Annotated in this window: 103 protein-coding genes, 1 tRNA gene and 2 riboswitches (1 of these 106 only partly in view); of the genes, 39 read left to right on the top strand and 65 right to left on the bottom strand. The window is 62.5% G+C overall.

Annotated elements, in window-relative coordinates:
- Positions 1-165: 165 nt before the first annotated feature.
- From ACX93L_RS17240 to thiB, 3 genes are read right to left on the bottom strand one after another with little or no spacing between them, the layout of a single operon-like run.
- Positions 166-894 carry a thiamine ABC transporter ATP-binding protein gene (locus tag ACX93L_RS17240; protein WP_459405961.1) on the bottom strand — a complete coding sequence of 243 codons (729 nt, stop codon included), beginning with the start codon at positions 892-894 and terminating at the stop codon, positions 166-168.
- A complete protein-coding gene (thiP, locus tag ACX93L_RS17235; protein ID WP_459406245.1) occupies positions 884-2,530 on the bottom strand; it encodes a thiamine/thiamine pyrophosphate ABC transporter permease in 1,647 nt (548 codons plus the stop codon). Before thiP ends, ACX93L_RS17240 begins: the two co-directional genes overlap by 11 nt.
- A gap of 2 nt (positions 2,531-2,532) precedes the next feature.
- Complete coding sequence (gene thiB, locus ACX93L_RS17230; protein WP_459405960.1) at positions 2,533-3,558, bottom strand: thiamine ABC transporter substrate binding subunit; 1,026 nt, start codon at positions 3,556-3,558, stop codon at positions 2,533-2,535.
- 45 nt (positions 3,559-3,603) lie between these two features.
- Positions 3,604-3,719: riboswitch (TPP riboswitch) on the bottom strand.
- 195 nt (positions 3,720-3,914) lie between these two features.
- On the opposite strand from thiB, the gene ACX93L_RS17225 reads away from it, so the two are divergent.
- On the top strand, positions 3,915-5,714 hold the full coding sequence (locus ACX93L_RS17225; RefSeq protein WP_459405959.1) for an ABC transporter ATP-binding protein/permease: 1,800 nt from the start codon (positions 3,915-3,917) through the stop codon (positions 5,712-5,714).
- 52 nt (positions 5,715-5,766) lie between these two features.
- On the opposite strand, the gene ACX93L_RS17220 is transcribed toward ACX93L_RS17225, so the two are convergent.
- The 6 genes from ACX93L_RS17220 to ACX93L_RS17195 all read right to left on the bottom strand — a co-directional run bounded on the left by ACX93L_RS17220 (position 5,767) and on the right by ACX93L_RS17195 (position 10,890).
- Positions 5,767-7,596, bottom strand: a complete 1,830-nt coding sequence (locus tag ACX93L_RS17220; protein WP_459405958.1) for an ABC-F family ATP-binding cassette domain-containing protein — start codon at positions 7,594-7,596, stop codon at positions 5,767-5,769.
- A gap of 2 nt (positions 7,597-7,598) precedes the next feature.
- A complete protein-coding gene (locus ACX93L_RS17215; protein ID WP_459405957.1) occupies positions 7,599-8,249 on the bottom strand; it encodes a thiamine diphosphokinase in 651 nt (216 codons plus the stop codon).
- Positions 8,250-8,348: 99 nt separating this feature from the next.
- On the bottom strand, positions 8,349-8,540 hold the full coding sequence (locus tag ACX93L_RS17210; protein ID WP_169593327.1) for a Trm112 family protein: 192 nt from the start codon (positions 8,538-8,540) through the stop codon (positions 8,349-8,351).
- An 11-nt stretch (positions 8,541-8,551) separates the two neighbouring features.
- Complete coding sequence (locus tag ACX93L_RS17205; protein ID WP_459405956.1) at positions 8,552-9,235, bottom strand: LON peptidase substrate-binding domain-containing protein; 684 nt, start codon at positions 9,233-9,235, stop codon at positions 8,552-8,554.
- A gap of 110 nt (positions 9,236-9,345) precedes the next feature.
- Entirely contained in the window at positions 9,346-10,323 is a 978-nt protein-coding gene (gene trxA / locus ACX93L_RS17200; protein ID WP_459405955.1) for a thioredoxin, read from the bottom strand.
- 60 nt (positions 10,324-10,383) lie between these two features.
- Positions 10,384-10,890, bottom strand: coding sequence for a prolyl-tRNA synthetase associated domain-containing protein (locus tag ACX93L_RS17195; RefSeq protein ID WP_459405954.1), 507 nt, complete (start codon positions 10,888-10,890; stop codon positions 10,384-10,386).
- A gap of 275 nt (positions 10,891-11,165) precedes the next feature.
- On the opposite strand from ACX93L_RS17195, the gene ACX93L_RS17190 reads away from it, so the two are divergent.
- Both ACX93L_RS17190 and ACX93L_RS17185 read left to right on the top strand, forming a co-directional pair.
- Positions 11,166-11,240 (top strand) — tRNA-Gly (locus tag ACX93L_RS17190).
- Between the two features lie 141 nt (positions 11,241-11,381).
- Complete coding sequence (locus tag ACX93L_RS17185) at positions 11,382-12,149, top strand: SDR family NAD(P)-dependent oxidoreductase (RefSeq protein WP_459405953.1); 768 nt, start codon at positions 11,382-11,384, stop codon at positions 12,147-12,149.
- A gap of 8 nt (positions 12,150-12,157) precedes the next feature.
- On the opposite strand, the gene ACX93L_RS17180 is transcribed toward ACX93L_RS17185, so the two are convergent.
- From ACX93L_RS17180 to ACX93L_RS17155, 6 genes are all read right to left on the bottom strand, one after another.
- The gene (locus tag ACX93L_RS17180; RefSeq protein WP_459405952.1) at positions 12,158-13,171 is read right to left on the bottom strand and encodes an aldose epimerase family protein; all 1,014 of its coding nucleotides are present in this window, start codon (positions 13,169-13,171) and stop codon (positions 12,158-12,160) included.
- Between the two features lie 27 nt (positions 13,172-13,198).
- A complete protein-coding gene (locus ACX93L_RS17175; RefSeq protein ID WP_459405951.1) occupies positions 13,199-14,383 on the bottom strand; it encodes a vWA domain-containing protein in 1,185 nt (394 codons plus the stop codon).
- Positions 14,384-14,388: 5 nt separating this feature from the next.
- Entirely contained in the window at positions 14,389-14,841 is a 453-nt protein-coding gene (locus tag ACX93L_RS17170; RefSeq protein ID WP_459405950.1) for a GNAT family N-acetyltransferase, read from the bottom strand.
- Position 14,842: 1 nt separating this feature from the next.
- Positions 14,843-15,766 (bottom strand): homoserine O-acetyltransferase MetA, encoded by a 924-nt coding sequence (metA, locus tag ACX93L_RS17165; RefSeq protein WP_459405949.1) that lies wholly within the window; start codon positions 15,764-15,766, stop codon positions 14,843-14,845.
- Between the two features lie 76 nt (positions 15,767-15,842).
- Positions 15,843-15,921, bottom strand: a riboswitch (SAM riboswitch).
- A 69-nt stretch (positions 15,922-15,990) separates the two neighbouring features.
- Positions 15,991-16,839, bottom strand: coding sequence for an AAA family ATPase (locus ACX93L_RS17160; protein ID WP_459405948.1), 849 nt, complete (start codon positions 16,837-16,839; stop codon positions 15,991-15,993).
- A gap of 120 nt (positions 16,840-16,959) precedes the next feature.
- Positions 16,960-18,174, bottom strand: a complete 1,215-nt coding sequence (locus ACX93L_RS17155; RefSeq protein ID WP_459405947.1) for a ubiquinone biosynthesis hydroxylase — start codon at positions 18,172-18,174, stop codon at positions 16,960-16,962.
- An 84-nt stretch (positions 18,175-18,258) separates the two neighbouring features.
- Between ACX93L_RS17155 and tesB the strand changes: the two genes are divergently transcribed.
- The 6 genes from tesB (at position 18,259) to ACX93L_RS17125 (ending at position 25,813) form a co-directional block, all read left to right on the top strand.
- Entirely contained in the window at positions 18,259-19,143 is an 885-nt protein-coding gene (tesB, locus tag ACX93L_RS17150) for an acyl-CoA thioesterase II (protein WP_459405946.1), read from the top strand.
- Between the two features lie 215 nt (positions 19,144-19,358).
- Positions 19,359-19,709 (top strand): P-II family nitrogen regulator, encoded by a 351-nt coding sequence (locus ACX93L_RS17145; RefSeq protein ID WP_169593302.1) that lies wholly within the window; start codon positions 19,359-19,361, stop codon positions 19,707-19,709.
- A gap of 27 nt (positions 19,710-19,736) precedes the next feature.
- The gene (locus ACX93L_RS17140; RefSeq protein WP_459405945.1) at positions 19,737-21,167 is read left to right on the top strand and encodes an ammonium transporter; all 1,431 of its coding nucleotides are present in this window, start codon (positions 19,737-19,739) and stop codon (positions 21,165-21,167) included.
- A 246-nt stretch (positions 21,168-21,413) separates the two neighbouring features.
- Entirely contained in the window at positions 21,414-24,089 is a 2,676-nt protein-coding gene (locus ACX93L_RS17135) for a DNA translocase FtsK (protein WP_459405944.1), read from the top strand.
- Between the two features lie 123 nt (positions 24,090-24,212).
- Positions 24,213-24,887: an outer membrane lipoprotein carrier protein LolA gene (locus ACX93L_RS17130; protein ID WP_169593296.1), complete on the top strand. Its 675-nt coding sequence runs from the start codon at positions 24,213-24,215 to the stop codon at positions 24,885-24,887.
- 122 nt (positions 24,888-25,009) lie between these two features.
- On the top strand, positions 25,010-25,813 hold the full coding sequence (locus ACX93L_RS17125; protein ID WP_459405943.1) for an exodeoxyribonuclease III: 804 nt from the start codon (positions 25,010-25,012) through the stop codon (positions 25,811-25,813).
- A 15-nt stretch (positions 25,814-25,828) separates the two neighbouring features.
- Here the strand turns inward: ACX93L_RS17125 and ACX93L_RS17120 are convergent, their stop codons facing one another.
- Both ACX93L_RS17120 and ACX93L_RS17115 read right to left on the bottom strand, forming a co-directional pair.
- A complete protein-coding gene (locus ACX93L_RS17120) occupies positions 25,829-26,284 on the bottom strand; it encodes a cyclic nucleotide-binding domain-containing protein (RefSeq protein WP_459405942.1) in 456 nt (151 codons plus the stop codon).
- 16 nt (positions 26,285-26,300) lie between these two features.
- Positions 26,301-26,984, bottom strand: a complete 684-nt coding sequence (locus tag ACX93L_RS17115) for a response regulator transcription factor (protein WP_169593290.1) — start codon at positions 26,982-26,984, stop codon at positions 26,301-26,303.
- Positions 26,985-27,134: 150 nt separating this feature from the next.
- On the opposite strand from ACX93L_RS17115, the gene ACX93L_RS17110 reads away from it, so the two are divergent.
- Complete coding sequence (locus ACX93L_RS17110) at positions 27,135-27,692, top strand: L,D-transpeptidase family protein (RefSeq protein WP_459405941.1); 558 nt, start codon at positions 27,135-27,137, stop codon at positions 27,690-27,692.
- Positions 27,689-28,045 carry a hypothetical protein gene (locus ACX93L_RS17105; protein ID WP_459405940.1) on the top strand — a complete coding sequence of 119 codons (357 nt, stop codon included), beginning with the start codon at positions 27,689-27,691 and terminating at the stop codon, positions 28,043-28,045. Before ACX93L_RS17110 ends, ACX93L_RS17105 begins: the two co-directional genes overlap by 4 nt.
- A gap of 25 nt (positions 28,046-28,070) precedes the next feature.
- Here the strand turns inward: ACX93L_RS17105 and ACX93L_RS17100 are convergent, their stop codons facing one another.
- The 3 genes from ACX93L_RS17100 to leuC form a co-directional block, all read right to left on the bottom strand.
- Complete coding sequence (locus ACX93L_RS17100; RefSeq protein WP_459405939.1) at positions 28,071-28,625, bottom strand: SixA phosphatase family protein; 555 nt, start codon at positions 28,623-28,625, stop codon at positions 28,071-28,073.
- 37 nt (positions 28,626-28,662) lie between these two features.
- A complete protein-coding gene (locus ACX93L_RS17095; protein WP_459405938.1) occupies positions 28,663-29,493 on the bottom strand; it encodes an EamA family transporter in 831 nt (276 codons plus the stop codon).
- 378 nt (positions 29,494-29,871) lie between these two features.
- Positions 29,872-31,281, bottom strand: a complete 1,410-nt coding sequence (gene leuC, locus ACX93L_RS17090; RefSeq protein ID WP_459405937.1) for a 3-isopropylmalate dehydratase large subunit — start codon at positions 31,279-31,281, stop codon at positions 29,872-29,874.
- Positions 31,282-31,601: 320 nt separating this feature from the next.
- On the opposite strand from leuC, the gene ppk2 reads away from it, so the two are divergent.
- Positions 31,602-32,507, top strand: a complete 906-nt coding sequence (gene ppk2 / locus ACX93L_RS17085; protein WP_459405936.1) for a polyphosphate kinase 2 — start codon at positions 31,602-31,604, stop codon at positions 32,505-32,507.
- Positions 32,508-32,528: 21 nt separating this feature from the next.
- Here ppk2 and ACX93L_RS17080 read toward each other — a convergent pair whose 3' ends face one another.
- The 6 genes from ACX93L_RS17080 to rplS all read right to left on the bottom strand — a co-directional run bounded on the left by ACX93L_RS17080 (position 32,529) and on the right by rplS (position 37,611).
- Complete coding sequence (locus ACX93L_RS17080; RefSeq protein WP_459405935.1) at positions 32,529-33,353, bottom strand: amino acid ABC transporter permease; 825 nt, start codon at positions 33,351-33,353, stop codon at positions 32,529-32,531.
- Positions 33,354-33,384: 31 nt separating this feature from the next.
- Entirely contained in the window at positions 33,385-34,185 is an 801-nt protein-coding gene (locus tag ACX93L_RS17075) for a transporter substrate-binding domain-containing protein (protein WP_459405934.1), read from the bottom strand.
- 146 nt (positions 34,186-34,331) lie between these two features.
- On the bottom strand, positions 34,332-35,741 hold the full coding sequence (locus tag ACX93L_RS17070) for a PepSY-associated TM helix domain-containing protein (protein ID WP_459405933.1): 1,410 nt from the start codon (positions 35,739-35,741) through the stop codon (positions 34,332-34,334).
- A gap of 11 nt (positions 35,742-35,752) precedes the next feature.
- Positions 35,753-36,442 (bottom strand): Crp/Fnr family transcriptional regulator, encoded by a 690-nt coding sequence (locus ACX93L_RS17065; RefSeq protein ID WP_459405932.1) that lies wholly within the window; start codon positions 36,440-36,442, stop codon positions 35,753-35,755.
- Positions 36,443-36,544: 102 nt separating this feature from the next.
- Positions 36,545-36,943, bottom strand: coding sequence for a DUF2946 family protein (locus ACX93L_RS17060; protein ID WP_459405931.1), 399 nt, complete (start codon positions 36,941-36,943; stop codon positions 36,545-36,547).
- Between the two features lie 131 nt (positions 36,944-37,074).
- Positions 37,075-37,611 carry a 50S ribosomal protein L19 gene (rplS, locus tag ACX93L_RS17055; RefSeq protein WP_169593267.1) on the bottom strand — a complete coding sequence of 179 codons (537 nt, stop codon included), beginning with the start codon at positions 37,609-37,611 and terminating at the stop codon, positions 37,075-37,077.
- 257 nt (positions 37,612-37,868) lie between these two features.
- Between rplS and ACX93L_RS17050 the strand changes: the two genes are divergently transcribed.
- Complete coding sequence (locus ACX93L_RS17050; RefSeq protein WP_459405930.1) at positions 37,869-38,615, top strand: sulfite exporter TauE/SafE family protein; 747 nt, start codon at positions 37,869-37,871, stop codon at positions 38,613-38,615.
- Positions 38,616-38,724: 109 nt separating this feature from the next.
- Here the strand turns inward: ACX93L_RS17050 and trmD are convergent, their stop codons facing one another.
- From trmD to ffh, 5 genes are all read right to left on the bottom strand, one after another.
- On the bottom strand, positions 38,725-39,399 hold the full coding sequence (gene trmD, locus ACX93L_RS17045; RefSeq protein ID WP_459406244.1) for a tRNA (guanosine(37)-N1)-methyltransferase TrmD: 675 nt from the start codon (positions 39,397-39,399) through the stop codon (positions 38,725-38,727).
- Positions 39,400-39,410: 11 nt separating this feature from the next.
- On the bottom strand, positions 39,411-39,989 hold the full coding sequence (gene rimM, locus ACX93L_RS17040; RefSeq protein ID WP_169593263.1) for a ribosome maturation factor RimM: 579 nt from the start codon (positions 39,987-39,989) through the stop codon (positions 39,411-39,413).
- 130 nt (positions 39,990-40,119) lie between these two features.
- Entirely contained in the window at positions 40,120-40,494 is a 375-nt protein-coding gene (rpsP, locus tag ACX93L_RS17035) for a 30S ribosomal protein S16 (RefSeq protein WP_459405929.1), read from the bottom strand.
- A gap of 129 nt (positions 40,495-40,623) precedes the next feature.
- Positions 40,624-40,944, bottom strand: coding sequence for a chorismate mutase (locus ACX93L_RS17030; protein WP_459405928.1), 321 nt, complete (start codon positions 40,942-40,944; stop codon positions 40,624-40,626).
- A gap of 13 nt (positions 40,945-40,957) precedes the next feature.
- Positions 40,958-42,532 (bottom strand): signal recognition particle protein, encoded by a 1,575-nt coding sequence (gene ffh / locus ACX93L_RS17025; RefSeq protein ID WP_459405927.1) that lies wholly within the window; start codon positions 42,530-42,532, stop codon positions 40,958-40,960.
- 323 nt (positions 42,533-42,855) lie between these two features.
- Between ffh and ACX93L_RS17020 the strand changes: the two genes are divergently transcribed.
- The 6 genes from ACX93L_RS17020 (at position 42,856) to ACX93L_RS16995 (ending at position 49,122) form a co-directional block, all read left to right on the top strand.
- Positions 42,856-43,860: an MBL fold metallo-hydrolase gene (locus ACX93L_RS17020; RefSeq protein ID WP_459405926.1), complete on the top strand. Its 1,005-nt coding sequence runs from the start codon at positions 42,856-42,858 to the stop codon at positions 43,858-43,860.
- A 413-nt stretch (positions 43,861-44,273) separates the two neighbouring features.
- Positions 44,274-45,194, top strand: coding sequence for a diaminopimelate epimerase (gene dapF, locus ACX93L_RS17015; protein ID WP_459405925.1), 921 nt, complete (start codon positions 44,274-44,276; stop codon positions 45,192-45,194).
- A complete protein-coding gene (gene mtaB / locus ACX93L_RS17010; protein WP_459405924.1) occupies positions 45,191-46,465 on the top strand; it encodes a tRNA (N(6)-L-threonylcarbamoyladenosine(37)-C(2))-methylthiotransferase MtaB in 1,275 nt (424 codons plus the stop codon). The genes dapF and mtaB overlap by 4 nt, the downstream gene beginning before the upstream one ends.
- A 17-nt stretch (positions 46,466-46,482) precedes the next feature.
- Positions 46,483-47,838, top strand: a complete 1,356-nt coding sequence (ftsY, locus tag ACX93L_RS17005) for a signal recognition particle-docking protein FtsY (RefSeq protein WP_459405923.1) — start codon at positions 46,483-46,485, stop codon at positions 47,836-47,838.
- Positions 47,839-47,881: 43 nt separating this feature from the next.
- Positions 47,882-48,532 carry a septation protein A gene (locus ACX93L_RS17000; protein ID WP_459405922.1) on the top strand — a complete coding sequence of 217 codons (651 nt, stop codon included), beginning with the start codon at positions 47,882-47,884 and terminating at the stop codon, positions 48,530-48,532.
- Positions 48,529-49,122, top strand: a complete 594-nt coding sequence (locus ACX93L_RS16995) for a DUF2585 domain-containing protein (protein ID WP_459405921.1) — start codon at positions 48,529-48,531, stop codon at positions 49,120-49,122. The genes ACX93L_RS17000 and ACX93L_RS16995 overlap by 4 nt, the downstream gene beginning before the upstream one ends.
- Positions 49,123-49,134: 12 nt before the next feature.
- Here ACX93L_RS16995 and ACX93L_RS16990 read toward each other — a convergent pair whose 3' ends face one another.
- The 5 genes from ACX93L_RS16990 to ccmA are packed head-to-tail and all read right to left on the bottom strand — an operon-like array spanning position 49,135 to position 52,020.
- Positions 49,135-49,734, bottom strand: a complete 600-nt coding sequence (locus tag ACX93L_RS16990) for a DsbE family thiol:disulfide interchange protein (protein WP_459405920.1) — start codon at positions 49,732-49,734, stop codon at positions 49,135-49,137.
- The gene (gene ccmD / locus ACX93L_RS16985; RefSeq protein WP_459405919.1) at positions 49,731-49,907 is read right to left on the bottom strand and encodes a heme exporter protein CcmD; all 177 of its coding nucleotides are present in this window, start codon (positions 49,905-49,907) and stop codon (positions 49,731-49,733) included. Before ccmD ends, ACX93L_RS16990 begins: the two co-directional genes overlap by 4 nt.
- Positions 49,908-49,909: 2 nt before the next feature.
- Positions 49,910-50,671: a heme ABC transporter permease gene (locus ACX93L_RS16980; RefSeq protein ID WP_459405918.1), complete on the bottom strand. Its 762-nt coding sequence runs from the start codon at positions 50,669-50,671 to the stop codon at positions 49,910-49,912.
- 45 nt (positions 50,672-50,716) lie between these two features.
- A complete protein-coding gene (gene ccmB / locus ACX93L_RS16975; RefSeq protein ID WP_169593235.1) occupies positions 50,717-51,376 on the bottom strand; it encodes a heme exporter protein CcmB in 660 nt (219 codons plus the stop codon).
- On the bottom strand, positions 51,373-52,020 hold the full coding sequence (ccmA, locus tag ACX93L_RS16970; protein WP_459405917.1) for a heme ABC exporter ATP-binding protein CcmA: 648 nt from the start codon (positions 52,018-52,020) through the stop codon (positions 51,373-51,375). Before ccmA ends, ccmB begins: the two co-directional genes overlap by 4 nt.
- Positions 52,021-52,297: 277 nt before the next feature.
- On the opposite strand from ccmA, the gene acnA reads away from it, so the two are divergent.
- The 3 genes from acnA to ACX93L_RS16955 all read left to right on the top strand — a co-directional run bounded on the left by acnA (position 52,298) and on the right by ACX93L_RS16955 (position 58,338).
- Positions 52,298-54,991, top strand: a complete 2,694-nt coding sequence (acnA, locus tag ACX93L_RS16965; RefSeq protein WP_459405916.1) for an aconitate hydratase AcnA — start codon at positions 52,298-52,300, stop codon at positions 54,989-54,991.
- A gap of 210 nt (positions 54,992-55,201) precedes the next feature.
- The gene (locus tag ACX93L_RS16960; RefSeq protein WP_459405915.1) at positions 55,202-55,951 is read left to right on the top strand and encodes a DUF1223 domain-containing protein; all 750 of its coding nucleotides are present in this window, start codon (positions 55,202-55,204) and stop codon (positions 55,949-55,951) included.
- Positions 55,952-56,268: 317 nt separating this feature from the next.
- On the top strand, positions 56,269-58,338 hold the full coding sequence (locus ACX93L_RS16955) for an ATP-dependent helicase (protein ID WP_459405914.1): 2,070 nt from the start codon (positions 56,269-56,271) through the stop codon (positions 58,336-58,338).
- A gap of 92 nt (positions 58,339-58,430) precedes the next feature.
- Here the strand turns inward: ACX93L_RS16955 and ACX93L_RS16950 are convergent, their stop codons facing one another.
- The 9 genes from ACX93L_RS16950 to chvE form a co-directional block, all read right to left on the bottom strand.
- On the bottom strand, positions 58,431-59,069 hold the full coding sequence (locus ACX93L_RS16950; protein ID WP_459406243.1) for a 2-dehydro-3-deoxy-6-phosphogalactonate aldolase: 639 nt from the start codon (positions 59,067-59,069) through the stop codon (positions 58,431-58,433).
- A 2-nt stretch (positions 59,070-59,071) separates the two neighbouring features.
- Positions 59,072-60,004 (bottom strand): 2-dehydro-3-deoxygalactonokinase, encoded by a 933-nt coding sequence (locus ACX93L_RS16945; protein ID WP_459405913.1) that lies wholly within the window; start codon positions 60,002-60,004, stop codon positions 59,072-59,074.
- Between the two features lie 8 nt (positions 60,005-60,012).
- Positions 60,013-61,527 (bottom strand): aldehyde dehydrogenase (NADP(+)), encoded by a 1,515-nt coding sequence (locus ACX93L_RS16940; protein ID WP_459405912.1) that lies wholly within the window; start codon positions 61,525-61,527, stop codon positions 60,013-60,015.
- Between the two features lie 21 nt (positions 61,528-61,548).
- Entirely contained in the window at positions 61,549-62,484 is a 936-nt protein-coding gene (locus ACX93L_RS16935) for a Gfo/Idh/MocA family protein (RefSeq protein WP_459405911.1), read from the bottom strand.
- A gap of 13 nt (positions 62,485-62,497) precedes the next feature.
- Entirely contained in the window at positions 62,498-64,243 is a 1,746-nt protein-coding gene (araD, locus tag ACX93L_RS16930) for an L-arabinonate dehydratase (protein WP_459405910.1), read from the bottom strand.
- Between the two features lie 53 nt (positions 64,244-64,296).
- Entirely contained in the window at positions 64,297-65,262 is a 966-nt protein-coding gene (gene araD1, locus ACX93L_RS16925; RefSeq protein WP_459405909.1) for an AraD1 family protein, read from the bottom strand.
- A gap of 9 nt (positions 65,263-65,271) precedes the next feature.
- A complete protein-coding gene (gene mmsB, locus ACX93L_RS16920; RefSeq protein WP_459405908.1) occupies positions 65,272-66,483 on the bottom strand; it encodes a multiple monosaccharide ABC transporter permease in 1,212 nt (403 codons plus the stop codon).
- The gene (gene mmsA / locus ACX93L_RS16915; RefSeq protein ID WP_459405907.1) at positions 66,483-68,018 is read right to left on the bottom strand and encodes a multiple monosaccharide ABC transporter ATP-binding protein; all 1,536 of its coding nucleotides are present in this window, start codon (positions 68,016-68,018) and stop codon (positions 66,483-66,485) included. Before mmsA ends, mmsB begins: the two co-directional genes overlap by 1 nt.
- Positions 68,019-68,134: 116 nt before the next feature.
- Complete coding sequence (gene chvE, locus ACX93L_RS16910) at positions 68,135-69,205, bottom strand: multiple monosaccharide ABC transporter substrate-binding protein (RefSeq protein WP_169593205.1); 1,071 nt, start codon at positions 69,203-69,205, stop codon at positions 68,135-68,137.
- Positions 69,206-69,376: 171 nt separating this feature from the next.
- On the opposite strand from chvE, the gene ACX93L_RS16905 reads away from it, so the two are divergent.
- Complete coding sequence (locus ACX93L_RS16905) at positions 69,377-70,318, top strand: LysR substrate-binding domain-containing protein (protein ID WP_459405906.1); 942 nt, start codon at positions 69,377-69,379, stop codon at positions 70,316-70,318.
- 112 nt (positions 70,319-70,430) lie between these two features.
- Entirely contained in the window at positions 70,431-70,829 is a 399-nt protein-coding gene (locus tag ACX93L_RS16900) for a DUF2794 domain-containing protein (protein WP_459405905.1), read from the top strand.
- 4 nt (positions 70,830-70,833) lie between these two features.
- Here ACX93L_RS16900 and ACX93L_RS16895 read toward each other — a convergent pair whose 3' ends face one another.
- Together ACX93L_RS16895 and ACX93L_RS16890 are read right to left on the bottom strand one after the other, a co-directional pair.
- Complete coding sequence (locus tag ACX93L_RS16895) at positions 70,834-71,391, bottom strand: GNAT family N-acetyltransferase (protein WP_459405904.1); 558 nt, start codon at positions 71,389-71,391, stop codon at positions 70,834-70,836.
- A 150-nt stretch (positions 71,392-71,541) separates the two neighbouring features.
- Positions 71,542-73,425: an MFS transporter gene (locus ACX93L_RS16890; protein ID WP_459405903.1), complete on the bottom strand. Its 1,884-nt coding sequence runs from the start codon at positions 73,423-73,425 to the stop codon at positions 71,542-71,544.
- Positions 73,426-74,003: 578 nt separating this feature from the next.
- Here ACX93L_RS16890 and ACX93L_RS16885 point away from each other — a divergent pair.
- Positions 74,004-75,038, top strand: coding sequence for an aspartate-semialdehyde dehydrogenase (locus ACX93L_RS16885; RefSeq protein ID WP_459405902.1), 1,035 nt, complete (start codon positions 74,004-74,006; stop codon positions 75,036-75,038).
- Positions 75,039-75,210: 172 nt separating this feature from the next.
- The gene (locus ACX93L_RS16880) at positions 75,211-76,032 is read left to right on the top strand and encodes a lytic murein transglycosylase (RefSeq protein WP_459405901.1); all 822 of its coding nucleotides are present in this window, start codon (positions 75,211-75,213) and stop codon (positions 76,030-76,032) included.
- Between the two features lie 24 nt (positions 76,033-76,056).
- On the opposite strand, the gene ACX93L_RS16875 is transcribed toward ACX93L_RS16880, so the two are convergent.
- The 3 genes from ACX93L_RS16875 to pdxY all read right to left on the bottom strand — a co-directional run bounded on the left by ACX93L_RS16875 (position 76,057) and on the right by pdxY (position 79,404).
- Positions 76,057-77,616, bottom strand: a complete 1,560-nt coding sequence (locus tag ACX93L_RS16875; RefSeq protein ID WP_459405900.1) for a diguanylate cyclase — start codon at positions 77,614-77,616, stop codon at positions 76,057-76,059.
- Between the two features lie 186 nt (positions 77,617-77,802).
- Positions 77,803-78,444, bottom strand: coding sequence for a carbonic anhydrase (locus tag ACX93L_RS16870; RefSeq protein ID WP_169593184.1), 642 nt, complete (start codon positions 78,442-78,444; stop codon positions 77,803-77,805).
- 81 nt (positions 78,445-78,525) lie between these two features.
- On the bottom strand, positions 78,526-79,404 hold the full coding sequence (pdxY, locus tag ACX93L_RS16865; RefSeq protein WP_459405899.1) for a pyridoxal kinase PdxY: 879 nt from the start codon (positions 79,402-79,404) through the stop codon (positions 78,526-78,528).
- A gap of 199 nt (positions 79,405-79,603) precedes the next feature.
- Between pdxY and ACX93L_RS16860 the strand changes: the two genes are divergently transcribed.
- Both ACX93L_RS16860 and ACX93L_RS16855 read left to right on the top strand, forming a co-directional pair.
- Positions 79,604-84,397, top strand: a complete 4,794-nt coding sequence (locus tag ACX93L_RS16860; protein WP_459405898.1) for an NAD-glutamate dehydrogenase — start codon at positions 79,604-79,606, stop codon at positions 84,395-84,397.
- A gap of 97 nt (positions 84,398-84,494) precedes the next feature.
- Entirely contained in the window at positions 84,495-85,841 is a 1,347-nt protein-coding gene (locus tag ACX93L_RS16855) for an MFS transporter (protein ID WP_459406242.1), read from the top strand.
- 48 nt (positions 85,842-85,889) lie between these two features.
- Here the strand turns inward: ACX93L_RS16855 and purH are convergent, their stop codons facing one another.
- From purH to htpX, 4 genes are all read right to left on the bottom strand, one after another.
- The gene (purH, locus tag ACX93L_RS16850; RefSeq protein WP_459405897.1) at positions 85,890-87,506 is read right to left on the bottom strand and encodes a bifunctional phosphoribosylaminoimidazolecarboxamide formyltransferase/IMP cyclohydrolase; all 1,617 of its coding nucleotides are present in this window, start codon (positions 87,504-87,506) and stop codon (positions 85,890-85,892) included.
- A gap of 97 nt (positions 87,507-87,603) precedes the next feature.
- A complete protein-coding gene (locus tag ACX93L_RS16845) occupies positions 87,604-89,280 on the bottom strand; it encodes a heparinase II/III family protein (RefSeq protein ID WP_459405896.1) in 1,677 nt (558 codons plus the stop codon).
- 188 nt (positions 89,281-89,468) lie between these two features.
- The gene (locus tag ACX93L_RS16840) at positions 89,469-90,863 is read right to left on the bottom strand and encodes an RsmB/NOP family class I SAM-dependent RNA methyltransferase (protein WP_459405895.1); all 1,395 of its coding nucleotides are present in this window, start codon (positions 90,861-90,863) and stop codon (positions 89,469-89,471) included.
- Positions 90,854-91,816 carry a zinc metalloprotease HtpX gene (gene htpX, locus ACX93L_RS16835; RefSeq protein ID WP_459405894.1) on the bottom strand — a complete coding sequence of 321 codons (963 nt, stop codon included), beginning with the start codon at positions 91,814-91,816 and terminating at the stop codon, positions 90,854-90,856. The genes ACX93L_RS16840 and htpX overlap by 10 nt, the downstream gene beginning before the upstream one ends.
- A gap of 116 nt (positions 91,817-91,932) precedes the next feature.
- Between htpX and ACX93L_RS16830 the strand changes: the two genes are divergently transcribed.
- Positions 91,933-92,163: a DUF1674 domain-containing protein gene (locus ACX93L_RS16830; protein WP_169593168.1), complete on the top strand. Its 231-nt coding sequence runs from the start codon at positions 91,933-91,935 to the stop codon at positions 92,161-92,163.
- Between the two features lie 55 nt (positions 92,164-92,218).
- Positions 92,219-92,677: a thermonuclease family protein gene (locus ACX93L_RS16825; protein WP_459405893.1), complete on the top strand. Its 459-nt coding sequence runs from the start codon at positions 92,219-92,221 to the stop codon at positions 92,675-92,677.
- A gap of 61 nt (positions 92,678-92,738) precedes the next feature.
- Here the strand turns inward: ACX93L_RS16825 and acs are convergent, their stop codons facing one another.
- Positions 92,739-94,691, bottom strand: coding sequence for an acetate--CoA ligase (acs, locus tag ACX93L_RS16820; protein ID WP_169593163.1), 1,953 nt, complete (start codon positions 94,689-94,691; stop codon positions 92,739-92,741).
- Positions 94,692-94,928: 237 nt separating this feature from the next.
- On the opposite strand from acs, the gene ACX93L_RS16815 reads away from it, so the two are divergent.
- The gene (locus tag ACX93L_RS16815; RefSeq protein ID WP_459405892.1) at positions 94,929-95,630 is read left to right on the top strand and encodes a DUF1013 domain-containing protein; all 702 of its coding nucleotides are present in this window, start codon (positions 94,929-94,931) and stop codon (positions 95,628-95,630) included.
- 240 nt (positions 95,631-95,870) lie between these two features.
- Here the strand turns inward: ACX93L_RS16815 and ACX93L_RS16810 are convergent, their stop codons facing one another.
- Positions 95,871-97,778: a propionyl-CoA synthetase gene (locus ACX93L_RS16810; RefSeq protein ID WP_459405891.1), complete on the bottom strand. Its 1,908-nt coding sequence runs from the start codon at positions 97,776-97,778 to the stop codon at positions 95,871-95,873.
- Between the two features lie 137 nt (positions 97,779-97,915).
- Positions 97,916-98,575, bottom strand: coding sequence for a YggS family pyridoxal phosphate-dependent enzyme (locus ACX93L_RS16805; RefSeq protein WP_459405890.1), 660 nt, complete (start codon positions 98,573-98,575; stop codon positions 97,916-97,918).
- A 201-nt stretch (positions 98,576-98,776) separates the two neighbouring features.
- On the opposite strand from ACX93L_RS16805, the gene leuS reads away from it, so the two are divergent.
- Genes leuS through holA form a run of 3 tightly spaced genes read left to right on the top strand, consistent with a single transcriptional unit; the run spans position 98,777 to position 102,972 of the window.
- Positions 98,777-101,404 carry a leucine--tRNA ligase gene (gene leuS / locus ACX93L_RS16800; protein WP_459405889.1) on the top strand — a complete coding sequence of 876 codons (2,628 nt, stop codon included), beginning with the start codon at positions 98,777-98,779 and terminating at the stop codon, positions 101,402-101,404.
- Complete coding sequence (locus ACX93L_RS16795) at positions 101,394-101,912, top strand: hypothetical protein (protein ID WP_459405888.1); 519 nt, start codon at positions 101,394-101,396, stop codon at positions 101,910-101,912. Before leuS ends, ACX93L_RS16795 begins: the two co-directional genes overlap by 11 nt.
- A gap of 13 nt (positions 101,913-101,925) precedes the next feature.
- Positions 101,926-102,972 carry a DNA polymerase III subunit delta gene (gene holA, locus ACX93L_RS16790; RefSeq protein ID WP_459405887.1) on the top strand — a complete coding sequence of 349 codons (1,047 nt, stop codon included), beginning with the start codon at positions 101,926-101,928 and terminating at the stop codon, positions 102,970-102,972.
- Between the two features lie 7 nt (positions 102,973-102,979).
- Here the strand turns inward: holA and ACX93L_RS16785 are convergent, their stop codons facing one another.
- From ACX93L_RS16785 to hemE, 8 genes are all read right to left on the bottom strand, one after another.
- Positions 102,980-103,861 (bottom strand): ParB/RepB/Spo0J family partition protein, encoded by an 882-nt coding sequence (locus ACX93L_RS16785; protein ID WP_459405886.1) that lies wholly within the window; start codon positions 103,859-103,861, stop codon positions 102,980-102,982.
- A gap of 30 nt (positions 103,862-103,891) precedes the next feature.
- A complete protein-coding gene (locus ACX93L_RS16780) occupies positions 103,892-104,686 on the bottom strand; it encodes a ParA family protein (RefSeq protein ID WP_459405885.1) in 795 nt (264 codons plus the stop codon).
- Positions 104,683-105,339: a 16S rRNA (guanine(527)-N(7))-methyltransferase RsmG gene (gene rsmG / locus ACX93L_RS16775; RefSeq protein ID WP_459405884.1), complete on the bottom strand. Its 657-nt coding sequence runs from the start codon at positions 105,337-105,339 to the stop codon at positions 104,683-104,685. Before rsmG ends, ACX93L_RS16780 begins: the two co-directional genes overlap by 4 nt.
- 2 nt (positions 105,340-105,341) lie before the next feature.
- On the bottom strand, positions 105,342-107,213 hold the full coding sequence (gene mnmG, locus ACX93L_RS16770; RefSeq protein ID WP_459405883.1) for a tRNA uridine-5-carboxymethylaminomethyl(34) synthesis enzyme MnmG: 1,872 nt from the start codon (positions 107,211-107,213) through the stop codon (positions 105,342-105,344).
- Positions 107,214-107,270: 57 nt separating this feature from the next.
- Complete coding sequence (mnmE, locus tag ACX93L_RS16765) at positions 107,271-108,602, bottom strand: tRNA uridine-5-carboxymethylaminomethyl(34) synthesis GTPase MnmE (protein WP_459405882.1); 1,332 nt, start codon at positions 108,600-108,602, stop codon at positions 107,271-107,273.
- 105 nt (positions 108,603-108,707) lie between these two features.
- On the bottom strand, positions 108,708-109,973 hold the full coding sequence (gene rho / locus ACX93L_RS16760) for a transcription termination factor Rho (protein ID WP_185808999.1): 1,266 nt from the start codon (positions 109,971-109,973) through the stop codon (positions 108,708-108,710).
- A 192-nt stretch (positions 109,974-110,165) separates the two neighbouring features.
- Entirely contained in the window at positions 110,166-110,708 is a 543-nt protein-coding gene (hemJ, locus tag ACX93L_RS16755; RefSeq protein WP_459405881.1) for a protoporphyrinogen oxidase HemJ, read from the bottom strand.
- Positions 110,709-110,710: 2 nt separating this feature from the next.
- Positions 110,711-111,745: a uroporphyrinogen decarboxylase gene (hemE, locus tag ACX93L_RS16750; RefSeq protein ID WP_459405880.1), complete on the bottom strand. Its 1,035-nt coding sequence runs from the start codon at positions 111,743-111,745 to the stop codon at positions 110,711-110,713.
- Positions 111,746-112,148: 403 nt separating this feature from the next.
- Between hemE and ACX93L_RS16745 the strand changes: the two genes are divergently transcribed.
- The 5 genes in view from ACX93L_RS16745 to dnaQ are tightly spaced (at most 40 nt apart) and all read left to right on the top strand, a layout consistent with a single transcriptional unit that may run on beyond the window.
- The gene (locus ACX93L_RS16745; protein WP_169594005.1) at positions 112,149-112,970 is read left to right on the top strand and encodes a pyruvate, water dikinase regulatory protein; all 822 of its coding nucleotides are present in this window, start codon (positions 112,149-112,151) and stop codon (positions 112,968-112,970) included.
- Positions 112,971-113,010: 40 nt separating this feature from the next.
- Positions 113,011-113,610, top strand: a complete 600-nt coding sequence (locus tag ACX93L_RS16740; RefSeq protein WP_459405879.1) for a Maf-like protein — start codon at positions 113,011-113,013, stop codon at positions 113,608-113,610.
- The gene (locus ACX93L_RS16735) at positions 113,603-114,460 is read left to right on the top strand and encodes a shikimate dehydrogenase (protein ID WP_459405878.1); all 858 of its coding nucleotides are present in this window, start codon (positions 113,603-113,605) and stop codon (positions 114,458-114,460) included. Before ACX93L_RS16740 ends, ACX93L_RS16735 begins: the two co-directional genes overlap by 8 nt.
- Positions 114,460-115,056, top strand: a complete 597-nt coding sequence (coaE, locus tag ACX93L_RS16730) for a dephospho-CoA kinase (RefSeq protein ID WP_459405877.1) — start codon at positions 114,460-114,462, stop codon at positions 115,054-115,056. The genes ACX93L_RS16735 and coaE overlap by 1 nt, the downstream gene beginning before the upstream one ends.
- 4 nt (positions 115,057-115,060) lie before the next feature.
- Positions 115,061-115,343 carry the beginning of a DNA polymerase III subunit epsilon gene (gene dnaQ / locus ACX93L_RS16725; protein ID WP_459405876.1) on the top strand. Its footprint extends 425 nt past the window's final position, so 283 of the gene's 708 nt are visible here — the first part of the coding sequence; the start codon lies at positions 115,061-115,063; the stop codon falls past the right edge of the window.

The following is a 115,343-nucleotide window of genomic DNA, read 5'->3' as shown; positions in this document are numbered from 1 at the left end:
GCCCTTTTAACACCATTCATTAGATATGGATAAACTCGCATAGGGAAAAAAGAGGCGCGGGTCGAGAACAAGGAAACAAACAAGGGCCGGCATAGCGGTCGAGGTTTGAGCAAATGCCACTCGCGAGCGTCCAAAATAAGGCGGAACGACGCTTGAACGACCCCGCTAGGATGCTGATTCGCCGAGAAAAGCGGCGATTGCCGGCAGATCCGTCCGGGAGAAGAACACGTCGCGCGTTGCATGCAGCGCAATCCGGCCATGCTCCAGAAACAGGACGTCGGACGCAAGGCGAGCCACGTCCTGCGGGTCGTGCGTCACCAGCACGATGGTAAAGCCGGTTTCACGGTGAAGATCCGCCAGGAGATCGACCATCGCGGCGCGCAGGCCCGGATCGAGCGCGGCGAAAGGTTCGTCGAGAAGCACCACCGGCTTTTTCCTGACCAGCGCCCGGGCAAAGGCCGCGCGCTGCCGCTCGCCGCCCGAAAGCGTTGCCGGCATGCGCTTCTCCTGGCCTTGGAGCCCGACACGGACAAGCGCCGACGAGACCGACGCGCGATCCGCGGCCGTGAGCCGGAGGGCCGGGTCGATCCCCAGCCCGACATTGGTGAAGAGATCGAGATGGGCAAACAGGTTGTTGTCCTGGAACACCAGTGAGACAGGCCGAGCGGCGGGCAACCGCTCTGTTACGTCCTCGCCCTCGATACTGACCCGCCCCGTATCCGGCTGCTCGAAGCCGGCAATCAGGTTGAGCAACGTTGACTTGCCGGATCCCGAAGGTCCGACGATCGCGGTGATCTGACCGGCGGCGATGCGGCAGTCGAAGTGAAACTCGACACTCCCCAGCTTGCGCCCAACGTCTTCGAGCACCACCGCGCTTCCCGTTTCAGGCGGCATTGTCCCTCTCCCTTCTTCCCGTGCCGGACGTCCCTGCAAGGGCAAGCATCAGGCACACGATGCCCAGCACAAGCGCGAGCCCGTCGGCATCCTGGCTGCGATAGGCACCCATCCGGCTGTAGATCAGCCAGGGCAGCGTCGTGAGGTTTTCCGAGCCGAACAGCGCCACTGCCCCGAGATCGCCAAGCGACAGCGCCATGGCGAAGGAGAGTGCGGTCAGCACCGGTCGGCGCAGCACCGGCCAGTCCACCAGCCGAAGCCGCGCCATGCCGCGAATACCGAGACTGTCGATGAGGCGCGCACTTCGCAGCCGGTGCTCTTCGAAGGCGGGCGAAAGGACGCGCATGGCAAAGGGCAGCGCCATCAGCGCGTTGATACCGACGACGATCGCCGGCGCATAGGTCGCGGTATCCCCGAAACTGCGCAGAATCATGAACCAGCCTGTGGCGAGCACGGCGGTCGGCACGAGCAGGACGAGTGACGACACACCCGACAGCAGGACCGAGAGCGTATGGCCGAACAGCGGCGTCCGCTGCCCGCCATCGAGCCCCGCCCGCGCACGGATGATCGCGACCGCGACGGCAACGGAAAGCAGGGCCGCCGAAAACCCGATCGTGAGGCTTGTCAGCCCCGCCCGCCAGACGGCCTCCTCCCTGACGAGCTTCGAAAGATCGGCGCCGAAGCCTGCGACAACGACCTGGCCGAGCGGCAGCCCGAGGAAGAGCGCCGCAGCGACAATGACCACCCTGTCAGCGATGCGGGAGCGCAGGCTCCGACCGTCATAGCGGCGCGGCGCGGCTCCGGCCGTCATGCCCGGATCGGTCGGCACCGGGAAAAGCGCCATCACCCCGAGGATCGCCGCCGTCACGGCAATCTGCGCGAAGGCCAGGGAGACCGCGCGCACCGGATCGAAGTCGAAGCGCAGCGCCTGGTAGATCGCCACCTCGATCGTCGTCGCCGCCGGCCCGCCGCCGAGCACCAGAACCAGCGTGAAGCTGGTTGCACACAACATGAAGATCAGGCCGGCAATACCGGGGATGACGCGCGCGATCACCGGCCATTCGATGAAGCGGAAGGTCGAAAGGCTCCCCATTCCGAGGCTCGCCCCGGACCGCCAGTATTCCGCCGGAACGTTTTCCAGCCCGGCCAGCATCAGGCGGGCGGCGAGCGGCATGTTGAAGAACACATGTGCGATGAGGATGCCGAAAAGGCCGTAGATGCCGAAACGGCCGTCCGCGCCCAGCGCAACGAACAGGTCGTTGACCAGCCCCTGCCGTCCCCAGATCCCGACAAGGCCGAGCGCGCCGATCAGCACCGGCAGCCCCATCGGCACCGCCATCAGGCGGATAAGCCAGGCCCGCCCGGGAAAACGGGGCTGCCGGGCCAGTGCACGGGCGACCGGGATCGCGCCAAGGATCGAGAAGAGGGTCGACAGCACAGCCTGCAGCAGCGTGAACCGCAGGACAGAGCGAACCACGGGATCGCTGAATATGGACACCGGCGAGGTTTCGCTGCCGATCCTCAGCAGGGAGACGATCGCCGTTCCGACGAAGGCGCCGATCAGTGCGAGCACGACAAGGCCGCCGGCAAAGGCCGGCAGCCACCTGCGTCCCGGGGATCGGAACCCGGCCGCCATGATCAGTTGAGCGTCATGGCCGCGAGCCACTCGTCGATCCAGGCTTTGCGATGCTCGGCCACCTCTTCAGGGCTCATCAGATAAGTCTTGGACGGCTTCACCAGCGTGTCGAAGGCCGCCGGCAGCGGTTCGGAGGTCGCCGTCGCCGGCATCATCCAGTTGTTGGTGGCGATCGTATCCTGGAAGCCGGGCGTCACCATGAACTGCAGGAACTGCCGGGCGAGGTCCCTTTCCGGTCCCGACTTCAGGATGCCGGCCACCTCGATCTGGACGTAGTGGCCTTCGGCAAAATCGGCAGCCTGGTAGCGCTCGGTGTTTTCGGCAACCATGTGATAGGCGGGCGATGTCGTGTAGGAGAGCACCATCGGCGCCTCACCCTTGGTGAACAGGCCATAGGCCTCAGACCAGCCGGGAGTGACGGTCAGCACGCGGTCCTTGAGCTTGGTCCAGGCTTCCGGCGCCTTGTCGCCATAGACCGACTTGACCCAGAGCAGCAGGCCGAGACCCGGCGTCGAGGTGCGCGGATCCTCAATGACGATCTTCTCTGCCGGATTGCCCTCAACCAAGTCCTTGAGGCTCTTCGGCGGGTTCTTCAGTGTTTCGCTGTCGTAGACAACCGCGAAGTGGCCGTAGTCATAGGGAACGAAGGTGTCGTCGGAGAAGCCGCCCGGCACCTTGACTGCAGTGGTGTCGATGCCGTGGGCCTCAAACAGACCGGTCGCCTTGGCTTCCGCGACCAGGTTGGTGTCGATGCCGAGCACCAGATCGGCCTTGCTGCCCTCGCCTTCGAGCTTCAGGCGGGTGAGGAGCGCCACGCCATCGGCGACGCCGACGAAATCGACCGTGCAGGCGCAGCCCTTCTCGAAGGCCTCCTTGACCTTCGGGCCTGGACCCCATTCGGAGATGAAGCTCTCATAGGTGTAGATGGTTAGCTTCTTGTCGGCGGCATGGGCCGCAGGCGCCGAAAGCGCTGCGATCGCAAAGATTGCGGCAAGGCCGCGACGAAGATGGTGGTGACAGGTCGGCATGATGCGCCCCTCCTCTGCATGTTGAAAAATCGGGATAGGGCGTCTTTGATCTACGCGTCTAATCCCTCCGCCGGTGTTAGCCGGATCAGGTTCCGCGGGTTGGCCGTTCGCCTCTCAGCCAATCGTCCGTCGCCGGAAGAAGGGCACCCCGTTAGAGCAGGAAGAGACATAACGTGCCGACGCGCGGCTTGCAAGCCGCAGCCAATCCTCGCCGCTCGGGACTTCCCGTGCGAAAACCCTTTGCCAACCTCTTTGGTCTAGAATGGCCCCGTGGACGGCCCGATATTGACAGCCCGCATGGACATCCCGTCCCGGCATGGTATCTGATGGGGCCGAGACGGCGAGAAACTGACTGCATGTTCAATTCGGTACCCGATATCCCTGCGCCGGATGCACCGGCCACTGCGACGATCGAGATCAGTTTTCGACGGCAACTCGCCATAGCCGCGGCGTCTTTCTGGGCCTCGCCGGTTCGCAACCGCATAATGCTTCTCGCCACGGCGCTGCTGGCAATCATTCTCCTGACGGCGTACGGCCAGATCCTGCTGAACAGCTGGAACGCACCGTTCTACAATTCACTCGAACGCCGCGACCTCGATGCCTTCATCGCCGAGCTCGGCAATTTCGCCAAGATCGCCGGTTTCCTTTTGCTCCTGAACGTCATCCAGACCTGGCTCAACCAGATGACCGCGCTCTACATGCGCGAGGGCCTGGCGCGCAACGTGGTCGACGAATGGCTGACGGATCGGCGGGCCTATCTCCTGATGATGACGAGCCCGCTCGGCGTTAATCCCGACCAGCGCCTGCACGAGGACGCCCGCAAGCTCGCCGAAATGACCACGTCGCTGACGATCGGCCTGGTTCAGGCAACCATCCTACTTGTGAGCTTCATCGGCGTCTTGTGGCAGCTGTCGAGTGGCTTCGTCTTCCATTTTCGAGACTACAGCTTCTCGATACCCGGCTACATGGTCTGGGGCGCCGTTGCCTATGCCGGCATTGCCTCGCTGTTCAGCCAGGTCGTCGGATGGAAGCTGACCCGCCTCAATGCCGAGCGTTACTCCAACGAGGCCGAACTGCGCTTCTCGCTGATGCGCGCCAACGAAAACCTCGAGGCAATCGCACTTGCCGGCGGCGAGGAGACCGAGCGCCGCCATATCCACGACAAACTCGATGCGGTGCTGCGCTCCATCCGGGCGCTCGCCACGGCGCTCACCAACCTGACCTGGGTCACCGCCGGCTTCGGCTGGCTTGCCATCCTGGTGCCGATCCTGATCGCGGCTCCCGCCTATTTCGCCGGAACCATGACCTTCGGCGGGCTGATGATGGCGGCGGCCGCCTTCAACCAGGTGCATTCGGCGCTGCGCTGGTATGTCGACAATTTTGGCGCCATCGCCGACTGGAAGGCAGCTCTGCTGCGCGTCTCGACCTTGCGCGCGGCGCTCATCGACATGGATGTCAGCCCGCGCGAAGGCCAGATCGTCGTCCTGCGCGGCGAACCCGAACGCCTGACGCTCGAGGCGGTGTCGATCGCCTCCCATGTCGACGGCGACTGCGAGCAGGACGGCTTCCGGATCAAGGAAGGCAGTCCGACCATCGCCTTCGGCGAGCGCGTGATGATCAATGGCGACCAGGGCGTCAACCGCAGGCTGCTGTTCAACGCCATCGCCGGCCTTTGGCCCTATGGCAAGGGCCGCATTCTCCTGCCCCGGGAGGACGACATCCTGTTCGTTCCCCAGCTGGAATACCTGCCCGAAGGCAAGCTCAGAAGCGTTCTCGCCTACCCGCTCGCCTCGGCCGCCTTCACGGACGAAGCGATGATCGCATCGCTGCAGCGCGTCGGCCTCGGACGTCTCGTCGGCAGGCTTGACGAACGCGCTCGCTGGGACCGATTGCTCGACAAGGATGAACAGATGGCCATCGCCTTTGCCGGCCTCTTGCTGCGCAAGCCGCGATGGGTCGTGCTGAACGATGTTCTGGAAGGACTCGAACCGGATACCGTCACTCGGTTGTCCGGCGTGCTGGCCGAGCTATCCGGATCGACCCTCGTCTATATCGGCCGCTCCGGCGCATTCTACGACACGCTTTCGCCGAACCTTCTGCACCTGGAACGGATCCATTGCGAGCCGCTGCAAGAGCCGGCGCCCCAAGCGGGCTGAGACCCCGCCATCCACCCCGCATGCGAGCGTCGGCATAGAGGACAGGAAAGCCTCAGCCTTCCAGTTCCTCACGCAGCATTTCGAGCTCCAGCCATTCCTCTTCCATGCGGATAAGGTCGGCGCGCAGCTTCTCGGTCTCGGCGGCAAGCTTGTTGAACGTCGCCGGATCCTTGGTGAAGAGGTTCGGGTCGGCCATCTTCGCCTCGCGTGCAGCGATTTCCTTCTCCGTCTTCTCCATCTCCTTCGGCAGGTTCTCCAGCGCAAATTTCTGTTTGTAGGAGAGCTTGCCCTTGGCCCTTCCGCCACCGTCCGCCGGCTTGGCCGATGTCTCGGCGGATTTCGCCTTCTCGGCCTTCTCCGCCCGCTTGCGCTCGTCTTCGGCGCCCTTGCGCTGCGCCAACATGTCGGAATAGCCGCCGGCATATTCGATCCAGCGGCCGTCAGGGGCCTCCGGATTGGCCGGTGCGATCGTCGAGGTCACGGTGCGGTCGAGGAAGTCGCGGTCATGGCTGACCAGGATGACCGTGCCGGAATAGCCGGCAACAATCTCCTGCAACAGGTCGAGCGTCTCGATATCGAGGTCGTTGGTCGGTTCGTCAAGAATCAGGAGGTTCGACGGCCTGGCCATCATTCGCGCCAGCATCAGCCGCGCCCGCTCACCGCCCGACAGGTTGCGGATCGGCGTGCGCGCCTGCTCCGGCTGGAACAGGAAGTCCTTCATGTAACCGGTAACATGCTTCTGCTCGCCGTTGACGAGCAGGTTTTCGCCGCGTCCGTCGGTCAGGTAGTGCGCCAGCGTATCGTCGGGGTTCAGGTCCTCGCGCTTCTGGTCGAGCACGGCGATCTCGAGATTGGTGCCAAGCTTGACGGTTCCCGCATCGGGCGCAAGCTGGCCCGTCAGCATCTTGAGCAGCGTCGTCTTGCCCGCGCCGTTCGGGCCGATCAAGCCGATGCAGTCGCCGCGATGCACCCGGATGGAGAAGGGCGACACAATGGTCCGTTCCCCATAAGACTTGGTGATCTTGTCCGCCTCTATGACCAGCTTGCCGCTTTCCTTGCCTTCGGTGACGCTGGCCTGGATCGTGCCCTGCGGCCCCTTGTGGCCGCGATATTCGGCGCGCAGCGCCTGCAGGTTACCGAGACGCCGCATGTTGCGCTTGCGCCTTGCGGTCACGCCGTAGCGCAGCCAATGCTCTTCGCGCTGGATCTCCTTGCCGAGCTTGTGCTGCTCGATCTCTTCTTCCTCGAGCACCTTGTCGCGCCATTCCTCGAAATGAGCGAAACCCTTGTTGAGCCGGCGCGAAAGCCCGCGGTCGAGCCAGACGGTCGCGGTCGATACCTTCTCGAGGAAGCGGCGGTCGTGGCTGATCAGCACCAGCGCACTGCGCGACTTGGCCAACTCCCCTTCCAGCCATTCGATGGTCGGCAGGTCGAGGTGGTTGGTCGGCTCGTCCAGCATCAGGATGTCGGGTTCCGGCGCCATGACGCGGGCGAGCGCCGCCCGACGCGCCTCACCGCCCGACAGGCTCTTCGGGTCCTCTTGGCCGGAAAGGCCGAGATGGTCGAGGATGTAGGTGACGCGATAGGGGTCATCGCCCGGCCCAAGCCCCGCCTCGCAGTAGGCCTGAACGGTGGCATAACCGGAAAAGTCAGGTGCCTGTTCGAGATAGCGGATCGTCGAGGCCGGATGGCGGAACACCTCGCCCGACTGGGCCTCCACCATGCCGGCGGCGATCTTCATCAGCGTCGACTTGCCGGACCCGTTGCGTCCGACCAGGCAGATCCGGTCGCCGGGCTCGACCTGAAGGCTGGCGCCGGCAAGCAGCGGCGTGCCCCCGAAGGACAGGAAAATATCGTCGAGTTTGAGAATGGGAGGTGCCAAGATCAAGCTCCGGAAAGGTCATAGGGGCGGGCGAGGATCACGGCGTCACCGCTTTTCAGGGAAAAGGACACCGGCCCCTCGGCCACGTTGGAAATCGTTCGCGACGAACCGAACGGCAGGACGAAGTCATCGAGCGGATAGCGCGCATTGGTGATGGAAAGGCCGGCAAGCGGCGAAAACCCGAGAATCGAGAACAGCGAGCCTTTGGGCAGGTCGATCGTCAGCGTATCGCGCAGCAGCGGAAAGGCCTCCTCCACGCCCGAGCTCATCATCACGTCGATGCCGGCCTTCGCGAGCGCCACTCCGGACAGAAGATGCATCAGCGCATGGTCGGATCGCTCGCCGCCGAGCGCACCGGCCAGCACCAGCCGTTCTGCCCCGCGCGCAAGCGCTTCTTCGACCGCGATCTCGCCGTCGGTCGCCGCCTTCTGGGCCGGATAGGGCAGCCGCGGCACGTCGGGAAAATCCTCGATCGCAAGATCGGCCGAGCTGTCGAAGTCGCCGACCCAGAGCTCAGGTGAAAGCCCGAGCACGCCCGCATGCCGCATGCCACCGTCCGCGGCGATCGCACGGCTTCCCGCGACCGCGGCTTTCAGCCGTTCGGTCGGGTCGAGCGCGCCGCCCAGAAGGATGGTGAAGGTCGTCTTCGTCATGAAGAGAGCCCTTAACCCATCTGGCGGCAAAAGGGAAAGTGGTTCGTCACAGGCAGGGAACCGCGAAGGAGAACCGGTCTCGAAAACGGCACTGTCCGTTCAGGTCTCGAGCTTGCGTGCCTCGGAAACGAGCATGATCGGAATGCCGTCGCGGATCGGATAGGCGACGCCGGCGCGCGCGGAGACAAGCTCGTTGCGGTCGCGGTCATAAGAAAGCCGTCCCTGCGTCAACGGACAGACGAGCAGTTCGAGAAGCTTGACGTCGACCTTGCTGAGCCGTTCATCCGTCATCGGTCGAGAGCCTATTGCAGGACGGTGTCGGCATCGCCGAAGGATCGGGCGAGCACGAATTCGGTGATCGCGATCAGTGTCTCGGCGCGGCTCTTCAGGTCCGGCGCTTCAAGAAGCGCCTGCTTCTCCGCAGGCCCGAAGGGCGACATCATCGACAACGAGTTGACCAGCGTGATGTTGCTGGCCCGCTCCACGCTTTCCCAGTCCGCTTCCAGCTTGTTGGCATCGAGATAGGCGCGGAAGGCCGCGAGCAACCCGTCGCGGTCCACGGTCGATTCTTCCTCGGCGCTCGCGAGATCGGCGATGAAGGGGGCGATGTTGAAGCTGCGATAGGGTTTTCCCGCCACATGGGCCTCCTCCATCAGGCGGAAGCGACAGATGCCGCCGAGCGAGGCGATGTAGCGCCCGTCACCGGTCTCGGTGAGCGAGGTGATGCGACCGATGCAGCCGACCTGGCAGAGCGGAGCACGCTCGGGGAGGATGTTGTCCGTCAGCCCCTCGTTGAGGGCGGGCTGGATCATGCCGATCAGCCGGTTGCCGGCCATTGCCGCATCGAACATGGCGAGATAGCGCGGCTCGAAGATGTTGAGGGGGAGTTGTCCACCGGGGAGCAGGAGCACCCCGGCAATCGGAAAGACCGGAAGCACGTCCGGAAGATCGTTCTCTGTCAGGTATCTGGCATTGCCCACTTGCATGGATCTTCACCCTGTCCGGCCCGGACTGGGCCGTAACCTAAGCTTAATTTGGATCTTTGTGCGCAAAACTCAAGGGCGAAGCCGCCCTTGGGTCCCACGAATCACGATCCTCACGAAAACAGGATCGACGAAAGCTTGCGGCGTGCCATCGCAGTTGCCGGATCCTTGGGCCCCCAGACATCGAAGAACTGCAGGAGCTGGCGTCGTGCGCCGTCGTCGTCGAAGCTGCGGTCGCGCTTCATGATCAGGAGCAGGTGTTCCGCCGCCTCTTCGCGCCGGCCTTCGACATTACGGATCTTGGCGAGCTTCATGCGCGCCTCGTGATCGTCGGGGTCCAGTGCCAGCGCGTGTTCGAGCGCCACGGGATCACCGAGCTTGCGGGCTTCCTCGATCTGTTCGATCTTCTTGCCGATCGCCTGGATCTCCGGCGCGTTGCCCTGTTCGTCGGGCATGCCGGCGATCAACTGCTTGGCGCGGTCGTGCTGGCCGGCAGCGATCATGCACTCGGCCATGCCGGCAGCCGCCTTGGCATTGTCGGGGGCGGCCTGCAGGACGGCGCCGTAGAGCTGCGCAGCGCCCTGGAGATCGCCATTCGCCAGAAGCGTCGCGGCCTCCTCGAGCACGGCTTCGATCTCGGCAGCCTCGTCGGCGCCGGCGGGACCTGCAATCTTGTCGATGAACTGGCGGATCTGGCTTTCCGGCACCGCACCCATGAAGCCATCGACAGGGCGGCCGCCGACAAAGGCGACAACGGCCGGGATCGACTGGATGCCGAGCTGGCCGGGGATGGCCGGATGATCATCAATGTTGAGCTTGACCAGCTTCACCCGGCCCTGCGCTTCATTGACGACCTTCTCGATGACCGGTGCGAGCTGCTTGCAGGGACCGCACCAAGGCGCCCAGAAATCGACCAGAACCGGCTGGTTGCGGCTCTCCTCGAGAACGTCCTTTGCAAAGCCTGCGGTCGTGGTGTCCTTGATCGCGGCCGCCGCGGAAGTGCCCGCCGCCGGCGCAGCAGCGCCGCCGAAATGCGCCTGTCCCGTCATCTGCCCGCCGAAACCGCCATAGGGATTGCTGTTGTCGCTCATCGATTGTCTCCCGCACCTTTTCGAGCCCCGACGGGCCGCTTTTGCCGCTAAGATCGTATGTCAGGCCGTGACTTTCAAGACAAGCGGCGTGTGACCCGTCGCCTCCATGAAACGGATCAGGTCCTCCCGCCCGATCGAGGTCGTGGCATCGTTCGAAAGCGGATGGCCGTTGATGATGTCGTGCTCCATCAGATCCTTGTCGAGGACGAAGGTCACATTGTGGCCGGTGTCGTTGATCGCGCCGAAGGCGGTCACCGCACCCGGAATGACGCCGAGATACTCCATCAGCTTTTCCGGCTTGCCGAACGAGACCTTGCTCGCGGCACCTATCAGCGTGTGCACGGTCTTGAGGTCGACCACGGCGTTCTCCTCGACAGTTAGCAGGAAGAACTGGTCCTTCTTGTCCTTGACGAACAGGTTCTTGGTGTGACCACCCGGGATCTCGTCGCGCAGCGCCACCGACTCGGCGACGGTGAAGACCGGCTCGTGATGCTTCGTCTTGTGCTCGATCTTCAGGTCGTCGAGGAAGCGGTAGAGGTCTTCTGCGGTCTTGGGCGCGGTGGTCATCGATGGTCTCTTCTCGTTGAAACGGGCAATGGGCGGGCCGCAAGCGGACCGGCGAAGGAGTGATACCGTCCACCCCCCGGACTTGGCAATCGTCGCGGATCGGCGAAATGCCGCGTTTGCAGGGCTTTGCGGAAGCCGCACCGACCCGCCGCACTTTTTCTCGAAAATTTCGTCATTTCCCTGTTGCATTTGAAAAATGGTTGGGCCATATAGCGCCCGTCGCCGCAAGACGGACGGCCTTCGATCCACCGACTACCCCCGGATCGTCGATATGAGCGGGTGTAGCTCAGGGGTAGAGCACAACCTTGCCAAGGTTGGGGTCGGGCGTTCGAATCGCCTCACCCGCTCCAGTTTCTTCTCCCGGAAGAAATCAGAACAGACTTAAATTTCCGGCTTGGCTCCGACCTTTCGGTTTGCTGTTTTTTCACCCCCGTCTATCCGCCTCCGTTTTTTGTCCTATAGTTCCCTAGGCTTTCAGGGGGAAACAAAACATGGCTGGCAGGCTTCAGGGTAAGATCGCAATCGTTTCGGGCGGTGCGACCGGCATGGGAGGAGCGGCATCGAAGCTCTTCGCGGCCGAGGGCGCGAAGGTCGCCATCATCGACCGTAACGGCGAGGAAGCCGCAAAGACGGTCGCCGCGATCCGCGATGCGGGCGGCGAGGCCGAGAGCTTCGTCGCGGACGTCTCGGACGAAGAGGCGGTGAACGCCGCCGTGCGCGGCGTCGAGGCGCGTTTCGGCGCAGTGACTGTGCTCTTCAACCACGCCGGCACGATCGTCATCAAACCATTCCTCGAAACCACGCTCCAGGAATGGGACTGGCTGCATGCGGTCAACGTCCGCTCCATGTTCCTGATGACGAAGGCTGTTCTGCCGGGCATGATCGCCGCCGGCGGCGGCTCGATCGTCTGCACCTCCTCGATCTCTGCCGTGGCGGCAACGCCGATGGAAGTGCTCTATGACACGACCAAGGGCGCCGTGCACATGTTCGCCCGCGCGATCGCCGTGGAGTTCCGCGACCGCAACATCCGCTGCAACGCAGTCTGCCCCGGCTTCATCCGCACGCCGCACGGGCTTCGCGAGGTAGCCGAACTCACCGCCTACGGCGTCGACGTCTCGGAAGCCGCGATCGCCGCCCAGCAGGGCCGCATCGGCGAACCCGAGGACGTGGCCCGCGCGGCGCTTTATCTGGCAAGCGACGAGTCGGCCTTCGTCAACGGCGTGCACCTCTTCGTCGACAACGGCTTCACGGCGATCTGAGGCCCGACTCAGCTTTTGGTGAACACGTAGTCCGTTTCCTGGCGCAACACCATGCCGGGCCGGAGGACCGCGGCCGGGAAGTCCGGATGGTTGACGGCATCCGGCCAGATCTGTGTCTCCAGGCAGAAGCCGGCATAGGGACCGTAGGTCCGGCCTTCCAGCCCCGGCACCGGCACGTCGAGATAGACGCCGGCGTAGAACTGTACGCCCGGCTCGGTCGTGCGCACTTCCATGGCGACGCCGGAGTTGATGCTGCGCACCAGCGCGATCGAATGCTTGACCCCGCGTTCGCGCGTGAGGCAGAAATTGTGGTCGAAGGGAACCTGCTTGCCGTCCTCCTCACGGGCGATCGGAGCGGCACTGCGGAAATCGAAGGCGGTTCCCGCGACCGCCCGGACTTCGCCGGTCGGGATCAGGTCCTGATCGACCGGCAGATAATGGTCGGCGGCGATCATCAGGTCATGGCCGAGAATGTCGTCGCGGCCGTCGAGATTGAAATAGGAATGCTGGCAGACATTGGCGATGGTGGCTCGGTCCGCCGAGCTCTCGTAAACGACGGAAAGCACGCCCTCCGCCTTCAGCGCGTAGGTGGCGCGGATTACACAATTTCCCGGATAGCCGGCCCGGCCGTCCGGATCGACCACCTCGAGCGTGACATGATCGCTACCCTGATCGACGATCGACCAGTTCTGCTGCGCCATGCCGGTGGAGCCGCCGTGCAGATGGGTGACGCCGCGCTCATTGCATTCGAGCTGGTAGTCGACGCCGTCTATGGAAAAGCGTCCATGCGCGATCCGGTTGGCGCACCGGCCGGGAGTCGCGCCGAAATAGGGCGAATGGCGCTCGTAATCCTCGAGGCGCTCGAAGCCGAGCACCAGAGGCGCGGCATGGCCGTCGAGCCGCAGGTCCTGGATCGTCGCGCCGAGGGTGATGATCCTGGCCGTCAGGCCTCCGCCGGACAGCGTGACGCGCCGGACCGCTTCACCGGCCTCGGTGGTGCCGAACACTTCGCTGCCTGCCATTTTGGTTCTCCTCCGCCTTTCGGCTGTTTATCGTGCGAGCTCGCGCGCAGCCTCTTCCAGCCCGCCAAGCGTCAGCGGAAACATGCGCCCGCCCATCAGGCGCCGGATCAGCCCGACCGAAGCTGTGTAGGTCCAGCGCTCCTGGCTGAGCGGGTTGATCCACAGGCTGCGGCGGAAGTGCCCGGTCAGCCGGTCGACCCAGACGGCGCCCGCCTCCGCGTTCCAGTGCTCGACAGACCCGCCGGAATGGGTGATCTCGTAGGGGCTCATCGAGGCGTCGCCAACGAAGATCAGCCGGTAGTCAGAGCCATAGGTGCGGATGACGTCGGCGGTCGGGATGACCTCGGCCATGCGGCGGCTGTTGTCCTTCCAAACCCGCTCATAGGGGCAGTTGTGGAAGTAGAAGTAATCCATGTGCTTGAATTCGGACCGGGCCGCCGAGAACAGCTCCTCGACGGTGCGGATATGGTCGTCCATCGAGCCGCCGACATCGAAGAACATCAGGAGCTTCACGGCATTGCGGCGCTCGGGCTGCGTCTTGAAGTCGAGATAGCCGTGTTCGGCCGTGGCGCGGATCGTCCCGGTAAGGTCGAATTCCTCCGCCGCCCCCTCGCGGATGAAGCGGCGCAGGCGCCTCAGCGCCACCTTGATGTTGCGAGTGCCGAGCTCCACCGTATCGTCGAGATTGCGGAACTCGCGCTTGTCCCAGACCTTGACCGCGCGGCGATGGCGGCTCTCGTCCTGGCCGATCCGCACGCCTTCCGGATTGTAGCCATGGGCGCCGAAGGGCGAAGTTCCCGCCGTGCCGATCCATTTCGAGCCGCCCTGGTGGCGCTCCTTCTGCTCGGCCAACCGCTGCCTGAGCGTCTCCATCAGCTTTTCGAAACCGCCAAGCGCCTCGACCAGTTTCTTGTCCTCGTCCGACAGGTGCTTTTCGGCGAGCTTCCTCAGCCATTCTTCCGGGATCGGCACGCTATCCACGCCGTCCCCACCCGAAGCCGCCTCCAGCCCGCCGAAGATCTTGGAAAAGACCCGGTCGAAACGGTCGATATGGCGCTCGTCCTTCACCAGCGCTGTCCGGGCAAGGAAGTAGAAGGCCTCCGTGTCGAACGCGGCCAGTCCCTTCTCCATGCCCTCGAGAAGAGCCAGGAACTCCCGGAGCGTGACCGGAACCTTCGCTTCTTTGAGATTGAGGAAGAAGGGGATGAACATCGCCGTCAGAAATTCTTCTGGTAGATGATGAAGGGCGTCTTCTCAGCGATCCGATCGTAGAGCCGGCGCGCGGTCGCATTAGACTCCTGCGTCATCCAGTAGACCTCCTTCGACCCTTCGGCGCGAGCCCTCTCGTACACCTCTTCGATCAGCGCGCGGCCGACACCACTGCCGCGGATCTCTGGATCGGCATAGAGATCCTGAAGATAGCAGATGTTATCGATATGCCAGCAGGACCGATGGAAGAGATAATGTGCAAGGCCCACGGGCCGACCATCAACGAGGGCCACGAGGCCGCGATAGTCTCCGGCCTCGTTTTCGGTCAGCCGCGCAAACGTCGTGGCATAGATCTCTTCCGGCAGTTCCGTCTTGTAGAAGGCGAGATAGTCCTTCCACAGGCGACGCCAGACGGTTTCGTCCTCGGCGAGAAGTGATCGTATCTCCACATTGCCAGCCATGTCAGCGCTCCAGCCCGATGTCCTGCAGATCATACGGCGTCATCTGGTAAATTTCGTTGATCCAGTTGCCGAACAGCAAGTGGGCGTGGCTGCGCCAGCGGTTGAGCGGCGCGATTGTCGGATCGTTGTGCGGGAAATAGTCGTGCGGCATCTTGATCGGCTGGCCGGCGTTCACGTCACGGAAATACTCGTCGGCGAGCGAGGTCGAATCATATTCGACGTGATTGAACATGTAGAGCCGGTTGGCGCGCTTCTCGTGCACCAGGCAGACGCCCATCTCGTCGGATTCCATTAGGATCTCGAGCGACGGCACCTTCTCGATGTCGGCACGGCGCACCTCGGTCCAGCGCGACACAGGCACCTGGAAGTCGTCGGAAAAGCCATTGAGGTAGACCGAGGACGGCGCGAGGTTGCGATGGCGATAGACGCCGAACGCCTTCTGCTTCAGCGCATGCTTGGGCACCTTGTGGAAATGGTAGATGGCGGCCATCGCCCCCCAACAGACATTCATCGTCGAATGGACGTTGGTCTCGGTCCAGTCGAAGATCTGCTCCATCTCGCTCCAGTAGGTGACGTCCTCGTACTCGAGCGTCTCGACCGGGGCGCCGGTGATGATGAAGCCGTCGAACTTGCGGCCCTTCACCTCTTCCCAGGTCTGGTAGAAGGAAAGCAGGTGTTCTTCTGAGGTGTTCTTGGCCTTGTGGCCGCCGACCCTGACGAGGCTGAGTTCGACCTGCAGCGGCGAAGCGCCGATCAGGCGGGCAAACTGGACCTCGGTCTTGATCTTGTTTGGCATGAGGTTGAGCAGGCCGATCTGCAGCGGGCGAATGTCCTGGCGGACGGCCACCGTCTCGGTCATCACCCGCACACCCTCGTGGACGAGGGTTTCGAAGGCGGGCAGCGTATCGGGTATCCTGATCGGCATCGTTTCATTCCCAGCATCGGCGGCAAAACCGCAAAATAAAACCGGCGGCGAGAAATCGCGACCGGTGCACGGGAAAATACGACTTTCCTCGGCCCCTTTAGCGACTTCTTTAACGTGGCTGCAAGCCGGCCGGCCAAATCACCACGGGACGATCCTAGATAGCTTTCCCGCCGCGGCGGGTCAACGAAAAAGGATATTGCGCCGCGGCCGGCAAGAACGGAACGTCAGCCCTGGCGCCCCTCACGACGCGCCATGAAAGCCAGCCGTTCGAAGAGATGCACATCCTGCTCGTTCTTGAGGAGCGCGCCGTGCAGCTTGGGCAGGGCCTGTTTCGGATCGACACGCAGGTCGGCGGGATCGACATCCTCGGCCACCAGCAGCCGGATCCAGTCGAGGGCCTCCGAGGTCGAGGGCTTCTTTCTCAGGCCCGGCGTCTCGCGGATCTCATAGAACTGGGTGAGTGCCGAGCGGATCAGCGCCTGCTTGATGCCCGGATAGTGGACCTCGACGATGCGCGAGAGCGTTTCGGCGTCGGGGAAACGGATATAGTGGAAGAAGCAGCGGCGCAGAAACGCGTCCGGCAGTTCCTTCTCGTTGTTGGAGGTGATGATGACGATCGGCCTCACCTTCGCCTTCACCGTCTCGCCGGTCTCGTAAACATGGAATTCCATGCGGTCGAGTTCCTGCAGGAGGTCGTTCGGGAACTCGATGTCGGCCTTGTCGATTTCGTCGATCAGGAGGACCGTCTTGCGGCCTGCGGCAAAGGCCTGCCACAGCTTTCCCTGGCGGATATAGTTGCGAACATCGTTGACCCGCTCGTCGCCAAGCTGGCTGTCGCGCAACCGCGAGACCGCGTCATACTCGTAGAGGCCCTGCTGCGCCTTCGTCGTCGACTTGATGCTCCACTCGATCATGTCGAGGCCAAGCGCCGCGGCCACCTGGCGGGCAAGCTCGGTCTTGCCCGTGCCGGGTTCGCCCTTCACCAGCAGCGGACGCTCGAGTGCGATTGCCGCATTGACAGCGACCATCAGGTCCTTGTCGGCGATATAGTCGGCGGTGCCGGTAAACTGCATGGGTCTTGTTCCTGAACTCTCGGGTCGCGGTGAACCTAGTGACGGTCACACGGCGCCGCAAGATGGGCTTTCGGCGGGATCGGCACACACCCTGGCGACGGCGTTGCCGGACGGCGAAACTCAGATCGCCTCGCCGGCCAGAAGCTTCGGCCGCCCGCCGCCGGCGGTCCCGGCGGCTTCGCGGATGAAATAGGACTTAAGGCCCGGCAGGCGGTCAACCATGCCGAGCCCCACGTCCCGCAGGACACGAAGCGGCGTGATGTCGTTGGAGAACATCCGGTTCAGCACGTCGGTGGTGACGCCCATTCGGAACGTGTCGAAACGGCGCCACGTCTGGTAGCGTTCCAGCACGTTGAGATCGCCGATATCGAGACCGAGGCGGTCCGCGTCGACGATCGTCTCGGCGAGTGCGGCGACATCTTTAAAGCCGAGATTGAGGCCCTGGCCCGAAATCGGATGGATCCCGTGGGCGGCGTCACCCGCCAGCGCCAGCCTTGGCGCCACGAATTCGCGTGCGAGCGTCAGGCCGAGCGGAAAGGCGCGGCGGTCGCCGACGGCGCGGATCGTTCCAAGCTTGTGGCCGAAGCGACGCTCCAGCTCCTCCTCGAAGACGAGGTCGTCGGACGCGACCAGCCGGTCGGCATCGTCCGTGCGCTCGGTCCAGACCAGCGACGAACGGTTGCCCTTGAGCGGCAGGATGGCAAAGGGGCCGGCCGGCAGGAAATGTTCCTCCGCCGCTCCCTCGTGGGGACGTTCATGCTCGACGGTCGTCACAATGCCGGACTGGCCATAATTCCAGCTGACGGTCTTGATGCCGGCAAGGTCGCGAAGCTTCGAACGTACGCCGTCGCAGGCGACGACCAGCCGCGCTGAAACGACGGAACCGTCGGAGAGAGAAAGCTCGGCCGCCGGACCGGCATTGCGGAAGCCGACCGCGCGTACACCGTGGCGAATCGTGATACCGGCCCTGCTGCAGGCTTCCCGCAACGCACCAACCATCGCGACATTCGGGATCATGTGGGCAAACGGCCGCCCCTCTTCCACAGCGCCGTCGAAGGTGAGGAACACCGGACGGACCGGATCGGACGTCTTCGAATCGGTGACGATCATCCTGGTGATCGGCTGGGCCTCCGGCTCGATCAAGTCCCAGATGCCGAACACGTCAAGCATCTTGGTGGCGGCGGCAATGATCGCCGAGGCGCGTGGATCCTTTTTCCACGCCTCTTCGGGCGCCGCCTCGATCACTTCCACGGCAAGATGCGGGGCCGCCTGCTTGACCGCGACCGCGACCGAGAGCCCCACATAACCACCGCCGACGATCAGCAAATCCAGCATGACGAAATTCCTTTACCCTTGTGCACGCCCGCGCTCCTATATAGATCAGCGTTGAACTAGTTCCTACAAGCGGGGCGCGCTATTATGCCGAATTCGAGCGAAAATCCCACTGCCATGGACCGGCTGATCGAGACGCTGGATCTCGAAAAGCTCGAGGAAAACCTGTTCCGCGGCAAGAGCCCACAGAACGGCTGGCAGCGGGTGTTCGGCGGCCAGGTCATCGCCCAGGCCCTGATGGCGGCCCAGCGCTGCGTCGACCTTGACCGGCACGTCCACTCGCTGCACGCCTATTTTGTCCGCCCCGGCGATCCGTCCGTGCCGATCATCTTCGAGGTCGAACGCACCCGCGACGGCACGAGCTTCACCACCCGCCGCGTCGTCGCCGTCCAGCATGGCAAGACCATCTTCGCAATGTCCTGTTCGTTCCAGATCGAAGAACCCGGCTACGATCACCAGATGTCCATTCCGGACGTACCGCAACCTGACAGCCTGATGGGCGAGAAGGAATTCCGCGAGGTCTTCCTCGCCCAGGCTCCCGACACCGTCAAGCGCTACTGGGGCCGCGAGCGACCGATCGAGATCCGCCCAGTGTCGCTCACCCATTACATCTCAAACGAGAAGCTCGACCCGACCGCGCATATCTGGGTTCGTACCACGGGGCCGGTGCCGGACGACCACCATTATCAGTATGCCATGCTCGCCTATCTGTCCGACATGACCCTGCTCGATACCTCGCTCTATCCGCACGGAACGTCGATCTTCAATCCGGAAATCCAGCCCGCCAGCCTCGACCACGCCATGTGGTTCCATCGCCCCTGCCGGCTCGACGACTGGCTGCTCTATACCCAGGACAGCCCGAGCGCGTCCGGCGCCCGCGGCATGACGCGCGGTAGCATCTACAGCCGCGACGGCGTGCTCGTCGCTTCGGTCGCCCAGGAAGGTTTGATCCGGAAAAGGGCAGATGCCTAAATCGAGAGCAAAATAGAGGTTTTGCCCATATTTTAGGCGCACATGCGCCGACCAAATGCTCCTTTATTGGGTGCCGATTCTTAAGTGTTTATAATTCCATAACTTTTTAGCCTCTTTCAAACTGGCACATACTTTGAATGTCTCCATCCAGTCGCTCGGCGAATGTTCTTGCCGACGGCAAGGAGAGTCGGCTCGGGGCCGAGGACAAGCAAAGGATGGGAAACCAGATGAAGATTGTGATGGCCATCATCAAGCCGTTCAAGCTGGATGAGGTGCGCGAAGCCCTCACCGCTGTTGGCATTCAGGGCCTGACCGTGACCGAAGTGAAGGGTTACGGCCGCCAGAAGGGGCACACCGAAATCTACCGCGGCACCGAATATGCCGTCAGCTTTCTGCCGAAGTTGAAGATCGAGATCGCCGTTGCCTCCGAGCTGGCCGACAAGGCCGTCGAAGCGATCGCTTCCGCTGCCAAGACCGGTCAGATCGGCGACGGCAAGATCTTTGTCTACTCGATCGACCAGGCCGTGCGCATCCGCACCGGCGAAACCAATTCCGAAGCTCTGTAAGAACGGCCGTTAGGGGAGTTTTTTCTGATGTCATTTTCCAAGTTTTCTTCCAACTTCGGCCGTGCAGGCGTGGCCGCTGCCGCGCTTCTTGCGCCGGCGATCGCCTTTGCGCAGGAAGCCGCACCCGCCGTCGCGGAAGCTGCAGCCGCTGCTCCGGCAATGACCGTCGACAAGGGCGACACCACCTGGATGCTCGTTTCGTCGGCGTTGGTTCTGATGATGACGGTTCCGGGGCTTGCCCTTTTCTATGGCGGCCTCGTGCGCACGAAGAACATGCTTTCGGTGGCCATGCAGGTGCTGATGATCGCCGCGGTCGCGATGCTCATCTGGGTTGCTTACGGCTACTCGCTGGCGTTCACTGACGGCGGTTCGCTGAACAGCTTCGTCGGCGGTTTCTCCAAGATGTTCCTGGCCGGCGTCGACGTCACGACGATGGCGGAAAGCTTCTCCAAGGGCGTCGCCATTCCCGAACTGACCTTCGTCATCTTCCAGATGACCTTCGCCGCCATCACGCCCGGCCTCATCATTGGCGCCTTTGCGGAACGCATCAAGTTCTCGGCCGTCATCCTTTTCACCATCCTGTGGCTCACCTTCATCTACTTCCCGATGGCCCACATGGTATGGTTCTGGGGCGGCCCGAGCGCCTATGACGGCCCGACCGGCCTGATCTTCAGCTTCGGCGCCATCGACTTCGCCGGCGGCACCGTTGTTCACATCAATGCCGGCATCGCTGGCCTGGTCGGCGCCATTATGGTCGGCAAGCGCACCGGCTTCGGCAAGGACATGATGGCTCCGCACTCGATGACTCTCACCATGGTCGGCGCCGCACTGCTGTGGGTCGGCTGGTTCGGTTTCAACGCCGGTTCCAACCTGGAATCGAACGCCTATGCCGCGCTCGCCATGATCAACACCTTCGTCGCCACCGCAGCTGCGATCGTCTCCTGGTCGATCGTCGAGACCTTTGCCCGCGGCAAGGCCTCCATGCTGGGTGCCGCGTCCGGTGCAGTTGCCGGCCTCGTCGTGATCACGCCTGCCGCCGGTTTCGCCGGCCCGATGGGCGCCATCATCATGGGTCTCGTCGTTTCTCCGATCTGCTACTTCTTCGTTTCCACCGTGAAGAACAAGTTCGGCTATGACGACACCGCCGACGTCTTCGGCGTGCACGGCATCGGCGGCATCATCGGTGCCATCCTGACCGGCGTATTCGTCAACCCCGCTCTCGGCGGCGCCGGCATCGTCGACTACTCGACGGCCGACTTCGCCGCCGGTTACGCCGGCACGGCGACCCAGGTCTGGGCACAGCTCAAGGGCGTCATCGTCACCGTCTTGTGGTCGGGTATCGGCTCTGCGGTCCTCTACAAGATTGTCGATGTCATCGTCGGCCTGCGCGTACCGGTCGAAGCCGAACGCGAGGGTCTCGACCTCGCTTCGCACGGCGAAGCCGCCTACCACAACTAAGCGCTATCGCCGCGCCGGTTCGCCGGCGCGGCTTATCCTCCCGTCACGGCCGTCGAACGGCGAGTCGTGCTTTGCCCGGACCAGCGGTCCGGGCTTTTTTGTGCCCGAATTCCACGGCACCCAGGCGCTCATGGTTAATGCACCATTAACTGTCGCGCATGTAAGGTGCCTCAATGGTGGCCGCTCCATGCGCGCCGCCCGGCCCGAACCCTTGGGTCACACGGTTACGAAACGGCGGACGGACAGATGAGCAGAGGCAATTCGAGCGCGATCGGGGATCAGTCCAGCCGCTTTGCGCTCAGCGCTTTCGTGTTGCGGCAGTTCCTGTCGCTTGTCGGCTTCGCCCTCTTCCTCGGCCTCGTGCTGGCGGTCGCCGCGCTCGCCACCTGGAATGTCGCCGACCCCAGCCTTTCCTACGCGACCGCCAACGAACCCACCAACATCCTCGGCCACGGCGGCGCGATCTTCGCCGACATCATGCTGCAGTTCTTCGGTCTCGCCAGCCTGCTCGCTTTGCTGCCGGTCCTGGCCTGGTCGCTCGCCTTGATCAGCGGCCGCCAGCTCAACCGCATTCCGGCCCGAATCGCCGCCTGGGCGGTCGGATCGATCGTCTCGTCTGCCGTCATCGGCTGCTTTCCACCGCCCGCGACCTGGCCGATCCCGAACGGCATCGGCGGCGTCTTCGGCGACATGATCCTGCGTTTTCCGAGCCTTTTCATCGGCGCCTATCCGACCGGCACCGTCTCCATGGTGCTGGGCGGGATCCTCTCCGTCCCGGCAGCCTGGTTGCTGCTTTTCGCCTCCGGCATCATCGGCCGGGAAGCGCTCGACGATCTCGAATTCGAACAGCCTGTGGCGCCGTCACGCACCAAGACCGTCGCCCGCAACGTCGAGGACGAAGAGGATGATGACGAAGAGGGGCCGATTGCGCTCGCGCTCGGAGCCTTCACCCATAACTGGTACACGATGCGCGCCCGGTTCCGTCGCGTGCTCGGCCTGAAACCCGTCGATCGCGCCCGCCGCTTCGAACAGCCCTACGACTTCAATGACGACGAGTTCGGTACGCTGAACGAGCCGGTTCGTCCCAAGACTCCCGCCACCTTCGACCGCCGCGAGCCGTCGCTCGACGGAGGCCCGTTTGTCTCCTCTCGCGTCGCTCCGCCTTCGCGCCATGTCGTCTCGCCGCCGCCGATCAGCAGCGACATCGACGACGATGACGACGCCCCCTTCGATCTCGACGACATGCCGCGCCCGGCCGGCATCCTGCCAGACGACGACCACTGGGCGCCCTCGCCGGTCTCCGGTGCCCACCGTGGCGCACCGGCAGCCTCCGCGCGTGTTTCCGCACCCGCGCCCCGGCCGAAGGTCGGCGCCCGCGTCGATCGCGATGCCCAGGGCTCGCTGCTGAAGCCCGACGGCTTCCAGCTCCCCTCGGTCCACTTGCTCGCCGAACCCAAGGCCGTCGCCCGCGACGCAACCCTTTCGGCCGACGCGCTCGAACACAATGCCCGCATGCTGGAAGGCGTGCTTGAGGATTTCGGCGTCAAGGGCGAGATCATCCATGTCCGCCCGGGTCCGGTCGTCACGCTCTACGAACTGGAACCCGCTCCCGGCATCAAGTCGTCGCGCGTCATCGGCCTTGCCGACGACATCGCCCGCTCGATGAGCGCGATCGCCGCCCGCGTCGCCGTCGTGCCCGGCCGCAACGCGATCGGCATCGAGCTGCCGAACCAGACCCGCGAGACCGTCTATCTGCGCGAGCTGATCGGCAGCCGCGACTTCGACGGCAACAAGGCCAAGCTCGCCATGGCACTCGGCAAGACGATCGGCGGCGAGCCGGTGATCGCCGATCTCGCCAAGATGCCGCATCTGCTGGTCGCCGGCACCACCGGCTCGGGCAAGTCGGTCGCCATCAACACCATGATCCTGTCGCTCGTCTACCGGCTGCCGCCGGAGAAGTGCCGCCTGATCATGATCGATCCCAAGATGCTCGAACTCTCCGTCTATGACGGCATCCCGCATCTTCTCTCGCCGGTCGTCACCGATCCGAAAAAGGCGGTCGTCGCGCTCAAATGGACCGTGCGCGAGATGGAAGAGCGCTACAAGAAGATGTCGAAGATCGGCGTCCGCAACATCGACGGCTTCAACAGCCGCGTCGAGCAGGCACTCGCCAAGGGCGAGGTGCTGACCCGCACCGTTCAGACCGGCTTCGACCGCCAGACCGGCGAGGCAGTCTACGAGACGGAGGAGTTCGATCTCCAGCCGATCCCCTATATCGTCGTCATCATCGACGAGATGGCCGACCTGATGATGGTCGCCGGCAAGGATATCGAAGGCGCCGTCCAGCGTCTGGCACAGATGGCCCGCGCCGCCGGCATTCACGTCATCATGGCAACCCAGCGCCCCTCGGTCGACGTCATCACCGGCACGATCAAGGCCAACTTCCCAACCCGTATCTCCTTCCAGGTCACGTCGAAGATCGACAGCCGCACCATCCTCGGCGAGCAGGGCGCCGAACAGCTGCTCGGCATGGGCGACATGCTCTACATGGCGGGCGGCGGCCGCATCCAGCGTGTTCACGGCCCCTTCGTCTCGGACAACGAGGTGGAGGAGATCGTCGCCTACTTGAAAACGCAAGGCGCGCCCCAATATCTCGAAGCGATTACCATCGACGAGGACGACGACGAGGGTGGCGCAGGCCCGGCCGGCACGTCTAATCTCTCAGAATCGGACGACCCTTACGACCAGGCCGTGGCGATCGTGCTGCGCGACGGCAAGGCCTCGACCTCCTACGTCCAGCGGCGCCTCGGCATCGGCTACAACCGTGCTGCCTCGCTGATCGAACGGATGGAGAAGGAAGGCATCATCGGGCCGGCCAACCATGCCGGCAAGCGCGAGATCCTCGTGCCGACCGAAGAGTGACATTATCGAGCGGTGAACTTTGAACCCGGGATCGGCGTTTGCCTTGGCGGCGCCTCACCGGGATTGCGGCCGCCGCCTGCATGGCCATGAAGACGCCGTCTTCTTCGGCGATGCAGGAAAGAAATGAAGGAGTTACGGATGATTGAAGACAATTCCGAGCGTTTGGCTGCCCTCTCCGCGCCGAGCACCAGACGCCAGTTCGTCCTTGGCGCGACCGCCTGCTTTGCGCTCGCCGCGCTGCCCGTCTCCGCGCTGGCCGCAGCAAGCCCCGAAGCTGCCCAGAAGATCGCCGACCATTTCTCATCGGTGAAGACCATGATGGGCGAATTCGTCCAGTTCGGCCCGCGTGGCGAGCAAACCGGCGGCAAATTCTTCATCCAGCGCCCGGGCAAGCTGCGGTTCAACTACGAGAAGCCGTCTCCGATGCGCGTCATCGCCGACGGCAAGAACGTCGTCATCGGCAACATGAAGCTGAAGACCTGGGACCTCTATCCGCTGTCGAAGACGCCGCTCAGCCTTCTCCTGGCCGACAAGATCGACCTCGGCAACAAGATGGTCCGCGACGTCAAGCAGGAGGCCGACCTCACCACCATCGTCCTCGGCGACAAGACCATCTTCGGCGATTCGACCATCACCCTGATGTTCGATCCGAAGACCTTCGACCTGCGCCAGTGGACGATCACCGACGTCCAGGCCAAGGACACCTCCGTGATGATCTTCAACGTCCAGAACGGCGTCGCTCTCGATCCGAGCGTCTTCGAGATCCCCTACGCCGACGTGCACGGCCAGAAGCGCTGAACCGCGCTCTTTCCCCTGTGGAGAAGAGGCGGCCCGCCTTGCGGCCGGGTCGCCTTTCGCTGTTCAGCCCCGGCAAAATTGCCTAGACCTTGCGGTCAAAGACCGCAGGGAAGCGAACGCCGATGAACCTTTCGATCACCACCTGGAACATCAACTCCGTGAGGCTTCGCCTGCCGATCGTCGAGGATGTGCTGAAGACCGTCGCGCCCGACATCCTGTGCCTGCAGGAGATCAAGTGCCAGAACGACGAGTTCCCCGCTGATGCCCTGAAGGCGCTGGGCTACGGCAACATCATCATCCATGGGCAGAAGGGCTATCACGGCGTCGCGATCGCCTCGCGCCTTCCGCTGACCGAAGACCATCGGCAGGACTATTGCGGCGTGGGCGACGCCCGCCACATCTCGGCGATCTTCGAATGGGGCGGTCGCCGCATCCGCGTCCATAACTTCTACGTACCGGCCGGCGGCGACGAGCCCGACCGTACCGTCAACCCGAAGTTCGGCCACAAGCTGGATTTCATCCGCGAGATGCGCGAGCTGAAGGCCGGCGCCGAGCCGGGTGTGTCAGCGATCCTCGTCGGCGACCTCAACATCGCGCCGCTCGAAAACGACGTCTGGTCGCACAAGCAGATGCTGAAGATCGTCAGCCATACCCCCGTCGAGACCGAAGGCCTGCTCGACATCATGCGCGAGGGGAACTGGGTCGACCTGATGCGCGAGCATGTTCCGGCCGACCAGAAACTCTATACGTGGTGGAGCTACCGCGCCAAGGACTGGGCCGCCGCAGATCGCGGCCGAAGGCTCGACCATATCTGGTCCTCTGAGGACCTGAAGGCCAACCTGCGCGGCATCGAGATCCTGAAGGAGGCGCGCGGCTGGGAAAAGCCGTCCGACCACGTGCCGGTCACGGCGCGTTTTTCGCTCTGAAGCCGAAGGGCCGGACTATTCGAAACGTCCGGCCATCGCAGACGCCCCGTCGATCAGCGAGCCGATCGCCGCGCGGATACGGCCTTCGACCACCCTCGCCATGTCCGGATATTCCTCCAGCAGGCGGTGAAAGAGCGCACGCGTGATGCGGATCACGTCACCGTCCTCGAGGGCGGTCGCGGTGAACTTGCGTTCGACCATGGTCACCAGCGCAAGCTCCGACAGCATCACGCCCGGACCGACGGTCGCCTCGACCTGCTGCTTTCCACCGCGGCCGATGGTCGAAAGCTCGATTCTCCCCCGCGACACGACATAGGCGCATTCCGCTGGCGACTTTTCACGGAACAGTGCCTGCCCCTTGGAGATCGTTCGGTGCTCGGCGCCGAACGCGATCAGCCGCAGCTGGTCGGGAGAAAGGTCCGCAAACAGCGGCACCTTGCCAAGCAGATCGATATCGTCGGCAAGCGCCATGGCGGTCTCCGCTCAGTCAGGGAATGATCTTGTAGCCACCGTTTTCGGTGACCAGGATTTCAGCGTTCGACGGATCACGCTCGATCTTCTGGCGCAGGCGGTAGACATGCGTTTCGAGCGTATGAGTCGTGACGCCCGAGTTATAGCCCCAGACCTCTTCGAGCAACACGTCGCGTGTGACGACCTGCTGGCCGGCGCGATAGAGATAGCGGATAATTGCCGCTTCCTTCTCGGTGAGGCGGATCTTCTTGCCGTCTTCCGTCGTCAGCAGCTTCTGGCTCGGCTTGAACAGATAAGGGCCGACGCCAAAGGTCGCATCCTCGCTCTGCTCATGCTGGCGAAGCTGGGCACGCATGCGGGCAAGCAGCACCGCGAACCGGAAGGGCTTCGTCACATAGTCGTTGGCCCCGGCTTCGAGGCCGAGAATCGTATCCGAATCGGTATCATGGCCGGTCAGCATGATGACCGGCGCCTTGAAGCCGCCCTTGCGCAGCAACTTCACCGCCTCGCGGCCGTCCATGTCCGGCAGGCCGACATCCATGATCATCAGGTCGACCTGGCCGCTCCGGGCGGCCTGGATGCCCTTGGTGGCATTGTCCGCTTCGGCGATCGAGAATTCCTCGTAGAGCGACAATTGCTCGACCAGGGTTTCGCGAAGGTCGTTATCGTCGTCCACCAGGAGAATGGTCCGCGCCGTCATGCTGTTCTACTCCCGCTCGTCCCCGCCGGTGCCCTGATCCTGCTTAAGCCAGAATCACCTTTTCGCAAACCGGGAGACGCTTGCTGCTTGCCTGTACTCGTGTTCGAAGTGCTATGAATACACCGATCTTCACAGACAAGGCAAAATCTCGTGACCACGCAGGCAAGGCCGCAGAAACAAACGCAGAAGCCGAAGCGGACCATCCTCGTGCGCCGTGCCCCCGGAAAGTCGACGCAGGCCATCCTGCAATATGGCCCGCTGCGCATGCGCGCCGCCCTCGGCCGCTCGGGCATAACTAGCCTCAAGAGGGAAGGAGACGGCGCGACACCTCGTGCTTCCATGCGCCTCCTCTCCGGCTATCGCCGCGGCGACCGCATGGGCGCCCTGCCGACGACGCTGTCGATCCGCCGCCTCCGCAGGAACATGCTGTGGTGCGATGCGCCGGGGCATCCAGCCTATAACCAGCCGGTCACGGCACCCTTTTCCGCAAGCCACGAGAAGCTGCTGCGCGACGACACTCTCTACGACGTCTGCATCGTCATGGACTGGAACGTGACCATGCGTCGCCGGGGCTGCGGCTCGGCGATCTTCTTCCACCTCGCCCGCCCCGGCTACACGCCGACAGAAGGCTGCGTGGCACTTTCGCCCACCGACATGCGCCGCCTCATGCCCTATCTGGGGCCCCGCACCGTGCTGACCGTCCTGTGACCCGGCCGGACGACGAAGCCGCCTTCTGGCAGGCGCTGGACGCACTGGTCGCCGGCGCCCGCCTCGTCGTCGACCGCCCGAAGGGATCGACCCACCCGCGCTATCCGGCGATCGTTTATCCGCTGGACTACGGCTTTCTCGACGGCACCACCGCGATCGACGGCCAGGGCGTCGATCTCTGGCGCGGCTCCTTGGATGCCGGGGCCATCGTCGGCGCCGTCTGCACCGTCGACCTTACCAAGAAGGATACCGAACTCAAGTTGATGATCGGCTGCACGCCCGCCGAAATGGAGATCGTCGCCGGCTTCTACAACGACAGCGCCGCGATGAAGGCGCTCCTGCTCAGGCGTTGAGCCGTGCCGGTTCCCGAACCAGCGCTCACGTGAGCGATCGCGGCGTCACGAAGCGCTCGAGCACACCTGCTCCCGCCTTGATATCCGCCCATCGCCCGACCGGAAGATCGATCACCGCAAGACCGCCCGTCGGGTATTTCTCCGCCATTCGTCGACGCGCTGTCGCCGCGCCGTGGCCGGCAAGCATCAGTGCCAGATCCTCCATGCCCGGATTGTGACCGAGCACCAGCACCGAACGACAGCCGGGATCCACCGAACGCAGCACGCGAAGGATACCCTCGGCGCTCGCCGCATAGAGATCGGCTTCGTGCCGCATCGGGGGACCTGCGGGCAAACGCTCCGCCACCAGCGCCCAGGTTTCCCGCGTTCGCCGTGCCGTGGAGACCAGTGCCAGTTCGGGAGTCAGCCCTTCGCGCGCCAGATAGTCGCCCATCAATGCCGCCGCCTTCCGCCCGCGCTCGGCCAGCGGCCGCTCCTCGTCGGCGACGCCCTCGGGCCAGTCCGACTTGGCGTGCCGAAGCAGGATCAGCCGCAGGGTCGAAGGGGCAAGCGGTTTCTCTGCGGTCTCGTCCTGCGCCATGACGGCCTCCTCCCGGTGTGAACTGCTCTGTCGCAGTCTAAAGGCTGACCGAGATCGCGCCAATGGCCACTATGACACAGGCCGCGACCCGCCGGACGGTCAGCCGCTCGCCCAGGAAAAGCGCACCGATGATGACCCCGAAGACGACGCTCGTCTCGCGCACCGCTGTCACCAGGCCGGCAGGCGCAAACGAATAGGCGACGACCACCATGCCGTAAGCCGTGAGCGCAACCACTCCGCCGCCAAAGGCCTTCCATGTGGCGGGCGCCCGGAAATCGATGACGAGACCGCGCCGGACGATGGCGTAGGTCAACGCAAGCAGCAATCCGTACAGGAAGAGCACCCACATCGCGTAGGCCGCCGGGTTTTCGACCTGGCGCACGCCTATCGAATCAACCGTTGAATAACAGGCAATGATCAGGGCGGTAGCGAAGGCGAAGAGAAGCGACGAGGTGGCCGCTCGCGAGCGGCCGAACGACAGGCTCATGATCCCGGCCGCCACCAGCACGACACCGATGGTCTGAAACGTGCCGAGGATCTCGCCGAAGAACAGGAAGCCGCCCAGCGTCACGAGCAGCGGCACCGTGCCGCGAACGATGGGATAGACCTGCCCGAGTTCGCCATGCCGGTAGGCCGCGACGAGAAACAGGCTGTAGCCCACCTGCAGCGAGGCGGAGAGCAGGACATAGGGCCAAGCGCCCGCACCCGGCAGCGGAAAGTGGACGACGAAGGGCAGCGCGATGACCGAGCCCGCGAGGCTCATTACCGTCACCGACCAAAGCCGGTCGGTCCCGTTTCGGAGGAAAGCATTCCAGCTCGCATGCAGGATGGCCGCGACGAGGGCAAGCACAACGGCAATTGTGCTCACGATGCGTTCGCCTGCAAACGGGAAGCACAGGGCGCGGGAGGCACGAATTCGGGCTGAGGAAACATCAGGCTTGCTGCTTTTATGACAGTTTCATGACGGTCGGACGATAGCCACTTTCCGCCACTTTGCAATCATCGATCGCAACACCGGCTGACTGCGAATGACAGGCTTTCGCTTGCTGAGACGGGAAATACAGGCAAGGCCCAAATTGGGGCGTCATCCTCGGGTCAAGCCCGAGGATCCACACCCAGTCGGCTGGTGAAGTGTGCGGCAGTTGCCCCCGGAGCACAGGCCGTCACCGTCACGCTTGATGCACAAAGGCCGCCGGCATTGCTGACGGCGGCCTTTCGGATTGTGAACGGAAATTCCGGCCGGGATTTAGCCGAAGTGGCGGATGTCGACGAAATGGCCGGCAATGGCGGCGGCGGCGGCCATGGCCGGTGACACGAGATGCGTGCGGCCCTTGTAGCCCTGGCGGCCTTCGAAGTTGCGGTTCGAAGTCGAGGCGCAGCGCTCGCCCGGCTTCAGCCGGTCGTCGTTCATCGCCAGGCACATCGAGCAGCCCGGCTCGCGCCATTCGAACCCGGCATCCTTGAAGATCTTGTCGAGACCTTCGGCTTCCGCCTGTTCCTTGACGAGGCCCGAGCCCGGAACGACCATGGCCGACACGGTGGATGCCACCTTCTTGCCTTCCAGCACCTTGGCGGCAGCGCGCAGGTCCTCGATACGGCCGTTGGTGCAGGAGCCGATGAACACGCGGTCGATCGCGATGTCGGTCATCTTGGTGCCCGGCTTCAGGCCCATGTAGTCGAGCGCACGCCACTTGGAGGCACGCTTGTTCTCGTCGGCGATCTCGTCCGGATTCGGAACGACGCCTTCGATCGAAACGACGTCTTCCGGCGACGAACCCCAGGAGACGATCGGCGGCAGGTTGGCGGCGTCGAGCACGACGACCTTGTCGAAATGCGCACCTTCGTCGGTGTGCAGCGTCTTCCAGTAGGCGACCGCCTGGTCCCAGGCCTCGCCCTTCGGCGCGCGCGGCTTGTCCTTGATGTATTCGAAGGTCTTTTCGTCAGGCGCGATCAGGCCGGCGCGTGCGCCGCCTTCGATCGTCATGTTGCAGACGGTCATACGGCCTTCCATGGAGAGCGAACGGATCGCCTCGCCGGCGAATTCGATGACGTGGCCGGTGCCGCCTGCGGTGCCGATCTCGCCGATGATGGCAAGGATGATGTCCTTGGCGGTCACGCCTTCCGGCAGCTGGCCATCGACACGCACCAGCATGTTCTTCGCACGCTTCTGGATCAGCGTCTGGGTGGCTAGGACGTGCTCGACCTCCGAGGTGCCGATGCCGTGCGCCAGCGCGCCGAAGGCACCATGCGTCGAGGTGTGGCTGTCGCCGCAGACGATCGTCATGCCCGGCAGGGTGAAGCCCTGTTCGGGGCCGACGATGTGCACGATGCCCTGGCGCTTGTCGTTCTCGGAGTAATACTCGACGCCGAACTCGGCTGCGTTGTGGGCGAGCGCCTCGACCTGGATGCGGCTTTCCTCGTTCTTGATGCCAGTGTGGCGGTCCGGCGTGGTCGGCACGTTATGGTCGACGACGGCGAGCGTCTTCTGCGGCGCGCGAACCGGGCGGTGGCTCATGCGAAGGCCTTCGAACGCCTGCGGGCTCGTCACTTCATGAACGAGGTGGCGGTCGATGTAGAGAAGACAGGTGCCGTCGTCCTGGCGGTCGACCAGGTGATCGTCGAAAATCTTGTCGTAGAGGGTACGGGGTGCACTCATGGCTTTGATCCGTCGGAAATGTCGATTTCGGGAAATAGGTCAGTGGCCGCGTGGGCCGGCGGAACGGTCGCCTCAGGCGAGTCGGCTGTTGAGCGCCCCGGAGACGCGCGCGAAGAAGCGTGCCGGAAGACGCTTGTGGTCCTGCAGCACAAAGATATCAGGCGCGAGACATCCGAATTTCGATCCCATGGTGCGCCTCATAACAGTTTTCCACAGGACCGGCAATCGTTTTGCATCGCCTGCCCGCTGACACACGACTGTCATACGGCGTTCTTGCAAACATGCATGATCTGCGAAGAACAAACGCGAGGATCGCCCAAATGTCCCAGCCCGATGACGAACTTCTCAACCGGATCAAGAACGAGATCGTCGACAGTTTCGACGAAGAACTCGAACAGCAGATGGAGGAGGAACGGCTGGAGGACCTGGTCACGGAAGGACTGTCCGAGCCGACCCTCGACCGAAAGGTCTATTTCCGCGAGCTGTTCAGGCTTCAACACGAACTGGTTCGCCTGCAGGACTGGGTGCAGTACAAGAAACTCAAGGTCGTCGTCCTTTTCGAAGGCCGCGATTCCGCCGGCAAGGGCGGCGCGATCAAGCGCGTGACGCAAAGGCTAAATCCGCGCATCTGCCGCGTCGTCGCCCTTCCCGCTCCGACCGAGCGCGAGCGCGACCAGTGGTATTTCCAGCGCTACACGCCGCACCTGCCGTCCGGCGGCGAAATGGTGCTGTTCGACCGCTCCTGGTACAACCGCGCAGGCGTCGAACGCGTCATGGGCTTCTGCACGCCCGACCAGGTCGAGGAATTCTTCCGCGACGTGCCGGAATTCGAGCGCATGCTGGTCCGCTCCGGCATCATTCTGCTCAAATACTGGTTCTCCATCACCGACGAGGAACAGGAGTTCCGATTCCGCATGCGCATCCATGATCCGCTGAAGCAGTGGAAGCTCTCGCCCATGGACCTTGAGAGCCGCATCCATTGGGAGGAATACACCAAGGCGAAGGAAGAGATGCTCGATCGCACCCACATCGCCGAGGCCCCGTGGTGGGTGGTGCAGGCCGTCGACAAGAAAAGGGCGCGCCTCAACATGATCGCCCATCTCCTGTCGCAGATCCCCTATGAGAACGTGCCGAAGGAGCACATCGTGCTGCCGGAGCGCGTCCGCAACGAGGACTACTTCCGTCGACCGGTGCCCGAAGAAATGTACGTGCCGGAGGTGTTCTGAGGCGCTGCGGCCGGGCGCGGCTTACCGCGCCTGACCCTTTTGCCGCATCCGCTTTTCCAGCTGCCTGAGCAGCAGCGACAGGCCGATCGTCAGGATCAGGTAAATATAGGCGACGATCGAATAGGTCTCGAAGAAGCGGAAGGAGCCGGAGGCATAGATCTTGCCGGCCTGGCTGATGTCGGCGACGCCGAGTACCGAGACCAGCGAACTGTCCTTCACCATGGCGACGAAGTCGTTGGACAGCGGTGGGAAGATCACCCGGATCGCCTGCGGCAGCACGATCAGCCGGAAACGCTGGAAGCGGGAAAGGCCGAGCGCCATTGCCGCCTCGATCTGTCCCTTGTCGACCGACTGGAAACCGGCGCGGAAGATCTCGGCGATGAAGGCCGAATAGCCGATGGTCAGCGCGATGATGGCGCGCCACATCAGCGAGACGTCCCTGACCTGCAGCGGCGTCGTCCAGCCGCGCTCGACGAGCGGGCCGATTACGAAATTGTAGAGGCTGACGAAACCCGGCGCGCCGACGAAGGCGACGTAGAACAGGAGCACGAGCACCGGAATGCCGCGCACCACCTCGATGTAGAAGCGCGCCGCCTGCCGGAGCACTAGGCTGTCGGCCAAGCCGGCGAGCGCAATCAGAAGCCCGAGTGCGGTCGCGAGCGAAAAGCCCATCACCGTCACGAAGACGGTGACCCCGATGCCCCGCGCCACGGTGATGAAGACCTGAGCATAGAGGCCGTTGAAGATGATCACGGCGGCGATCGCCGCCGCGACGAGGCCAAGGGCGACCAGCCACCAGGGATAGTCGTCCTTGCCGTTTGCGCCGGGAAGCGTCTGGAAGCCCATCAGCCGGCCCCGGCCTCGCTACCGGTCACGCTCACTCGCCCATCTTGTAGTCGAGGAACCACTTCTTGTTCAGCCCGTCCAGCGTACCGTCGGCCTTGAGGACAGCGATCGCCGCATTGACCGGCGCCACCAGGTCGGAGCCCTTCGGGAAGATGAAGCCGAAATCCTCCGAGCCGAGCGGCCCGCCGATCAGCTTCAGGCCACCGTTCGAGGCGTCGACATAACCCTTGCCGGCCGTGCCGTCAGTCAGCACGACGTCCACGTCACCGGTCTTGAGGGCCTGCACCGTCGCGCCGAAGGTCTCGAACAGCTTGATGCGCGGATTGGATTCATTGCCGTCGAGGATTTCGTAGACGGCCGTGTAGAACGGCGTCGTGCCCGGCTGCGCGCCGACCAGGCCGTCGGTGAACGCGCCGAAGCTCTTGCCATCGGTGAAGCGCATCTCGTCGCCGCGCACCAGCATGAACTGCTCCGAGCGCATGTAGGGATCGGAGAAGTCAACCTTCTCCTTGCGGTCGTCCTTGATGGTGATGCCGGTCATGCCGATCTGGTACTGGCCGTCGGACACCGCCTGGATCATCGCGTCCCAGGACGTGTTCTGATACTCGACCTTGAAGTTCAGCCGCTTGGCGATCGCGTTCATCGCGTCATATTCCCAGCCGATAGCCTGGCCGGATTTCGGGTCGACGAACTGCAGCGGGGGATAGGCGTTTTCGGTGACGACGACCACCGTCTTGCCGCCGAGGTCGGGCAATTCGGCCGCGAAGCTGGAAAGCGGGGAAAGGACGAGAGTCGAAAGACCGGCGGCTATAAGGGCGCGGCGAGAAAACATTTTGGTCTCCTGAAAATGTGGCGAGCCAAATTGTCATGAAATCTCACGGTCTTGCAAGGGTACGTCGTTCCAAAGAAGCGGAGGCGCCGCCAATGGCGCCCCCCTTCGTTCCGGTAAATACGCAAAGAGTGTTCAACTCCGCGAATTCAGCTCAACATCCGCTTCAGCGGGGTGACATGGCGGAGCACGAGGAGATCGATGGCGAGCACCGAGACGAGCACCGCGCCGGTCAGCGGGAAGAGCAGGGACAAGGCCAACATGATGACCGCGCCGGTCTTCCACAGCGGACCCGGCTCGCGCACCGGTGCCACGAGGCGGCCAGCGCCCTGCGGCCGGCGCTTCCACCACATCACGATGCCGCTCACCGACAGGAAGATCACCGAGAGGCAGAAGAGGGTGACGAGCGCGACATTCCACGCCCCCATGTCTCCTTCGTGAAACGCAATGCCGACCGCCATGGCCTTGCCGGCCGGGCCATATTCGGCAAAACCGACATCGGCGAGAACCTTGCCTGTGTAGCGGTCGATGTGGACGGTGCGATCGGAGACCGGATTGCGGCTGTCATTGCTCATCGTATCGCGGGAGATCGTCCAGACCCCCTTGTCGTCGGCGGGAACGGCGAGCTGGAATCGCTGGTCGAAGCCGAGCGATCGAGCAAAGGCAATGACGGTGTCGATGTCGACAGGCTGGCCGTCCGGCAGGCCGCTTGCGCCGGCATTGGAACCCGATATCGGCATCGGCGTCTGCTCGAGAGTCCACGGCACCTCCTTGATGCCGCCATGGTTCATCGCCGCATGGGTCGCGTCCGAAATCGGGACATTGTCCCACTTCTCGGCGGGAAAGGTGCTCCAGGCCTGGGTGAACTTCTCGCCCCAGATCCCGGCCCAGGTGAGCCCGGACAGAAGGAAGACGAGAAGGATCAGCGAAGCATAGAAGCCGACCGTCAGATGCAGGGACTTCCACAGCATGCGTCCCCGGGCAGAGAACTGGGGAACGAGGACGCTGGAAAAGCCCTTGCCGTCGCGCGGCCACCACAGATAGAGCCCAGTCACGATCAGCACCACGCCGAAGCCGGCGGCGATCTCGATCAACCGGTCGCCGATATCACCAATGAGCAGCGTGCCATGAATGGTGTCGGCCAGATCATAGAGCGCATTGCGGCGCTCCCAGCTGCCGAGAACCTGACCCGTATACGGATCGACCGCCACCATGCTCGACGCCTCGCCGGCGTTGACGCGGAAAACGGCCGCCCCCTCGGGCGTCCGTGGTGCGATATATTGCACAAGGCTGCCGCCCGGCACGGCGGCGACAGCCGCATCGACCTGTTTTGAAACGAGGACCTGGCTCGCCGCGGGGGTGACCGTGAAGGCCTTTTCCCCGTCGCGCCCGACCAGAACCGCCGACCACAGCATGATCAGTCCCGTGACCGCCAGCATTGCGAGAAAGGGAGCCACATAGAGCCCCGCGTAGAAATGCCAGCGCCAGGCGGCGAAATAGAAGCGTCGGGAAAACGCGGCGGTTGCCGGCGTCGCCGGGCTGTCCGTTGCAAGGGTCATGAATTTGCTCCTCAAAGGGTGTTGCAAGCGTCAAGGGCCCGGCTGCCGGATGCGATCGCGGCCAGCGTTTCCGGCTGCAGCAGGGTGACGATTTCGGGATGGGTGAAGTGGATCAGGCCCGCCTTCTTGATGCGGGTGAAGCAGCGGCTGACCGTCTCGATGGTCAGGCCGAGCCAGTCCGCCAGATCCCCGCGGGTCGGGTAGAGGTTGAAACAGATGGCATTGCGCTTTTGGCCCCGGGATGGGCGCAAGAACTGATCGGCGAGGTCCAGGATGGCGGAGGCGACCCTTTCGTTTGCCGTCTTGCGTCCGAGGAGGATCGCGTGCGCCTGGGCGCGCAGGAGCATTTCCTTCAGGTCGCGTTCCAGATCGGCATGCGCGATGCTGTCGATCGTTTCGAGCGAGACGTAGCTCAGCGTTTCCGCCGAGCATCGGCTGTGGTTGTCGCCGCCGATGCCCAGCATCCGGCCGGGACCAATCATGTCGATGATCTGTCGCCGGCCATCGGGCAGCGATTGGGAGAGAGCAACACAACCCTCGATCACGCGATATTGCGGGGCGTGATCATGGCCTTCGAGAAAGAGGGTGCTGCGCGGGGGCAGCCTGAGGGCGATGGCGTCGTGGCGTGGCGCTCGCCTTTCAACAAGCGCATGGGCTTGCAGCGGACGCGTGTCCGCCTTGTCTGCGGTGAAATACAGCATGACGATATCCGGCGTTCAGGCCGGATGCGCATGCTCGATGCGTCCTACCGGCCTCGATGAAGGATTCCGGACACGAGCGTTGCGACACTCGCGGAACCGGGCTCAGACGAGGGCCGGATGGGGAGGCGCACGGGGCGCGGCATTGGGGGGGAAGACAAGCCGATGGAAAGCCTCGAAACGCGGGGGCAGCAGCGTCCCGGCAACGACGACAATCGGAGCGCCGGTGAGGTCGGCGGGCGCGGGTAGCAGGACGGAGGCGGAGATCAGGCAGGCTTCGCAGTCGCTTGCCGCGACATGACCTTTCTGCGTGCCATCGTCCCCGTGATCGGGAAGGCAGAGTTCGGGAAGGCTACCGTCGGGCAGCGTGAGCGCAGCGATCTCGGCCTGTGACAGTGTGAAAGTCGCGGCCGTTGGAGCCCGATGGGCAAAGCCGACGGCAACGAGCGCGATCACGCAAAGCGCGCGCGTCACGAGCTGCCACGTGCCCATCCTGTTTCGCATCGATTGTCCCCGGTCCACCCACAGGGTTAGCAATGGACGCCGAAAGATGCAAGCGAGGCGCGCTGCCGCACCAAGGCAACAAAAAAGGCGGCCCGAAGACCGCCTTTTCCAATTCCCGAAGTAGGAAAGTCTTATTCTGCGGAGCCTTCGGCTGCAGCTGCGGCTTCGGCGGCAGCCTTTGCTTCAGCGGCTTCTGCTGCTGCCTTTTCGGCGGCGAGAGCCTGTGCTGCTGCAATCTTTTCAGCTTCGATGCGTGCCTTTTCCTCGGCAACGGCAGCGCGCTCGGCGTCGTTCAGCTTGCGGGCGCGCGAACCGGTGTTCTCGACGATACGAGCCGACTTGCCGCGACGATCGCGCAGGTAGTAGAGCTTGGCGCGACGAACCTTACCGCGACGAACGACTTCGACGCTTTCGACCATCGGCGAGTAGACCGGGAATACGCGCTCGACGCCTTCGCCGTAGGAGATCTTGCGAACGGTGAAGCTCTCGTTGATGCCGGCGCCCGAACGGCCGATGCAAACGCCTTCATAGGCCTGCACGCGGGTACGGTTGCCTTCCTTGACGGTGACGTTGACGCGGAGCGTGTCGCCGGCAGAGAATTCCGGAAGCTTGCGCTTGGCTTCGATCTTGGCGGCCTGTTCGGCTTCCAGCTGCTGAATGATGTTCATGTCTAACCTCGGTTCTTCTGAAACAGCCAGAGCGCTCGTCGATCCTTCGGTCCTTGCCTCCGGATGTTGTCCTTGCGGACGGGAGCGGTTACGCATGCTCTTTGTTTGTGGCAGACGGGCTAAGCCCATTTCCGAAGCGGGCCAATACACCAAACATCCCGACTTGTCACCCCTTCGGCGCATTTTTCTCGCCGCCGCACCATTGCGGTCCGGAGCCTGAGCGAATAACCGTGCGCGACCACGGAGGAAAGCCGCATATGTCGATCGCCACCCTTGTCCTGCTGTTTGCCGCCGGCTTTCTCTCCGGCGTCGTCAATGCGATCGCCGGGGGCGGCACCTTTCTGACCTTCGGCGCGATGACGCTCGCCGGCCTGCCGCCGATCGCGGCCAATGCCACGTCCTCGATCACCCAGTTTCCCGGCTATATCACTTCAACGCTCGCCTATCGAAGCGAATTCGCCTCTTTGAGGAAGAGCGCCCTGATCCTCGCTCTCGTCTCCGCGGTCGGCGCGCTCGGCGGTGCGCTGTTCCTGATCTCGCTCTCCAATCCGGCCTTTCGCGCCATGGTGCCTTGGCTGCTGATCGCCGCGACGATCGTTTTTGCGGCCGGGCCCAGACTCCGCCCGAAACTGGCCGGCGAGAGCCACCCGGCAACGCCGCTCGGACTTGCCCTGCAGGGGCTCACATCCTTTTATGGCGGCTTTTTCGGCGCCGGCATGGGCATCATGATGCTTGCCTCGCTCGGGCTCGCCAGCGGTGGCGACTATCATCGGCTGAACGCGCTCAAGAACTTCCTGTCGATCGTCATCGCCGCGGTGGCGATCTTGGTCTTCACCAGCGCCGGCGCAGTCTCCTGGACCCATGCCGCCGTCATGGTCCCGGCCGTCGCGATCGGCGGCTATGCCGGCGTCGCCCTCGCACGGAAGGTGCCGCAGGCCGTTCTGCGATGGATTGTCGTGGCGGCAGGCCTCGGCCTTGCGATCTATTACTTCGTCACAGGGTGAGGAATGGTCGGCGAAGCCGACGAAACGATCCAGCGAATCGTCTCGAATGACGAACGCCCTGAGCCCAAGCGGAGGGCAGGGCTGGGTAACCGCAGGCTCGACGCAGACGTTACTTCAGCAGATCCGGCCGGCGTTCGGCCGTCAGCTTCAGGGCCTGCTCGCGACGCCAGGCCTCGATGGCGGCGTGATTGCCCGACGTCAGTACCTCGGGGATCTCGCGTCCTTCGAAGGTCTGCGGCCGGGTATAGTGCGGGTGCTCGAGCAACCCGCCCTCGAAGCTTTCATGCACGCCGGACAGCTGGTTGCCCATCACGCCCGGCAGGATCCGCACCACCGCATCGAGCAGGGTCAGCGCCGCCGGTTCGCCGCCGGAGAGAATATAGTCGCCGATGGATACCTCCTCGAGCCCGCGTGCATCGATGACGCGCTGGTCGACGCCTTCGAAGCGTCCGCAGACGATGACCACGCCTTCGCCCTCGGCAATCGCCCTGACCCGTTCCTGGGTGAGCGGCCGTCCGCGCGGGCTCATCAGCAGCCGCGGACGGCCGTCGTCGGCAATCGAATCGATCGCACGCGCCAGCACATCCGGCTTCAGCACCATGCCGGCCCCGCCGCCCGACGGGGTGTCGTCGACGCTCCGGTGCTTGTCGAGGGCGAAATCTCGGATCTGCACGGCTTCGATCGACCAGTCACCGCGCTCCAGTGCGCGGCCCGCCAGTGCCTGGCCGAGATGGCCGGGAAACATGTCCGGATAAAGCGTCAGCACACTCGCCTTGAAGGGCATACGGCGATCGCTCACGAATCGTCCCGCGGCGGCTTGCCCTTGGGGCCTGCGCCATAAGGCTTCGCGTCATCCTCGTCCTTGAGGCCCGCCGCGATCGGATCGATCAGGATCTTTCCACCCTCGAGGTCGATTTCGAGGACTGCGGCCTCGGAGAACGGGATCAGTACGGGTCGCTTGCCCGGCCCCTTGAGTTCGAGCAGATCGCCGGCACCGAAATCGTAGACGCCGGTGACGGCGCCGTAGTGGTTGCCCTCGCCGTCATGGACTTCCAGACCTTCGAGATCGGCATAGTAGAACTCGTCCTCGTCGAGTTCCTCGTCCGGCAACGCGTCGCGCTCGATGAAGAGTTCAAGGCCGTTCAGGGCTTCCGCCGCATTGCGGTCGTTGACGCCCCGGAACCGCACGACGACGACATTCTTGGCTTCCCGCAGGTCGAGGATCTCGAAGACCCGTCCGTCCGCGCTGCGCAGGTTGCCATACTCACCGAGCGCCATCGGATCGGCAGTGAAGGTCTTCACCCGCACCTCGCCGCGCAGACCCTGCGCCGCGCCGATTACGGCCATCAATACGGGGTTTTCGAGCTTCGTCATCGTTTCGGTCTGTTCCGGTCGGAAAAAATGGGATCCTCGCTCCTTTTACGGCGAAGCGGGAAGAATGGGAAACGGAAAACGGGCGGCAGGAAGCCTGCCGCCCGTCGGAAATTACAGAAAGCGCCGTAACTTATTCTGCAGCGGCTTCGGCGGCAGCAGCAGCGGCTTCGGCAGCCTTCATTTCCTTTTCCTTGACGCGCTCGATCGCCTTCTTGCCCGGCTTTGCCTTTTCCGGGTTGTTGCGGGCGTCGCGCGTTGCGATGCCGGCTTCAGCGAGGAAGCGCAGGACGCGGTCGGTCGGCTGTGCGCCCTTGGCGAGCCAATCCTTGATGCGGTCGACGTTCAGCTCGACGCGCTTTTCGTTATCCTTGCCGAGCATCGGGTTCCACGAACCGACCTTCTCGAGGAAGCGGCCGTCACGCGGCGAGCGGGCGTCGGCAACGACGATCTGGTAGTAGGGGCGCTTCTTGGAACCACCACGGGCGAGACGAATCTTGAGGGACATGGGTTTACTCCTTGGTTCTTGATAGGGCCGCCTTCCGGCGGTCCGGGGTTCTTGTCGGGACTGCCTTGCGGTGGTCCCGGGCATGCTTTTGCGACCGCCTTGCGACGGCCCCGTTCTGACGAGGCCGTCTCAGACGACCTTTTCGGTGACGCCGCCTAGATCGGCGGCAATGGCTTCATGGTGCCGGATGACTTCCGTGATGATGAAGTTCAGGAACTTCTCGGCGAAATCCGGATCCAGATTGGCGTCCTGGGCCAGCCGGCGCAGTCGGGCGATCTGGTATTCCTCGCGCGCCGGGTCGGCCGGCGGCAGATCGTATTTGGCTTTAAGCACGCCGACCGCCTTGGTGCAGCGGAAGCGTTCGGCCAGCATGTGGACCAGCGCCGCGTCGATGTTGTCGATCGACTGGCGATAGCCGGAAAGCTGTTCCTTGACGGTCTGTTCGGTCATCGGTCTGGCTTCCTCACTTCTTCTTCGGCAGGCCCGGCAGGCCGCCCAGTCCGGGAAGTTTCGCGCCGCCGAGGCCCGGCAGGCCTCCACCGAGACCCGGCAGGCCGCCCATGCCGCCAAGACCCGGCGGCGGCTTGAGGCCAACCGCCTCGGCCTGCTTGGCAAGCGCCTCGAGCTGCTTCGGATCCATGCTGGACAGATCGGGCATGCCGCCCATGCCGCCGAGTCCGCCAAGGCCCATTTTCGAGGCAAGGCCGCCCATCATCTGCTTCATCATGCCGCCTTTGCCCTTGCCGCCCATCATCTTCATCATGTCGGCCATCTGGCGATGCATCTTGAGAAGCTTGTTGATTTCGGCGGCATCCGTGCCGGAACCGGCAGCGATGCGCTTCTTGCGGGAATGCTTGAGCAGGTCGGGATTGGCGCGTTCGGCCTTGGTCATCGAGGAGATGATCGCCATCTGCCGCTTGAACAGCTTGTCGTCCAGGCCGGCGGCGGCCATCTTGTCCTTCATGCCGGCCATGCCAGGCATCAGCCCCATGATGCCACCCATGCCGCCCATCTTCTGCATCTGGCTCAGCTGGTCGGCGAGGTCGTTGAGGTCGAACTTGCCCTTGGCCATCTTGGCGGCCATGGCGGCCGCCTTTTCGGCGTCGATGTTCTCAGCCGCCTTCTCGACCAGCGAGACGATGTCGCCCATGCCGAGGATGCGGTCGGCGATGCGGCGCGGATGGAACTCCTCGAGCTCCGTCATCTTCTCGCCGACGCCGATCAGCTTGATCGGCTTACCGGTGACGGCGCGCATCGACAGCGCCGCACCGCCACGGCCGTCGCCGTCCATGCGGGTGAGCACTAGGCCGGTAATGCCGACGCGTTCGTCGAAGTTTCGCGCCAGGTTGACGGCGTCCTGACCGGTCAGCGCATCGGCGACCAGCAGGATTTCATGCGGCCGCGAATTCTTCTTGATGTCGGCCATCTCGACCATCAAGGGCTCGTCGATATGCGTACGGCCCGCGGTGTCGAGGATGACGACGTCATGGCCGCCAAGCTTTGCGGCCTGCACGGCGCGGCTGGCGATATCGGTCGGCGACTGGCCGGCGATGATCGGCAGGACGTCGATGCCGGTCTGCTCCCCGAGCTGACGCAGTTGTTCCTGCGCTGCCGGACGGCGCGTGTCGAGCGAGGCGAGAAGGACTTTCTTCTTCTCGCGGTCGGTCAGCCGCTTGGCGATCTTGGCGGACGTGGTCGTCTTGCCCGAGCCCTGCAGGCCGACCATCATGATGACGACGGGGGCGGCAGCGGCGAGATCGACGCCGACGCCTTCGTTGCCGAGCATCTCGACCAGCTCGTCATGGACGATCTTGACGACCATCTGGCCGGGCTTGATCGACTTCAGGACGGCCGCGCCGACGGCCTTGTCGCGCACCCGGTCCGTGAAGGATCGCACGACCTCGAGCGCCACGTCGGCTTCGAGAAGCGCGCGGCGCACCTCGCGCAGCGCGGCGGAAACATCGGCTTCCGACAATGCGCCACGGCCGGTCAGTCCATTCAGAATGGAACCAAGGCGGTCCTGGAGGTTCTCGAACATCGGCTTTTCCTTGTCGTTTCGGGTTGCGTCACGGGTTCCCGAAACGTTGGTCTTTTCCGCGCTGAAAACAAGACGCAAAGCCAAAAACCACCCGAGGGCGCATCGCGCTGTCGGGTGTTGACCTCCGGGATCTCTTTATACCTTTTCGGGTCCCGGTCGGCGGCTCGGAGTGCATGTCTCGTCGCAGATTGAGCGCGATAAACAGGAAAAGCGCCGGAAAGTCAAGACTTGCAGGGAAAATCGCCCTCCTCGCCCGCGTGGCCCATTGCAAGCTGCCTTGCACACCCCAGATGTTGGGCTCCCGACAACCGTCACGGTGGACCATGGCGAGCAAATCCGCAAATCCCTATTTTCAAGGCCCCGTGACCGATCATTTCGACGGCACCCGCTTCTTCAATCCGGAAGGCGTGGAGCCCGGCAATCTCAGCGATCTTTGGAAATGGAAGACCAACGGCCAGCGCGCCCGGTGGCCGAAGCGCGTGCCCCTGAGGCGCGAGCAAGCCCCGCCAAAGGAACGGGTCGGCGGTGATGACCTCCGCGTCACGATGATCGGCCATGCCTCCCTGCTGATCCAGGTCGCTGGCCTCAACATCCTGACCGATCCGGTCTGGTCGCCGCGCGCTAGCCCTTTTTCCTTCGCCGGACCGAAACGCGTGGTCGAGCCGGGCATCGCCTTCGACGCCCTGCCGCCGATCGATCTCGTGCTCGTGACCCACAATCACTACGACCATCTCGACCTCGCGACACTCGCCCGCCTTCAGAAAGTCCACCGCCCCCGCATCGTCACGCCGCTTGGCAACGACGCCATCATGCGCCCGCGCCTTGCCGGGGCACGGATCGACACGATGGACTGGGGCGACAGCCTCGGGATCGCCGACGGCGTCACCCTTCACGCCGAGCCCTGCCACCACTGGTCGGCGCGCGGCATCGGCGATCGCCGCATGGCGCTCTGGGCCGCCTTTGTGCTCGAGACCCCTGTGGGCCGGATCTATCACATCGGCGATACCGGCTTCCACGACGGCATCAACTATCGCACCGCGGCCGAAAAGCACGGTGCCTTCCGTCTGGCCATCCTGCCCATCGGCGCCTACGAGCCGCGTTGGTTCATGAAAGGTCAGCACCAGAATCCGGAAGAAGCCGTGATTGGCATGCGGCTCGCCAACGCGGCCTTCGCCGTCGGCCACCACTTCGGCACTTTCCAGCTGACCGACGAGGCGATCGAAACTCCGGTCGAGCACCTGGCCGACGCGCTCGCCACCCACGCCATCGCCCCCGCCCGCTTCCGCCCTTTGCGCGCCGGTGAGATCTTCGACGTGCCCGCAGTGTGATTTCCTTCGGCGACGTTTCGCCATTCGTCCCGACCGCCTCGCTTCCCAGGCCGGGCGAACTGGCGCTCGGGGTTGTCGGCCGTGCGGGCATGTTCGGCGCCTGACGCCCCGATGGCGCAGAAAATCCATGCGACGCGAGCCCAAGCTCAAGGTCGTCGTCCGGGTTCGCTGGTCACCGAGTCCGCAAACGCCCCGTAAGTACGCCCGCGCAAATATCCCCGTCCGCTCAAGTTCGCCTTGGGCAAATGGAAATGAAAGCGAAACCGGAGGGCGTTAGCCCGGCCAGGGCTTTGACACGCCACGAGTAAGACACCTTGGTGCCGCCCGTATCGCAACCGCCTCCTTTACGCCCGACACTGGTAATTTCCGGCGGTTTCCGCCATATAGGCCCGAAGACATTGGGGAATGAGCAGATGGCATCGATGGTCGAATTCGCGAAGATGAACGGACTTGGCAACAAGATCCTGGTCGTCGACATGCGCGGCCGTAAGGACACCGTGACGCCAGAGGCCGCGATTGCACTGGCCGCCGATCCGCAGACCAGCTTCGACCAGATCATGGCGATCCACGATCCGAAGATCGAGGGCACCGACGCCTGGATCGACATCATCAATTGCGACGGCACGCTCGCCCAGGCCTGCGGCAACGGCACGCGCTGCGTCGTCCAGGCGCTCTCCGCCGAGACCGGCCGCAAGACCTTCACCTTCCACACGCTGGCCGGCATCCTCAATGCCGTCGAGCACGAGGACGGCATGATCTCCGTCGACATGGGCAAGCCCGTCTTCGAATGGGACCGCATCCCGCTGTCGGAAGAATTCCATGACACCAGCCGGATCGAGCTTCAGATCGGCCCGATCGACGCGCCGATCCTCCACTCCCCCTCGGTCGCCTCCATGGGCAATCCGCACGCGATCTTCTGGGTCGATCGCGACCCGATGAGCTTCGAGCTCGAGCGCTTCGGCCCGCTCCTCGAAAACCACCCGATCTTCCCGGAAAAGGCCAACATCACGCTGGCCCAGGTGACGGGCAAGGACACCCTTCGCACCCGGACCTGGGAGCGCGGCGCCGGGCTCACGCTGGCCTGCGGTTCGGCCGCCTGCGCTGCCGGCGTCTCGGCCGCCCGAACCGGCCGCACCGGCCGCAAGGTTACCATCGATGTGGCCTCCAGCCCGAGCGGCCAGCCGCTCATCATCGAATGGCGCGAACACAATGATCGCGTCGTCATGACCGGCCCGGCCGAATGGGAATGGTCCGGCCATCTCGATCCCAAGACAGGAAGCTGGCAACGGGACCCCGAGACCGGCTCCGATGCAGCCGGAGCTTTGGCGACGTGAGCGGCCTCGACGTCATCACCTTCGGATGTCGGCTGAACACCTACGAATCCGAAGTGATGAAGGCCGAGGCGGCGAAAGCCGGTCTCGACAATGCCGTTCTCGTCAACACCTGCGCCGTCACCGGCGAGGCCGTGCGCCAGGCCCGCCAGGCGATCCGCCGCGCCCGTCGTGACAATCCCAATGCCCGCATCATCGTCACCGGCTGTGCCGCACAGACCGACGCGGCGGGCTTTGCCGCCATGCCGGAGGTCGACGCCGTCCTCGGCAACGAGGAGAAGCTGAAGGCCGAACACTATCGGGCATTGCCCGATTTCGGCGTCGCGGCCGAGGAAAAGCTGCGCGTCAACGACATCATGAGCGTGACCGAGACAGCCCCCCAGTTGGTCGGCCACATCGACGGGCATGTCCGTGCCTTCATTCAGGTCCAGAACGGCTGCGATCATCGCTGCACCTTCTGCATCATCCCCTTCGGCCGCGGCAATTCCCGTTCCGTCCCCATGGGTGCGATCGTCGACCAGGCGCGCAAGCTGGTGGCGAACGGTTATCGCGAGGTGGTGCTGACCGGCGTCGACGCCACCAGCTACGGGGCGAACCTGCCGGGCAGCCCGACGCTCGGTCTGCTGGCCCGAACACTCCTGAAGCAGGTGCCGGAGATCGCCCGGCTACGCCTCTCGTCGATCGACGGCATCGAGGCTGATCGGCATCTCTTCGATCTCATCGCCGATGAACCCCGCTTCATGCCGCATCTGCATCTGTCCCTGCAGCATGGCGACGACATGATCCTGAAGCGCATGAAGCGCCGGCATTCGCGCGCCGATGCGATCGCCTTTGCCGAACAGGTCCGCCGGCTGCGTCCCACCATGAGCTTCGGCGCCGACATGATCGCCGGTTTCCCGACGGAAACGGAAGACATGGCCGCCAACTCCGCCAGCCTTGCGGAAGAGATCGGCATCGCCCAGCTGCACGTCTTTCCTTACAGCCCTCGCCCCGGCACACCGGCCGCTCGCATGCCGCAGGTCGACCGCCGCCTGGTCAAGGAGCGGGCCGCCTCTCTCCGGGCTACGGCGGAACGCCTGCAGGCGCGGCATCTCGCCTCGATGGTCGGGACACGCCAGACCATCCTTGTCGAAATGACCGGGATGGCCCATACGGAGAACTTCACGCTGGTCGCAGCGCCGGGGCTTCAACCTCGCAGCCTTGCGACGGTGACGATCATCGGCCACAACGGCCGCCATCTCGACATGCAACCGGCGGCCGCCTCGGCCGCCTGACAGAACGGACAGCTTCCATGGCGCTCGGCTTCATCAAGAAAGTCTTCACCTTCGGCAAGGAAAAGCCGGCGGCCGACGCGACCGCACCGAAGGAAGACTTCGCCGAACTCGTCGAAAAGGCCGAGCAGCTCGACCTCGACGAAACGCTGGAAACCTTGCCGGAGGCGGCGGACCCGGTTGCTCCTGAGGTCGTGGATACAGCCGGCGGCCCGGCGACCGACGAAGTCGAGGCCGGCGAAGATCTGGTAGAGGCAGCGTCCGAAACCTTCGAGCCTTCTGCGGTGGCAGACGGCGCCGCTCTGGACGAAGAAGAACTCCGGCCGCAGCCCGAACAGCCCGCCGATCTCTCCCATGGCGACCTGCGCTCCGACGACGAGACCGGCATCGCGCTACCGAGGGGTTTTGCCACCGCGGCAAAAGCCCCGGAGCCGGAGCCGGAAGCGCCGCAGGAACGCCTGACCTGGTTCCAGCGGCTCCGCCGGGGCCTCTTGCGGACCTCGTCCCAGCTCACCGGCCAGATCGCGGCGCTCTTCACCAAGCGCAAGCTCGACGAAGACACCCTCGACGAACTCGAGGACCTGCTGATCCAGGCCGACCTCGGCGTCGAAACCGCGATGCGCATTACCGGCGCGCTGTCGTCCGAGCGCTACGGCAAGGACGTGAGCGGCGAGGACGTCGCCGGCATCATGGCCGCCGAGATCACCAAGGTGCTGAAACCGGTCGCAAGGCCGCTGGAGCTCGACCTCTCCCACAAGCCGCATGTCATCCTGGTCGTCGGCGTCAACGGAACCGGCAAGACGACGACGATCGGCAAGCTGGCCGCCAAGCTCTCCGGCTCCGGCCTGAAGGTCATGCTCGCCGCCGGCGACACCTTCCGCGCCGCGGCGATCGAGCAGTTGAAGATATGGGCCGACCGCACCGGCTCGACCTTCATCGGCACCCGGCTCGGCGCCGATGCCGCGGGCCTTGCCTATGACGCCTTCGAGAAGGCGCGGGCCGAAAAGAGCGACGTGCTGATCATCGACACGGCCGGCCGGCTGCAGAACAAGACCGAACTGATGGCCGAGCTCGAAAAGATCGTCCGCGTTCTGGGCAAGCTCGACCCCGACGCCCCGCACACCGTCCTCCAGACGCTCGACGCCACGACCGGGCAGAATGCGATGAATCAGGTCGAGATCTTCCGCAATATCGCCGGCGTCAACGGGCTGATCATGACCAAGCTCGACGGCACCGCGCGCGGCGGCATCCTCGTCGCCATCGCCGCCAAGCACAATCTTCCCGTCTATTTCATCGGCGTCGGCGAAGGAATTGACGATCTCGAGCCCTTCGAGGCGGCAGATTTCGCCAGCGCCATCGCCGGACTGCCACATTGAACGGCGGCCGCGGCAAAGCAAAACGGATTTGAAAGACGAAACGATGAGCAATTTCGAGAGCGACACCAAGCCGACCCCCGAGGAGCGCCATCATCCGCTGCTCAAGATGGCGCTGGAGATCGGGCCGCTGCTCGTCTTCTTCTTCGGCAACCTGCGCGGCGAGTGGTTGGCCAGGACGTTTCCGGCCCTGTCCGCCGTCGGCGGCCCGCTTTTCATCGCGACCGCCCTCTTCATGGTCGCGACTGTCGCCTCGCTGATCGTTTCGAAGATCGTCTTCCGCCACCTGCCCATCATGCCTTTCGTTTCGGGCGTCGTGGTCATGGTCTTCGGATCGCTGTCGATCTGGCTCCAGGATGAAACGTTCATCAAGATGAAGCCCACCATCGTCAACTCGTTGTTCGGCATCGTCCTGCTCGGCGGGCTCGTCTTCGGAAAATCCTTGCTCGGCTACGTTTTCAACGCCGCCTTCCGCCTCGATGAGGAAGGCTGGCGCAAGCTGACCCTTCGCTGGGGCGTGTTTTTCCTGTTTCTCGCCGTTCTCAACGAGGTTGTCTGGCGCAACTTCTCCGACGCCGCCTGGGTGAACTTCAAGGTCTGGGGCACGATGCCGATCACTATCCTGTTCACCCTCGCCCAGATGCCGCTGATCATGCGTCACTCGGTCGAGGATACCGCCGAGGAAAAAGCGCAATGACCGGCGGCCCGATCGCAACGACGGTCGATCCGCGCGCCGCGCGCCTTTGGCTCGGTCTCGCCGCCGGACTGCTTGCCGCGCAGATCGTGATCCTCTTCGCTATGGGGCGTATCCCGATCTGCGAATGCGGTTACGTCAAGCTGTTCGAGCCGGGCGTCAACACAGCCGGCAATTCGCAGCACATCGGTGACTGGTACACGCCCTCGCACATCATCCACGGCTTCCTGTTCTACGGGCTCGCCACGCTCGTGATGCGCCGCGCCGCCGTCGGCGCCAAGTTGTCGCTTGCCATCATCATTGAGGGCGCATGGGAGATCCTGGAAAACTCGCCGATCATCATCGACCGCTACCGCACCGCCACCATGGCGATCGGCTATACCGGCGACAGCGTGCTGAATTCGGCGATGGACACGGTCTTCATGGCGCTCGGCTTCCTCTTCGCCGCCCGCGCGCCCGTCTGGTTGACCATCGTGATCGCGGTCTTCTTCGAGCTGTTCACCGGCTGGCTGATCCGCGACAACCTGACCCTCAACGTCCTGATGCTGGTCTGGCCACTCGACATCGTCCGGGAATGGCAGGCGGCGCTCTGACGGCTCAAGCGATTATGAACCGGCCAGCGCCTTCTCGATCGCGGGATAAAGGCCCGTTTGCAGCGATTGCGGGTCGAAGGGGCCGACCTTCTTGTAGAGGATAGTCCCGTCGGCGGCGACCAGATAGCTTTCCGGAATGCCGTAGACGCCCCAATCGATCGCGGCCTGGCCATTCGGGTCGACGCCGATTGCACGGTAGGGATTGCCGAGTTCGCCGAGGAAGCGCAGCGCGTTGTCGTTCTTGTCCTTGTAGTTGATGCCAACAACGTTGAGCCGGGTATCCTTGGAAAGCTCTTTCAGGATCGGGTGCTCCTGGCGGCAGGGCACGCACCAAGACGCAAACACGTTGACCAGCGTCAGCTTGCCGGCGATGGCCGGGCTGGTGAGCGGCGGGGTATTGGAGCCGTCGAGAGCGGGAAGATCGAGGGTCGGAGCCTTTGTGCCAATCAGCGCCGAGGGGATTTCGGAGACGTTCTTGCCGTTGAAATCCTGATCATAGAGCATCTTGCCGGCCGTTCCGGCAATCACCGCAAAAACGAGAAGCGGAACCGCGGCAAGCAGATAACGGCCGACACCCTTGCCCGGTGCGGTGTTCTGTTGATTGTCACTCATTGCGGCGAAGTCTCGGTTGCAGCAGCATTGGACCGACGGCGGATACCGGCAGCCTCCAGGGCCCGGAGCTCGGCCTGGCGCGCCCGGCCGTCGAGCCAGGTCCAGCCGATCAGGGCGAACACGATCGCCCCGCTGATGCCGTAGGACAGATAGATGTAGAAGGCGTGGCTCATCGTCAGCCCTCCCGTCCGGCCATGCGGGCGGCCATGCGGCGCTGGGTCGCGATCCGCCTCCGCCAGATCTCGTTGCGCATCGCCATCAGGTGCAGCGTGAAGAACAGAAGCGTGAAGGCAATCGCCATGACCAGCAGCGGCCAGAGGAACTCCGGGTCGATCGTCGGGCCGTCGAGCCGGATGACGCTCGCGGGCTGGTGCAGCGTGTTCCACCACTCGACCGAGAACTTGATGATCGGGATGTTGACGAAACCGACGAGGATCAGCACCGCACTCAGGCGGGCGGCCCTGGGCGCATCATCCATGGCACGATTGAGCGCGATCAGGCCGAGATACATCAGGAACAGCACGAAGACGGACGTCAGCCGCGCGTCCCAGACCCACCAGGTGCCCCACATCGGCTTGCCCCAGAGGGAGCCCGTGACGAGCGCGATCAGCGTGAAGGCAGCCCCGAGCGGTGCAGCGGCCTTGTGGCTCACATCGGCGAGCGGATGGCGCCAGACCAGCGTGCCGATCGCCGAGATCGCCATGACCGAATAGCACATCATCGACAGCCAGGCTGCCGGCACATGCACATACATGATGCGCACGGTCTCGCCCTGCTGGTAGTCGCCCTCGGTGGTAAAGCTCATGTAGAGCCCGAGGACGAGAAGAAGCGCGGTCACGCCGCCGAGCCAAGGCAGGATCCGGCCCGACAGGGCCAGGAATCGCGTCGGATTGGCGAGTTCGCTAAACTTCGAGATGACAAGGCTCGTGGTGTTCATGGAATGCTTCTAACCTGAGAGCCCTTGCTCTGCAATTGATCCCGGTCAATCCGAGGAGCTGCGCAGCGCCAGCGCCGCGGCAAGCGGTCCGATGACGGCGAAGAACAGGGTGATGGCGATCAGGAACAGGAACGGGGGCATGAAGGGCGCGGGATCCTCGACGGCGGCATAGGAGGCGCTGACCCCGAAGATCAGCACCGGTATCGCCAGCGGCAACACCAGGATGGATACCAGAAGCCCGCCGCGTGGCAAGGCGACGGCAACCGCCGCTCCCGCCGCTCCGATAAACGTGATCGCCGGTGATCCGACGAGAAGCGTCAGCATCACGGCGCCGATCGCCACCTCGTTCATGTTCATGAAGAGGCCGAGCAGCGGCGAAGCGATCACCAGCGGCAGGCTGGTTGCGACCCAATGGGCCAGGCACTTGACGAACACGGTGAGTACCAGCGGGGTCTCCTGCATCAGGACGAGGTCCAGCGACCCATCGTCGCGGTCGGCCTGGAACAGCCGGTCGAGCCCGAGAAGAGCGGCGAGAAGTGCACCGATCCAGACGATCGCCGGCCCGATTCGCGACAGCAGATTGAGATCCGGCCCCACGCCGAAGGGGATGACCGCCACCACGGTCATAAAGAACAGCACGCCGATCAGCGCCCCACCCCCGGCACGCACGGAGAGCTTCAGGTCACGGAGGAATAGGGCGATCATGCCATTTCCTCCGTCTCGTGATACTCGAAACCCTTCATGACCAGCGCCTTGGCGTCCTTGAGCCCCAGCGGCTGATGGGTCGCGGCGATCGCGATACCGCCTTTGGCGAGGTGTTCATGCACCAGTCCGGCGAACATCTCATCGGCGCTGGCGTCGAGTGCAGCGGTGGGCTCGTCGAGAATCCAGACCGGGCGATGCGCGACCAGCAGCTTGGCCATGGCGAAACGCCGCTGCTGTCCGGCGGAAAGATAGCCGAAGGGAAGATGCGTTATCCCGCCGAGCCCGACCATGTCCGCGGCCTCTTCGATGGAGCGGCCCCGGCCGCCTTCGACGTCGCCGAGGAAGGACTGCCAGAAGCCGAGGTTCTCGATGACGGTGAGCTCCTGTTTCATCGCGTTTCGATGACCGAGATAGTGGCTCACCTCGCGCGCCGGACGGCTTTCCCGACCGTCACGGAACACCGCTTCGACGCGGCCTTTATCGGGCCTCAAGAGACCGGCGAGCACGCGCAGCAAGGTCGACTTCCCGGAGCCGTTCCGCCCCGTGAGCACCATCGCCTCTCCAGGCGCCAACTGAAAGGAAACATTAACGAAAATCAGGTCTTCGCCACGCCGGGCAGCGAGGTCTTCGGCTATCAGCCGCATCGGTTTGAACCTTCCGGCGATGGGTCCATCGCCCTTTCAAAAAATTGTCCGAATTCGCCATTCGTTGGTCTGGCACCTTTCTTAGAAATTATCTATAAGACCTGCAACCACGCCAGCGGTCGGCGTGAAGTTCATCCTTGTGCCGAACTTGGAGTTGCTTACGGGCAATTTTCACGTGCGGACAGCGGAAATGGCCGTACCCGCATCCTGATGTGCATGAAGTGCATAGGCGTCCGCACGAATGTGTAGGCTATCAGAATAAGCGGGGTTTTTATCCGTGTCCAAATCCATCGACAGCTTCAATTGTCGTTCGACGCTTTCCGTCAACGGCAAGGATTATGTCTATTACAGCCTTCCCAAGGCCGAGGCCAACGGCCTGGCGGGCGTTTCGAAGCTTCCCTACTCGATGAAGGTTCTGCTCGAGAACCTGCTCCGCAACGAAGACGGCCGTTCGGTCACCAAGAAGGACATCGAGGCGATCGCCGCCTGGCTGGTCGACAAGGGCACGGCCGAGGCCGAAATCGCCTATCGTCCGGCCCGCGTGCTGATGCAGGACTTCACCGGCGTTCCCGCCGTCGTTGACCTCGCAGCCATGCGCGACGGCATCAAGGCCCTCGGTGGTGATCCGGAAAAGATCAACCCGCTCGTTCCCGTCGACCTCGTCATCGACCACTCGGTCATCGTCGACGAATTCGGCACGCCGCAGGCCTTTGCCCGCAACGTCGAGCTGGAATACCAGCGCAACGGCGAGCGCTACCGCTTCCTCAAGTGGGGCCAGCAGGCGTTCAAGAACTTCCGCGTCGTTCCTCCAGGCACCGGCATCTGTCACCAGGTCAACTTCGAATATCTCGGCCAGACCGTCTGGACGAAGGAAGAAGACGGCGAAACGATCGCCTATCCGGACACCTGCGTCGGCACCGACAGCCACACCACGATGATCAACGGCCTCGGCGTTCTCGGCTGGGGCGTCGGCGGCATCGAGGCTGAAGCCGCCATGCTCGGCCAGCCGGTCTCCATGCTGCTGCCGGAAGTCATCGGCTTCAAGCTGACCGGCAAGCTCAAGGAAGGCGTCACCGCGACCGACCTCGTGCTCACCGTCGTGCAGATGCTGCGCAAGAAGGGCGTCGTTTCCAAGTTCGTCGAATTCTTCGGCCCGGGCATGGACAACATGCCGGTTTCCGACCGTGCCACCATCGGCAACATGGGTCCGGAATACGGTGCGACCTGCGGCTTCTTCCCGGTCGACGCCGAAACCGTCAACTACCTCAACATGTCCGGCCGCTCCAAGGACCGCATCGCCCTCGTCGAAGCCTATTCCAAGGCCCAGGGCATGTGGCGTGACAATGATGGCTCGCAGCTCGTCTTCACCGACACGCTGGAACTCGACCTCGGCGACGTCGTCCCGTCCATGGCCGGCCCGAAGCGTCCGGAAGGCCGCCTTCCGCTCGAGACCATCGCACCGAACTTCGCGACCGCTCTTGAGAATGACTACAAGAAGCAGAGCCAGATCGACGCGCGTTATGCCGTCGAAGGCGAAGCCTTCGATCTCGGCCACGGCGACGTCTGCATCGCCGCCATCACGTCCTGCACCAACACTTCGAACCCGAGCGTGCTGATCGCCGCCGGCCTTCTCGCCCGCAACGCCGTTGCCAAGGGCCTGAAGTCCAAGCCATGGGTCAAGACCTCGCTCGCACCGGGAAGCCAGGTTGTCGGCGAGTACCTCTCCAAGTCCGGCCTGCAGGCCGACCTCGACAAGCTCGGCTTCAACCTCGTCGGCTACGGCTGCACGACCTGCATCGGCAACTCCGGCCCGCTGCCGGCACCGATCTCGAAGACGATCAACGACAAGGGCCTGATCACCGCAGGCGTTCTGTCGGGCAACCGCAACTTCGAAGGCCGTATCTCGCCGGACGTCCAGGCCAATTACCTGGCCTCGCCGCCGCTCGTCGTCGCCTACGCGCTCGCCGGCACGGTTCAGAAGGACCTGACCAAGGAGCCACTCGGCGAAGACCAGAACGGCAACCCGGTCTATCTCAAGGACATCTGGCCGACCTCGCACGAGATCCAGGAATTCATCGCCAAATACGTCACCCGCGAACTCTTCGAATCAAAGTACGCTGACGTGTTCAAGGGCGACGAGAACTGGCAGGCCGTCCAGGTTCCGGCTGGCCAGACCTATGCCTGGGATGACAAGTCGACCTATGTCCAGAACCCGCCCTACTTCGTCGGCATGGGCAAGACCGGTTCCGGCGTGTCGAACATCGTCAACGCCCGCGTTCTCGGCCTGTTCGGCGACAAGATCACCACCGACCACATTTCTCCGGCCGGTTCGATCAAGGCAGCCTCGCCGGCTGGTGCCTACCTCATGGAAAACGGCGTCGGTGTCGCCGACTTCAACCAGTACGGCACGCGTCGCGGCAACCATGAAGTCATGATGCGTGGCACGTTTGCCAACATCCGCATCCGCAACCACATGCTCGGCCCGAACGGCAAGGAAGGTGGCTACACCATCCATTATCCGTCGAAGGAAGAGATGTCGATCTACGACGCGGCCATGAAGTACAAGGCCGAAGGCACGCCGCTGGTCATCTTCGCGGGCGTCGAATACGGCAACGGTTCGTCGCGTGACTGGGCCGCCAAGGGCACTAACCTCTTGGGCGTTCGCGCCGTGGTCGCCCAGTCCTTCGAGCGCATTCACCGCTCGAACCTGGTCGGCATGGGCGTCATCCCCTTCTGCTTCGAGGAAGGCACCACCTGGGCCTCGCTCAACCTGAAGGGCGACGAGACCGTCACCATCGAAGGCCTCGACGGCGAGATCAAGCCGCGCGAGAAGAAGATCGCCAAGATCACCTATGCCGACGGTTCGGTAAAGGAGATCCCGCTGGTCTGCCGCATCGATACGCTGGACGAAGTCACCTACGTCAACAACGGCGGTATCCTGCAGACCGTTCTGCGCGATCTCGCCGCCTGAGCATGAACGCATCCTGAAAAGGGCCGCCGGGCATTCCCGGCGGCCCTTTTTCTCGTCCGGGGCGAGCCGCTCTTGTCCTCTCGGAGGTTTCACCCCATCGTGACTTTGACGGAACACGATGACGGGCTATTTCTGTCATTAACCGAAAGCCGAACCACCATCGACCGCATCGCGGCCCGTGTCGGAAAGCACTGAACAGGTTTTGCAGCCATGATCTTGAGGATCGTTTCCGGCCTGGCATTCTGCGGCGTGATCGCGCTGTCCGGAGCCGTGCGCGCCGGCGACGCGGCGACGCCGAAAGGGGTGATCGAACTCTTCACCTCGCAAGGCTGCAGTTCCTGCCCGCCGGCCGACCGCGCACTTGCGACACTGGTCGAGCAGGGCGGCATCGTGGCGCTGTCCTATCATGTGGACTACTGGAACTATCGGGGTTGGGCCGACACGCTGGCCTCCCCGGAAAACACCGCCCGCCAATATGCCTATGCGCGCAGCCTCGGCCGTAGCGGCGTCTATACGCCCCAGGCGATCATCAACGGCCGCGATCACCTAAAGGGCACGGATGCGGAAACTCTCGACGGCCGGCTGGAGGCGCTCCGCGCCAGGGGAGAGGGCCTGGTGGTCCCGATCGAGGCCAGACGCAAGGGTGACGAGCTCGCCATCCGCATCGGTGCCGGCGCAGGCAAGGCCGACGTCGTGGTCGTCTACTTTCGCAAGCTGCAGTCGGTCGACGTGCTGAACGGCGAAAACATGGGCAAGACCATCGACTACGTGAACAGCGTGACCGACGTGCAGACCGTCGGCATGTGGGAAGGCCCGGCGCTCGAACTCGTGCTGCCGGCCAAGATAATCGGCCAGGACGGCACGGACGGCTGCGCCATCCTCCTGCAATCGACGGGACCGCACGGCGAACCGGCAGCCATTCTCGGTGCGACCATGTGGGTTGATACGACGAAGTCGTGATCTTGGCAGGTCCGGCCCGGAAGCATTGGGGGGCTGGGGGTAAGGGGTCAATGCGCCAGACCGGACCCTCTTGGCGCGACGCGCCAACCAAGTTTGACTAATCTCAAGTCCAAATTGGGCGCTGTTTTGTTCAAAATGGGGCGCTGCGAAAAATTGTGCCCCTGCACACCGTAACCGGCGGGCATCGGGGCCACCCCGTCCGTCAGATGACCGGATAATAGGCGCATAGGCGCACGTACAGTTCCCTTTCTGTTCTTGCCAAATCGGCGAATGTCGGGCAAACCGGATAGGCGATCGCAGCAAGGACGAAGACCCGCATGACGGCAGCACATCTGGAGACGCTGAACGACAGGCAGAAAAGCGCCGTCGTGCATGGCATCGGTCCGGAGGGTGCAAAGGCCGAGGGGCCGCTGCTGATCATCGCCGGGGCCGGTTCCGGAAAGACCAACACGCTCGCCCATCGCGTCGCCCATCTGATCGTCAACGGCGCCGATCCGCGCCGCATCTTGCTGATGACCTTCTCGCGCAGGGCGGCAAACGAGATGGCACGCCGCGTCGAGCGCATCTGCAGGAAGGTGCTCGGGACCAATGCCGGGGTGCTGACCGACGCATTGACCTGGGCCGGAACATTCCACGGCATCGGCGCGCGGATCCTTCGCGACTATGCCTACGAGATCGGCCTCGACCCCGGCTTCACCATCCATGATCGGGAAGATTCGGCAGATCTGATGAACCTGATCCGGCACGACCTCGGCCTGTCGAAGACGGAAGGTCGCTTTCCGACCAAGGGTACCTGCCTTGCCATCTACTCCCGCGCCGTCAATTCGGAAACGCCGCTGGCCGAAGTGCTGCGCAGCGCCTATCCGTGGTGTGCGACCTGGGAGAAGGAACTGCGCGACCTCTTCGCCGCCTATGTCGAGGCCAAGCAGGCGCAGAACGTGCTCGACTACGATGACCTTTTGCTCTACTGGGCGCAGACGGTCAGCGATCCGGACCTTGCCGCCGATATCGGCGGGCGCTTCGACCACATGCTGGTCGACGAGTATCAGGACACCAACCGCCTGCAGTCGTCGATCTTGAAGGCCATGAAGCCGGACGGCAGGGGACTGACGGTCGTCGGCGACGACGCCCAGTCGATCTATTCGTTCCGCGCAGCAACGATCCGCAATATTCTGGATTTCCCGGCAAGCTTCGATCCGCCGGCCGACATCGTCACTCTCGACCGCAACTATCGCTCCACGCAGCCGATCCTGGCCGCCGCCAACGGTGTGATCGACCTTGCCCGCGAGCGTTTCACCAAGAATCTCTGGACCGAGCGGCAGTCCGAGGACCGGCCCCGGCTGGTGACCGTCCGCGACGAGGCCGAGCAGGCAAACTACATCGTCGAGCATATCCTCGAGAATCGCGAACGGGGCCAGACGCTGAAGGACCAGGCGGTGCTGTTTCGCGCCTCGCACCACTCGGGTCCGCTGGAGATCGAGTTGACCCGGCGCAACATTCCCTTCGTGAAGTTCGGCGGGCTGAAGTTCCTCGACGCCGCCCACGTCAAGGATCTGCTGGCGGCGCTCCGCTTCGCCCAGAACCCACGCGACAAGGTGGCAGGCTTCCGCCTCATGCAACTGCTTCCGGGCGTAGGCCCGCAGACGGCCTCGAAGATCCTCGATGCGATCGCCACGGACCCGCAGCCGCTCGCGGCCCTCGCGGAAATCCCGCCGCCACCACGCACCGGCGAAGACTGGGGCCGTTTCGTCGACATGCTCAATGCCCTGGGCAAGGGCGAGGCCGGTTGGCCCGGCGAGATCGAAATCGCGCGGCTGTGGTATGAGCCACATCTCGACCGTCTCCATGAGGACGGCGACACCCGCAAGGCCGATCTCCTGCAGCTTGGCCAGATCGCCTCCGGTTACGCGTCACGAGACCGCTTTCTGACCGATCTTACGCTCGATCCGCCGGATGCGACCAGCGACCAGGCCGGGGTGCCGCTACTCGACGAGGATTATTTGATCCTCTCGACGATCCACTCCGCCAAGGGCCAGGAATGGACGTCGGTCTTCGTGCTGAACTGCGTCGACGGCTGCATTCCCTCCGACCTTGCCGTTGGCACGACGGCCGAGATCGAGGAAGAGCGGCGCCTGCTATACGTGGCGATGACCCGGGCAAAGGACAGCCTCCACCTGACCATTCCGCAGCGCTTCTTCACTCATGGGCAGAATGCCCAGGGTGACCGGCATGTCTATGCCGCACGCACCCGCTTCATTCCAGCGACGCTCCTACAGTTCTTCGAAAGCAGCGCGTGGCCGCAGGCGCAGCCGTCCTCAGGTCCAACGCGCGACGCACGCCAGATCCGGCTGGATGTCGGCGCTCGCATGCGCGGCATGTGGAAGTAACTTGAGGTGACCACACATCGTCGGGAGGCGATGCGTGATTCCCGTGAAACATTTTCTGGAAGACGGCGACCGGAAAAGATCGCCGGACAGCCTCAGACCTCTGAAACGGCCTCGTCATAGGCCGCAATCGTGCGCGCGGCTCGCTCGGCCACGACCGCCGCGCTGTCGCCCGGCTTGTAGAGGCTGGAGCCAAGGCCGAAGCAGGTGACGCCGACCTTCAGATAGGCGGCAAAATCACTTTCTGAAACCCCACCGACGGCACCGAGCGGCAGATGCGGCGGCAGGATGGCGCGAAGCGCACCGATGCCCTGCGGGCCAAGCACGCTGGCCGGGAAGAACTTGAGGGCCGCCGCGCCATGCTTGGCGGCAAGCAGCGCCTCCGAAGCGGTGAAGACACCCGGCATCGTCACCATGCCGTGCCCCACCGCCCGGCGGATGACATCCGGCCAAACATTCGGGGTCACCAGCAGATTTCCGCCCACATCGTGAAGCCGATCGACGTCCGGAACGTCGAGCACAGTTCCCCCGCCGATCAGGCAGGAGGCCGGAGCCAGACGCCGCGCCTTTTCGATCGACACGAACGGATTCGGCGAGTTGAGCGGTACCTCGATCGCCTCGAAACCAGCTTCGACCAGACCGTCGACGACGCCCTCGATCTCTTCGGCCTTGATGCCGCGCAGGATGGCGACAAGATTGCGCTTCAGGCTGGGCCAGGCGACGGTGGAAGATATCATCACGCGGTCTCCGCAAAACATTCGGGATAGAGGGCTTTCGCGGCGGCAAACAGCCCGCGGCGCACGAGTTCGCCACCATCGAGCGGGACCGGCTCGGCGCCTGCGAGAACGAGCGCCCGCGAATAGAGATCGTTGAGCGCCCCGCTACCGATCAGCTGTACCCGGCGGTGCGGGCCAATGAAGGCACGCATGGCGACCACTTCCGCGCCGATCAGCAGCCCCGACAGGCGGGCCGCCGCACTCGCCTCGTCAGCGCCGGCAAGGAGCGCCCGGGCACGGATGGAGAAGAGCCGAGTCGTCAGGCTGAAATCGGCGGTCAAGGCTTCCTCGACAGCAGAACGGAAGGCGGGATGATGGTCCTCCGCCCTGCCTTCGCCGATCGACAGTCGAAGGATAGATTGCCGGCTAATCAGCTGGAACAGTTCACCGGTCATGACCGTGTTGAAATGTGCGACGCGACCGTCTTCCAGCGCAACCCACTTCGAATGGGTTCCCGGCATGCAGAACAGCGCGTCGCGAAGTCCGGCCTCGACGGCACCGAGCAACTGCGTCTCCTCGCCGCGCATCACGTCTTCGCCACCGACCTGCCGCTGGCAGACGCCGGGAAGGATATGCACGCGACGCGACACACCCGGAGCCGCGACAGCCTGGCGGAAAAGATCGCGGAGCGACGCAGGCGTCTCCACATAAGGTGCCTCGATCCAGCCGGCGCGGGCACCGGCCATGCCGGCCACGACAACCGGCAGATCGTCGGACGCGCCGAGCGCGGCGAGATGCGCCTCGAGGACCCCGGCAAAGCGATCGGGCGTCAGGCTTCCCATGCCTTCAGGAGACTGGCGTTCACCGAGCACTTGGGACGTGCGGTCAACCAGCCAGACGCGCAGGTTACTCGTTCCCCAATCGACCAGTGCGACGGCTGCGCTGTCGTTCATGGAGGACCTCAGCGCAGGTCTTCGGGAAGAAGTGCGACCGGAATATCCTGGTAGCATACCGGGCGCAGGAAGCGGCGAATGGCCATGGTACCCACCGAGGTGGCGCCGAAGTTGGTCGACGCCGGATAGGGGCCGCCATGAACCATCGAATCGGCAACCTCGACGCCGGTCGGGAAGCCATTGGCGAGAATGCGGCCGGCCTTGCGCTCAAGGATGGGCAGGAGCCGCGCAGCGAGGCGCTGGTCTGCTGCTTCCAGATGCAGCGAAGCGGTAAGCTGGCCTTCGAGGCTACGGGCGACCGCGACCATCTCGTCGGCGTCCTTGACCGTCACGATCATTCCGAGCGGCCCGAAGACTTCCTCGCCTAGCGCATGGTTCGCCAGCCATTCGGCACCGGTCGTGGTGAAGAGATAGGGCGTTGCGTTGCGCAGGTCGCAGGTCGAGGTCAGCACGGTCCGAACCCCTTCCGCAGAGGCGATCTTCGTCGCACCCTTGCGGTAGGCATCCGCCATACCTTCCGTCAGCATGGTCTGCGGGCCAATGGCGGAAAGTGCCTGCTCGGCCGCTCTGGAAAAGGCGTCGGAGGCGGCGCTTTCGATCAGCACGACAATGCCCGGATTGGTGCAGAATTGGCCCGCGCCGAGGGTCAGCGAACCGACCCAACCCTTGGCGATGGCCTCGCCCCGCAGCGCGATCGCTTCGGGAAGGAGGAACATCGGGTTGACCGAGCCGAGTTCGCCGAAGAACGGGATGGGCTCCGGGCGACGTGTGCAGAGATCGAAAAGCGCCCTGCCGCCTGCAAGCGAGCCGGTAAAGCCGACGGCCTTGATCAACGGGTGCTGGACAAGGGCCGTGCCGACGTCGCGGCGACCGCCCTGTACGAGCGAGAAGACGCCGGGATGCACACCGGTACGACGGATAGCGGCATCGATAGCGGCCGCGACGATTTCGCCCGTTCCTGGATGGGCTTCATGACCCTTGACCACGACGGGGCAGCCCGCGGCAAGCGCCGAGGCCGTGTCACCGCCGGCGGTCGAGAAGGCAAGCGGGAAGTTCGAGGCACCGAAGACGCCGACAGGCCCGATCGGGCGCTGCATCAGCCTGAGGTCGGAGCGCGGCAAGGGCTGGCGATCGGGCAGGGCCGCGTCATGGCGCCGGTCGAGATAGTCACCCTTCAGGATGTGCGAGGCGAAGAGCCGAAGCTGGCCGACGGTACGGCCCCGTTCACCGGCGAGGCGCGCCTTGGGCAGCCCCGTTTCACCGGAACCGATCTCCGTGATGTCGTCGCCGCGTGCATCGAGTTCCTCTGCAATGGCTTCGAGGAAGGCGGCACGCTCGGCCCGGCTCGAATAGCCATAGGTTTCGAAGGCCTGTTCGGCGGCGCGAACCGCGTCGTCGACCAGCTCGGCCGAACCGACTGAGAAACGGCGCACGGGGCCTTCCGCCGGCGAAGACGCAAAGGTCTCCTCGCCATCGACCCAACGGCCGACAATCAGGTGCTTGCCCGTGAACTCATACGCCATGATCTTTTATCCTGTCAGATTTCAGTCTTCGAAGGTCGCGACTTCGCGACGTTCGCCACAGAGGAAGGCATCCGCCACCAGCCGAAGCGGCTGATAGTCGACGTCGCTCTCTCGCGCCCGGATGAGCGCGGCAAAGCGCTCGTAGATGCCCGCATATTCCCGGTCGGGTCCAGCGGTTTTCTCGATGCCGTCGATGAAAAGCTCGGCGCCCCCCTTCGAGAGGCGAAGCGTGCCGGCATCGGTCTCGACCGTGATGTCCCAGGTCTGCGGACCTTCCTGTCGCCAGTCGAATGCGGCGGAGATTGGAGCACCGGACGCGGTACGCATGGAAATGTCGGCTGCGATCGGCTGCTTGCGATTGGCGGGGAAGCACAGGTTCGCCTTTTCGACCCGGATCCGCCCGGGCACGATGGCAGTCAGGATCGACAGGGCATTGATGCCCGGATCGAACACGCCGAAGCCGCCCGGCTCCCAGATCCATGCCTGCCCGGGATGCCAGCGGCGCACGTCTTCCTTCCAGACGATTGCGATCGACCGGATCGCCTTGTCGACGAGCCAGGCACGGGCCGGCTCGACGCCGAGGGCGAAGCGCGAATGCCAGGTGGCAAAGAGCGTGACGCCCGCCTCCCCTGCCAGGTCCGCCAGCGCTTCGGCCTCGCCGAGCGTGGTCGCTGGCGGTTTCTCCATCAGGACGTCATGGCCGGCGGCGATCGCCTTCTTGGCCATATCGAAACGGACTTCCGGCGGCGTGCAGAGCGACACCGCGCGGATATCGGGACGTTTTGCGAGGAAGGCATCGAAATCCTCGAAGTTCTCGATGCCTTCAACCTTGCCGTGACGGCTGACGGCTGCCTTCAGGTCGAAGTCTTCGCCGCCTGCGACCGACGGGATATGCTGGTCGCGGGCGATCTTGCCGATGCCGGCAATGGCGAGCGGGATACGGGTCTGGGCAGTCATCAGCCTGTCTCTGTCAGTGCGAGTCCTTGCCAACGGCCGAACCGCGGCAACCCTTCAGGAAGTCGAAGTCGGCGCCGGTATCGGCACCTTCGACATGGTCGTGGAACATCCGCGCATAGCCGCTTGCCGGCGGTTCGGTCGCCGGGCGCCAGGCGGCCAGACGCCGCTGCAATTCCTCGTCCGGAATGTCGAGGTGAACGCGGCGGTTGGCCACGTCGATCTCGATCATGTCGCCATTCCTGACCACGGCCAGCGGCCCGCCGACGGCGGCTTCCGGAGAGGTGTGCAGGAGTACCGTGCCATAGGCCGTTCCGGACATGCGGGCATCCGAAATGCGGACCATGTCGGTGATGCCCTTGCGGAGCACCTTGGGCGGCAGGCCCATGTTGCCGACCTCGGCCATGCCGGGATAGCCGCGCGGACCACAGTTCTTCATGACCATCACGCAGGTCTCGTCGATGTCGAGAGACTCGTCGTTGATCTTGGCCTTGTAGTCGTCGATGTCTTCGAACACCACGGCTCGGCCGCGATGCTGCATCAGGTGCGGCGATGCGGCCGACGGCTTGAGGACGCAGCCCTTCGGCGCAAGGTTACCCTTGAGGACGGCAATGCCGCCCTGCTGGGTCAGCGCGCGCTCGACGGGGCGGATGACGTCGTCGTTCCAGTTGCGGACGTCCTTAACCTCGTCCCAGATCGCCCCGCCGGAGACCGTGAGTGCATCCTTGTGGAGCTTGCCGGCTTCGCCGAGCATCCTCAGAACGACCGGCAGGCCGCCGGCGTAGAAGAACTCTTCCATCAGGTATTCGCCCGACGGCATGAGGTTGACGATGGTCGGAATATCGCGGCCAAGGCGGTCCCAGTCGGAGAGCGTAAGGTCGATGCCGACGCGGCCGGCGATCGCCAACAGGTGCACGACGGCATTGGTGGAACCACCGATCGCCCCGTTGGTACGGATGGCGTTCTCGAAGGCGGCCTTTGTCAGGATGTCGGACGGCTTCAGGTCGTCCTTGACCATCTGCACGATGCGCCGGCCGGTGAGTTGCGACATCGCGCGGCGGCGGCTGTCGACCGCCGGGATGGCGGCATTGCCGGACAGCGTCATGCCGAGCGATTCCATCATGGAAGCCATGGTGGAAGCGGTGCCCATCGTGTTGCAGGTACCGGTCGAGCGCGACATCGAGGCCTCGGCCTCGAGGAATTCCCCCTGCGTCATCTCGCCGGCCTTCACGGCTTCGGAGAACTTCCACAGATGGGTACCGGAGCCGACGCGCTCGCCACGGAAATAGCCGTTCAGCATCGGTCCGCCGGACACCATGATGGTCGGCAGGTCGACGGAGGCGGCGCCCATGAGCAGCGACGGCGTGGTCTTGTCGCAACCGACCAGCAGCACGACGCCGTCGATCGGCTGGCCGCGGATCGCTTCCTCTACCGCGAGTGCGGCAAGGTTGCGGTACATCATCGCCGTCGGACGGTAGGTGTTTTCGGAAGCCGAGAACACCGGAACCTCGACAGGGAAGCCACCGGCCTCCCAGACGCCTGCCTTCACCTTCTCGGCGAGTTCGCGCAGGTGTCCGTTGCAGGGGGTGAGATCCGACCAGGTGTTCATGATGCCGATCACGGGACGGCCGTCGAACAGGTCATGCGGATGGCCCTGGTTCTTTAGCCAGCCGCGGTGATAGATGTTGTCGCGGCTGTTGCCGCCGAACCACTCCTGGGATCTGAGCTTGCGTGGCCAAGCGGCCGGTTTGAATGCGCTCATGGCTATTCTCTGTTCTCTTATCCGAACCTGCCCGCCCCTCGTCGGCGGCCTGTTCAGAGGGTTGTTACGTCGATGGCTTCAGAGCTGGCATGTGCCAGGGGGTTCTTGAGCGGCAGCCCGAACTGAGCTGCCTGGACTTCGAACACATCGCCTTCCTCGGCCTTCATGCCGTCGGCAAATGACAGCGTTGCCGTGCCGAACATGTGCACATGCAGGTCGCCGGGCTGACGGAACAGGCCGTACTTGAAGTGATGGTATTCAAGGTTTGCAATCGTGTGGGACATGTTGTCCTCGCCCGACAGGAACGGCTTTTCCCAGATCACCTGCCCGCCGCGCAGGATGCGCGAGGTGCCCTCGACATGGGCCGGCAGCGGGCCGACCAGCATTTCGGGGCCGAAGGAGGCGGGCCGCAGCTTGGAATGGGCAAGGTAGAGGTAGTTGATCTTCTCGGTGACGTGGTCCGAAAACTCGTTCGCCAGCGAGAAGCCGATGCGGAACGGCGTTCCGTCCTTGCCGATCAGGTAGAAGCCGGCAATCTCGGGTTCTTCGCCACCGTCGAGCGCGAAGGAGGGAGATACCAGCGGCGATTCCGGGGCAACAGCATTGACGCCCGTGCCCTTGTAGAACCACTCGGGCTGGACGCCGGTTTCGCCGGCCTTCGGCTTGCCGCCCTCGAGGCCCATGCGGAACATCTTCATCGAGTCGCTCATGCCGACGGTGTCGGCGTGCATGCTGTCGCGGGCTGAAGCCGATCCGGTATGGGTGAGCCCCGTGCCGGTGAGGAACATGTGGGCGGCATCGGGATGCCGAACCGGGCAGTCAAGCTTACCGGAGGCCGCAAGAGCCGCAAGATCGACGCTGTCGCCGGCACCTGCGCTTTCGATCACGGCCGCCAGCGGCGAACCGGCTTCGACGGCGGCCTTCGCGAGATCATAAGTCGAGGAGAAACCCGGAACGATGTGCGCGGATTCCCCCTGGCGGCAGATCACACCACCGGCCTTCAATTGCGAAAGAAACATGCCCTTACCTCAGACTGCTTTGTTCTTGTTGTACACGTCGAAGAAGACGGCTGCGAGCAGGACCAGGCCCTTGATGAGCTGCTGGTAGTCGATGCCGATACCCATGATCGACATGCCGTTGTTCATGACACCCATGATGAAGGCGCCGATGACCGCGCCGATGATGCGTCCCACACCGCCCGATGCCGATGCGCCGCCGATGAAGCAGGCCGCGATAACGTCGAGCTCGAAGCCTACGCCGGCCTTCGGGGTCGCCGAATTGAGGCGGGCCGCGATAATCATGCCGGCAAGCGCCGCAAGCACACCCATGTTGACGAAGGTATAGAAGGTCAGCCGCTCGGTATTGATGCCCGAGAGCTTGGCCGCCTTTTCGTTGCCGCCCATCGCATAGATACGACGGCCGATCGTCGATCGGGTCGTGACGAAGGTGTAGAAGGCGATCAGGACGCCCATCACGACGAGCACGTTCGGCAGGCCACGATAGGTCGACAGCTGGAAGCCGAGGAAGATGGCGACCGCGCTGATGACCAGCATCTGGCCGGCGAAGAAGACGAACGGCTCGTTCGGCGTACCGTGCTTGTCATTGAGCGCGCGGCTCTTGAGACCCGAATAGACGGCCCAGCCGACAAGCGCGAGGACCGCGACCAGCGCCACGTAGTTCTTGATCAGGCTGGTGGCCGGATCGGTGAACGACAGGAAGTCCGGGATGAAGCCAGTCGACAGCAGCTGGAATTCCTTCGGGAACGGACCGATCGGGCGGCCTTCGAGCACGACATAGGTCAGGCCACGGAACACCAGCATGCCGGCGAGCGTCACGATGAAGGACGGGATCTTCTGGTAGGCGACCCAGTAGCCTTGGGCAGCACCCATGGCAGCCCCGAGGATGAGGCAGAGAGGCACGACCAGCGAGAAGTGCCAGCCCCATTTGACCAGCATGATCGCCGAGATACCACCGATGAAGGCGACGATCGACCCGACCGACAGGTCGATGTGTCCGGCGACGATGATCAGCAGCATGCCGAGCGCCATGATGACGATGAAGGAGTTCTGCAGCACCAGGTTGGTGATGTTGACCGGTTTGAACAGAACGCCGTCGGTCATGTACTGGAAGAACAGCATGATGACGACGAGCGCGAGCAGCAGGCCGTATTCGCGGATGTTCTTCCTGAGATAGTCGCTGACGGAGACTTTCGGGGTTTCGGTGCGGGTGTCGATGGCCATTAGTGTTTCTCCCCCGAGCGCATGATGGCACGCATGATGGATTCCTGGCTCGCTTCTTCCTTCGAGAGCTCGGCGACGATCCGGCCTTCGTTCATGACGTAGATGCGGTCGCAGGTTCCGAGCAGTTCGGGCATTTCCGACGAGATCATCAGGATGCCCTTACCCTCTGCGGCAAGCTGGTTGATGATGGTGTAGATTTCGAATTTTGCGCCGACGTCGATGCCGCGCGTCGGCTCGTCGAGGATCAGGACCTCGGGATTGGTGAAGAGCCATTTGGACAGCACGACCTTCTGCTGGTTGCCTCCGGAGAGGTTGACGGCTTCCTGGTAGATCGAGTGCGAGCGGATCCTGAGCTTCTGGCGGTAACCGGAGGCCACGCTCGCCTCCTTCCGCTCGTCGATGAAGCCGTTCGACGAAACGTCCGACAGATTGGCAAGCGTCGTGTTGTGCATGATGTTGTTATTCAGCACGAGACCCAGATGCTTGCGGTCTTCGGTGACGTAGGCGAGCCCTGCCTCGATGGCCTTCGGGATCGTGCTGACATCGACCGGCTTGCCGTGCATCGTGACTTCGCCGGTAATCTTGTGCCCCCAGGACTTGCCGAAGATGCTCATCGCCGTCTCGGTGCGCCCTGCGCCCATCAGACCGGCGATGCCGACGACTTCGCCGGCCCGGACCTTGAAGTTGACATTGTGAAGGAACTGACGGTCACGATGATTCTGGTGGAAGACGTTCCAGTTCTTCACCTCGAGCAGCGTATTGCCGATCTTCGGTTCGCGCGGCGGATAGCGGTCTTCCATCGCGCGGCCGACCATGCCGCGGATGATCCGGTCTTCGCTCACGTCCGTCCCGTGACAGTCGAGCGTCTCGACGGTGCCGCCATCGCGCAGGATGGTGATCTGGTCGGCGACCTTGCGGATTTCGTTGAGCTTGTGGGAAATGATGATCGACGTCATGCCCTGCTTGCGGAACTCCATAAGCAGATTGAGCAGGGCGTCGGAATCGGTTTCGTTGAGCGATGCGGTCGGCTCATCGAGGATCAGCAGCCTGACCTTCTTCGACAGCGCCTTGGCAATCTCGACCAGCTGCTGCTTGCCGACACCGATATCCGTGATGAGCGTCGAGGGGGCGTCCTTCAGGCCGACCTTAGCCAGGAGGTCCTGGGTCCGCGCAAACGTCGCGGGCCAGTTGATCACGCCGTTGCTGGCGATCTCGTTGCCGAGAAAGATGTTTTCGGCGATCGACAGGAGCGGCACGAGCGCCAGTTCCTGGTGAATGATGATGATGCCGAGATGCTCGCTGTCGGAGATGGTCGAGAAACGACGCACTTCGCCGTCGAAGTGGATTTCGCCCTCGTAGGTACCGGCGGGATAGACCCCCGACAGCACCTTCATCAGCGTCGACTTGCCGGCTCCGTTTTCACCGACCAGCGCGTGGATCTCACCTTCGCGCACCTTGAAGCTGACATTGTCCAGGGCCTTCACGCCGGGAAATGTCTTGGTGATGCCGCGCATCTCGAGAATGATGTTGTCCATGTGCAGAATTCCGGCGCAGGTTCGGCGACGATATCGTCAAGCCGAAGCGCGAGCTCCCTAGTCTCTACGGGAAAAGGGTCCGCGACGCGTCGCGGACCCGAATGTCGATCAGACGATTACTTGTCGATCTGGTCGGCGGTGTAGTAGCCCGAAGACGTGAGCACGTCCTTGGCATTGGCCTTGTCGAGGGCGACCGGCTTCAGCAGGTAGGACGGAACGACCTTCACACCGTTGTTGTAGGTCTTGGTGTCGTTGACTTCCGGCTCCTTGCCCTGGAGCACAGCGTCAACCATCTTGACGGCGACCTTGGCGAGTTCGCGGGTGTCCTTGAACACGGTCGAATACTGTTCGTCGGCGAGGATCGACTTGACCGACGGCAGTTCGGCGTCCTGACCGGTGACGACCGGCATTGCCATGTCGCCCGAGCCGTAACCGACGCCCTTCAGGGCCGAGAGAATGCCGATCGACAGACCGTCATAGGGAGACAGAACGCCGTTGACCTTGGCATCGGTGTAGGTCGAGGACAGCAGGTTCTCCATGCGAGCCTGGGCGACGGTGCCGTCCCAACGCAGCGTGCCGACCTGTTCCATGCCCATCTGGCCCGACTTGACGACGATGTCGCCGCTGTCGATCAGGGGCTGCAGGACCGACATCGCGCCGTCGTAGAAGAAGAAGGCGTTGTTGTCGTCCGGCGAACCGCCGAACAGTTCGACGTTCCACGGCTTGGTGTCGGCGAACTTGGCCTTCAGACCGTCAACGAGGCTGGTTGCCTGGAGAACGCCGACCTGGAAGTTGTCGAAGGTGGCGTAGTAGTCGACGTTACCAGAGTCACGAATCAGACGGTCATAGGCGATAACCTTGACGCCGGCGTCGGCCGACTTCTGCAGGATGTCCGACAGCGTGGTACCGTCGATGGCGCCGATGACGAGAACCTTGGCACCCTTGGTGACCATGTTTTCGATCTGGGCGAGCTGGTTCGGGATGTCGTCATCCGCGAACTGCAGGTCCGGCTCGTAACCGGCTTCCTTGAAAAGCTTCTCCATCGTCTCGCCGTCCGAGATCCAGCGCGTCGATGTCTTGGTCGGCATCGAGATACCGACAATTCCCTTAGTTTCCGCAATCGCCTGCGACGCGAGCATCGAAATGCCCAGTGCGGCAGAGGCAATAAGAGTAGCAATTTTCTTCACGGAATTCCTCCCTTGGCTATACGTCCGGTCCCAGCTCCTTCTGATGACCGAACACTGCGAGAACCGGCGACTGCACGAGCCCCGCCTGATCCGAGGCGAGTCTTAGCGCCGCGAATATACCGATCAAATGATTAGTTTGACTTTCTGCATACCATGAATGATATGTGCGCCATGTCCGATATCCTCGCAAATCGACTGCTCCCGAAGCATTTCAGCCTGATTCGTGCCGTGGCCGAATACGGCCAGCTCAGTCTTGCGGCCAATGCACTGGCGCTCACCCAGCCGGCCGCATCCCGCATGCTGGCCGAAATCGAGCGCCATGTCGGCGCCGCGATCTTCGTTCGCACCCCGAAGGGCATGGAGCCGACGGCGATCGGCAGCGCGCTGGCGCGCCGCGCCCAGAACCTGCTCGAGGAGATCCGCGAAGCTGCACGCGAGGTGGAGGCCATCCGGCGCGGCATGACCGGCACTGTCCGGGTCGGCGCGGTGACCGGCGGCGCGGTCGGCTATGTCGTCCCTGCAATCCAGACGCTGAAGGCGGAGGCGGAAGCGGCGGACATCCATGTCGACGTCGCGCCGAGCGGCGCCCTCATCAACGATCTCCTCGCCGGCCAACTCGATTTCGTCCTCGGCCGCATTCCGAACGGTGTCGACGCCCGGCAGTTCTCAATTGTCGGCGTCCTGTCGGAAGAGGTCGACCTTCTCGTCCACCAGAGCCATCCGCTCGCCTATGCCGAACGGCTGACCATGGCCGACCTCGTCCACTTCCCCTGGGTCATGCAGGCCCCGGGCGCGCCGGTGCGCCAGGCTCTCGAAGGCGTCTTCATCGAACAGGGCGCGGCGATCCCCTCCAACATCGTCAACACCACCTCGCTGCTGGTGATGATCGCGATGCTCGCCGCCTCCAACGCGATTGCCCCGATGTCGCGAGAGGTCTCAGAACTGCTTTGCCGTCACACGACAGGCTCGGGCCTCCTCCAGCTCGACATCGAGCTTCCGATCGCGGTGGCGCCGTATCACCTGATCACGGTCGCGGGAAAACGCATGACCCCGATCGCTGCCCGTATGCGCGAACTGGTCATGTCCGAGTTCGACAGCCGCAGACGCGGATGACTGCCTGCTTTTGCGGCACCGGCCGCGGCAACAGCCGGACGAGGCTTGCAATTTCGCCTCCTTGAGGCAAACTGTCATCCATTCGTCATGAATGCAGGGTTGCGAAGTATCGATGAGCGATCAGCCGGACATAGGGCGCCAGGACATCGAAAGCCCGGACGCCAGCCTTGCTTCGGTTGTCGACCTCCGCGAATACAGGCAGAGCCGCGATCCCCTGCCCGTCACCTTCCATCGACGCGAACTCGACGCCATCCTCTGGATTTACGGACGCATGGTCGGAGAGGGTGAATGGCGTGACTATGCCATCGATCACCTGAAGGAGAAGGCCGTCTTCTCCGTTTTCAAGCGTTCGGGTGAGTATCCGCTCTACCGCATCGAGAAGAATCCCAAGCTCGCCGCCAAGCAGGGCGCCTTTTCGGTGATCGGCGCCGACGGGCGCATCCTGAAGCGCGGCCATGAGCTGAAAAAAGTGCTCAAGGTCTTCGACAAGGCCCTGAAGCTGGTCGACTGACGTCTTAGCCGGAAAAGAGCGTGCCGGGATAACGTGCCGGATCGGGGTCGGTCGTGTCGCCCTCTCCGAGCGTAACCTGCATGAAGACCGTATCGAGCCATTGGCCGAGCTTGAAGCCCGTTCCGTTCAGGGTCCCAACCATGCGGAACCCGCAGGCGCGATGGACGGCGATCGAGGCGAGGCTCGCCCCGCCGATCACGGCGACCATCTGGCGAAAGCCGAGATCGGTGGACTGCTTCACCAGTGCCTCGAGCAGCAGGCGGCCGATCCCACGGCCGCGGGCTTCAGCCGCTATATAGATGGAATCTTCGACCAGCCAGCGATAGGCGGGTCGCGTCCTGAAGGCCGAGGCATAGGCATAACCGAGCATCGCACCATCCTCGGCAGTCGCCACGAGATAGGGATAGCGCTGCCCGGTAATCGCCGAAAAGCGCTTGGCCATCTCCGCTTCATCGGGTGGCGTGAGCTCATAGCTCGCCGTTCCGGTCGACACCGCATCCGCGTAGATGCGGGTGATCGCCGCAATGTCGGAGACGTCGGCGGGTCGAAGGCTGATTGTCATGGGATCACCGTCAGGAGGCAGGAATGATCCACTCTTTCACAGCCGCAGGGGTACTTCAAGCAACACGACCAGAGAAGCCAGACAGGGCTCGGGCCACGAAAAAGCCCGGCGCTTTCGCACCGGGCTCCATTGGTTCGGACATCGCGCCGATCAGCCGTTGATGTCGTTGTCCTTGGTTTCGCGCAGGAAGATCATGCCGATGACAAAGGTGACGCCGGCGATAATGACCGGATACCAGAGGCCGTAGTAGATATCGCCCTTGGCGGCGCTCATTGCGAAAGCCGTTGCCGGGAGAAGACCGCCGAACCAGCCGTTGCCGATGTGGTACGGCAGAGACATGCCAGTGTAGCGAATACGGGTCGGGAACATCTCGACGAGCATGGCAGCGATCGGGCCGTAGACCATGGTGACGTAAATCATCAAGATCGTGAGCACGCCGATGACGCCCGTCCAGTTCACCTGGGCCGGATCGGCCACCATCTTGAACGCACCGGCGTTGGCGATGGTGTAGACCGGGACTTCTGCGGCGCCCGCAGCAGCGGCTTCTTCGGCCGTCAGGACCTTGTCGGCAACGAGCTTGCTGGTGGGAACCATTGCCTTTTCGCCCGCACGGATTGCAGCTGCGTCAAGCGAGAGCTCCGAATTGGCGGCGACGAAGCCGTCGAGCTTACTTTCCGGAACCGTTGCTGCAGCACGAACCAGCGGGTAGCCGTTGGCCTGCAGGGCGAGGTTGATGCCCTTCTGCATCTTGGCATCGCTCGCCTTGGCCTGATCGCCGGCCTTGACGGCGTCATAGCTCTCGATCGTCGCATCGCCGATCTTGATCGTGGCAACCGCACCGGCAGGGCCGGCAACGACGTCATAGGGAACCGAGTTCTTGGTCAGCGTCGAGGTCGCGAGGTCGCACGACGTGGTGAACTTGGCGGTACCGGTCGGATTGAACTGGAAGTTGCAGTCTGCCGGATCGGCAGTGACCGTCGCACGGATATTTTCCTGGGCCGTTGCCAGAGCCGGGTTACCGAACTGGGTCATGGCCTTGAAGAGCGGGAAGTAGGTGAGAACGGCGAGCAGGAGGCCGGCCATGATGATCGGCTTGCGGCCGATCTTGTCGGAGAGCCAGCCGAACACGACGAAGAAGAGCGTGCCGATGGCAAGCGCGATGGCGACCATGATGTTCGCAGCCTGCGCGTCGACCTTCAGAACGTTCTGCAGGAAGAAGAGCGCGTAGAACTGGCCGGAATACCAGACCACGGCCTGGCCGGCGACGGCGCCAACGAGAGCGAGGATGGCAACCTTGGCATTCTTCCACTGGCCGAAGGCCTCGGAGATCGGAGCCTTGGAATGCGTGCCTTCTTCCTTCATCTTCTTGAAGGCGGGGGACTCGTTCATCTTCATGCGGATCCAGACGGAAACGCCGAGGAGGAGTGCCGAAAGCAGGAACGGAATGCGCCAGCCCCAGGCAGCAAAGGCTTCCTTGCCCATTGCGGTCTGGATACCGAGAATGATGAGAAGCGACAGGAACAGGCCGAGCGTTGCGGTCGTCTGGATCCACGAGGTGTAGAAGCCACGACGGCCGTGCGGGGCATGTTCGGCCACGTAGGTGGCGGCACCGCCATATTCACCGCCAAGGGCCAGACCCTGCAGCATGCGAAGTGCGATCAGGATGATTGGAGCAGCGATGCCGATCGTTGCCGAGCCGGGCAGAAGGCCGACCAGGAACGTCGACAAGCCCATGATGAGGATGGTGACAAGGAAGGTGTACTTGCGGCCGACCAGGTCGCCCAGGCGACCGAAAACCAGCGCGCCGAACGGACGGACAAGGAAGCCCGCAGCAAAGGCGAGCAAGGTGAAGATGTTACGCGTTGCTTCCGGATACTGAGAGAAGAAGGTCGCGCCAATATAGAGCGCCAGTGAACCGTAAAGATAGAAGTCGTACCACTCGAAAACCGTACCGAGAGACGACGCAAAGATAACCTTGCGCTCTTCGGCGGTCATGCCTCTGGGCGAGCCGGTGACGGCTGCGACATTTGCCATTGCTATTCCTCCACAAAAATCAGGTTCCCCGTGGTCCGCCGACCCACCACTCCTCCGGGTCGCTTTGTCGCGGTTACGGGTTGTTTACACACTGGCAGAAAACAGAAGAAATCAAGAGAGATGCTTTGGACTTATGACTTAAGTCTAACGTGAGGCTTGATGAGCGACGCAAATAAGAAAATAGAACCGCTTTTGTCGCCAATTTGCGACATACAATTCACAGGCGCGCCAAACTGCTGCACTGCACCCAAAGGGTTGTGCGAACTTGGGAATCGAGGGAATCGGTGCGGCTCTTGCTTGACTCTCCGCAAAAACCTTTTAATAGCTCGGCCGGAATAAGGATTCGCTTCATGCATTCGTTCTGCTCGCACTTCGCAGACAGGTTTGCCCTGGCGCTCAGCGCCGGGATCTCGATGCGTCTCCCCGCTTCGTCCACGACCAAGGCCAAAACGACGACGAAAACCGTCTGACGTCTCTGGCCCCCGCTCTCTCCCCGGCACGGCCGGGGACAAGGAAGACGCGCAATGCGCGGCTCTCCCCCTCACCATACCGCGGAGAGACAGAAAGAGAGCATGTAAATGGGTTTCAAGATCGCAATCGCAGGCGCTACCGGCAATGTCGGGCGCGAAATGCTCAACATTCTCGCCGAACGCGGCTTTCCTGCCGACGAGGTTGTGGCTCTGGCATCTGCCCGCTCCCAGGGCACCGAAGTCTCCTTCGGCGACAAGGTGCTGAAGGTTCAAAACCTGGAAAACTATGACTTTTCCGACACCGATATCTGCCTGATGTCGGCAGGGGGCACGATCTCGCAGAAGTGGTCTCCGAAGATCGGCGCCCAGGGCTGCGTCGTCATCGACAACTCTTCCGCCTGGCGCTACGACGCCGACGTTCCGCTGATCGTTCCGGAAGTGAACCCGGACGCCATCGTCGACTTCAAGAAGCGCAACATCATCGCCAACCCGAACTGCTCGACCGCACAGCTCGTCGTGGCCCTGAAGCCGCTGCACGATGCCGCCAAGATCAAGCGTGTCGTGGTCTCCACCTACCAGTCGGTCTCTGGCGCCGGCAAGGAAGGCATGGACGAACTCTTCACCCAGACTCGCGCCGTCTTCGTCGCAGACCCGGTCGAAGCGAAGAAGTTCACCAAGCGCATCGCCTTCAACGTCATCCCGCACATCGACGTGTTCATGGAAGACGGCTACACGAAGGAAGAGTGGAAGGTTCTCGCCGAAACCAAGAAGATGCTCGACCCGAAGATCAAGGTGACCTGCACCGCCGTGCGCGTTCCCGTCTTCATCGGTCATTCGGAATCGGTCAACATCGAGTTTGAGAACGAGATCACTGCCGATCAGGCCCGCGACATCCTGCGCGACGCGCCGGGCTGCCTCGTGGTCGACAAGCACGAGAATGGCGGCTACGTGACTCCGGTCGAATGCGCCGGCGAAGACGCGACCTATATTTCGCGCATCCGCGAAGACGCGACTGTCGAGAACGGCCTCAACATGTGGATCGTCTCCGACAACCTGCGCAAGGGCGCGGCGCTCAACGCGGTGCAAATCGCGGAGCTGCTGGTCAATCGCGGCCTGATCAAGCCGAAGAAGGCTGCTGCCTGATCGTTCCTGGCCGGTCCTTCGTCCGAATGGACGACAGGGCCGGCCAAGCTCGTCCTTTCGTGACGGGGAAGACAAAAAAAGCAGCATCGAAACAGCTCGACGCCCCGTGACAGAATCAGCCGTCGCTGGCATGGTGCGCAGCAAGACTAAAATTGCAGGATTCGAGGCATAAATGCGACTGTTCAAGATCTTGTCCGCGGCGTTTCTGACCGCCGCCGCGTTTTCAACCGCAACAACCGTGGCTTCCGCCGCGCAATGCGGCAAGACCTCCGCAGGTTTCGAGCAATGGGTCGAGCAGTTCAAGACCGAGGCAAGCGCACAGGGACTGAGCCCCAAGCTTCTCGACAAGGCCTTCGCTACGGTTTCCTACAACAATGCCACGATCCGCGCCGACCGCGGCCAGAAGAGCTTCAAGCTTTCCTTCGAGCAGTTCATGCAGAAGCGTGGCGGATCGACCATCATTTCGCGCGGAAAGAGCATGAAGAAGGGCAACGCGGCCCTGTTCTCGCGGATCGAGCAGCGCTACGGCGTGCCGGCCGGTCCCCTGATCGCCATCTGGGGCATGGAAACCGGCTTCGGCTCCTACATGGGCAACGAGCACACTCTGTCTGCGGTCGCCACGCTGGCCTATGATTGCCGCCGCTCGGAATACTTCACGGACCAGCTTTACGCCGCACTGCAGCTCGCCTCGACCGGCACACTTCCGCTGACCGCCCGAGGCGCCGCTCACGGGGAAATCGGCCAGACCCAGTTCTTGCCGCGCAACGTCGCCCGCTTCGGCGTCGACGGCGATGGCGACGGCCGCGTCGACCTCGTCCGCTCGCGCGCCGATGCGCTTGCTTCGACCGCGAACTTCCTGCGTGGCCATGGCTGGCAGCCCGGTGCGGGATATCAGCCGGGCGAGCCGAATTTCGGCGCGCTGCAGGGTTGGAATGCGGCCAAGGTCTATCAGCAGGCAATTGCCCATATCGGCGCACAGATCGACGGCCAGTAAGGGCTCGTCGAAGCCGGGACCGGCTCAGGCCGGTCTCGAAACACGTCTGTCGAACATCAGTCCATCATCGTCTCCGTCCCGCGCCACGCGGTTGCGACCGGAGAATTTTGCCGTGTAGAGCGCCAGGTCCGCCCGACGGACCAGATCATGCAACAACGCCTCGTTGATCGGCTCGACGGCGCTCGAACAGCCGAAGCTGGCGGTAACCTGCAGAACCGTACCATCGTCCAGCGCAAACTCCGTTGCTTCGATGGCCTGTCGGACCCGCTCGGCGACGTCGGCGGCGGCATCGAGCGAGCTGTTGGGCAGCACCGCGACGAATTCCTCGCCGCCATGGCGCGCCAGCAGATCCCCATTGCGAAAGTTGCCGCGTGCTAGGTCGCCGATCCGCTGGAGCACGATGTCACCGACATCATGGCCGTAAATGTCGTTGACCTGCTTGAAACGATCGAGGTCGAAGATGACGACCGAAATCTGCCGGATGAGTTCGTTCCGGGTCAGCATCTCACGGGCCATGGCCTCGAAACCGCGACGGTTGAAGAGCCCTGTCAGCAGGTCCGTCTGGGCGGCGTTGCGCAGTTCATCGACCAACAAGGCCCGCTCGGCAAGCAGGCGGGACGCGAGCCCGACGCCCTTGATTGCCATCAGCAGAATGAAGCCGAGAATGAAAGACAGGACCACCGTGGCCACCACGAGCGACCCGAGCTGCGTCCGCGCCTGGTCGGCGAGATTGTCGCCCGCGGCACGTATCTCGCCGATGACGGCGCTGATGCCCTGTTTCCAGAACAAGATCCGCTGGTCGCTCTCGAGAGACCAACGCCGCAGGAGTTCCGGCGAAGGCGCGACCTGGTCGTGAAGGATGGCCTGGGCCGTCGCGCGGAGCCATTGGGCCGACGGCGTCGATTCGAAATCGAGAAGCGGCTTCAGTCCGGGGCTGGCCATCCGAACGGAGAGGCGCTGAAGCGCATCATCCTTTACTGCGGCTGCCCGCGAGAAGAGATCGAGGTCGGCAGCGGAAAGATCATGGCCGCGAAGATATTCGGTACCGTAGAAATTGGTGACAAGCCCTGCCTCGTTGGCCACCAGCAGATCGAGGAAGAGCTGCAGCTCGCGCGACAGGAGGGCGTCACCGATCTCGAAGCGCAGCGCTCCGACGATGTCCAGATAGGTGACCGAAACGGGCTTGTACTGGTCGATGACTTCTGCGGTCACGGCCTTGCCGTTGTCCACCCGGATGCGGTAGCGCCGCATGCCATCGACCAGAAGTCGCAGCTTCTCTCTGAACGGCTGGAAGATCGGCGCACTATCCTCATCGAGAAGTGATTCGAATGCCTCTATCTCCCGGTCGAGGGTGATCCGTGACTCAAGCATGTCCCGACGGTTTCGGTCTGTCGTCTCGGTCAGGTACCGGATCGTGATGAGCGCTTCGGTCGGGATAGTGGAGGAACCGATGCGGCCGGCATCGGACGAGGCGTAAGCGAAGCGCTTGTCGGCATCCAGAACGCGGAACCGATCGTGGTAGTGCTCCAATAGAAGGATCGCCATTGCTCCAATCACGACGCTGGGGAGCAAAAGGGCCGCCATGACGACCTTCTGAGTGGCTTTCAAGTTCATCCACGCACCAGGAAAGTGGAAAGGGCATTGGTGGCCCCGGCCCGGCAGTAGCAGTCAGGTCGCGGCCCACCCTATAATTTCAAGGGTGACGCTAGCGCCATGACATGAATAAGTTCTAAATTAGACTCGACGGTGGACGGATATTTCGCGTCGTAATCACTTGTCGAGGCGAACGAAATCCCGCGTATCGGGATCCATGATCCAGAGTTCGCCGTTCGAGATGTCGAACCAGGCGCCATGGAGCTGCAGTTTGCCGCGTTCTTCCAGGATCTTCACACACGGGAAAGTGCGAAGATTGGCAATCGAATTGCGGATGGAGATGCGTTCCAGCGCCGTCTGCCGCTCGCTGTCGGTCATCACCGAATTGCCTTGGATCTGTTCGGCGGCGGTGCTGACCAGGTTCATCCACTTGCCGATGAAATCACCCGGCGACAACGGTTCGGCGCTGGGGTCGAGCGCGGCGCGAATACCGCCGCAGCGGCCATGGCCCATGACGATGATGTCACGCACGCGAAGTGCCTGGACCGCAAATTCCAGAGCGGCGGAAGTCGAGTGATACTGCCCGTCCGGCTCGTAGGGAGGAACCATGTTCGCAACGTTGCGAACCACGAAGAGTTCACCGGGGCCGGCATCGAAGATCGTCTCAGGCGCCGCACGGCTATCGCAGCAGGCGACAATCAATGTGTGCGGCTTCTGCCCCTGGTCCGCCAGAACGCGGTATCGCTCCCGTTCGTCGACATAACGCCCGGACATGAAGTTGCGATAACCGTTGAGGAGGGGAACTGGAAAACGCTTCATGCCCATCGATTAGCGCGACCGGGCCGTCATGGCAACAGTTTCACGCAAGCTTCGAACGCAAAGCGGCAATGCGAATCGCGTTCAGCTGCGTTTCGGCCTTTGTGCGGGATGCAGCAGGTGCCGCATCTGAACCAGCGCCATCGGCGTTGAAAGGCTGGCAGCATCGCTTTCGAGCGTCAGTTCGTCGCCGCCACGCTTGGCGGTGCGGGCGAGAACCTCGAAGACGCTCGCCGTCGTGAGCTGTAGCGCGCGCTCGTCCGGCACACCGTCCAGCAAACGGGCGAGGAAGACGGCCGATGTCAGATCACCGAGCCCATTCGGTGGATTGTCGATCAGCCGGTGCTCGGCGAGGAGCGCATGCTTACCGCTCAGATAGAGATTGCCGGTACCGCCGGCCATCATCGGCACAGCCGAAGTGACCAGCATGCGGGGCGGCCCGAGCGAAAGAGCCGCTTCCATGATCTCGGCATTTGTGGAAAGCCGGGCACCGACAAGCCACTCAAGCTCGTAGCGGTTAGGCGTGGCGAGCGAGGCGAGCGGGATCAGCTGATCGCGGACGGCAATCGCCGTCTCCTCGCGGATATAGAGACCACCGAGGTCACCCATGACCGGATCGCAGACATAGAGCAGATCGGGATTTCGCGCCCGCAGGGCCCTGACAAGCCGGGCAACCGCGTGAGGCTGGGCGGCATTACTGAAATAGCCGGTCAGGACCGCCTTGACCTCCGGGAGCCAGGGCGCGCGGATGAGATCGTCGATGGCATGATCGAATTCCTCTTCCCCGAAGGTCAGCCGCGTCGAGGGACCGTGACCAGGGTGCCAGGGCAGGACGATCGTCGGAAGCGCCCAGACAGGAAAACCGAGGCTCTCGAGCGCGAACACGGCGGCACGATTGCCGACCGATCCGCGGACGACGTGGCTCGAGATGACGATCACCGCGCCTTGGGATTTCTCTGTCATGGCGGAAATTTCCTGTTAGTTCGGTCTTTTGATCACGCTTTTCGCCCGAGGCTGTCAATATCGTGCACCAATTGGCTCCTAGCAATTGCACAACCGTACAATGGATCTTTCCATATGCGGCCCGAAGCAGATACACCATTGGGAAAACAGTTTTATGGATCATCCGCACAATGTGCCGATGACAGGGAGGAAGAGAAGAATGGTCGCGAACAGGAAACCCCGGCGGGAGCAGCAATTCGAAAGCGCACGCCGTATCGCCGTGGCAAACGGGGAGGCCTTCATCGATCCCGGCATTCTGTTCGGTCGCGCAAGCAACGACGACCTCGATCTCTACACACCCGAAATGCTCGCATTCTCCGCCGTACGCGCCGCGCAAGACCTGGCCGCCTGGGACGGCGAGCAGCCATGCATCACCATCGAGCCGATCGCCGATGTTACCCCGGACGGTGTTCCGGTCAGCGTGCTGTCGGTCGTCGATCGCAACAAGTCCTTCCTCTACGATTCAGTCATGGGTGAAGTGACGAGCCTCTACCGCGACATCTTCATGGCGGTCCATCCGATCCTCGCCCGGACCGAGGAAGGCGAAGTCTCGCTCTCGACCCCGGAACACGAGGTCGAGGGAGCGGTCCGTGTCAGCTACATGCAGATCCACATCGCACCGCTGACGGCCGATCAGGCTACCGCGCTGAAGGCAAGTTTGGCCCTGGTGCTCGCCCAAGTCCAGATGACCTCCGCCGATTGGAAACCCATGCTTGCCTTGCTCGACGCGGCCATGCAGGAGCTTGCCGGTGTCGCCTCGGGCGCAGGACGCCGCAAGGCGGACCGCGACGAAGCGCTGGCCTTCCTCGATTGGCTCCGCAGCGATAATTTCACCTTCCTCGGCATGCGCGAATATGTCTACACGGGAGAAGGACCGGAGGCGAAGGTCGAGCGCAGCCTCGGCCAGGGGCTCGGTATATTGTCCGACCCGGACGTCCTCGTGCTCCGCCAAGGCAAGCATGCCGTCACGACGACGCCGGAAATTCTTGCCTTCCTGCAGGGCCCCGATTTCCTCATCGTCACCAAGGCCAATGTGAAGTCGGTCGTGCATCGCCGCGCCTACATGGACTATGTCGGCGTGAAACGCTTCGGGCCTGACGGCAGGGTTGTCGGCGAACTCCGCATCGTCGGCCTGTTCACCGCGACGGCCTATACCCGCTCGGTCAACCAGATCCCGCTGCTCCGGGCCAAGATCGAAAAGGTGACGAGCCATTTCGGCTTCGATCCGCAGAGCCACTCCGGTCGCATCCTGCAGAATACGCTGGAATCCTATCCGCGCGACGATCTCTTCCAGATCGACACCGACCTCCTCGCGAAGTTCTGCGAACAGATCAACGACCTCTCCGAACGCCCGCGGGTCCGGGTCCTCCCCCGCATCGACCAGTTCGACCGCTTCGTCTCGCTGATCGTCTATGTTCCGCGCGAGGACTACAACTCGATCGTCCGCGAGAAGATCGGCAACTATTTCAGGACCGTCTACGAGGGCCACGTATCTGCCTACTATCCGGCCTTCCCCGAGGGCGGCGTAGCCCGTGTGCACATCATCATCGGCCGCTCCGAAGGCAAGACGCCCCGCATTCCGCAAGCCCGCCTTGAGCAGGCGATCCGTGAAATCACCGCGCGCTGGGACGATCGCTTTGCCACTCTTGCCGGGCCTGCCGCGCCCAAGCTCTCCGTGACCCAGGCCTATCAGGAGGCCTTCGAAGCCGCGGACGCGGTCGCCGATCTCCGCCATATCGAAGCCTGCCTCGCCGGCGCGCCGATATCGATCGCATTCCACGAAGTCACCGCCGATGAAGGCCAGCTTCTCTATCTGAAGATATTCCATGCAGGCGCGCATCTGCCGCTGTCGCGCCGTGTTCCGCTGCTGGAAAACCTCGGCTTCGGCGTCATCAGCGAACGTACTTTCGACATCGGTGTCACCGATCGGAATGAAATCGAAAGGCTGGTCGTCCTGCACGACATGGAACTTCAGGTCCATGGAGCGCGCAGCTTCGACATCGCGACCCAGGGCAAGGCCGTTGAGGAGGCACTGGTGCTCGCCTTCCGCGGCACGGTCGACAACGACGCTTTCAACCGGCTGGTGATGACGGCGGGCCTCAGCGCGCGTCAGGCCAATGTGCTGCGCGCCTATGCCGCCCATCTTCGCCAATGCGCCTTCGTTTACTCCCAACGCCACATCGCCGATACACTCAACAAGTATCCGGAAATCACCGCCTCCATCCTCTCGCTGTTCGAAACGACGTTTGATCCCACGATCGGCGAGAAGATCCGCCTGAAGAAGCTCGCCGAGGGCCGGGCAGCTCTCGAGGCGGCCCTTGTTTCGGTTCCGAGCCTCGATGAGGACCGGATCCTGCGCCGCTATCTCAACTCGGTCGACTGCACGCTTCGCACCAACTACTATCAGAAGGCCTATGCCGAGAGCGAGCGGCCGATGCTCGCCTTCAAGTTCGATCCGCAGCTGCTCGAAGGGCTTCCCGAACCGCGACCTTATCGCGAGATCTTTGTCTACGGGGTTGAGGTGGAAGGCGTCCACCTGCGCTTCGGCAAGGTCGCCCGCGGCGGCCTGCGGTGGTCGGATCGCGCACAGGACTACCGCACGGAAGTGCTCGGCCTCGTCAAGGCGCAGCAGGTCAAGAACGCGGTAATCGTGCCCGTCGGCGCCAAGGGCGGCTTCTTCCCGAAGCTCCTGCCCGTCGGCGGCAGCCGCGACGCCTGGCTGGCGGCCGGCACCGAGGCCTACAAGACCTACATCACCACCATGCTGTCGATCACCGACAACATCGACGGCGGCCGGATCGTGCCGCCGGCCGACACGGTCCGGCTGGACGATGACGACCCCTATTTCGTCGTCGCCGCCGACAAGGGAACGGCAACCTTCTCGGACACCGCGAACGGATTGGCCCAGGCGGCCGGATTCTGGCTCGACGACGCCTTCGCCTCCGGCGGCTCGGCCGGCTATGACCACAAGAAGATGGGCATCACTGCGCGCGGCGCCTGGGAAGCGGTCAAGCGTCACTTCCGCGAGATGAACATCGATATCCAGTCGACGCCGTTCACGGTTGCCGGCGTCGGGGACATGTCGGGCGACGTCTTCGGCAACGGCATGCTCCTGTCAGAGAAGATCCGGCTCGTCGCGGCCTTCGACCACCGCGACATCTTTATTGACCCGGATCCAGATACGGCCCGTTCCTTCAAGGAACGCAAGCGCATGTTCGCACTGCCGCGTTCCAGCTGGCAGGATTATGACACGAAGCTTCTGTCGAAGGGCGGGATGATCATTTCGCGCGCCGAAAAATCGGTGACGCTCACGCCTGAGGCGGCAGCGATCATCGGCCTCGACAAGACGGTCGCTACCCCGCTCGACATCATGAACGCGATCCTGAAGGCGCCTGTTGACCTGTTGTGGTTCGGCGGCATCGGTACCTACATCAAGGCTTCCGACGAGGCGGACTCCGATGTCGGCGACCGCGCAAACGACGCAATCCGCGTCACCGGCGGGGAAGTGCGCGCCAAGGTCATCGGTGAGGGCGCCAATCTCGGCGTCACCCAGAAGGGCCGCATCGCCTATGCCTTGAGCGGCGGGCGCCTGAACTCCGACGCGATCGACAACTCGGCAGGCGTCAATTCCTCCGACGTCGAGGTCAACATCAAGATTGCCCTCTCCTCGGCACTGGCCGACAAGCGTCTGACGCGCGACAAGCGCGACAAACTGCTCTCGGATATGACTAACGAGGTGGCGGAACTGGTCCTGCGAAACAACTACCTGCAGACGCTTGCGATCTCGCTGACACAGCGCAAGGGCGCAGCGAACCGCGAGGAACTCGGCCGCCTGATGAACTATCTGGAAGGCCTCGGCCGCCTCAACCGCAAGGTCGAGACCCTTCCGGACAACGCGACGCTGTCCGAGCGTTTCGCGTCCGGCAAGGCACTCACCCGGCCGGAAATCGGCGTCCTGCTTTCCTATGCCAAGATCGTCCTCTTCGACCAGCTGGTCGCATCCGACCTGCCGGATGATCCCTATTGCGAAAGCGCGCTGACCAACTACTTCCCGGCCAAGATGCGCAGGACCTATGCGGGCGACATCGCCGGGCATCGGCTGCATCGCGAAATCATCGCGACGGTACTCGCCAACCACGTGATCAATCGCGGCGGCCCGGGTTTCATCACCACGATCGGTGATGCCACGGGCGCTATGCCGCCCGAGATCGTCAGGGCGGCTCTGCTCACCCGCGACGGCCTTCAGCTACCGGCGCTCTGGGAGAAGATCGACGCGCTCGACGCGAAGATCCCTGGCGAAACTCAGAACCGGATGCATGCGATCGTCGCCCGCGTCTATGCAGGCGTCACCCGTCTGCTGGTCGAGACCGGCATGTCGGCCGGTGATCTCTCCGAGGCCCTCGCTCGCCTCAAGTCTGCGGTGAAATCAGCTCGCCAGGCCTTCGGTTCGGCGTTCCCGGCCAATCTCAAGGCACCCTTCGAACAGGAGGTGGAAGAACTGGAGGATGGCGGCGCCCCGGCAGACATCGCCCGCGAAATAGTCGGCCTGCAGACCCTGCTCCTGGTGCCAGAGGTCATGCAGATCGCCATGCGGACCGAAGCACAGCTACCGCGTGTCATCGAAGCCTATTTTGCTGTTTCGGAGGCGTTCCGGATCGATCGCATCCTGGTCGCCGGAAACCGGATCGTCAGCAGCGATCACTACGAGAGCCTCGCGCTCGGTCGCAGCCTCGACCAGATCGGTGCGGCTCGTCGCGATATCGTCGTGTCGGCCTTTGCCCGGCATGGCGGCGAGAAACATCCGGTCAACGCCTGGCTCGCAGCCGCTCGCCAGCGGGTCAACCGGCTGGCAACAGAGCTTGCGGCCCTCAGCGAGGGCAGCGAGGGCAGTCTCGCGAAGATCACGGTGGCGGCAGGCCTGCTGACCGACCTTGCGAACGACCGGACAAGATGACAGTGTCCCCCATCGGCAGATGGGGGAGAACGGACGCGTGACGGTACAGGCGGGAGTAACGGACGGCCGGGGAGAGAAGGTCTATAGCCGTGGGGTGATGAGCTGGATGTTGTTCGACTGGGCAGCCCAACCCTTCTTCACGGTGATCACGACATTCATCTTCGGTCCCTACTTCGTTTCGCGCCTCACCAGCGATCCGGTGAGCGCCCAGGCGACCTGGAGCAACATGGCGACAATCTCGTCGATCATCATCGCCGTGTTGTCGCCGATCCTGGGCGCGATTGCCGACGAATCCGGCTCACGAAAGCCGTGGATCGCCTTTTTCGCCGTGATCAAGATTGTTAGCCTCTGCCTCCTCTGGACGGCGGCGCCCGGTTCTCCCGTCGCCTTCGTCGTGGTCCTGATGGTGCTTGCCACGGTCTCGGCCGAATTTTCGATCGTGTTCAACGACTCGATGATGCCGCGGCTCGTCGGCACGAAGGACGTCGGGCGCGTGTCCAACATTGCCTGGGGCCTCGGTTACCTGGGCGGCATGATCGTGCTGATCAGTGTCGTCCTGTTCATCGCCGGCAATCCGCAGACTGGTAAAACGCTCTTGGGCGCGACGCCCATTTTCGGTCTTGATCCCTCCGCCGGCGAGGACGCCCGTGTAACCGGCCCGATCTCGGCCCTCTGGTATCTCGTCTTCATTCTTCCGATGTTCCTGTTCACACCCGACGCAGGACGCGGCAAGCCGCTTCCGGCAGCCGTGCGCTCGGGTCTCAGGGATCTCGGCCACACGCTTTCCGAACTGAAGAACAAGCCCGGAATCCTGCGTTTCCTGGTCGGGCGAATGATTTACCAGGATGGTGTGAACGGCCTGCTGACCCTTGGCGGCGTGTTCGCGGCGGCGATGTTCGGCTGGTCGACGATGGAGATCGGCATCTACGGTATCATCCTCAACATCATCGCGATCTTCGGCTGCATCGCCGCAAGTTCGCTCGACCGAGTGCTCGGATCCAAATTCGTTGTGGTACTCAGCCTGCTGTCGCTGCTGGCTGCCACGATCGGCATCATCTCGACGGGCACCGACTTCACGCTCTTCGGGCTGGTGAGCCTGCCGGTGACGACGACCGAGGGCTTGTTCTCGACGCCCGCGGAAAAGGCCTACATCCTCTATGGGCTGCTGATCGGCATTGCCTTCGGCCCGGTCCAGGCCTCGTCGCGCTCCTATCTCGCCCGTAGCGTCGGCCCTTCCGAGGCCGGACGCTACTTCGGCATCTATGCGCTTTCCGGCCGCGCCACGAGCTTTATGGCCACCCTCAGTTTCTCGCTCCTGACCTACTGGACCGGCTCGGCCCGCATCGGCATGGCGAGCCTGATCGTCTTTCTCGTCAGCGGCCTGGTGATCCTGCTCAGAACTCCTTATCCGGCTGCCCATCCGGCAGCCCCGCTCGAGCAATAAAAAAGCCCGGACGATGCCGGGCTTCTTCCTCAGAGCGACTATCGCCGGTCAGTGACGGAAATGTCGAATGCCGGTGAAGACCATGGCCACGCCATGTTCGTCGGCTGCGGCAATGACGTCGGCGTCTCGCATGGATCCACCCGGCTGGATAACCGCGGTGGCACCTGCCGCGATGGCGGCAAGCAGGCCGTCGGCGAAGGGATAGAAGGCTTCCGAAGCGACGGCCGAGCCCTTGGTCAGCGGTTCTGCAAGCCCGAGCGCCTTGGCGGCATCTTCGGCCTTGAGCGCCGCGATGCGGGCTGAGTCGACGCGGCTCATCTGGCCGGCTCCGATGCCCGCCGTCTGGCCGTTCTTCGCATAGATTACCGCATTCGACTTCACGTGTTTGGCGATCTTGAAGGCAAACTTCATGTCTTCGAGTTCGGTCGCGGTGGGCGCGCGCTTGGTCACCACCTTGAGTTCCAGATCCTCGACCATGACATTATCGCGCGATTGCACCAAAAGACCGCCGGAAACCGTCTTGGCGACGATGCCCCGCGCGCGCGGATCGGGCAGGGCACCCGTGGTGAGCAGACGCAGGTTCGGCTTTGCCGCGACAATCGCCTTCGCTTCATCGGTGACGGAAGGCGCGATGATCACTTCGGTGAACAGCTTGACGATCTCATGCGCCGTCTGGGCATCGAGCGTCTGGTTGAGAGCGATGATGCCGCCGAACGCCGAGACGGAATCGCAGGCCAACGCCCGCTGATAGGCTTCCACCAGGCTGGAACCGGTCGCGACGCCGCAGGGATTGGCGTGCTTGATAATCGCACAGGCAGGTCCCTGTTCAGGCGGAAACTCGGCCACCAGTTCGAAGGCCGCATCGGTATCGTTGATATTGTTGTAGGAAAGCTGCTTGCCCTGCAGAAGGGTTGCCATGGCAACGCCCGGGCGCTGGTCGCCGGTCAGGTAGAAGCCGGCGCTCTGATGCGGGTTCTCGCCATAGCGCATGGCTTCCTTCAGCGAGCCACCGATCGCGCGATACTGCGGCATGTCGATGGAAAGAGCCTCGGCAAACCAGTTCGAGATCACCGAGTCATAGGCAGCCGTGCGGGCAAAGGCCTTGGCGGCGAACTGCTGGCGCAGCGCATAGGTCGTCTGGCAATCGTCGGCCTTCAGGGCCTCGAGCAGAGCAGGGTAGTCGGAGGGGTCGGTCAGAACGGTGACATAGGCGTGGTTCTTTGCCGAGGCGCGGATCATCGCCGGACCGCCGATGTCGATGTTCTCGACCGTGGTCGGATAGTCGCCCCCGGCGGCACGGACCGCCTCGAAGGGGTAGAGATTGATGACGGAGAGATCGATCGCGTCGATACCATGCGCCTTCATCGCAGCGACGTGCTCGGCATCATCGCGGATCGCCAGCAGGCCGCCATGCACGTTCGGATGCAGCGTCTTGACGCGACCATCCATGATCTCCGGGAAACCCGTGACCTCGGATACATCGGTGACGGGCAGTCCGGCTGCGGCAATCGCCTTGTGCGTGCCACCGGTCGACAGCAGGCGTACACCCATGTCGTTCAGTGCCTGGGCCAACTCGATGATGCCGGTCTTGTCGGACACCGACAGAAGGGCAGTGCGGACTTTGACACGGTCTGGAACGGGGATTTTCTTCGATACGACTGCCATGGTTCTGCTCCGATCTGAACTGCCGCGCTACCGGGGAAAAGGACATCGCGTGCGCGATGCCGCCGCCTAGCACAGCTTACCCCCGGAGGGAACCATTCTATGCGTGATGGGCGAGAAACCAGCGCACTTCCGGGCCCTGGAAGGCAAGTTCGAGCTGTTGCGACGGCCGCACGCCCGAGACATCGGCGAAGAACACGTCCTCGCCGATCAGGAGCTGTCCTGTCGGCGTCGAAAATGTCCAGCTCTCGCCATCGGAGGCGGTCATCCGCACCTTGCGTTCGTCGATCCGTTCGAGCGTGATCGAGGGATGGACATGGAACCGGGCGACAGCAGCCTCGGCCGGCGCTTCGGTCGCGGGAGTGCCGTCCGGCGTGAGGAAACGGTCCCTTCCGGCGATCTTGTTGCCGGCTTCGTTCATGCGGATCTCGCGCTCGTGAACCAGCCCGAACTTGCCGAGATAACCGTCATGGCTAGCGCAGAGTCGGTCGCTGCCGTCCGGTCCGGTCTGACGCGATACATCGACCTTGGAGACGCCGGAAACCATGAGAGGTCCGAGAAACTCCGATTCCGAAAAGCGTGCTGACGATGAGGTGCCGATGCAGACCGTCGAATGAGCGGCCGTGGTGCGGGCCAGTTGCCTGAGCTTGTCGCCAGCAAAGCGGGGCGACCCGCTATTGACGATGAACCGGTGCCGTCCAGACGAAAGCTCGAAGGACAGGCACCCCGCATGGGCCGTGCGGGACAGGTCCGACGAGAGCGGCACGCCGGTGTCTACCAGCACGACTGCGCCACCAGCCGCCATGCGATGATATTGAGAATGCGGCAGCGCCTTGAAGGGCTGCCCGGCGGTCTCGTCGTAGCGCAGCACCGACATCAGTTCGTTCGCAAGCGTCGAACTCGCACCGTTGAACAGGGCAAGGTCGCCACTCTGATGGCGGAAGAAACGGATCGCCGGATACATGCGGTCGATCGCCGGAATGAGTCTGGCCGGAACTTCATGCCCGAGATTGATGTAGGTCTGCCGCAGCGGCAGAAGGTCGAACAGCAGTTCGACTGCGGATTGCGGGTTACGGGACACATGACCGCCATCGGGCAGGATCTGGCGGTCGATCTCGCGATTGAGTTCGCGTGCACTGCGACGGATGGTCGACCCGCGCGTTTCCATCGAGATCGAAGCCATCGCCAGCGCTATGCGCACCCTAAGGCGGGTAAACCCGGCCGGAGCATGTCCGGCATTGCGGCGAAGATAACGCACCTGATAGGCGAGGCTGGTCAGGAAGCGGCGATAGAATCCGGCATCGGCCTCATGCAACACGACCGTGGAATGTGAGAGCCAGGCGATGATGCGCTGGGCAATGACATCGGCTTCCCATGCGACGCCGCCGATCCTCGATCCATGCAGCCCGATCCAGTCGTCGACGATCGCGCGTGCATTGGCGCAGGCCGCCGCACTCTTGTCGGCACGGATATGGCGCAACCAGGCAAAGGAATGAAGCCGTACGGCAAAATGATGGGACGGAAGTTCAAGCGCGAAGGGCGACTGGTTGCCTGCATCGAGAATGCGGCCTGCAAGCGGGAAACGCCCAACGAAGATCTCTTCGGCAACGAAGGGATCGATCACGCGCAGATCCGTCGGCGCGACGATGAGACGGCCTGGAGCCACGCCCGGCAGGCCGAAAGATGGCACACGGAGGCGCCGGAAAGCGCGGACGATCCTTCGGCCAGTTTCCGCCATGTACAAATAGACCAGCTTCTGGCGTTGCGTCAGTCGCATCATCTTCCCAAGCTGTCGCACTGAAACCCGGGCGACATCCCCGCCGGACGCGTCGAGCGTGTCTCGATCCGCACCATCATCCGCCTTGAAGGAAAGGCGCAGTCGTTCCGCATATCGCCGAAACCCGCGATCTGCGAGCCGCCAATTGCGTATTCCCTCAGATTCGAACAATTTTAGTGAAAATTCCGTTAAATCTTAGCGATTGCGCATGCATAGAATCCGTCAATGCCGCCTTCGGTTGCAAGCATGGCCGGAGTGGTTCGGATTTCACCGCGCGCGGTGACCGCATCTTCGAGGCCAGTCCAGTCCGCAGGATTGACCGGAACGCGTTCAAGACCCGCATCACCGCCGAGAACGCGCTCAATCATTTCTTCACCCTCGCTAGGGTCAAGCGAGCAGTTGGAGAAGACCACCAGCCCACCCGCACGGACCAGTGTCAGCGCATGACGCAGCAGCTTTTCCTGAAGCTCGGCGAGCTTGGCAATGTCCTCCGGCCCCTTCGTCCAGAGCACATCCGGATGACGACGCGTCGTCCCGGTGGAGGAGCAAGGCGCATCGAGAAGCACGGCGTCGAAGGGCTGGTCCGGCTTGAAATCGAGCAGGTTGGAAAGCACACACGTCGCCTCGAGACCCAGCCGGGCGAGATTGGATTGAAGCCGGGTCAGGCGCGAGCGGGACTGCTCGACGGCGGTTACCTCGGCACCCATTGCGATCAGCTGCGCTGTCTTGCCACCTGGCGCGGCGCAGAGATCGACGACACGCTTGCCGCGAATGTCACCGAAGAGCCTGGCTGGAAGTGCTGCGGCCGCATCCTGTACCCACCACGCGCCCTCGTCGAAACCCGGGAGTTCGGGGATCGTGCCCCGAAAACGCTCGAGCCGCAGGCTGCCGGTGGGCAGAACCTTGCCGTTGAGCCGCTCCGCCCAGAGCTCTGTATCCTGTTTGACCGTCACGTCGATCGCTGCCGGCTGCATCTGTGCTTCGGCGATCGCGCGTGCAGCCTCCGGTCCGTAGACCTCGGCCATGCGCGCGAAGAACCAATCCGGGAAGCAGGGGAGATCGGCGACCGAGGCGAGCAGAGCCTCCTTTTCGCGCCCGATCCGGCGAAGGATGGCATTGGTTAACTTGGCGAAACGGCGATTGCGGGGATCACGATTGGCCTGCTCGACGGCTAGATCGACGGCCGAATGGTCGGGAACATCGAGGTAGAGCATCTGCGCGGCCGCAACGATCAGCAGATGATGGAGCGAGCGAGCGCCATCGGGCAGTGGCGTGTCGAGCAGACCGGCAATGATGGCCTCGATGCGCGGCAGGTGACGCAGGGCGCTGTGAAGTATCGCCCTGACGAGAGCGCGGTCAGCTTCGGAAAGGCTCCGAATGGCCGGGTTGCCATGTTCGGCGTCGAGCATGCCGTCGAGCGGGGTCTTCTTGTCGATGACCGCCGCCAGGATCTTTGTTGCCGCGCTGCGAACCTCGAAGCCGGGCTTCGGCGCTGCCTGATGGGCCGGATCCGAGCCCGGACGTCCTATCGTGGGGTTCTTGCCGGAGGGTTTTCGCCGATTGCGCTCGTCGTTCAAGACCATGGTCCCTTAGGTGGTTCGGAGCCACCGCGACCCCACCCGGTATTCGGTACGGAACGCGATTTACGGGGCGCATTATCAGCGGGTGCCGGCCGCGTCGATCCCCCAAAGCCACTTTCCGACATCTGGAGCAGGGCAGCGACGCGGTTTTCAGTATTCGGGTGGGTCGAGAACAGGTTGTCCATCCTCTGTCCGGACAGCGGATTGATGATGAACATGTGCGCGGTCGCCGGATTGCGCTCTGCATCGAGGTTCTCGACGTGGGAAGCGTCGCCGGCAATCTTCTGGAGAGCGGAGGCAAGCCACCGGGGATTGCCGCAGATTTCGGCGCCGCGCCGGTCGGCGGCATATTCGCGAGTACGGCTGATGGCCATCTGCACGAGCATCGCGGCAAGCGGCGCGACGATCATCGCGACCAGAACGCCGACGAACCCGAACGGGTTGTTCCGGTCGTCGCGGCTGCCGCCGAACAGGAAGGCGAAATTGGAGAGCATCGAGATCGCACCGGCAAGCGTTGCGGTCACCGTCATCGTCAAGGTATCTCGGTTCTCGATATGGGCAAGTTCGTGCGCCATGACCCCGGCCACCTCCTCCGGTGTCAGGCGACGAAGCAGGCCGGTCGAGGCGGCAACCGCGGCATTCTGCGGATTGCGGCCAGTAGCGAAGGCATTGGGCTGCGGACTGTCGAAGATATAGACGCGCGGCATCGGCAAGCCAGCATTCTTCGAAAGGTCGCGGATCGTCGCAAAGAATTCCGGGGCGTTGTTCTCATCGATCTCCTGCGCGTGATAAGCGCGGAGCACCATGCGATCGGAATTCCAGTAGGAGAAGAAGTTCATGCCCGCGGCGACGACGAAGGCGATCATCATGCCGCTCTGGCCGCCAATCAGGTAACCGACACCCATGAAAAGTGCCGTCATGAAAGCGAGCAACATGGCGGTACGCATGGAGTTCATCTCTTGTCTCCGTCTTTGGACGCATTGACGCCAATGAGAGCTTGGTTGATGCGCAGGGCTGCACTAGATGTAAAACGCCTGAGCAAAGTTTCAATGATTTCGGAAATGAATCGGTCATGAGTGACATCGCCGACAATGACAATCAGCCACAGGATGCCGGAGTTGACGTCCCTCAGCCGGCGCGCCGACCGTTGAGCGAGGCTGCAATGCGGGCGCTCGCCGAGGCGGAAGAGCGTCGCAACGCAGAGAAGCGACAGCAACCGGCACCCGAAATCGGTGGCCGCGGCGGCGCCGATCCGGCGCGTTTCGGCGACTGGGAGATCAATGGCAGGGCCATCGACTTCTAAGAGTTGAATAAAAGCCTATTGATTGGGTCGCATGATAGGAATATGTTCCATATCCATGCGAACTCATCCTTTCCGGCGCGCGTTCCTTGCCGTCATCCTGATCAGTGCACCCGGCACAACAGGTACTCTCCACGCCGCCGAGCGGATTGCCGGACCGGTCGCTGCAGAACTGGTTCGCGTCATTGACGGCGATACCGTCCTGGTGAGCGCCATGCCCTGGCCGGATCATCGTGTGACCACATATGTGCGCCTGCGTGGAATCGACGCGCCGGAACTCAAATCGCACTGTCCTGCAACACGCCATGCCGCCCTTGAGGCCCAGGCAGTGCTTTCCGAGCTGCTGGCCGCCTCGCCGCTCGTGTCTTTGACCGATATTTCGGGTGACAAGTATTACGGCCGGGTGGTCGCAGCCATACGGCTGGCCAATGGCAGCGATCCCACCACCACCCTGCTTGCCGAAGGGCTCGCCGAGCCTTATCGCGGCGGCCACAAGAAGACGCCGCGCTGTTCATGAAAAAAGAGCCCCAATGCGCGAGGCAGAGGGGCTCAAGGGGGACTTCTGAAACAGGAAGCGATCAGGCGCTCTTGTTTTGACGGTTCGCGATCAGATCGTCGACGACGCCCGGATCGGCGAGCGTCGAGGTATCGCCAAGCGCGCCGAAATCGTCCTCGGCGATCTTTCGCAGAATACGCCGCATGATCTTGCCGGAGCGGGTCTTCGGCAGGCCGGGAGCAAACTGGATCTTGTCCGGCGTTGCGATCGGGCCGATCTCCGCGCGGACATGCTTGATGAGCTCCTGACGAAGCGCCTCGTCGCCATCGTGATCGGCCATCAGCGTGACATAGCAGTAGATGCCCTGACCCTTGATGGAATGCGGGTAACCGACGACGGCCGCTTCGGAGACGAAGTGGTGCGACACCAGAGCCGATTCCACTTCCGCAGTGCCGAGACGGTGGCCAGAGACGTTCAGAACGTCGTCCACGCGCCCGGTGATCCAGTAATAGCCGTCTTCGTCGCGGCGGCAGCCGTCGCCGGTGAAGTATTTCCCCTTGTAGGTGGAGAAATAGGTCTCGGCAAAGCGGTGGTGATCGCCATAGATCGAGCGCGCCTGGCCCGGCCAGCTGTCGGTGATGCAGAGATTGCCATCGGTGGCGCCCTCGAGCACGTTACCCTCATTGTCGACCAACTGCGGCTTGACCCCGAAGAACGGAAGGGTCGCCGAGCCCGGCTTGAGATCGGTCGCGCCCGGCAGCGGGGTGATCAGGATGCCCCCTGTTTCGGTCTGCCACCAAGTATCGACGATCGGCGACTTCTGCTCGCCGACTACGTTGTAATACCATTCCCAAGCTTCCGGATTGATCGGCTCGCCGACCGAACCGAGGAGACGAAGGCTCGAGCGAGAGGATCTCTTGACGAACTGGTCGCCCGCGCCCATCAGCGAACGGATGGCCGTCGGTGCTGTATAGAAGACGTTGACCTTGTGCTTGTCGATGACTTCCCAGAAGCGTCCCTGGTCGGGGAAATTCGGCACGCCCTCGAACATCAGCGTAGTGGCGCAGTTCGCCAGCGGTCCGTAGACGATATAGGAGTGGCCCGTAACCCAGCCCACGTCCGCGGTGCACCAGTAGATCTCGCCGTCCTTGTAGTCGAAGACGTATTCGTGCGTCATCGAGGCATAGACGAGATAGCCGCCGGTCGTGTGGACGACACCCTTCGGCTTGCCGGTCGAACCGGAGGTGTAGAGAATGAACAGCGGATCTTCCGCCTTCATCTTGACAGGCGGGCAATCCGGCTTCGCCTTGGCAGTTTCCTCATGATACCAGAGGTCGCGGCCCGGCGCCCAGCCGATCTTGCCGCCGGTGCGGCGGACGACGAGAACCTTGTTGACGATCACATACTGCTTGGCTGCAATGTCGATCGCGGTGTCTGTGTTTTCCTTGAGCGGCACCGGCTTGCCGCCGCGCAGGCCTTCATCACAGGTGATGACGAAGGTGGACTCGCAGTCGACGATACGGCCGGCCAGGGCGTCGGGAGAAAAGCCACCGAACACCACCGAGTGAATCGCACCGATGCGGGCGCAAGCGAGCATCGCATAGGCCGCCTCCGGGATCATCGGCATGTAGATGGTGACGCGATCGCCCTTCTTGACGCCTTGATCCTTCAGGACGTTGGCGAGGCGGCAGACGTGATCGTAGAGCTGGTTGTAGGTAATCTTCTTGTCAATATAGGGGTTGTCGCCTTCCCAGATGATCGCCGTGCGCTCGCCATGGGTCTTCAGGTGACGGTCGATGCAGTTGTAGGAGACGTTGGTCAGGCCGTCCTCATACCACTTGATCGAGACCTTGCCCTTGAAGTTGGTGTTCTTGACCTTGGTGTAAGGCTTGAACCAGTCGATCCGCTTGCCATGCTTGTCCCAGAACTTTTCCGGGTTCTCGATGCTGTCTTCGTACCACTTCAGGTACTTGTCCTTGTCGATCAGGGCACGGCTCTTTGCCGACTTCAGCACCGGATAGGTTTTGGCTGACATGAACACCTCCTCATGTTGACGCGCCAATTATGTGTCGGGTCGCAGGTTCTCCTCCCGTGACCCCTGACGAACATTCATAGCAGTTCAAAAGCACACAGCAATTAGACAAAGGTCATTCGCGGCTTCAAGAATTGCAATTACGCTACATTGCGGGTATAAGACATGTGATTTCCCAGAAATTGTGGCTTAAACCACGGCCCGCGACCCACGGCGCGGACGCAGAGAAGGATTGTTTCCATGGCCCAGACATTGCTCATGCCAAAGGCGACGGCCGTATGGCTTGTCGACAATACCGCGCTGTCATTCGACCAGATCGCGCAGTTCTGCAAGCTCCACCCGCTCGAGGTGAAGGCGATCGCGGACGGCGAAGCGGCGCAGGGCATCAAGGGTCTCGATCCGATCGCCACCGGCCAGCTTTCGCGCGACGAGATCGCCCGCGCCGAGAAGGATCCGAACCACAAGCTCAAGCTATCGGAGCCGAAGGTTCGCGTTCCCGACAGCAAGCGCCGCGGCCCGCGCTACACGCCAGTTTCCAAGCGCCAGGATCGCCCGAACGCCATTCTCTGGCTGGTGCGCAACCATCCGGAACTGAAGGACGCCCAGATCTCGCGGCTCGTCGGCACGACCAAGTCGACGATCGAGCAGATCCGCGACCGCACGCACTGGAACTCGACCAACCTGACGCCCATGGATCCGGTCACGCTCGGCCTCTGCAGCCAGATCGATCTGGACATGGAGGTCGAGAAGGCCTCGAAGGGCCGACCGCTGCCGACCGCTGCCGAACTTGGCGCGACCCTGCAGTCTGCAAACGAAACTGAGAACCTCGGCTTCAGCTATGAACGCGAGGAAGAGAAGGAAATCGACGTCAACGCCGTCTTCTCCAAGCTGCAGTCGCTCAAGTCCGACCGCAACCAGGACGAAGACGACGATCGCTTCTGATCCTGCTTCGGCTATCAATTAGGTATCTGAACCCCGGAGGGCCTGCCCTCCGGGGTTTTTCGTCATGGCATTCGGTATCGTGATCAATAGGCGAGACCACGACTTCCGTGGCGACTGCGGCGCTCGGGCGTAGAGAGCAGGGGTAATACGCGCTATTTTCTGATCACGACGGCAGAACTTGGCGAAGCGGTTTCCCGCTTCGCTTCGTGGTTTCTCGGCGTTCCTGTCGCCTGATCGGCCTCAGCCGTGACCATGCTTCTTGAGAACGTCCGTGATCTCATCGAGGATCGCCGGATCATCGATCGTCGCCGGCATCTTCCATGGCATGCCGTCGGCGATTTTCTGCATGGTACCGCGCAGGATCTTGCCGGAGCGGGTCTTCGGCAGGCGCTCGACCTTCATCACCGTCTTGAACGCCGCAACCGGACCGATCTCGTCGCGCACCAGCTGAACAACTTCACGCTGGATGACGGAGAAGTCCCGGTTGACGTTGTGCTTCAGCACCAGGAAACCGCAGGGGATCTGGCCCTTGAGCTCGTCGGCGATGCCGATGACAGCGCATTCGGCCACATCCGGATGCATCGCGCAGACCTCTTCCATTGCGCCGGTCGACAGGCGATGTCCGGCGCAGTTGATGATGTCGTCGGTGCGAGCCATGACGAAGACATACCCGTCCTCGTCGACAATACCGGCATCGGCCGTCTTGTAGTAACCCGGAAACTCCTCAAGGCAGGACGAGCGGAAGCGCTCGTCCGCATTCCAGAAGGTCACGAGGCACCCGGGCGGCAGCGGAAGCTTGACGACGATGTTGCCGAGCGTCCCGCGCGGCACCGGATGACCGGCGTCATCAAGCACGTCGACCGCATAGCCGGGCATAGGCACGGCCGGGGAGCCGTACTTCACCGGAAGAAGACCGAGGCCTGCCGGGTTGGCTGCGATCGGCCAGCCGGTTTCCGTCTGCCACCAGTGGTCAATGACCGGAACCTTGAGCATCTTCTCTGCCCACTTGATCGTCTCTGGATCGGCGCGTTCGCCGGCGAGGAAGAGCGCGCGCAAGCCGGAGATGTCATGTTTGCGAACGAAATCGCCATCCGGATCATCACGGCGAATCGCACGGAAGGCCGTCGGCGCGGTGAAGAGCGCCTTGACGTCGTGATCGGCAACCACCCGCCAGAAGGTTCCGGCATCCGGCGTGCCGACCGGCTTGCCCTCGAAGATGATCGTGGTGTTGCCAGCGAGCAGGGGACCGTAGACGATGTAGGAGTGCCCCACGACCCAGCCGATGTCCGAAGCTGCCCAGAAGACTTCGCCGGGCTTCACGCCGTAGATGTTTTCCATGGTCCAGGCGAGCGCCACCATATGGCCGCCGTTGTCGCGAACGACGCCCTTCGGCTGACCGGTCGTGCCGGACGTGTAGAGTACGTAGAGCGGATCGGTTGCCGCGACCGGCTCGCAGGCGACCTCGGTGCCGTTGACGCGTTCGACTTCGACGGCCTTGGCGAAATCGACGTCGCCGTGTTCGTACCGCAACGGTGCATGCAGTTCGTCGCGCTGAAGCACGAAGCAGTATTCCGGCTTTACCTTTGCCATGTCCACCGCATGGTCGAGCAGTGGCTTGTAGGGAACGATGCGTCCGGGTTCGAGACCACAGCTCGCGCTGATCACGGCCTTGGCGTTGCAGTCGTCGATGCGGGTCGCGAGCTCATGCGCGGCGAAGCCGCCGAAGACGACCGAGTGCACGGCGCCAATACGGGCGCAGGCCAGCATCGAAAACACCGCTTCCGGGATCATCGGCATGTAGATGATTACCCGATCGCCCTTGCCGATTCCGTGGTTCTTGAGAACGGCAGCGATTGCCTTCACTTCCACAAGAACCTCGTCGAAGCTGTAGCTCTTCTTCGCGCCGGTCATCGGGCTGTCATAGATGACCGCCTTCTGCTCGCCGCGACCGGTCGCGACGTGGCGATCCAGGCAGTTGTGGCAGGTATTGGTTTCTGCTCCGACAAACCAGCGGCCATAAACGCCTGCCTCAGGATCAAAGACCTTTTCGGCGGGCTTGAACCAGTCGAGCCGGTCCGCCTGGGTCTTCCAGAATGCCTCAGGGTCACCCATCCACGACTGATAGGTTTCCAAATACTTGCCTTGCATGAATTCCTCCCGATGCGACGCGAGACTTTTGAAATTTTGTCGCAATATTAGGGAGCAGGCCTTGATCTGGAAAGCCAGACCAAAGCGGTATACCCGCGATGATTACATCGAGAGATACTTAAGGCGCAAAAGTTGCATCAACGCGAACCGAAGATGGCGGAACCGACGCGCACGCTCGTCGCCCCGAAGGCAATGGCGGTTTCAAAATCGCCCGACATGCCCATGGACAGCTTTTCGAGGCCGTTCCGTGCCGCGATGCTGGCCAGCAATGCGAAGTGCGGACCGGGGTTTTCGTCTGCCGGCGGAATACACATAAGTCCTTCCACCGGTAAGCCGATCTCGTCCCGGCACAGCCGCACAAAGGCGTCGACATCATCCGGAGCGATACCCGCCTTCTGGGGCTCGAGCCCGGTGTTCACCTGAACGTAGAAGCGCGGCATCCGGCCTTGGCGCTTCCCTTCCTCCGCAAGCGCACGGGCGATCTTCTCGCGATCGACAGTCTCGATCACGTCGAAGAGCGCGACCGCATCGGCCGCCTTGTTCGATTGAAGCGGCCCGATCAGGTGGAGTTCCAGCCCATCGGTCTCGGCCTTGAGCGCCGGCCATTTTCCCTGCGCTTCCTGGACCCTGTTTTCGCCGAAGACACGCTGTCCGGTAGCGATGACCGGGCGAACATCGTCGGCGTCGAACGTTTTCGACACGGCAACGAGCTGCACGGAATCCGGCTTACGATTCGCCTCGGCAGCCGCCTTCTTCATCCGCGCCAGAATATCCGCCAGCCTGTCCTCAACGCTCATGTCCGCATCCGTTCCTTGTCTGATCTGTCACGCGTCAGGCGATCCGGCAGCAACACTGCCAAGGCCTCGAAAACGACGCATTGAAGATAGCTTCTAGCAGCCATGCCCAAATGGCCGCAATGGCCTCGAAAACTTGACGCTTGGCCGGTTTCGTGGTGAAGGTCACGCCCATCCTTCCTTGCTATTCCGGAAATGCAGAATATGGCCACCGAACGTTACAATCCGCGCGACGCCGAACCACGCTGGCAGGCGAAATGGTCCGACGCAGGCGTCTTCGTCACCGACAACAACGACAAGCGCGAGAAGTACTACGTCCTCGAGATGTTCCCCTATCCGTCGGGACGCATCCACATGGGCCATGTCCGCAACTACGCGATGGGCGACGTCGTCGCGCGCTACAAACGCGCCCGCGGCTTTAACGTTCTCCACCCAATGGGGTGGGACGCCTTCGGCATGCCTGCGGAAAACGCAGCCATGCAGAACAAGGTACATCCCAAGGAATGGACCTACCAGAACATCGCCACCATGCGCGGCCAGCTGAAGTCCATGGGCCTCTCGCTCGACTGGTCCCGTGAGTTCGCGACCTGCGATGTCGAATACTATCATCGCCAGCAGTACCTGTTCCTCGACATGTTGGAGAAGGGCCTCGTCTACCGCAAGCAGTCGAAGGTGAACTGGGATCCGGTCGATCACACCGTGCTCGCCAACGAGCAGGTCATCGACGGACGCGGCTGGCGCTCCGGCGCCCTGGTCGAACAGCGTGACCTCGTCCAATGGTTCTTTAAGATCACGGATTTCAGCCAGGATTTGCTCGATGCGCTCGACACGCTCGACCAGTGGCCGGAGAAGGTTCGGCTGATGCAGAAGAACTGGATCGGCCGCTCCGAGGGTCTGACCCTGCGTTGGGAGATCGCCGGTTCCGCCCCTGCAGGCCACAGTGAGGTTACCGTCTACACGACACGCCCGGACACGCTGTTCGGTGCCTCCTTCCTGGCCATCGCCGCCGATCATCCGCTGGCCAAGGCCGTGTCCGAAAAGAACGCCGATGTTGCAGCCTTCTGCGACGAGTGCCGGCGCGCCGGTACCTCGCTCGCCGCGCTCGAGACCGCCGAAAAGAAGGGCATCGACACCGGCGTGAAGGTACGTCATCCCTTCGACACCTCCTGGGAACTGCCGGTCTACGTCGCCAACTTCGTCCTGATGGACTACGGCACCGGTGCGATCTTCGGTTGCCCGTCCGGCGACCAGCGCGATCTCGATTTCGCCCGCAAGTACGATCTGCCTGTCGTACCGGTCGTCATGCCGAAGGATGGCGATGCGGCGACGTTTGTGGTTGGCGATACCGCCTATGACGGCGACGGCGTGATGATCAACTCGCGTTTCCTCGACGGTCTCGACACCGAGCAGGCATTCGCAACGGTCGCCGACAAGCTCTCCGCAACCCTCTTGGGCAATGCGCCGCAGGGCGAGCGCAAGGTGAACTTCCGCCTGCGAGACTGGGGTATCTCCCGCCAGCGCTATTGGGGCTGCCCGATCCCCGTGATCCACTGCGAGGTCTGCGGCGTCGTGCCCGTGCCGAAGAAAGACCTGCCGGTGCAGCTGCCGGACGACGTGACCTTCGACGTGCCCGGCAACCCGCTCGATCGCCATGCCACGTGGCGCCATGTCGCCTGCCCGCAATGCGGCAAGGATGCCCGGCGCGAAACCGACACGATGGACACCTTCGTGGATTCGAGCTGGTACTTTGCCCGCTTCACAGCGCCGCGCGAGGATCTGCCGACTGTGCCGGCGATCGCCGACCATTGGTTGCCGGTCGATCAGTATATCGGCGGCATCGAACACGCGATCCTGCATCTGCTGTATTCGCGCTTCTTCACCCGCGCGATGCGCGAAACCGGCCATGTGAACCTGAGCGAGCCCTTCAAGGGCCTCTTCACCCAGGGTATGGTCGTACATGAGACCTATAAGCTGGGCGCCGGTGCGCAGGGCCAATGGGTCGCCCCGGCCGACATCCGCATTGAAGAAGTCGACGGCGCCCGCAAGGCCTTCTTGCTCTCGAGCGGCGAAGAAGTCAGCATCGGCTCCATTGAGAAGATGTCAAAGTCGAAGAAGAACGTCGTCGATCCGGACGATATCATCGCCTCCTACGGTGCCGACACGGCACGTTTCTTCGTCTTGTCCGACTCGCCCCCGGATCGCGACGTCATCTGGTCCGAAGCCGGTGTGGAAGGATCGCACCGCTTCGTCCAGCGTGTCTGGCGCCTGATCGCCGAGGCCGCCGAAACCATGAAATCTGTTGTCGCGAATCCGGCTAAGGATGGCGCCGCACTTGCCGTTTCGCAGGTTGCCCATCGCACGCTGGCCGCAGTCCAGAGCGATTATGACAAACTGGCCTTCAACAAGGCGGTGGCGCGCATCTATGAGCTGGTCAACGCCCTGGCCGGCCCCTTGACCGAAGTCGCAGCCGGCAAGACCGACACGGTCTTTACGGCTGCAGTCAAGAACGCCACCGAGATCCTCATTCAGCTGATCAGCCCGATGACACCGCATCTAGCGGAGGAGTGCTGGCAGGTGATAGGCCGTAAGGGCATGGTGGCAACCGCTGCCTGGCCCGAATTCGAGCCCAGCCTGGTGCAGCTCGACGAGGTCGTGCTTCCCGTCCAGATCAACGGCAAGAAACGCACTGAATTGACAATCAGCCGCGACGCGGACCAAGATGCGGTAAAGGACGCGGTTCTCGCGCTCGATACCGTGAAGTCCGCCCTGAACGGGCAGGCTCCGAAGAAGATCATCGTCGTTCCGTTGAGGATTGTGAACATTGTCGTTTGACCCCGTCCGCGTGCCGGCTCGCCGGTTGAGCCTGGCGCTGTGCCTCGCATTCACGGCGCTTGTGGCATCTTGCCAGGTAAGGCCGCTCTATAATGAAACGGCTGCGACCCAGGCAAACCTGGGCGCGATCGCCTATTCCGACGCGACATCGCGCGTGGAACTCGAAGTGCGTAACCAGCTCATCTTCATGACTGGCGGCGGCTCGGGCGAGCCTGCGTCGCCGCAATATCGCGTCAAGCTCAAGGTCAGCTCCAGTGCCGGCGAGGTACTCGATTCCCAATCGACCGTCGCGCAGACCGGTCGCGTGCTTGTCAGCGGCAATTACATCCTGGAGCGGGTTTCGGACGGCACCGTCTTGAAGGTCGGAACGCGCAAGACGGTTGCCCTTGTCGACTTCCCCTTCCAGGAATTCGCCAAGCTTCGTGCCATTCGGGACGCCGAAAACCGCGGTGCGCGCGAGCTTGCCGAGCTGATCCGCGCCGATCTTTCCATGGTTCTCGGACGCTGAGGCGGCCGGAACCATGGCGGAGATCAAGTCTCACGAATTCGAAGGCTTCCTGCAGAAGTCGGTACGATTCTATCGCATTTTCGTGATCTACGGCCCCGACAGAGGGTTAGTCGCGGAGCGCGCGGCACAGATTGCCGGATCGACCGGCGTGGATCTCGCCGACAGCTTTGCCCTGATTCGGCTCGACATCGGTGATATCCAGTCCGACCCGGGTCGAGTGATGGACGAAGTAAACTCGTTTGGTCTGTTCGGCGGAGAGAAGCTGATCTGGATCCGGGGTGCGGCAAACGAGAAGGGGCTGGTCGATGCGCTCCAGTTTCTGTCGGAGACGCCGCCTGAGACCAGTCACGTCATTATCGAAGCCGGAGACCTCAAGAAGGGATCGGCGCTTCGCAAGGTGGCCGAGGCATCCCGCGCAATTGCCACGATTCCCTGCTATCAAGACGATGCCCGTGCGATCAATGCCCTGATCGACGCTGAACTTGCGGCTGCGGGCCAGCGGATCACCCCAGCGGCTCGGGAAGCGCTGCAGGAATCGCTCGGTGGCGACCGGATTGCATCGCGCAACGAAATCCGCAAGCTTCTGCTCTATTGCCTGCACGAGCCAATGATCGATGAACAGCACGTCATCGAAATCATTGGCGATGCGAGCGCAATCTCCACCGACGAGGTCGTGGATGCCGTGCTGAGCGGCGAGCCAGATGCTTTCCTCCATGCGATCCAGAAGATCGTCACGTCCAAGACACCGGTCTTCCTTGTCCTGCAGTCCTGCATGCGACAGTTCCAGCAACTCGAACAGATGCGCAACGAGATGGAAGAACGCCAGAGCCAGGCGAGCCAGGTGATGCAATCGCTGGGACGTGGCATTCATTTCCGGCGAAAGCCGATCATTGAGCGCACTTTGCGCAACTGGAACGCTAGGGATCTGAGCAGAGAGGCGAGCCGGATCCAGTCCGCGATCCTTCAGACCCGCCAGAAGCAGGCCCTGGAGGACAATCTGGCACTCCAGACCTTGCTCGCAACCACACTGCAGTCGGCGCGGCGCAATCGCCGCGCCTGAGCGAGGCTCACGCGCGCCCTTCGAGCAGACGGCAAATCTCTTCGAGTTGATCGAGCGTCTTGTAGGCGATCTTGATCTGACCGCCATTGCCCTTGTGATTGATGGCAACCGCAAGGCCAAGGCGATCCGTCAGGCTGCGCTCAAGCGCAATGGTATCCGAATCCCTCGGTTCACGCGGCTCGGCCGGCGGCGTGTTCTGAGCCTTGATATGGGTCTGGGCGAGCTTTTCGGCATCACGCACCGAAAGGCCCTTGGATGCGATGGTCTTCGCCAACGTAACCGGATCGGGTGTGGAAACGAGCGCACGGGCATGGCCAGCCGACAGGCTTCCATCGGCGAGCATGTCGCGGACCGGATCAGGCAGCTTCAGCAGACGAAGACTATTGGCCACATGGCTCCGGCTCTTGCCAATAATCTCGCCAAGGTCATTCTGCGTATAGCCGTGCTCGGCAATCAGCTGTTCGTAGCCGAGTGCCTCTTCCAACGGATTGAGATCCGCACGCTGGACGTTCTCGACGATCGCAAGCTCCAGGGCGGTGCGGTCGTCAACATCTCGAACGATCACCGGAATCTCAACCAATCCAGCCAGTTGAGCGGCGCGCCAACGTCTTTCGCCGGCTATGATTTCAAACCTGTCTTTATCGCGGGTCCGCACGACGACCGGCTGGACGATACCATGCTGACGGATCGAGCCGGCCAGATCCTGCAGCTCGGCCTCGTCGAAATAGCGGCGCGGATTCTTCGGATTGCGAGAGACGAATTCGATCGGCACCGTGCGGTCGGGGTTCACGCTGGGGCGCGTCTCGCCGACCGGAACCGGCTGATCCATTTCACCGATCAGGGCCGCCAGACCGCGACCCAGGCGGCGCTTGGAAATGTCGTCACTCATACACTATACCTCGTTACTGGACCGCAAGGCTCAAGCCGCCTTACGCTGTCTTTCCCGCTGGATGACCTCGGATGCCAACTGCAGATAGGCCTGGCTGCCGGCGCACTTCAGGTCATAGAGGATCGCCGGCTTGCCGTAGGACGGCGCCTCAGAAACGCGAACATTGCGCGGAATAAGTGTCGTATAGACCTTTTCACCCAAATGCATGCGCACATCGCTGACCACCTGTTGGGCAAGATTGTTGCGCGCATCGAACATCGTCAGGACGATGCCCTGAATATCGAGGGTCGGATTGACGGTATGGCGTACCTGGTTGATCGTCTCGAGCAGCTGGCTGAGCCCTTCGAGGGCAAAGAACTCGCACTGCAGCGGCACAAGCACCGAATGCGCTGCGGCCATGGCATTCATAGTCAACAGGTTGAAGGACGGCGGGCAATCGAGGAGGACGTAGCTGTACTGCAGGGCATCGTCCGCATTGAGTGCCTTCTTGAGGCGGAAAACACGGTCTGCCTGCTGCGCGATCTCCATTTCAAAACCCAGCAGGTCAAGGGTCGACGGAACGATTGCAAGATTGGGCACGGCGGTATCCAGCGCCGAATCGGCAACGGTATGCGTACCGACCAGTACGTCATAGGAAGAGAGCTTACGATCCCGACGATCGATGCCGAGACCGGTACTGGCGTTGCCCTGGGGGTCGAGATCGACGATCAACACACGCTCACCGATGGCGGCAAGTGCCGTCGCGAGGTTGATCGCGGTCGTCGTCTTGCCGACGCCACCTTTCTGGTTTGCAATCGTGATGATGCGGTTCTTTTCGACGGTCATTCCACACCTGACACTGGTTGAACCCCGCGCGTGACACCGGCCAACTCAAGAATTACTGAATCCGGCTCGATCGCGCTTCTGTGTATTACCAGATCGAAGTCCCAGCGGCCACGCGCTTTGTCGATTTCGGCCTGATAATCCCGGCCTTTGTGAAAATAGCAACGCATGGACGGATTGCGCAAAGCCCAGGGCTCGGCAAAGGCCAACAGCTGATCCAGATCAGCCAACGCCCGAGCCGAGATCGCGTCACATTCACGCAACTTTTCGGCCGCATCTTCAATTCGGATGGCGTGCACGGACCCGCGGGCTCCGGTCTCCGTCAACGCCGTCCGCAGGAAACTGGCCTTCTTGTGGTTGCTTTCGACCAGATCAACCCATCCCTTGCCACTTTCGGTCTGCAGGATAGCAGTAATGACGCCCGGAAATCCCCCGCCACTTCCAAGATCAATCCACCGTTTCGGTTCCGGAGTGATCTTATAGATCTGAGCGCTGTCCGCGATGTGTCGCAACCACATGTTTCCCACAGTCGAAGGTGCGACCAGATTTATCGTGGCAGCCCACTTTTGAAAGAGACTCGCAAAGCGTTCAAGCCTTTCAAACGTTTCACGTGAAACGTTAAGTCCGATGAGATCGGAAATCTGTTTGACAGACATGCTTAACCCGTCTTCCTCAAAGGCTCGTATTTACGCAAATAGCCAATCAGCAGCGAGACGGCTGCCGGTGTCATGCCGTTGATCTTCTTGGCCTGGGCAATGTTTCGTGGCCGAGCAGCGCTCAACTTCAGTCTTAGCTCGTTTGACAGACCGGGCAGCGACTCATAGTCAAAAAGCTCCGGAATGAGGCGGTCTTCCTCTCGTTGAACGTCGGCAATATCTGCCGATTGACGATCAATATAGGCAGAATACAGGGCGTCAATCGACACCGCTTCTGACACCCGAGCCGAAACAGTGGAGAGCTCGGGCCACAAAACGCAGAGGTCACTCCACTGGATGTCGGGATAGGAAAGGAGCTCGCGACCTGAGCGGCGGCGTCCGTCCTGGTTGACCACGATCCCCTTGGCCGCCGCTTCGTTCGGCGTGACGACCAAGCCCTCAAGAACATCCATCGTAGCGACCCGCGCCTTGCGGTATTCATCAAACCGCTTCCTACGCTCCAGACCGACGCAGCCAAGCTCAAGACCGACCGGCGTAAGGCGCATATCAGCATTGTCAGAACGAAGCGTCAGACGATACTCCGCTCGAGATGTAAACATCCGATAGGGCTCTGTCACGCCATTTGACGTCAGATCGTCAATCATCACCCCGATATAAGACTGGGTGCGACTAAAAACGTAGCCACCCTGACCGCAAGCGAGGCGCGCGGCATTCAGGCCGGCAACGAGACCTTGCGCAGCGGCCTCCTCATAACCGGTCGTTCCATTGATCTGGCCTGCCAGGAAAAGACCGGGGATCCTCTTGACCTCCAGTGTCGGACCCAGTTCACGCGGATCGACATAGTCATATTCAATAGCATATCCGGGCTGAAGAATTCGAACCTTCTCCAGTCCAGGGATCGTTCGGATATAAGCTTCCTGAACATCTTCAGGAAGCGACGTAGAAATTCCGTTTGGATAAACAGTATCGTCGTCCAATCCCTCCGGCTCAAGAAAAATCTGATGGCCGTCGCGATCACCAAATCGCATAATCTTGTCTTCAATGGACGGACAATATCGCGGTCCAACGCCTTCAATTTGACCGGAATACATCGCCGATCGATGTATATTACTCCGAATGACGTCATGCGTTGCCACCGTCGTGCGCGTAATACCACAGGCGATCTGTGGATTGGCTATTTTTTCCGTCAAGAACGAGAATGGTATCGGATCCGAATCGGCTTCCTGCCGGTCCAGCGACGCCCAGTCGATCGTCTTGCCATCCAGGCGCGCCGGCGTCCCGGTCTTCAACCGACCAAGCTCCAACCCAGCCGAAAGCAATACCTCGCTCAGGCCCAAAGAAGGTGCTTCACCAACGCGCCCTGCCGGAATCTTGACGTCACCGATGTGGATCAGGCCCCGCAGGAACGTACCGCTGGTAACCACGATCGCCCGACAGCCAATCTCCCTTCCGTCGGATAATTGAACAGCGCGGATCCCATCCTCGTCGCGAGTGAAGGAAACCACATCCCCTTCAACGATCGTCAAACCCTCTGTCTCCGCAAGGGCCAACTGAACGGCGTTGCGATAGAGCTTGCGATCTGCCTGGGTCCGCGGCCCCCACACAGCCGGCCCCTTCTTTCTGTTCAGCATGCGAAACTGAATGCCGCCGAAGTCCGCGCAGCGCCCCATGATACCATCGAGCGCGTCAATCTCGCGGACAAGGTGGCCCTTTCCGAGGCCGCCTATGGCAGGATTACAAGACATAGCCCCGATCGTGTCCGCACGGTGTGTCACGAGTGCTGTGCGCGCACCGACACGAGCAGCCGCACTGGCCGCCTCAGCACCAGCATGGCCACCGCCGATGATGACGACATCAAAGTTATCGTCGGTCATGTCATTGTCCTCGCTGTGTCCCCGGTTGCAAACGCAGGAATCAGTGTTTCACGTGAATCACTTGCCGACGCAGAACTCCGAAAAGATCTTTCCGAGTAACATCTCTACATCGATCCGCCCGGTGATCCTGCCGAGACAGTCGGAAGCGCGTCTCAGGTGCTCGGCCCTGATCTCCAGACCAAGGTTTTGCCCAGAAATGGCAATTCTCATTTCATCCAGGGCCTCCTGAAGTCGCTGTCCATGCCTCAACCGGCTGGGAATCGCAAGAGAAAACGCGCCCACCCTCTCCTCGACGGATTGTTGAATACGCCGCCTCAGTTCGTCGAGCCCGGCCCCCGTCTCACTGGAAAGCAAAACGTCACACTCTGGTTTCGGATCCGAATCGGTAAGTACGTCGGCCTTCGTCCGCACCACCAAAAACGCCTGGTTGTCTGACAAAGGCACGGAAAACTCCTCGTGGTCCGAAACCTCGACAAGCAGCAGCACAAGATCCGCTTCCTCGAGCTTCTCCAGCGCGCGCGAGATCCCCAACCGCTCAACGGGTTCATCTGTATCCCGCAAACCGGCGGTATCGTAAAAGTGGACAGCGAAACCACCGATATCGAGCTCGCAGTGCAGGACGTCTCGCGTCGTGCCAGCATATTCGGTGACGATCGCCACGTCGCGTCCCGCCAACCTGTTCATCAAGCTCGACTTGCCAGCATTCGGCCTGCCGGCAATAACAACCTTGTAACCGTCCCGAATGATCTCGCCGGTCTTCAGACCCGCCAGGACGTGCTCCAACTCCTCGACCAGCTTCGACATGTCCCCCCAGACCCGCTCGGACACCGATCCGGGGATATCGCCTTCATCGGAAAAATCGAGTTCCGCCTCGATCATTGCACGTACAAATACCAACTTCTCCCGCCAGCCTTCATAGACGGCAGACAGGTGTCCAGAACTCTGTTCGATCGCCAGACGCCGCTGCATCTCGGTGTCGGCTGCAAGGAGGTCCGAAAGGCCTTCAATCTCGACGAGATCCAATTTTCCGTGCTCAAAGGCGCGACGGGAGAATTCACCGGCCTCCGCGAGCCGGCAATCTGGAAAGCCAGAGAGTTCTTCCAACACGGCCCGCACCAGAGCGCGTCCGCCATGTATTTGAAATTCCAAGCAATCTTCACCGGTAAAGGAATTGGGACCGCGAAACCAGAGAACAAGTCCCTGATCCAGCAATAAGCCATTACGGGTACGAATCGCTCGGAGCGCGGCCTGCCGCTGTTCCGGCACAGAACCAGCCATCGCGGTGCAAATGGCTTCGCAGGAAGGCCCGCTGACGCGAACCACCGCGACGCCTGATGGCGGCGCACCGGACGACAGCGCGAAAATTGTTTCCGTTCGGGAAAGGTGCATGGCTATTGGCCTATTCAGTAGCACAGAACATACCGGAACCGAATCGAGCGGCAGGTTGCCCCGCCGCTCGCTCATACGTCACCAAACCTGAATACCTCTATGAGGTCAGGTATTCATCGAGTCGAAGAAATCGCCATTGTTCTTCGTCTGCTTGAGCTTGTCGATCAGGAATTCGATGGCATCGGTAGTGCCCATGGGCGCCAGAATGCGCCGCAGGACAAAGATCTTCTGGAGGTCCTGGCGCGGCACCAGCAGATCTTCCTTGCGCGTACCGGATTTGAGAATGTCCATCGCCGGGAAGATGCGCTTGTCCGCGACCTTGCGATCGAGAACGATTTCGGAGTTACCGGTACCCTTGAATTCTTCGAAGATGACTTCGTCCATGCGGCTGCCGGTATCGATGAGCGCGGTCGCGATGATCGTCAGCGAACCGCCTTCTTCGATGTTACGGGCGGCACCGAAGAAGCGCTTCGGGCGCTGCAGTGCGTTTGCGTCGACACCGCCGGTCAGAACCTTACCGGAAGAGGGGACGACCGTGTTGTAGGCGCGACCGAGACGGGTGATCGAATCGAGCAGGATAACAACGTCGCGCCCGTGTTCGACAAGACGCTTTGCCTTCTCGATGACCATTTCCGCGACCTGCACGTGCCGGACGGCCGGTTCGTCAAAGGTGGAGGACACGACTTCACCGCGCACCGAACGCTGCATGTCGGTGACTTCTTCCGGACGCTCGTCGATCAGTAGAACGATCAGGTAGCATTCCGGATGGTTGGCGGTGATCGAGTGTGCAATGTTCTGCAGCAGTACTGTCTTACCAGTACGCGGCGGCGCGACGATCAAACCGCGCTGCCCCTTGCCGAGCGGGGCGACCAGGTCGATCACGCGCGCCGACAGATCCTTGGACGTCGGAACGTCGAGTTCCATCTTGAAGCGCTCGTTCGGATAGAGCGGCGTCAAGTTGTCGAAATGGACCTTGTGACGGATCTTTTCCGGATCCTCGAAATTGATCGTGTTGACCTTCAAAAGCGCGAAATAGCGCTCGCCTTCCTTCGGGCCGCGGATCGGGCCCTCGACCGTATCGCCGGTCTTCAGGGAGAAGCGGCGGATCTGCGAGGGGGAGATATAGATATCATCCGGACCGGGCAGGTAGTTTGCATTGGCCGAACGCAAGAATCCGAAGCCATCCTGCAGAACTTCAACGACGCCTTCGCCGATGATTTCCACATCCTGGCTGGCAAGCATCTTGAGGATCGCAAACATCAGCTCCTGCTTGCGCATAGTGCTGGCATTTTCAACTTCCAGCGATTCGGCAAACGTCAGGAGATCAGTCGGCGATTTGCTTTTGAGTTCTTGTAGCTTCATTTCAGCCATGAAGAAGGACCACGTTCTATTTTTTTAAGGGGAAGGCGAGCCGGGTGAATTCGGTACGATCCGCGAAGGCCGCAAATGACTGAATGCTACGCAAGCCGATAAGATGAGATGGCGCGAAAATAGCGAGTCCGCCTGTGCCCCGCAAGCGAAAAGCAGAATTTATCGAAAATATCGACCCGTCACCGAACTGATTCAGAACGGTTTGACAATCACCAGCGCGACGATGACGATCATCAAAAGCGTCGGCAACTCATTCATCAGGCGCCAGAAACGCGGTGTCCTGACGTAGTTTCCGTTACCAAAGGACCTCACCGCCTTGGCGAAGTAGCCGTGAACGCCAGAAAGGGCGAACGCCGCGGCAAGTTTCGCATGAAGCCAGCCCCCCTGAAACCCGAAGACAGTCCAGGCGATATAGAGACCCAGAACCCACGAAATGATCATGGCGGGGTTCATGATGACCTTGAGCAGCCGCTCCTCCATGATCGAGAATGTGTGGGCCTGGTCCGAATCCGGCTTACTGTCGCTGTGATAGATGAACAGCCGTGGCATGTACAGCATGCCGGCCATCCAGGAGATCACGGCGATCACATGCAGTGCCTTGATCCAGGGATAAGCCGCATCTGCACCGAAGACTGCCACCGCAACCGCAATTGCTCCAAAGAAAAGCAGCGCCGTGGCAGCCCTGAATGCCGCCTTTCGCCCCGCCTTCGCGCTGGTCTGCCGCTCAGTAGTCACGCCTATACCCCTTTGCCACGAACACGGTTGATCAGCGCCGTCACGTGTTCTGGATCGGCCTGGGGTGTAATGCCGTGGCCGAGATTGAAGATGAGCGGACCGTTGCCGAGCTTGTCCAGAATCCGGTCTACGCCTTCCTCAAGCGCCGTCCCGCCTGCAACGACCCGCATCGGATCGAGATTTCCCTGAACAGGGCCTTCCTTCTGCAATTCGGCTGCAAAGCTCAAGGGTACCGTCCAGTCGAGGCCGATCGCGTCTGCCTTTGTCTTCTGACGATAGTCGCGCAAGAGCAAACCCGCCCCCTTGGCAAAGGCGATGACCTTCGCATCTGGCCGCTGGGCCCGTACGCTGGCGATGATTCGAGCCACCGGCCTGGCGCAGTAGCGATCAAATTCTTCTTCGCCGAGCACGCCGGCCCAGGAATCGAAGATCTGCACAGCATCGGCACCGGCATCGATCTGCGCCACCAGGTAGGTCGCCGACATCTCCGCGAGGAAATTCAGGAGATATTCGAACGCTTCAGGATGGCGGTAGGCGAACAGACGGGCAGGGGCCTGATCCGGCGTTCCATGGCCGGCGATCATGTAGGTGGCAACTGTCCACGGCGCGCCGCAGAAACCGAGAAGCGTGGTCTCAGCAGGGAGGTCGTTCCGAAGACGGCGCACGGTTTCGATCACCGGGTCCAGATGTTTCATGAAATCGCCGGCGACCAGTTGGCGGATACCAATCTCGTCGATCGGGTCCATCTGCGGGCCGTGACCCTCGCTGAACCTCACATTTCGCTTCAAAGCATCCGGGATGACCAGGATATCCGAAAACAGAATGGCGGCATCGAAGGCATAACGACGGATCGGCTGCAGCGTCACCTCGACGGCGAAGTCTGGCGTATAACAGAGATCGAGGAAGCTGCCGGCCTTGGCACGTGTCTCACGATATTCCGGAAGATAGCGCCCTGCCTGTCTCATCAGCCAGATCGGCGGTGGTGTCACGGTCTTGCCGTTCAGGACGCCGAGGATTTTTCGTTCGGGAGTGCTCAAGGCCTAAGCCCTTTCAAAAAAGAAAAGAGAATTGAATCTTCTTCTATTTCTAAGAGTCTGTGAGTATCAAGCTTTAAACCGGCTCCACAGATCCACCCCGAGAAGGTGAGCATTGACGCCACCAGATCAGTTCTCTCACCCGTCTATGGAAAAGTCCGCGAACAATTGCTGTTTCTGTTGGAAATTCAGTACTTTGCTGAATGATCCCTATTGGCATAGTTCTGTGGAAAAGCTGTGAATCTCTTGTGGCTACTGCGGCTTCTTACCACAATCCACAGCCTGCCAAAAAACCGACCCGGCAACCCGCCGATGTGGATAAGTCGGCACTTTTCCTCTTGCCTCCGGCTCGGTCGGACCGCTACCTCTCCTTGTCCGGGATTATCAACAGGTGGGTGAGAAGAACGTGGAGAACCGCAAAAACTTCTTCCATCTTCATCTCATTTCTGACTCGACGGGTGAGACTCTCATCTCCACGGGTCGGGCGGCTGCAGCCCAGTTCAAGTTCTCCAACGCGATCGAGCACGTGTATCCACTGATCCGCTCGAAGAAACAGCTGTTGCCTGTGCTGCAGGCGATCGACGATGAACCCGGCATCGTGCTTTACACCATCGTGGATCCCGATCTTGCGAACCTGCTGGAGACGACATGCCGCGAGATGGGGCTTCCGAGCGTCAATGTCCTTGCGCCGGTCATCGAGAAATTCCAGTCCTATCTCGGGACCCCGTCGCGGGGCAGGGTTGGTGCGCAGCATGTCTTGAACGCTGAATATTTTGCGCGCATCGAGGCACTGAATTTCACGATGGATCATGACGACGGGCAGGCGCCTGACGGTTATGATGAAGCCGACGTTGTTATTATCGGGATCAGCCGAACGTCGAAGACACCGACCAGCATCTACCTTGCCAACCGCGGCATAAAGACGGCCAATATTCCGATCGTTGTCGGTGTCCCTCTGCCGGACAACCTGTTGAAGGCGAAGAAGCCCTTGATCGTCGGATTGATCGCGACATCGGATCGCATTTCTCAGGTCCGCGAAAATCGCGAACTGGGGGCAACGCCCGGCTACGACCGGAGCGACTACACCGATCGGGCGACGATTGCCGAGGAACTGAAGTATGCACGCTCGCTCTGCGCGCGGAACAACTGGCCGCTTATAGATGTGACACGCCGCTCCATTGAAGAGACGGCCGCCGCAATCGTTGCCCTGCGGGTGAAGCTGCGATAAGCCGAATCCCGCATCGTATTGACCAGAGGAGGCGATCGGCATGCCACAGACACTCGTGCTTGCGTCCGCAAGTTCGTCACGCCGGATGTTGATGGAGAATGCCGGGCTCTCTTTTCAGGCCGAAGCGGCGCAGATCGATGAACGAGCGGTAGAGCAAGACATCGCGCACAGGGCCCTCGGTCCGGGTGAACTTGCGCTAGAACTTGCTCTTCGTAAAGCACTGGATGTCAGCACTCGTAATGTGGGTTGCCTGGTTGTCGGCTGCGATCAGACAATGTCGTTGGGCGAGCGTGTCTATCACAAGCCCGTAAACCGCGACGAAGCGCGAGCCAATTTGGCTACGCTGCGGGGCAGGACTCACAGGTTGAACAGTGCTGTGGTGCTGGTAAGCGACGGAAAGGAGATCTGGCGGAATTTGTCGGTTGCCGATCTTACGATGCGCGATTTCTCTGATGCATTCCTGGAGGACTATCTTGATCGATGTGGTGATGCGGTGATGCGAAGCGTCGGCTGTTATCAGCTGGAAGGTATCGGCATCCAGCTCTTCGACGATATTGTCGGTGACTACTTTACCGTCCTGGGCCTACCTCTATTGCCGCTCCTGTCGGAGCTTCGTTCATTAGGGGTGCTGAATGTCTGATTCACGTGAAACAATTAACCATCGGGCTTTCGTCGTCGGCTACCCGATCAAGCATTCGCGCTCTCCGCTGATCCATACCCATTGGCTCAACAAGCTCGCCATCGCCGGCAGTTATGAACGCATTGAGGTAGCGCCGGACGCCTTTGCCGCCTTCGTGAATAGCCTCAAGGACGGAACATGCGACTTCTGCGGTGGCAATGTTACGATCCCTCACAAGGAGACGGCCTATGGTCTCGCTGACCAGACCGACGCGCTTACGGAGGAGCTTGGGGCGGCCAACACCTTATGGCTCGAAGGCGGGCGGCTGATCGCGACGAACACCGACGGCATTGGCTTCTTGGCGAATCTCGATGATCGTCATCCGGGTTGGGATAGAGGGGGCAGCGCCGTCGTCCTCGGTGCTGGAGGCGCCAGCCGCGCAGTGATACAGGCGCTCCGGGAACGCGGCTTTGCCGAGATCCATGTGGTCAACCGGTCGATCGAACGGGCAAGGGAATTGGCCGATCGCTTCGGCGCTAAAGTCCGGGCTCATCCGTTTGCCGCTTGCGGCGAACTGATGACAGGAGCGAACTTCTTCGTCAACACGACCTCGCTCGGAATGGACGGTGAGCCGGCGCCCGAACTGCCGTTCGCTGCTCTTGCCGATGGGGCAGTGGCCACCGACATTGTCTATGTACCGCTGAAGACACCCTTTCTGCTTCAGGCTGAAAGGGTGGGTGTTCCGATCGTCGATGGTCTCGGCATGCTCCTTCACCAGGCGGTACCAGGGTTTGAAAAGTGGTTCGGCAAAAAGCCGGTGGTCGACGCGGAACTCCGCGCCCTGATCATTGCCGACATGGAGAAACATTAATGATCGTGATCGGCCTGACAGGATCGATCGGCATGGGTAAGTCGACCACTGCCGGGCTCTTCGCCGACGCGGGCATCGCAGTCAACGATGCCGATCAGGTAGTCCATGAGCTCTATCACGGCGACGCCGTGGAACCCATCCGTGAGGTCTTCCCCGATGCTGTTATCGAGGGGAATGTCGATCGATCTATCTTGGCGGAGAATCTGGCGAAGAATCCGGCTAAGTTCAAAGAGCTTGAGGCAATCGTTCATCCGCTTGTTCGTGCGCGTGAGGTCGAATTCCTCGAACGACGCCGCGAGGCCGGAGACGATATGGTCGTTCTCGACATTCCGCTCCTTTTCGAAACGGGCGGAGAAAAACGCGTCGATGTTGTCGTCGTCGTGAGTGCAGACGCCGAGGTCCAGAGAAAGCGGGTCCTTGAGCGCCCCGGAATGACGGAGGAGAAATTCGCCATGATCCTCTCCCGCCAGGTTCCGGACGCGGAAAAGCGTCGGCGGGCGAACTTCATTGTCGATACCGGTCGTGGCATAGATGCAGCTCGCCGGCGTGTAGACGAAATCATCGCCGCCTTGCGAGCAGGAAGAAGAGGGGACTGACCCAATGCGCGAAATCGTATTCGATACGGAAACGACAGGCCTCGAATTCAAGAATGACCGCGTCATCGAAATCGGTGGCATCGAGCTTCTGAACCATTTTCCGACCGGCCGCAGCTTCCATGTTTATATCAATCCGGGCGATCGCCGCGTCCATCCGGATGCGCTCGCGGTGCACGGCATCACTGATGACTTCCTCAAGGACAAGCCGCCCTTCGAGCAGATCGTGGAGGAACTGGTGGAGTTCTTCGAAGGCGCGAAGTGGGTCGCTCACAACGCCACGTTCGACA

The organism is Rhizobium sp. CAU 1783, from assembly GCF_054551725.1.
This window is presented reverse-complemented; position numbering and strand designations above follow the sequence as displayed.

Bases quoted from the DNA above. Each gene is read 5' to 3' on its own strand.
- ACX93L_RS17205 (WP_459405956.1), bottom strand. From the start codon at position 9,235: ATGCAAGTGGGCAATGCCAGATACCTGACAGAGAACGATCTTCCGGAC.
- ACX93L_RS17130 (WP_169593296.1), top strand. From the start codon at position 24,213: ATGAAGGAGTTACGGATGATTGAAGACAATTCCGAGCGTTTGGCTGCC.
- ACX93L_RS16905 (WP_459405906.1), top strand. From the start codon at position 69,377: ATGTCCGATATCCTCGCAAATCGACTGCTCCCGAAGCATTTCAGCCTG.
- ACX93L_RS17175 (WP_459405951.1), bottom strand. From the start codon at position 14,383: ATGTTCATCCCCTTCTTCCTCAATCTCAAAGAAGCGAAGGTTCCGGTC.
- ACX93L_RS17170 (WP_459405950.1), bottom strand. From the start codon at position 14,841: ATGGCTGGCAATGTGGAGATACGATCACTTCTCGCCGAGGACGAAACC.
- ACX93L_RS16980 (WP_459405918.1), bottom strand. From the start codon at position 50,671: ATGAACACCACGAGCCTTGTCATCTCGAAGTTTAGCGAACTCGCCAAT.
- ACX93L_RS16955 (WP_459405914.1), top strand. From the start codon at position 56,269: ATGACGGCAGCACATCTGGAGACGCTGAACGACAGGCAGAAAAGCGCC.
- ACX93L_RS16740 (WP_459405879.1), top strand. From the start codon at position 113,011: ATGCCACAGACACTCGTGCTTGCGTCCGCAAGTTCGTCACGCCGGATG.
- ACX93L_RS16830 (WP_169593168.1), top strand. From the start codon at position 91,933: ATGAGTGACATCGCCGACAATGACAATCAGCCACAGGATGCCGGAGTT.
- ACX93L_RS17135 (WP_459405944.1), top strand. From the start codon at position 21,414: ATGAGCAGAGGCAATTCGAGCGCGATCGGGGATCAGTCCAGCCGCTTT.
- rpsP (WP_459405929.1), bottom strand. From the start codon at position 40,494: ATGTCCCTCAAGATTCGTCTCGCCCGTGGTGGTTCCAAGAAGCGCCCC.
- purH (WP_459405897.1), bottom strand. From the start codon at position 87,506: ATGGCAGTCGTATCGAAGAAAATCCCCGTTCCAGACCGTGTCAAAGTC.
- ffh (WP_459405927.1), bottom strand. From the start codon at position 42,532: ATGTTCGAGAACCTCCAGGACCGCCTTGGTTCCATTCTGAATGGACTG.
- leuS (WP_459405889.1), top strand. From the start codon at position 98,777: ATGGCCACCGAACGTTACAATCCGCGCGACGCCGAACCACGCTGGCAG.
- ftsY (WP_459405923.1), top strand. From the start codon at position 46,483: ATGGCGCTCGGCTTCATCAAGAAAGTCTTCACCTTCGGCAAGGAAAAG.
- ACX93L_RS16780 (WP_459405885.1), bottom strand. From the start codon at position 104,686: ATGACCGTCGAAAAGAACCGCATCATCACGATTGCAAACCAGAAAGGT.
- mmsA (WP_459405907.1), bottom strand. From the start codon at position 68,018: ATGGACAACATCATTCTCGAGATGCGCGGCATCACCAAGACATTTCCC.
- thiB (WP_459405960.1), bottom strand. From the start codon at position 3,558: ATGCCGACCTGTCACCACCATCTTCGTCGCGGCCTTGCCGCAATCTTT.
- trmD (WP_459406244.1), bottom strand. From the start codon at position 39,399: ATGCCCTTCAAGGCGAGTGTGCTGACGCTTTATCCGGACATGTTTCCC.
- ACX93L_RS17140 (WP_459405945.1), top strand. From the start codon at position 19,737: ATGTCATTTTCCAAGTTTTCTTCCAACTTCGGCCGTGCAGGCGTGGCC.
- ACX93L_RS16825 (WP_459405893.1), top strand. From the start codon at position 92,219: ATGCGAACTCATCCTTTCCGGCGCGCGTTCCTTGCCGTCATCCTGATC.
- leuC (WP_459405937.1), bottom strand. From the start codon at position 31,281: ATGAGTGCACCCCGTACCCTCTACGACAAGATTTTCGACGATCACCTG.
- ACX93L_RS16805 (WP_459405890.1), bottom strand. From the start codon at position 98,575: ATGAGCGTTGAGGACAGGCTGGCGGATATTCTGGCGCGGATGAAGAAG.
- coaE (WP_459405877.1), top strand. From the start codon at position 114,460: ATGATCGTGATCGGCCTGACAGGATCGATCGGCATGGGTAAGTCGACC.
- rplS (WP_169593267.1), bottom strand. From the start codon at position 37,611: ATGAACATCATTCAGCAGCTGGAAGCCGAACAGGCCGCCAAGATCGAA.
- ACX93L_RS16870 (WP_169593184.1), bottom strand. From the start codon at position 78,444: ATGAAGCGTTTTCCAGTTCCCCTCCTCAACGGTTATCGCAACTTCATG.
- acs (WP_169593163.1), bottom strand. From the start codon at position 94,691: ATGTCAGCCAAAACCTATCCGGTGCTGAAGTCGGCAAAGAGCCGTGCC.
- rsmG (WP_459405884.1), bottom strand. From the start codon at position 105,339: ATGTCTGTCAAACAGATTTCCGATCTCATCGGACTTAACGTTTCACGT.
- araD (WP_459405910.1), bottom strand. From the start codon at position 64,243: ATGAGCGCATTCAAACCGGCCGCTTGGCCACGCAAGCTCAGATCCCAG.
- ACX93L_RS17100 (WP_459405939.1), bottom strand. From the start codon at position 28,625: ATGGCGCAGGACGAGACCGCAGAGAAACCGCTTGCCCCTTCGACCCTG.
- ACX93L_RS17065 (WP_459405932.1), bottom strand. From the start codon at position 36,442: ATGCTGTATTTCACCGCAGACAAGGCGGACACGCGTCCGCTGCAAGCC.
- ACX93L_RS17050 (WP_459405930.1), top strand. From the start codon at position 37,869: ATGTCGATCGCCACCCTTGTCCTGCTGTTTGCCGCCGGCTTTCTCTCC.
- pdxY (WP_459405899.1), bottom strand. From the start codon at position 79,404: ATGACAGAGAAATCCCAAGGCGCGGTGATCGTCATCTCGAGCCACGTC.
- ppk2 (WP_459405936.1), top strand. From the start codon at position 31,602: ATGTCCCAGCCCGATGACGAACTTCTCAACCGGATCAAGAACGAGATC.
- ACX93L_RS16935 (WP_459405911.1), bottom strand. From the start codon at position 62,484: ATGACTGCCCAGACCCGTATCCCGCTCGCCATTGCCGGCATCGGCAAG.
- ACX93L_RS17120 (WP_459405942.1), bottom strand. From the start codon at position 26,284: ATGGCGCTTGCCGACGATATCGATCTGCTTGGCAAGGTGCCGCTGTTT.
- ACX93L_RS17075 (WP_459405934.1), bottom strand. From the start codon at position 34,185: ATGTTTTCTCGCCGCGCCCTTATAGCCGCCGGTCTTTCGACTCTCGTC.
- rho (WP_185808999.1), bottom strand. From the start codon at position 109,973: ATGGCTGAAATGAAGCTACAAGAACTCAAAAGCAAATCGCCGACTGAT.
- dapF (WP_459405925.1), top strand. From the start codon at position 44,274: ATGGCATCGATGGTCGAATTCGCGAAGATGAACGGACTTGGCAACAAG.
- ACX93L_RS17030 (WP_459405928.1), bottom strand. From the start codon at position 40,944: ATGACCGAACAGACCGTCAAGGAACAGCTTTCCGGCTATCGCCAGTCG.
- ACX93L_RS17000 (WP_459405922.1), top strand. From the start codon at position 47,882: ATGAGCAATTTCGAGAGCGACACCAAGCCGACCCCCGAGGAGCGCCAT.
- tesB (WP_459405946.1), top strand. From the start codon at position 18,259: ATGCCGAATTCGAGCGAAAATCCCACTGCCATGGACCGGCTGATCGAG.
- ACX93L_RS16940 (WP_459405912.1), bottom strand. From the start codon at position 61,527: ATGGCGTATGAGTTCACGGGCAAGCACCTGATTGTCGGCCGTTGGGTC.
- metA (WP_459405949.1), bottom strand. From the start codon at position 15,766: ATGCCGATCAGGATACCCGATACGCTGCCCGCCTTCGAAACCCTCGTC.
- thiP (WP_459406245.1), bottom strand. From the start codon at position 2,530: ATGGCGGCCGGGTTCCGATCCCCGGGACGCAGGTGGCTGCCGGCCTTT.
- ACX93L_RS17215 (WP_459405957.1), bottom strand. From the start codon at position 8,249: ATGACGAAGACGACCTTCACCATCCTTCTGGGCGGCGCGCTCGACCCG.
- ACX93L_RS17225 (WP_459405959.1), top strand. From the start codon at position 3,915: ATGTTCAATTCGGTACCCGATATCCCTGCGCCGGATGCACCGGCCACT.
- ccmA (WP_459405917.1), bottom strand. From the start codon at position 52,020: ATGCGGCTGATAGCCGAAGACCTCGCTGCCCGGCGTGGCGAAGACCTG.
- htpX (WP_459405894.1), bottom strand. From the start codon at position 91,816: ATGAACTCCATGCGTACCGCCATGTTGCTCGCTTTCATGACGGCACTT.
- ACX93L_RS17160 (WP_459405948.1), bottom strand. From the start codon at position 16,839: ATGCAGTTTACCGGCACCGCCGACTATATCGCCGACAAGGACCTGATG.
- ACX93L_RS16890 (WP_459405903.1), bottom strand. From the start codon at position 73,425: ATGGCAAATGTCGCAGCCGTCACCGGCTCGCCCAGAGGCATGACCGCC.
- ACX93L_RS16880 (WP_459405901.1), top strand. From the start codon at position 75,211: ATGCGACTGTTCAAGATCTTGTCCGCGGCGTTTCTGACCGCCGCCGCG.
- ACX93L_RS16855 (WP_459406242.1), top strand. From the start codon at position 84,495: ATGAGCTGGATGTTGTTCGACTGGGCAGCCCAACCCTTCTTCACGGTG.
- mmsB (WP_459405908.1), bottom strand. From the start codon at position 66,483: ATGGCCATCGACACCCGCACCGAAACCCCGAAAGTCTCCGTCAGCGAC.
- ACX93L_RS16885 (WP_459405902.1), top strand. From the start codon at position 74,004: ATGGGTTTCAAGATCGCAATCGCAGGCGCTACCGGCAATGTCGGGCGC.
- ACX93L_RS17155 (WP_459405947.1), bottom strand. From the start codon at position 18,174: ATGCTGGATTTGCTGATCGTCGGCGGTGGTTATGTGGGGCTCTCGGTC.
- ccmB (WP_169593235.1), bottom strand. From the start codon at position 51,376: ATGATCGCCCTATTCCTCCGTGACCTGAAGCTCTCCGTGCGTGCCGGG.
- ACX93L_RS17125 (WP_459405943.1), top strand. From the start codon at position 25,010: ATGAACCTTTCGATCACCACCTGGAACATCAACTCCGTGAGGCTTCGC.
- mnmG (WP_459405883.1), bottom strand. From the start codon at position 107,213: ATGACCGACGATAACTTTGATGTCGTCATCATCGGCGGTGGCCATGCT.
- ACX93L_RS17020 (WP_459405926.1), top strand. From the start codon at position 42,856: ATGGCGAGCAAATCCGCAAATCCCTATTTTCAAGGCCCCGTGACCGAT.
- ACX93L_RS17185 (WP_459405953.1), top strand. From the start codon at position 11,382: ATGGCTGGCAGGCTTCAGGGTAAGATCGCAATCGTTTCGGGCGGTGCG.
- ACX93L_RS16900 (WP_459405905.1), top strand. From the start codon at position 70,431: ATGAGCGATCAGCCGGACATAGGGCGCCAGGACATCGAAAGCCCGGAC.
- ACX93L_RS16990 (WP_459405920.1), bottom strand. From the start codon at position 49,734: ATGAGTGACAATCAACAGAACACCGCACCGGGCAAGGGTGTCGGCCGT.
- ACX93L_RS16960 (WP_459405915.1), top strand. From the start codon at position 55,202: ATGATCTTGAGGATCGTTTCCGGCCTGGCATTCTGCGGCGTGATCGCG.
- holA (WP_459405887.1), top strand. From the start codon at position 101,926: ATGGCGGAGATCAAGTCTCACGAATTCGAAGGCTTCCTGCAGAAGTCG.
- ACX93L_RS17080 (WP_459405935.1), bottom strand. From the start codon at position 33,353: ATGGGCTTCCAGACGCTTCCCGGCGCAAACGGCAAGGACGACTATCCC.
- ACX93L_RS16815 (WP_459405892.1), top strand. From the start codon at position 94,929: ATGGCCCAGACATTGCTCATGCCAAAGGCGACGGCCGTATGGCTTGTC.
- ACX93L_RS17210 (WP_169593327.1), bottom strand. From the start codon at position 8,540: ATGACGGATGAACGGCTCAGCAAGGTCGACGTCAAGCTTCTCGAACTG.
- ACX93L_RS16735 (WP_459405878.1), top strand. From the start codon at position 113,603: ATGTCTGATTCACGTGAAACAATTAACCATCGGGCTTTCGTCGTCGGC.
- ACX93L_RS16840 (WP_459405895.1), bottom strand. From the start codon at position 90,863: ATGGTCTTGAACGACGAGCGCAATCGGCGAAAACCCTCCGGCAAGAAC.
- ACX93L_RS16945 (WP_459405913.1), bottom strand. From the start codon at position 60,004: ATGAACGACAGCGCAGCCGTCGCACTGGTCGATTGGGGAACGAGTAAC.
- ACX93L_RS17070 (WP_459405933.1), bottom strand. From the start codon at position 35,741: ATGACCCTTGCAACGGACAGCCCGGCGACGCCGGCAACCGCCGCGTTT.
- ACX93L_RS16845 (WP_459405896.1), bottom strand. From the start codon at position 89,280: ATGCGACTGACGCAACGCCAGAAGCTGGTCTATTTGTACATGGCGGAA.
- ccmD (WP_459405919.1), bottom strand. From the start codon at position 49,907: ATGAGCCACGCCTTCTACATCTATCTGTCCTACGGCATCAGCGGGGCG.
- rimM (WP_169593263.1), bottom strand. From the start codon at position 39,989: ATGACGAAGCTCGAAAACCCCGTATTGATGGCCGTAATCGGCGCGGCG.
- ACX93L_RS16995 (WP_459405921.1), top strand. From the start codon at position 48,529: ATGACCGGCGGCCCGATCGCAACGACGGTCGATCCGCGCGCCGCGCGC.
- araD1 (WP_459405909.1), bottom strand. From the start codon at position 65,262: ATGTTTCTTTCGCAATTGAAGGCCGGTGGTGTGATCTGCCGCCAGGGG.
- ACX93L_RS17145 (WP_169593302.1), top strand. From the start codon at position 19,359: ATGGGAAACCAGATGAAGATTGTGATGGCCATCATCAAGCCGTTCAAG.
- mnmE (WP_459405882.1), bottom strand. From the start codon at position 108,602: ATGCACCTTTCCCGAACGGAAACAATTTTCGCGCTGTCGTCCGGTGCG.
- ACX93L_RS16860 (WP_459405898.1), top strand. From the start codon at position 79,604: ATGGTCGCGAACAGGAAACCCCGGCGGGAGCAGCAATTCGAAAGCGCA.
- ACX93L_RS17180 (WP_459405952.1), bottom strand. From the start codon at position 13,171: ATGGCAGGCAGCGAAGTGTTCGGCACCACCGAGGCCGGTGAAGCGGTC.
- ACX93L_RS17195 (WP_459405954.1), bottom strand. From the start codon at position 10,890: ATGACCACCGCGCCCAAGACCGCAGAAGACCTCTACCGCTTCCTCGAC.
- ACX93L_RS16875 (WP_459405900.1), bottom strand. From the start codon at position 77,616: ATGGCGGCCCTTTTGCTCCCCAGCGTCGTGATTGGAGCAATGGCGATC.
- ACX93L_RS16785 (WP_459405886.1), bottom strand. From the start codon at position 103,861: ATGAGTGACGACATTTCCAAGCGCCGCCTGGGTCGCGGTCTGGCGGCC.
- ACX93L_RS16810 (WP_459405891.1), bottom strand. From the start codon at position 97,778: ATGCAAGGCAAGTATTTGGAAACCTATCAGTCGTGGATGGGTGACCCT.
- ACX93L_RS17115 (WP_169593290.1), bottom strand. From the start codon at position 26,984: ATGACGGCGCGGACCATTCTCCTGGTGGACGACGATAACGACCTTCGC.
- ACX93L_RS17240 (WP_459405961.1), bottom strand. From the start codon at position 894: ATGCCGCCTGAAACGGGAAGCGCGGTGGTGCTCGAAGACGTTGGGCGC.
- ACX93L_RS17060 (WP_459405931.1), bottom strand. From the start codon at position 36,943: ATGCGAAACAGGATGGGCACGTGGCAGCTCGTGACGCGCGCGCTTTGC.
- ACX93L_RS16895 (WP_459405904.1), bottom strand. From the start codon at position 71,391: ATGACAATCAGCCTTCGACCCGCCGACGTCTCCGACATTGCGGCGATC.
- trxA (WP_459405955.1), bottom strand. From the start codon at position 10,323: ATGAGCGACAACAGCAATCCCTATGGCGGTTTCGGCGGGCAGATGACG.